Origin of the sequence: Pseudocitrobacter vendiensis, from assembly GCF_943590815.1 — a bacterium.
Classification (GTDB): Bacteria; Pseudomonadota; Gammaproteobacteria; order Enterobacterales; family Enterobacteriaceae; genus Pseudocitrobacter; species Pseudocitrobacter vendiensis.
Window position 1 is genome coordinate 173,014 of sequence record NZ_CALSBS010000004.1, and the last position, 90,507, is coordinate 263,520.

A 90,507-nucleotide genomic window follows, 5' to 3' on the forward strand; every position below is an offset into this window, starting at 1 on the left:
CTGTTGCCACCGGGAGCGACGTTCTTTAATTTCCTCGCCAGCCACGATGGCATTGGACTCAGGCCAACGGAAAACCTGCTGGATAATGCGGAAAGAGATTTTCTGGTCAGCGAAACGCTGCGTAAAAAAGGACGCGTCTCGTGGAAAAATAATAGTGATGGTTCCACATCGCCCTATGAATTAAACATTAACTATCTCAGCGCCCTGAGCGAGCCGGGCGATAGCAATGCCATCAAAGTGGCAAAAACGACGGCCGCTCACGCAATTCTCATGGCATTAAAAGGCGTTCCCGCTATTTACTACCACAGCCTGCTGGGCAGCGAAAACGATCTTGCTGGCGTTGAACAATCGGGCATCAATCGCCGCATTAATCGAGAGAAACTCACCTTAGAAGCATTAGAGCCAGACCTGTTGGCGCCGCATCATCTGCGATGCATGATCTTCAGTGCGCTCAAACAATTGCTTGTGATTCGCAAAGCTCATCCGGCCTTTTCACCCGCGGCAACGCAGACAACGCTCGCGCTTGCGGACGCGTTTTTTGGCGTGCGTCGTCATGATGTTGTCTCGGGAGAAATGATAACCTGCGTTGTGAATGTGACTGGAGAAGCGCAGCCACTCGCGCTGGATATCAACGGCGAGTGTCTATTCACTGGCGAGAAAATTCAGGGGGCCATCACGCTTCAACCCTGGCAGATATGCTGGATAAATCACACCGCATAGACGTAGCAATATGCCCGTAGCGATACGGGCATATGACATTACATCCTGCAACTAGGGTGCGGCTGCCAGCACCTCCGCCACCCACGCGCGGAATCCGTCCACATCCAGCCCCAGCGCAACCTGCACATTCGCCGGTTGGCCGAGTCGGCCCTCAATGTCTACAACTGTAGTACCGGCGGTGTACGTTCCCTGCGTCTCGACCGCGACAAAGCACGGTTTCAGGGTAAACAGCTCCGGGCGTACCAGCCACGCAATAGCGCAGAGGTCGTGCATGCGCAGGCCACTTTGCATGCTGCCGCTACGGTAGTGGCTGAACAGCGAGTGCAGCATTTTGCCAGTTTTGTTGAGCACCGGGAGCGTGGCCAGATACTCTGGCGTCAGGACGGCCTGGTTAGTCACATCCAGACCGCACATCACAATCTCCAGCCCGCTCTGGAAGACTTGTGCGGCAGCTTCCGGGTCGATGGCGATGTTGAATTCGGCGTTTGGCGTGAAGTTACCGCGCCCGGCTGAGCCGCCCATAATCACCAGGCGGCGGATATTAAACTGACACTCCGGATACTGAGAGAGCAGTAGCGCGATATTAGTGAGCGGTCCAATCGCAACCAGAGTGACAGGTTCAGGCGAATGCATCAGCGCATCGCGAATGGCGATAAACGCCGGTTTCTCCAGCGGTTGGCGCTGATGTTCGGTAAAGTCATAACCTTCCATACCCGACTGCCCGTGCACATAGGCCGCGTCGCGCAGCGGGCGCACCAATGGCTTTGCCGCCCCCTGCGCCAGCGGAACGTTTGCCTCCCAGAAATGCAGCAACTGGAGGGCGTTACGCGTGGTCTTTTCGACGGAAACGTTGCCCGCCACGGTGGTCATTAACTGGAGATCCAGCGCCGGGGAAAACAAAGCAGCCGCAATGGCAGCGGCATCGTCAATGCCAGGATCGGTATCAAGAATAATCGGCAGGCGCATATTTCCTCCATAAAAAAATGCCAGACATTAAGTCTGGCATATTGTCATATTTATGAAGGTAATAACTTACTCGACTTCACGAACATCCACTCGCAGCTCGCGCGGGACTTCAAAGACAATGTTCTCTTCACGACCTTCCAGCGGGATGGCTTCGCCTCCGCCGAGGGTTTGCAGGCGCGCAATCACATTCTGCACCAGAATGTCTGGCGCGGAAGCCCCGGCGGTCACACCGACACAGGCGGCGTCTTTCACCCACTCTTCCTGGATATCTGTGGCATCGTCAATCAGATAGGCCGCTTTGCCCATCCGCTGTGCCAGTTCAGCCAGACGGTTGGAGTTAGAGGAGTTTTTCGAGCCCACGACCAGCACCACATCAGCCTGTTCCGCCAGCGAACGCACGGCTTCCTGACGGTTAGTGGTGGCGTAGCAGATATCATCTTTACGCGGGCCAACGATTTTCGGGAAGCGCTTGCGCAGCGCATCAATCACATCAGACGTATCGTCAACGGAGAGCGTGGTCTGGGTCATAAACGACAGTTTGGCGTCGTTTTTAACATCCAGTGTCCAGACATCTTCCGGCGATTCCACCAGGTACATTCCCCCTTCAGGGTTGCTGTACTGACCCATCGTGCCTTCCACTTCCGGGTGACCGGCGTGGCCAATCAGAATGGATTCTTCACCACGACGGCTGGCGCGAGCCACTTCCATATGAACTTTGGTCACCAGCGGACAGGTGGCATCGAAGACTGTCAGGTCGCGGTTTTTCGCTTCGTTACGCACAGCCTGCGAAACACCGTGAGCGGAGAAAATCAGAATCGCGCCGTCCGGCACTTCACTGATCTGCTCGATGAAAATCGCCCCGCGCTCGCGCAGGCTGTCGACCACATAACGGTTGTGTACCACTTCATGACGCACGTAGATTGGCGCGCCGTAAATCGCCAGCGCGTTTTCAACAATGCTGATAGCGCGGTCTACACCTGCGCAAAAGCCGCGCGGGTTAGCCAACAGGATCTGCATTTCAGGCCTCCAGTACCGGATCGATCTCCAGTACTTCAATATCAAAATGAACGGTATGGTCTGCCAGCGGGTGGTTGAAATCAACGGTGATAGAGTCGCCGTTAATTTCGCGAATAACGCCAGGCATCTCGCTGCCATCCATAGCGGTAAAGAGCATGATTGCGCCGATTTCAGGTTCGCCCGCATCCATAAATTCGCGGCGGGAGAAGTACTGAATCAGGTCTGGCGAGGAGATGCCAAACGCGGCATCCGGCTCCAGAGAAAATTCTTTTTTGTCACCCGCTTTCAGGCCAAGAAGATGTTGTTCCAGCCCTTCGGAGAGCGAGCCATCGCCCAGGCGGAACAGCGCCGGCTTGCCATTGTTGCGAGTCGATTCGGCGGTAGAACCGTCATCGAGTTTCAGTGAGAAATGCACCAGAACGGCGCTGTTGCTCTGTACAGATTCAGACATGCAGGTTTGCTCTAAGTTTCAGCCTGTCTGCCCGGAAGCGCTACGCTCAGCGGGCACACAAGACTTTATTGCGGTCTTTTCGCCGGATGGCGCTTCGCTTATCCGGCCTACAATGGGTGATATTCATGTAGGCCGGATAAGCGAAGCGCCATCCGGCAATGATTTTATTATTGTTTTTTCTCTTTGGAAGGTAAGAAACCTTCCAGCACGATCAACGCCGCACCGACGCAGATTGCGCTATCGGCCAGGTTGAAGGTGGCAAAGTGCCAGTCGCCGACGTAGAAGTCGATCATATCGACCACGAAGCCATGCCACAGGCGGTCAAACAAGTTACCCAGCGCGCCACCAATAATCAGCGCATAGGCGATGTTATTGAGCTTCTGGGTGGCCTTCGAGCGGTACATCAGCACCGTCAGCGCCACGCAGATACCGATAGCGATACCGGCGAAGAACCAACGCTGCCAGCCGCCGCTGTCGGCAAGGAAGCTAAACGCCGCGCCATAGTTGCGCGCGTAATGCAGATTAAGCGACGGGAACAGCGATACCGTATCCCCCAGAGCAAAGTTCTGGAGGATCAGGAATTTGCTGCCCAGATCGATAATCAGCACGACGACGACCAGCCACAACCAGCGTAGCCCTGTTGAACACATCGATTTACTCATCAGGCAAACTTACGTTTTTCGCCGTCACCGGCGATGTTGCTGACACAGCGTCCACAGATATCTGCGTGTTCCGCCACCTTGCCGATGTCCTGAGTGTAATGCCAGCAGCGCGGGCACTTCTCACCTTCGGCTTTGCTCAGCGCTACTTTCAGCCCTTTGAGCAGTTCGCTCTGCTGAGCATCAGCAGGTGCGGCACTATATTCCGCAACGTTCGCCCCCGAGGTCAACAGGACAAATCGCAGTTCTTCACCCAGCGCGGTCAGTTTCGCCGCCAGTTCGGGTTCCGCGTACAGGGTCACTGCCGCTTCCAGAGAACCGCCGACTTTCTTATCCGCACGTGCCTGTTCGATAACTTTGTTCACTTCGCCACGCACCTGCAGCAGAACGTCCCAGAAGCCGTCGTTCATGGCTTCGGTTTCGCCCAGACCAAACAGGCCTTCATACCATTCACCGGTGAACACGTATTTCTCGCGGTCGCCCGGCAGGTAGCCCCAGATTTCATCTGCGGTGAAGGACATGATCGGCGCCATCCAGCGCACCAGCGCTTCGGCGATGTGGTACAGCGCAGTCTGGCAGCTACGGCGCGCTACGCTGTCTGCTTTCGCGGTGTACTGGCGATCTTTGATGATGTCGAGATAGAACGAGCCCATTTCAACGGAGCAGAAGCGCATCAGACGCTGTACCACTTCGTGGAAATCGTAGGATTCGTACGCATTCAGAATGTCTTCCTGCGCTTCTTTCGCACAGCCAACCGCCCAGCGATCCAGAACGACCATCTCTTCCGGTTTCACCATGTCTTTCAGCGGATCGAACCCGTTCAGGTTCGCCAGCAGGAAGCGCGCGGTGTTACGGATACGGCGATAGCTGTCGGCAGCACGTTTCAGAATTTCGTCAGAAACAGCCATTTCACCCGTGTAGTCGGTTGATGCCACCCACAGACGCAGGATATCCGCGCCCAGTTTGTTCATCACGTCCTGCGGAGAAACGGTGTTACCGATGGATTTAGACATCTTACGGCCCTGACCATCCACGGTGAAGCCGTGAGTCAGTACCTGACGGTAAGGCGCTTTGCCTTTCATCGCCGTGGAGATCATCAGAGAAGACATGAACCAGCCACGGTGTTGGTCAGAACCTTCCAGATACATATCCGGCGTATGGCCGCCAAATTCCGGGCGCGCATCAACCACGGAGTAGCTGGTAGACCCGGAGTCAAACCACACGTCCAGGGTATCCGGCACTTTCACGTAGTTGTCTGCGTCATCGCCGAGGATGTCACGCGGGTCAAGATCCCACCACGCCTGAATACCGTCTTTCTCAACGTATTTCGCCACTTCTTCAATAAGTTCAGTGGTACGCGGATGCAGCTCTTCAGTGTCTTTATGCACGAACAGCGACATTGGCACGCCCCAGGTACGCTGACGGGAGATACACCAGTCAGGGCGGTTCGCCACCATCGATTCGATACGCGCTTTACCCCATGCCGGGATCCAACCGCTCAGATTTTCTTTCGCCAGACCTTCCTGCTCGATACGGTCGATCTCTTTGAGCGACTGAATACGCAGGCCTTTTTGATCCATGCTGATGAACCACTGCGGGGTCGCACGGAAGATGATCGGCGTTTTGTGACGCCAGCAGCAAGGGTAGCTGTGCTGCATTTTTTCTACGTGCAGCAGTGCGCCTTTCTCTTGCAGCAGCTCAACGATTTTATCGTTGGCTTTGAAGACGTTAACGCCGTCCAGCCCTGGGTACGTACCCGCCAGGTAAGCGCCATCCGGACCAACCGGGTTAGCGATTTCCAGACCATACTTCTGGCTGATGGTGTAGTCGTCCGGGCCGTGGCCACCGGCGGTATGCACCGCACCGGTACCCGCGTCCAGCGTCACGTGGTCGCCCAGAATCGCCGGCACATCGAAGCCCATGAACGGGTGCTGGAAACGCATCAGTTCAAGCTCAGCGCCGTTTACGGTGCCCAGAACGGTGTAATCTGCCGCACCGATGCGTTTCATCACGCCATCAAGCAGATCTTTCGCCACGATAACGGCCTGGCCATCAACCTGCACCAGCGCGTAGTCGAACTCTTTAGACAGCGAAATTGCGCGGTTTGCTGGCAGCGTCCACGGGGTGGTGGTCCAGATAACCAGAGAAACCGGCCCGTTGACGTTGGCAACACCGAATTTCGCTTTTACCGCATCCGCGTCAACCGCGTGGAAGGCCACGTCGATGGACGGAGAGGTTTTGTCATAGTATTCCACTTCCGCTTCAGCCAGCGCTGAACGGCAGTCGACACACCAGTGAACCGGCTTCGCGCCTTTCAGCATGTGCCCGTTGTGGATGATTTTACCGAGCGCACGAATGATGTTGGCTTCGGTTTTGAAATCCATGGTCAGGTACGGATGCTGCCAGTCGCCCAGCACGCCCAAACGGATAAAGTCTTTACGCTGACCGTCAACCTGGCCCGCTGCGTATTCACGGCATTTGGCGCGAAACTCTGCGGCGGTGAACTTCTCGCCCGGCTTACCAAACTCTTGCTCGACTTTCAGTTCGATTGGCAGACCGTGGCAGTCCCAGCCTGGCACGTACGGAGAGTCGTAGCCCGTCAGACCTTTGGACTTAATAATAATGTCTTTGAGAATCTTGTTAACAGAGTGACCAATATGAATGCTGCCATTCGCATAAGGAGGGCCATCATGCAGAATGAAGGTTTTTTTGCCCTTTTTCGCGGCACGAATGATGCCGTACAGGTCATCTTCGGTCCAACGCGCCAGCATTCCCGGTTCGCGCTTGGCAAGATCGCCGCGCATCGGGAACCCTGTTTCCGGCAAATTCAGGGTAGATTTATAGTCACTCATTAGATTCTCGATTCCGTATTTAAACGTATTCAGGCATTAAGCCGGTTTTGAAAGCCCAAAAAATTCGCGGGCCGTTAATTCGTCACGCGCGATTTGCGCCTTAAGCTCATCCAGCGACGCGAATCGCTGCTCATTGCGTATTTTTTTACGCAGGATAACGTCTATATGGCGACCGTAGAGGTCCATTACAACGTCCAACAGATGCACTTCCAGTTGCTGACGCACGCCAGCCACCGTTGGGCGGGTACCGATATTGGCAACGCCGGTAAACACGTTGTCGCCAAGCCCCGTCACTTCTACCGCATAAACCCCTTTAACCGGGGAGACCTGACGACGCAGCGGTAAGTTTGCCGTCGGGAAACCGATAGTACGCCCCAACTCATCGCCGTGCACCACGCGCCCGGAGATAGTAAAAGGATGCCCCAGTAAATTTTCAGCCAGTTCGAGCTGGTCATCCGCCAGCGCCTGGCGCACAGCGGTGCTGCTGATGCGTACACCGCCTTCGCAGAAGGTTTGCGTGCTGGTGACATCAAAGCCAAACTCAGCGCCCGCCTTCTGTAATAACAAGAAATCACCCTGACGACCAGCGCCAAAGCGGAAATCATCACCCACAGCCAAAAACTGGACGCCTAAACGCTTCACCAGCAGGTCGCGGATAAAGTCCTGTGCGCTCAGCGCGGCAAAGCGACGATCAAAACGCAGACAGACGACATAGTCGACGCCGCTCTCGGCCAGATAGCGTAGCTTTTCACGCAGACGCGTCAGACGCGCGGGGGACTTATCACCCGCAAACAGCTCCAGCGGCTGCGGTTCGAAAATCATCACCACGACAGGCAAATTACGCGCACGCCCTTCGGCACGCAGACCCTGTAGCAACGCCTGGTGGCCACGATGCACACCGTCGAAATTTCCAATGGTCAGCACACACCCGTGCGGGGCCTGACTGAGATTTTGTATGCCGCGTATCAGCTTCATGTCTGGCTCAAAAGAGTGAAAATCGCCAAAGTATACCTTGTACAGCAGTCGACGTTAACCGGCGATTGCACCTTGTACAGGGAAAGAGACAATGATTTCATCAGCATCACGATAAAAGGCAAGAAAATCTGTGCTGGTCGTGCGAATTTTATGCCGGAAAGGCTGTATTCATCGCCGACAAGCTGGTAGAATCCTGCGCCATCAATACGTAATGAAGCGTTGATATATTAACGGCGCTTATTTGCACAAATCCATTGACAAAAGAAGGCTAAACGGGCATATTCCTCGGCCTTTGAATTGTCCATATAGAACACATTTGGGAGTTGGACCTTGGCTAATATCAAATCAGCTAAGAAGCGCGCCGTTCAGTCTGAAAAGGCTCGCAAGCACAACGCAAGCCGTCGCTCTATGATGCGTACTTTCATCAAGAAAGTATACGCAGCAATCGAAGCTGGCGACAAAGCTGCTGCAGTTAAAGCATTTAACGAAATGCAACCGATCGTGGACCGTCAGGCTGCTAAAGGTCTGATCCACAAAAACAAAGCTGCGCGTCATAAAGCAAACCTGACCGCTCAGATCAACAAACTGGCTTAATCGCCCGCTTGTTATCGCTTTGTTGAAAAAACCCGCTTCGTGCGGGTTTTTTTACGTCTGTGTTTTATTGAGGAAACGCAAACAGCGCGGCGTAATCCCGGTTACAGATACGCTGTACCGCCGGATGCTGAATCATTCGCTCAGCAAATATGGCGTGGTACTCCTCCATCACACTCTCCATCCTGCCAATCTCGATAATGCTCTCATCGGCAAAGAAATCATGTCCGTAAAGCGTCGGTGCCACGAAAATCGCATTGTGCGCAGAGCCAAAGGCTTTCATTAATGCCGCATCATCAAACTCACCGAGAATTTCAACTTTCAGCCCCTGGGTGTGAAACCAGTTCAAAAGCTTGCGTCCGAGCATCGAGCGGCGGCCCGGTATTAACAAACGACGCTCCTCCAGGCAGGCGGGAAACGGTTTTTCCGGCGGCGGGTTCATGCACCAGAAACTGACGCCACATTCACCAATTTTCACCGAAAAAAGCCCTTCCTGCTGGGTAGAATCGATTGGACAGTCAGAGATAATCATATCCAGCTTGTGCTGGCTGAGCTGTTCAAGCAGCATCTCGTGCGTCGATTCAAAGCAACGCAGATGAATTTGTTCATCTTCCACGACAGCCGCGTCCAGCACCCCGCTCACCAGCCTTTTAGAGAGCGCATCGGCTACGCCCACATCAAACAGCAAATTCGACTCTTTGCGGTAGTTGATGATATCGAGCATCTCCTGGCTCAGGGTAAACATCTTATCGGCATAGCGAAACACCAGTTCACCCAGTTCGCTGGGTTCAATACCGCGCCCTTTGCGTTTGAAGAGCTTGCCCTGCAAACGCTCTTCGAGAGCTTTAATCTGCCCGGTGATGGTTTGCGGCGTCAGATACAGCGCTTCTGCCGCGCCAACGACCGAGCCTTCTTTATAGACATGCCAGAAATAGTAGAGATGGTTGTAATTAATGTGCGACATCTGTGGTTTCCTCCCTGAATTCGTCATCACGTCGGATGGCGCTGATGCTTATCCGACCTACGCTTCGGTAGGCCGGATGAACGTAGCCATCCGGCAAATCATTCACGTTAATTATGCCTGCTCTGGCTTCAGATGCATACGCAGCAAACTGTATCCCACGACTGCCGACAGCAGCGAGCCCAGCAGAATGCCGAGCTTAGCCCAGGTAATCAGCGCCGGATCGACCGCGCCAAACGCGAGGCTGGCGATAAAGATAGACATGGTAAAGCCGATACCGCACAGCAGACCGACCGCCATGATCTGCGAGAAGTTTGCCCCTTCCGGCAGACGCGCCAGCTTGAGCTTCAGCGCCAGCCAGCAGAAGAGGGAAATCCCCAGCGGCTTACCGATAAACAGGCCGGCGATAATGCCCAGCGGCAGCAGCGAGGTTAACCCTTCCATCGTCACGCCCTGCAAGGATACGCCCGCATTGGCAAAGGCGAACAGCGGCAGAATCATAAACGCTACCCAGGGATGCAGCACATGTTCCAGCTGCTTCGCCGGTGACTTGTCGTTTTGCGTCTTCAGTGGAATGAAGAAGCCGACAATCACCCCGGCAAGCGTGGCATGAACCCCCGACTTCAGTACCGCTGTCCACAAGATCACGCCCACCAGAATATAGAGCCCGGTGCGACGCACACCGCTGACGTTCAGGATAGCCAATACCGCAATAGCCGCAGCAGCCACCGCCAGGGACAATAGCGATAAATCGTTAGTGTAAAACAACGCAATAATAACAATGGCGCCAAGGTCATCGATAATCGCCAATGCCATCAGGAAGATTTTTAAGGATGCCGGTACGCGACTGCCAAGCAACGCCAGAACGCCTAATGCAAATGCAATATCTGTGGCGGCAGGAATTGCCCAACCGCTGCTGGCAATCGGATCCTGATAATTAAATGCGAGATACACCAGCGCCGGTACCACCATTCCACCAATTGCGGCGACAACCGGGAAAATGGCCTGCCGACGGGTTGCCAGCGCGCCTTCAACCATCTCGCGCTTGACCTCCAGGCCAATCAGCAGGAAGAAGACCGCCATCAACGCATCGTTGATCCACAGCAGCATGTTTTTATTGATTTCAAGCGCGCCCACTTTCAACTGGACCGGCGTATCCAGAAAGGCATGGTAGAGACCGCTGGTCGCCCCCATATTTGCCAGAAGCATGGCAAGGCTCGCCGCAATAATCAGGATTATCCCGCCAGAAGCATCACCATGAAAGAAACGCTGTAGATGTTTCACTTTTACTCTCTCTTTTACTGCTTATTCATCGATTAAACTAGGGTATCGCGAATAAAAGATCGGCAAAATAAGTTTATTTCTGGATTATAATTCAGTTTTAACGATGTTTCTTGTGAATGAATCAGAATCGTGACTGCAAATAAAAAACCCCATGCGAGCACGGGGTTTCAGATTTTATTGCACAAGCTCAGCGTTAGCGCGTCAGATCGTCAAAGAACTTTTTCACGCCATCAAAGAAGCTTTTCGAGCGCGGGCTGTTTTTCTCACCTGTCGGGCCACCAAAGCTTTCCTGCAACTCTTTCAGCAACTGTTTCTGCTTGTCGTTCAGGCCAACCGGCGTTTCTACCACTACGCGGCACAGCAGGTCACCCTGCGCGCCACCGCGAACGGATTTCACACCTTTACCCCGCATGCGGAACAGTTTGCCAGTTTGGGTTTCGCCTGGCACTTTCAGATTAACGCGACCATCCAGCGTCGGCACTTCGATTTCACCGCCCAGCGCCGCCATGGCGAAGTTAATCGGCACTTCACAGTACAGGTTATTGCCTTCACGCTCGAAGATAGCATGCTGTTTTACCTGAACCTGAACGTACAGATCGCCTGCTGGTGCACCATGTTCCCCTGCTTCACCTTCGCCGGAAAGACGAATGCGATCGCCGGTATCCACACCCGCCGGAATTTTAACTGACAGGGTTTTGGTTTTCTCAACGCGACCATGACCATGACATTTGTTGCACGGATCTTTAATCAGCGTGCCGCGACCCTGACAGTGCGGACAGGTCTGCTGTACGGCGAAAAAGCCCTGACGCATCTGCACCTGGCCTGCGCCATGACAGGTCGGGCAGGTTTGTGGCTGGGTACCCGCTTTAGCGCCGCTTCCGTGGCAAACGTCACACTCTTCCAGCGTCGGGATGCGGATCTCTTTGGTGACACCACGGACCGCTTCTTCAAGGGTCAATTCCATGTTGTAGCGCAGGTCGGCACCGCGTGAAGCACGCTGACGGCCACGACCGCCGCCGAAGATGTCGCCAAATACGTCACCAAAGATATCGCTGAAGTCAGCGCCGCCGCCAAAGCCGCCGCCACCGCCCATACCACCCTGTTCAAAGGCAGCATGACCATACTGGTCGTAGGCCGCACGCTTCTGCGCGTCGGTCAGGATTTCGTAAGCCTCTTTAATTTCTTTAAATTTGGCTTCGGCCTCTTTATCACCCTGGTTGCGGTCCGGGTGATATTTCATGGCCAGGCGCTTGTACGCCTTTTTGATTTCACGCTCTTCCGCTGTCTTGGAAACGCCTAAAATCTCGTAATAGTCTTGCTTTGCCATTGTTTTTTATCTGCCCCTAACATGCATGAACGGGCGGAGAGGAAACCCTCTTCGCCCGTGTCAGTAATTACCCAATCAAAGGGCGATTATTTTTTGTCTTTTACTTCTTCGAACTCTGCGTCGACAACATCGTCATCTTTCGCATTGTTCGCGGAAGCATCAGCGCCTGCTGCACCAGCCTGCTGCTGAGCATGCTGCTGCTGAGCAATTTCCATCAGTTTCTGGGAAACCTGCGCCAGCGCCTGCATTTTCGCTTCAATGTCGGCTTTGTCTTCACCTTTCAGAGAACCTTCCAGTGCAGTCAGTGCAGACTCGATAGCGGTTTTGTCATCAGCCGGCAGCTGTTCGCCTGCTTCTTCAACCTGCTTACGGGTGCTGTGCAGCAGATGGTCACCCTGGTTACGCGTCTGAACCAGTTCTTCGAACTTACGGTCAGATTCGGCGTTCGCTTCCGCTTCGCGCACCATTTTCTGGATCTCTTCTTCGTTCAGGCCAGAAGAAGCCTTGATGGTGATTTTCTGCTCTTTACCGCTGTTTTTGTCTTTCGCGGAAACGTGCAGGATACCGTCAGCATCGATATCGAAGGTGACTTCGATCTGCGGCATGCCGCGCGGTGCCGGGCTGATACCATCCAGGTTGAACTGACCCAGAGATTTGTTATCAGACGCACGTTTACGTTCACCCTGAATCACGTGGATGGTTACCGCAGACTGGTTGTCTTCAGCGGTAGAGAACACCTGGCTGTGTTTCGTCGGGATCGTGGTGTTTTTGTTGATGAGCGCAGTCATTACGCCGCCCATGGTTTCGATACCCAGAGACAGCGGGGTAACGTCCAGCAGCAGTACGTCTTTCACTTCACCGGTCAATACACCACCCTGAACAGCCGCACCGATAGCCACAGCTTCATCCGGGTTAACGTCTTTACGCGGCTCTTTACCAAAGAATTCAGCCACTTTCTTCTGAACCATTGGCATACGCGTCTGACCACCGACCAGGATAACGTCCTGGATATCGGACACAGACAGGCCAGCATCTTGCAGAGCCACTTTCAGCGGGTCGATGGAACGGTTAACCAGATCTTCAACCAGGCTTTCCAGTTTCGCACGCGTCACTTTAATGTTCATGTGTTTCGGACCGGTCGCGTCTGCGGTGATGTACGGCAGGTTCACGTCGGTCTGCTGAGCAGAAGAAAGTTCGATTTTCGCTTTTTCTGCTGCTTCTTTCAGGCGCTGCATAGCCAGCGGATCGTTACGCAGGTCGATGCCCTGATCTTTCTTAAACTCGTCAACGAGGTAGTTGATCAGACGGGTATCGAAGTCTTCACCACCCAGGTGGGTATCACCGTTGGTTGCCAGAACTTCGAAGGTTTTTTCACCGTCAACTTCGTCGATTTCGATAATAGAGATATCGAAAGTACCACCACCCAGGTCATATACCGCGATAGTGCGGTTGCCGACTTCTTTATCCAGGCCGTAAGCCAGTGCGGCAGCGGTCGGTTCGTTGATGATACGTTTTACTTCCAGACCCGCGATACGGCCAGCATCTTTGGTTGCCTGACGCTGAGCATCGTTGAAGTATGCAGGTACGGTGATAACCGCTTCCGTTACCGGTTCACCCAGGTAATCTTCAGCCGTTTTCTTCATTTTTTTCAGCACTTCAGCAGAGATCTGCGGCGGTGCAGTTTTGGTGCCTTTCACATCCAGCCATGCGTCGCCATTGTCTGCGGCAACGATTTTGTACGGCATGATAGAAACGTCACGCTGAACTTCTTCGTCCTGGAAGCGGCGGCCAATCAGGCGTTTAATCGCAAACAGGGTGTTTTGCGGGTTTGTCACTGCCTGACGTTTAGCCGGCTGACCAACCAGAGTTTCACCATCCTGGGTATAAGCAATGATAGAAGGTGTGGTGCGATCGCCCTCGGCGTTCTCCAGCACACGTGCAGTAGTGCCATCCATAATCGCTACACAAGAGTTGGTAGTACCCAGGTCGATACCAATAATTTTACCCATCTAAACGTCTCCACTAAAAATTCGGTCAACATGTGGTTGTGAATCTGTAATAAGGGCGAAACGTGCCGTTTCAACTGCCCTGAATCGTTTTTTTTCAGACTCACCACTGCGGTTGACTACAAGATGGGGTCGTAACCGCATCCATCAAGGGGGAAAGGTAAAAAATTTTTTGTATTGCTAAACAGACGGCAGAAAAAAGGCGTTAAACAGAAAGAAAACTGACGCCAATACATTTATTGAATGAATCAATAACATCAAAACATTCACTAACTAATTGATAATAAAAACAACAGGCACTAAAAGCTCAACTCACCGCAAATGAAATCATTATCCTCCTGCGCACTCCTTTTTTTATGCCAGAGATAATCATGACGCCATTCACCCATGCCTCCGCCAGCCTGTTATTAAGCCTGCTGCTGGTCAACGCGGCCCACGCTAATGATCACAAATTGTTGGGCGTGATTGCGCTTCCCCGTAATGAAACCAACGATTTGACACTCAAGTTACCCGTGTGCCGGGTCGTGAAGCGTATCCAAATCACCGTCGACCACGGAGATGCGCAGCTCAGCGGGGCCTCCGTCTACTTTAAAGCGGCCAAAAGCGCCAGCCAGAGTTTATCGGTGCCATCCGAACTGAAAGAAGGCGTCACGACAGAGTGGATCAACATTAACAGCGACAATGACAACAAGCGCTGCGTGTCAAAAATCACCTTCTCCGGCCATACGGTGAACTCCTCCGATATGGCGACGCTAAAAATTATCGGCGATGACTAACATCGTCTGCCATTCACTTATTAAACAGTCAGTAAATTATGAACGTCCCCTATCTGAACGATGACGACCTGCAGTTTCTTCAACACTGTAGCGAGGAGCAACTGGAAAGCTTTGCCCGGTTGCTCACTCATAATGGAAAAGGTAAACGCCGTTTATCCAGCGGCCTGTTAAATAACGAACTTTTTATGGCGATGGACGGCCATCCGGCGCGACATCGGCAAAACTGGCAATTGATTGCCGGAGAACTTCAGCATTTTGGCGGAGACAGTATCGCCAATAAATTGCGCGGACACGGGAAGCTGTATCGCGCAATCCTGACCGACGTCGCGAAAAGGCTGAGTCTGAAAGCGGACAAAACCATGTCCACCTGGGAAATTGAGCATGAACTCCTGACCCATTTTATCCGCCGCTGCTGAAAAAAAATGACCGACGCACAGAAGGGCCGTTTCCTGGAAGCTGTGGAATGCAGAGTTCATGAGCTAGAAGCCGTGTTACCACAGCTTATCCAGTCACCGAAGCTGGCGCACGGGATCTCACACCTCTTGGGCGACCAACTTAGCCATATTTTGCGAACCCATGCAGCCGTAAGCGTCATTGGTCACGGCATGATACGCGGCGCGGGTCTTGGAGGCCCAGTTGGCGCGGCAGTTAACGGCGTGAAAGCCATGAGCGGCAGCGCCTATCGGGTAACAATTCCTGCCGTATTGCGTATCGCCTGCCTGCGGAGAATCATCGAAAACGCACGGTTAAGCGCGCATCAATGATAAAAGGGGGAAATATTTCATTTTCCCTGATCAGATCATAGACAGCCACACGCCGCCTGATTATTATGCCGCGCCCCGCTGCCTGTATCGTTGCGCGGGAAAATTATTTCACCATTTAATGATGATTTTTTTGAGGAATTATGGGCAACACTAAGTTGGCTAATCCGGCTCCGCTGGGTCTGATGGGTTTTGGCATGACCACGATTTTGCTGAACCTGCACAATATTGGGCTTTTCCCGATGGATGGCATCATCCTGGCGATGGGCATTTTTTACGGCGGTATCGCGCAAATTTTTGCCGGCCTGCTGGAATTTAAGAAAGGCAATACCTTCGGTTTAACCGCCTTTACCTCTTACGGTTCCTTCTGGCTGACGCTGGTTGCGATTCTGCTGCTGCCGAAAATGGGCCTTGCTGATGCGGCTGACGCCCATTTCCTGGGGGTGTACCTGGGCCTGTGGGGCGTCTTCACCCTGTTCATGTTCTTCGGTACGCTGAAAGGTGCGCGCGCGTTGCAGTTCGTGTTCCTGAGCCTGACCGTGCTGTTTGCCCTGCTGGCCATCGGCCACCTGGTGGATAATGAAAGCATCGTTCATGTTGCAGGCTGGATTGGCCTGGTGTGTGGCGCCAGCGCCATCTACCTGGCGATGGGTGAAGTGCTGAACGAACAGTTTGGCCGCACCGTACTGCCGATTGGTGAATCTCACTAATCGTTGTGGCTCCTGCCTGCGGGCAGGAGCGATATCCGACATCAGTGCGCCAGCGTTTCCAGCGCCTCTTCCGAAAGCCCGGTCAGCTGTAAAATCTGTAGCCTATCGATCCCGCTGGCGATCATCGCCTGAGCGATTTTAAACGTGGCTTCTTCACGGCCTTTTTCCAGGCCTTGCACCAGACCTTGTTCAATTCCTTGTTCAATTCCTTGTTCAAGCCCCTGCGCCAGACCTTCCTGTCTCAGTTCCTCAGCCAATGTCATGATAATTTCTCCCTGCTGCGATACGCCTTCCGCCAGTTCGCGAAAAAATGCGCTTTTATCTTCGGTGAAACCGACCTGTAGGATATACGTCAGCGCGGTTCGCAACTGACTATCCGAAGTGTATCCCGCCTGTAAAAGCTTGACCAGCGATGCCGTCAGGGCCATGAGATCGCGCTGACGGATATGCTTTTGCAGGAACTCAAGAATCGCGATCCGCCGATGGGTAAGAATCGCGTCGTCCGGGACTTCGGTAATATCAACTAACGGAAAGGGAGCCGTGTAGATCCGCTTTGCCAGCTCCGCATCGGAAAATGCATCAAACCAGCACATCGAGTAGGGATAAGGCCGCGTCGCGCCGTGGTAGAACAGAATCGGTACAACCACCGGCAACGTTTCATGACCCGCTTCAACATGGCGCTGCATCGCCGCCAGCGAGTAACGCATCAGCCGTTGGGTCATCTGTTTATCCGGTTTACTTTGATGCTCAATCAGCGCATAGAGGTAGCCTTTTTGCTGGTTCATCTGCACCGACCACAGCACATCGGAATAGCGGGCGCGTAGGTCGTCTTCAATAAAGTTACCGGACTCCAGCTGGAGCGTACTTAAATCACACATCGCGCGTACATCTTGCGGAAGATGAATATCCAGAAAATCGCGCGCCGCATCGGGCTGTGTCATCACCTGGCGAAAAAAGGCATCGTGCGGCCCTGCTGAGACTTTCCCTGTCATCGTTTCCTCCTGATAAGCTGATTCGCGGCGCAGTATTACCCCGCCGCGCGTGCCTGTCAGGAATGCGTATCTAATCTGGAAGCCTGCTCGTAATTCCCCTCCTCCTGCGCATCCTGTCGCAACGCTATCCCCAGGACCAGGCCCAGTAGCGACAACGCCAGTACGTACCATGCCGGAGCCAGCGGCGAGACGCTCATCAGTAACGTCACCACCACTGGCGTCAGGCCGCCAAAGATGGCGTACGAGACGTTATAAGAAAAGGAGATCCCGCTAAAACGTACTGCCGGAGGAAACGCGCGCACCATGACGTAAGGCACCGCACCGACCACGCCGACGCACAAACCGACCAGCCCATAAAGCCCAAACAAATGCGCCACACTGAGCCCGGCAAAATGATAGAAGATCCAACTGGAGGTCCCCAACAGCAGGCTGCCGAGGATAAAGGTGCGACTGGCTCCCCATCGGTCCACCACCAGCCCGGCAATCAGGCAACCAACACAGAGCATGACGGTCGCGAGACTGTTAGCCTGAAGCGTCAGAGCAGGTGCAAAGCCGTAGTGTTTTTGCAGCCAGACCGGCGACATCAGGATCACCACCACAATCCCTGCGGAGAGCAGCCAGGTTAGTAGCATCGATACCACCACGGCTTTCCGGTGGCGGAGCACCACGGCCTTCACCGGTAATTCCTGCGCCAGTGTCTTACGCTGCTGCATTTCGAGAAAAATGGGCGTCTCCTGCAACCAGCGCCGCAGGTACATCGCCACCAGGCCAAATGCACCGCCCAGCAGGAACGGAATTCGCCAGCCACCATCGTGAATGGTTTGCGTCGTCATATTGGTGTTAATCAACGTCGCCACCACGGAGCCCAGCAAAATGCCGACCGTCAGCCCCGCCGTCAGCGTTCCGCAGGCGATACCTGTACGCCTTGCGGGCACATGCTCAGCGACAAACACCCATGCCCCCGGCACTTCGCCGCCAATAGCCGCCCCCTGAAGAATGCGCATCAGCAACAGAAGCAGCGGCGCAGCAAGCCCGGCGCTGTCATAGGTTGGCAGCAGGCCCATCGCCAGCGTTGGCACGGCCATCAGCAGAATGCTCAGAGTAAACATCTTCTTACGCCCGACGATGTCACCGAAATGCGCCATCACAATGCCGCCTAGCGGGCGCGCCAGATAGCCGGCCGCAAAGATGCCGAAAGTCTGCACCTGTCGCAGCCATTCGGGGATATCCGCCGGGAAGAAAAGCTCGCCAATGACGGCAGCGAAGAAGACGAAAATGATGAAATCGTAAAACTCCAGCGCCCCGCCGAGCGCGGCGAGCGTCAGGGTTTTATAATCCTGTCGATTGAGAGGTCGTGCGTAGTGTGACATGAAACCTTCGCCCCTTACGGCATATGTAAACTAAAAGTTAATATACCGTAAGGAAATTGCCACTCCAGCGGGGCGGAAGGTTATCTCATGAATGCGTTACTTTCAGGCGTTCGTTTCGCGACGCGCGCTTTTCGGGCGAAAAGCTGCTACCACCTGGCTGTCGGTTTCAATGTACGGCCCTTCCAGCAGCTGTATACAGTAAGGCACGCTGGCAAAGATACCGTTGACCAACACTTTTCCTTCCGCGTCTTTAACGCCTTCCAGCGTTTCCTCAATCGCTTTCGGCTGACCCGGCAGATTAAGGATTAACGCCTGTTTGCGGATCACGCCAACCTGGCGGGAGAGGATTGCGGTAGGCACAAAGTGCAGGCTCACCTGACGCATTTGTTCGCCAAAGCCCGGCATCACCCGGTCGGCAATCGCCAGCGTGGCATCCGGCGTGACATCGCGACGCGCCGGGCCTGTACCGCCAGTCGTCAGCACCAGATGACAGCTCATTTCATCCACCAGCTCACACAGGGTTTGCTCGATGATCGGTTGTTCATCGGGGATCAGACGCGTCTGGAGTTCAAAAGGGGTGGTCAGAGTTTTGCCAAGCCACGCTTCGAGCGCCGGGATACCTTTATCCTGATAAACGCCGCTGGATGCGCGGTCAGAGATTGACACCAGGCCGATACGTAAAGTGTTCATAGTCATTCCGTTCAAACTTGTACTGTTAGGCGAAATGATACACGGGAATAACGGGCGATCGCATGACACAGATAAAAAAATAACCCGCCTTCATAACGAAGCGCGGGTTATTTATGCGGAACCTAAGGCTGAATTACAGCAGGTCGCCGATCATTTTTTCCAGTTTTTCCTGGTCGATAGCAAACTTACGGATACCTTCCGCCAGTTTATCAACGGCCATCGGGTCCTGATTATGCTGCCACAGGAACTCAGACTCAGTGATACGCGCCGGACGCGCTTTCACTTCGCCGGTGTAAGCCAGTTTACGCTCGATAGCGCCTTCGCTTTCAGCCAGCTCTTTCAGCAGGGCCGGCGCGATGGTCAGGCGGTCACAGCCAGCCAGTTCCAGAATTTCGCCGATATTACGGAAGCTTGCGCCCATCACGACAGTTTCATAGCCGTGCTGTTTGTAATATTCGTAGATTTCGCTAACAGAAACCACACCTGGGTCTTCTGCCGGTGCGTACTCTTTCTTGTCGGTATTGGCTTTATACCAGTCAAGAATACGACCCACGAACGGGGAGATCAGGAACACGCCGGCTTCTGCACAAGCGCGAGCCTGCGCGAAGGAGAACAGCAGCGTCAGGTTACAGTTGATACCGTCTTTTTCCAGCTGCTCAGCGGCACGAATGCCCTGCCAGGTGGACGCCAGTTTGATCAGGATACGGTCGTTGCTGATGCCAGCATCGTTGTAAAGCTTGATCAGACGTTTCGCTTTGGCGATAGATGCGTCGGTATCATAAGAAAGGCGCGCATCCACTTCAGTTGAGATACGGCCCGGGACCAGTTTCAGGATTTCCAGGCCAATGTTTACGGCCAGCTTATCGGTAGCATCGACAACCTGCTGCGCACGATCGCTGCTCTGGCTACGCGCCCAGGCAATCGCTTCGTCAATCAGTTTACGGTACTCAGGGATCTGAGCGGCGCCCAGAATCAGAGAAGGGTTAGTTGTCGCATCCTGAGGCTGATACAGCTTCATCGCCGCGATGTCTCCGGTGTCAGCCACTACGGTTGTGTACTGACGTAGAGATGTCAATTTGTCCGTCATGATAGTGTTTCTCTTTAAACAGCTGTTAGGGGGATGTAACCGGTCTTCTTCGATGATATCACGCCCCAACGTCAGCGCAACTGCCGCAGTCCCGAGAGCGCAGAGTATGATAAACTGATTCATTCAACATTCAGGGCTGGCAATGGTTTGCCCTTAAACTGGTAACGCTTACACGGGCTGAATCGAATCGTGCTTTTCGCGGTTATTTCGCACATCGGGCCCCTGTTTCGGCATAAACAAGAGGACGTTTAATGCCTGATTTTCTCTCTTTTATCGGCGAAATCCTTTGGGGTTCGGTGATGATCTACCTGCTCCTCGGATGCGGAGTCTGGTTTACCTGGCGCACCGGTTACGTTCAGTTTCGCTATATACGCCAGTTTGGTAAAAGTCTGAAAGGTAGCCTGACGCCGCAAAAAGGCGGTTTAACCTCATTTCAGGTGTTATGCGTTAGCCTGGCCGCACGCGTTGGCAGCGGCAATCTGGCGGGCGTCGCCATCGCCATCACCGTCGGCGGGCCCGGCGCAGTTTTCTGGATGTGGGTGTCAGCCTTTATTGGCATGGCCAGCAGTTTCGCCGAATCTTCCCTCGCGCAACTTTATAAAGAAAAAGACGAGAGTGGTCAGTATCGCGGCGGCCCCGCCTGGTATATGGCGCGTGGTCTGGGGATGCGCTGGATGGGGGTGGTGTTCTCCATTTTCCTGTTGCTGGCCTACGGCCTGATTTTTAATACAGTGCAGGCCAATTCGATGGCGCGCGCACTGGAATTCGCCTTCGATACGCCAAAGCTCGTCACTGGTCTGATTACCGGTCTGGTGATTATTTTGTTGATCACTCGCTCGCTGAAAAGCATCGCGCGCATGATGCAGTGGGTTGCGCCGCTGATGTCGCTTCTGTGGGTAGGCGCAAGCCTGCTGATCAGTCTGTGGCACGCGGTAGAAGTGCCGGCACTGCTTGAGATGATCGTGCGTAGCGCATTTGGCTGGCAGGAAGCCGCGTCTGGCGCTGTGGGTTATACCATCAGTCAGGCCTTAACTAACGGTTTCCAGCGCGGTATGTTCTCTAATGAAGCGGGAATGGGCTCAACGCCGAATATCGCGGCGGCGGCTTCCTCCTGGCCGCCGCACCCTGCCGCGCAGGGTATCGTGCAGATGATCGGCGTCTTCATTGATACGATTATTATTTGCAGTGCCAGCGCGATGGTCGTCCTGCTTTCCGGGCATGACACGGAAATAGTCACCCATAGCGGCATCCATCTCATTCAACAGTCGATGAGTTTGTTGGTGGGTAGTTGGGGCGCAGGTTTTGTCGCCTTTATCATGGTGCTTTTCGCCTTGAGTTCAATTGTCGGCAACTATCTTTACGCCAAAAATAACCTTTACTTTTTGCGGTTACACACGCGATCCAACGTGTGGATTTTACGCATTGTCACCGTGTTAATGGTGCTGGCAGGAAGCCTGCTCAGTCTGCCTGTGGTCTGGCAATTAGCCGATGTCATTATGGCGTTGATGGCGATCACTAACATGACGGCTTTGCTGTTGCTTTCTCCGGTTGTGCGCATTATCGCCCGCGACTATCTGCGTCAGAGAAAACTGGGCGTGCAACCGGTGTTCACTGCCCGCTATTACCCGGATATCGAACAGCAACTGGCCCCTGGCACGTGGGATGAGCCGCCGCGCGAATAGCGCGGCAATCACAGCAATCGATCCGCTCACCCGCTTTTTTTGTTAAAGTTGAGTGAAATTTTTAGTAAGGACTGGATATGCTGATTCTGATCTCCCCCGCGAAGACGCTCGATTATCAAAGCGAGCTGGCGACCACGCGCTACACCCAGCCCGAGCTGCTGGATCACTCTCAACAGCTGATTCGCGAAGCGCGAAAACTTTCCGCGCCGCAAATCAAAAAGCTGATGGGCATTAGCGACAAGCTGGCGGATCTCAACGCCACCCGCTTCCACGACTGGCAGCCTGACTTCACGCCGGACAACGCCCGCCAGGCGATTCTGGCCTTTAAAGGCGACGTCTACACGGGCCTGCAGGCAGAAACCTTCAGCGAGGCGGATTTCGATTTCGCCCAGAAACACCTGCGCATGCTTTCCGGCCTGTACGGTGTGCTGCGTCCGCTGGATTTAATGCAGCCTTACCGTCTGGAGATGGGCATTCGTCTGGAAAACGCGCGCGGGAAAGACCTGTACCAGTTCTGGGGCGACATCATCACGGAAAAACTGAATGCGGCGCTGGACTCACAGGGCGATGACATCGTGGTCAATCTGGCGTCCGATGAGTATTTCAAATCGGTAAAACCAAAGACGCTGAAGGGCCGCATTATTAAACCCGTCTTCCTTGATGAGAAAAACGGTAAGTTCAAAGTGATTAGCTTTTATGCCAAGAAAGCTCGCGGGCTGATGAGTCGCTTTATCATTGAGAATCGCCTGACGAAGCCGGAACAGCTAACGACATTTAACAGTGAAGGCTATTTCTTCGATGAAGCATCATCCGCCGCAGATGAGCTGGTATTTAAACGTCACGAGCAGGCATAAACAAAACGGCGCGGTAAATACCGCGCCGTAAATGCGTTAACGATGACCGTTCCCCTGGCCGGGGCGATAATCATTCTTACCACCATGATTACCGGGTCCGCCATGGTTATCGTAATGCTTGTGCTTATCACGATTATCATGATGCGGTTTCGGTGGCTTGTGGGCATGCCAGCGGTTATCGCGCCACTCATAGTGGTTATGCCAGTAATCACGGTCACGCCAGTGACCGCCGTCCCAGTAATTACCGTTGTTAACGCGATCGCCGATCTGGAGCTTAACAGAAGGCACCAGCGTAATTTCTGCTGCATGAACCATCGCCGGAGCCACCAGCATCATAGAAAGTGCAAGGATCACAGGTTTCAACTTCGACATAGGTTATTCCTCATTCATGATCTGCCTTTCGGCCTATGAAATAAGAATAACCTTATAGGACGACGGTTGTTATTCTCCGCAATCCTATTCTGTGATGGCCCGCATCTATTGGTAATTCCTGCGTTTTTCCTGCTTTTTCCGTCCACATTCTCTTCATAATTGCCCGCTTAACGGGCAATCAGGAGATAACGCCCGCGAATTACGCCTTGCTCATCATCAGCTGGCGAAGGGCAGCAAAATCTGCCGGCAGGTTATGAGAGAGCAATGGCAAGTCGGCACGATCCGCCAGTTCTTTCGGTAACGGCAATGTTTCCTGCAGAATTTCTTCCACGCTCTCTTTAAACTTCGCCGGATGCGCCGTGCCAAGGAACAGACCATATTCGCCTGGGTTGAGCTGATCGCGCAGCGCGCGGTAAGCCACCGCCGCGTGAGGCTCAGACAAATACCCCAGCCCACGCAGTTCACGCATGGTCGCTTTGGTGGTTTCATCATCCACCGCCGCATAGCCCAGCTCGTTCAGACGCCAGATTTTGCGGCGGAACAGCTCTTCCACGCGCGGCCAGTTGTTTGGCTGGCTGACATCCATGGCGTTAGACAGCGTCGCCTGTGTCGATTTCGGCGCCCACTCGCCCTGTTGCAGGAAGCGCGGTACGGTGTCATTAACGTTAGTCGCGGCGATAAAGCGTTTCACCGGCAGCCCAAGAGATTTCGCCAGCAAGCCTGCGGTCAGGTCACCGAAGTTACCGCTTGGCACGGAGACCACCAGTTGGTTGCGGGCTTCCTGCGGCAGTTGCGCGACCGCTTCAAAGTAGTAGCAAATCTGCGCCAGCAGGCGGCTAATGTTAATCGAGTTAGCCGAGTTAAGCCCCAGCGCCTCTTTCAGCTCTTCGTCGTCGAAGGCCTGTTTTACCAGCGCCTGGCAGGCATCGAAATCGCCGTCGATAGCCACAGTTTCAATGTTGCCGCCCAGAGTACAGAACAGTTTTTCCTGCAACGGGCTGATTTTGCCGCGCGGGTAAAGGATAACCACACGTACGTTTGGCAGGCCATAAAACGCATGCGCCACCGCCGCACCGGTATCGCCAGAGGTCGCGGTCAGGATAGTCACCGGTTTGTCGCCGCTGATATGGGTCAGCATTTGCGCCATAAAGCGGCCACCAAAGTCTTTAAATGCCAGGGTCGGGCCATGGAACAGCTCCAGACAGCCGACATCTTCCTGCACCTGGCTTACGGGTGCAGGGAAGGCAAAGGCCGCGCGGACGCGCTCTTCAAGCAGCTCCTGCGGGATTTCATCGCCGATGAACGCGGAGAGGATTTTCGCGCTGCGCGGCACGAAGTCCATTTCCAGCATCTCATCCACCTCGGTGAGGTTGAACTCCGGCAGGTCATGCGGGAAAAACAGCCCCTGATTCTTGCCCAGGCCCTGGGTGATGGCCTGCGCGAAGCTGACCTGCTCGTTGTGATCTTTTAAGTTATAGAGTTTCATCGGTTATCCCACTACTCGTGCGCCCGCCGTGTCCAGCCGGCAAATATGAACGAAGCCTTCCTGATTTTGCAGATAATGTTTGCCCAGCCAGTCGGCCACGCGCTGCGCGGTATCCGGTTTATCACACAGGGCGAATAGCGTTGGCCCGGAACCGGAAATACCACAGGCGAGTGCACCAATTTCCGCCACCGCCTGACGCGCCTGACTGAAGCCTGGCAGCAGTTTGGTGCGATACGGTTCGGCAATCACATCTTTCATCAATTTCGCCGCCAGCAGAGGCTGACGGGAATAACAGGCATGAATAAAGCCGGCCAGATGGCGGCCATGCGCAATGCAATCCTGACGGCGATACTGGGCAGGCAAAATCGCCCGCGCTTCCGCCGTCGAAACTTTGATGCCGGGGTATGCCAACACCCACAGCCATTCATCAAACCCCGGAACCTGCTGGCTGATGATGCCGTTTTCTTCAATCATCAACTGCATTCCGCCCAGATAGCACGGCGCGACGTTGTCGTAATGCACGCTGCCGGAGATTCGCCCTTCCATCTCGCCCATCAGGGCCAGCATGCGGGTTTCGTCGAGCGGCTTACCGCAGAATTCATTTAGCGCCACCAGCGCCGCCACCACGGAACAGGCGCTGGAACCCAGCCCGGAACCAATCGGCATGTTTTTTTCGAGCGTCATCGCCACCGGAACGGTTTTGCCGATCTCCTGGCAGTAACGTTCCCAGCACTGATAAACGATATTCTCTTTTGGCGCAGTCGGTAATTTATCGGCAAAACGCCCGACATTACGCAGGCTGAAGCTTTCCGCTGCGTCTACCGACACGTTATCGCCCAACAGACTTCCATCGACGGGCGTCACCGCCGCACCCAATATATCGAACCCGACGCTCATATTGGCACTGGAAGCCGGGGCATATACTTTAACCATCTTAAACTCCTAACTTCCATGACAGGGTACGCAACAGGTCAGCGAACACCCCGGCGGCCGTGACGTCGTTCCCCGCACCGTAGCCGCGCAGAACCAGCGGCAGCGGTTGATAATAGTGGCTGTAAAACGCCAGCGCGTTCTCGCCGTTTTTGACTTTGTAGAGCGGATCGTTACCGTCAACGGCGTCGATCTTCACGCGGCACACGCCGTCTTCGTCAATGTTACCGACGTAGCGCAGCACTTTACCTTCATCGCGCGCTTTCGCCACGCGGGCGGAAAATTCGTCATCCAGCTGCGGCAGACGCGCCATAAAGCTTTCGGTATCACCCGAAGCGTCGAAGCTTTCCGGCAGCACCGACTCCACCACCATATCACTCAATTCGAGGCTACGTCCGGTTTCGCGGGCTAAAATAAGTAGCTTACGCGCCACGTCCATCCCAGAGAGGTCATCACGCGGGTCGGGTTCGGTATAGCCCATTTCGCGCGCCACTTTTGTTGCTTCAGAGAAACTCATGCCTTCATCCAGTTTGCCGAAGATAAACGACAGGGAGCCGGAAAGAATGCCGGAAAAACGTTGCAGCTCATCACCCGCATTTAGCAGGTTTTGCAGGTTTTCGATCACCGGCAGGCCCGCGCCGACGTTGGTGTCGTAGAGGAATTTACGACGCGATTTCTCTGCCGCGTGGCGCAGCTGGTGATAGTAATCCATCGACGACGTGTTGGCCTTTTTGTTCGGCGTGACCACGTGGAAGCCTTCGCGAAGGAAGTCAGCATATTGATCGGCAACAGCCTGGCTGGAGGTACAGTCAACAATCACCGGATTGAGCAGGTGATACTCTTTCACCAGGCGAATCAGGCGGCCAAGGTTAAACGGCTCTTTTGCTTCAGCCAGTTCCGCCTGCCAGTTTTCCAGGTTCAGACCGTGCACACTGGTGAGCAGCGCTTTTGAATTCGCCACGCCGCACACGCGCAGGTCGATATGTTTGTTTTTCAGCCACGCCTGCTGGCGCTTGATTTGCTCAAGCAGCGCCCCGCCGACGCCGCCGACGCCTACCACAAACACTTCAATCACCTGGTCGGTGTTGAACAGCATCTGATGGGTGACGCGAACCCCGGTAGTGGCATCGTCATTGCTGACCACCACGGAAATCGAGCGCTCTGACGAGCCCTGGGCAATCGCCACGATGTTGATATTGGCACGCGCCAGTGCGGCAAAGAACTTCGCAGAAATCCCGCGCAGGGTACGCATGCCGTCGCCGACGACGGAGATAATCGCCAGACGTTCCATAATCGCCAGCGGTTCCAGAAGCCCTTCTTTCAGTTCCAGGTAGAACTCATCTTCCATCGCCTTCTTCGCCCGCGCGCAGTCGCTTTGCGGTACGCAGAAGCTGATGCTGTACTCGGACGACGATTGAGTGATCAACACGACGGAGATACCCGCACGCGACATGGTGGCGAACACGCGTGCCGCCATGCCCACCATGCCCTTCATGCCCGGGCCGGAGACGCTGAACATCGCCATGTTGTTAAGGTTAGAAATACCCTTCACCGGTAAATCATCTTCCGCGCTGCTACCGCCAATTAGCGTACCTGGCGCTTGTGGATTTCCGGTGTTTTTAATCAGGCAAGGGATCTGGAACTGAGCGATGGGGGCAATGGTACGAGGATGAAGGACTTTCGCGCCGAAGTAGGAGAGCTCCATGGCCTCCTGATACGACATACTCTTCAGCAGGCGGGCGTCAGGCACCTGTCTCGGGTCGCAGGTATACACGCCATCGACATCGGTCCAGATTTCACAACAGTCGGCACGCAAACAGGCCGCCAGCACGGCGGCGGAGTAATCTGAGCCATTACGACCCAGCACGACCAGTTCGCCCTTCTCGTTACCCGCAGTAAAGCCCGCCATCAGGATCATATGGTCAGCCGGGATCTGGCTCGCGGCAATGCGGCGGGTGGATTCAGCGATATCCACGGTAGATTCGAGGTAATGACCATTCGCCAGCAGTTTTTCGACCGGATCGATAACCGTCACGTTGTGGCCGCGAGCACGCAGCAGCCCCGCCATAATGGCGATAGAGAGTTTTTCGCCCCGGCAAATGAGCCCGGCGTTTACGCCGTCCGGGCACTGACCCAGCAGGCTGATACCATGCAGAATGTGTTTGATTTGGGCAAATTCGCTGTCAACCGTTTGTTTCAGTTCAACCAGCGGGAACCCCGGCTGGCCCGCAGCAAGCCCCTGAAGAAGTTCGGAAAAAATGCGTTCAGCGTCGTCGATATTGGAGAGAGCATCCACCCCGCCGATGGTTTTTTCGATCATTGCCACCAGGTGGTTAGTGATTTTCGCCGGGGCAGAGAGCACGGTCGCTACCTGCCCCTGCCTGGCGTTACTCTCCAGGATATCGGCAACACGCAGAAAACGTTCTGCATTTGCCACTGATGTACCGCCGAACTTCAAGACTCGCATGGTTGTTACCTCGTTACCTTTGGTCGAAAAAAAAGCCCGCACTGTTTAGGTGCGGGCTTTTTTCTGTGTTTCCTGTACGCGTCAGCCCGCACCGTTACCTGTGGTAATAGTGGTGGTTGTCATGGTGATAATCATGCTGATGCGAATCATGGATGTTGTGTGCTCTGTTATTTTTACGCTGTCTGTGCGCTGTACCTATATTGGTTAAAGTATCTGCCCGCTTAAGTCAACGAATTTTTAAGTTCGTCACGTTTCGCAACCACTTCACATCCCGCCACAAGCACGGGAATTTTTAACCTTATAAGCCAACAATCACGTAACAAAGCAGACCTTAACACCAAAAAACAAATAATCAACAGAGTTTTACTCTGTGAGTTTTTTTTCAATATCATGCAGCAAACGATGCAACATTGCCGTATCCCGCTGTTCAAGTAAGCCGATCCGTTGTTGCAGCCAGTCAGCCAGTTTTACATCATCGTCGACCGCCAGTTGAGACAGCAGCGCAGTAATTCGCGCACGTAATGCCTGTAGCTGGTTTTCGCCTCCGGTAGTGACCGGTTGCCGCGCATGCTGCAACAGGGAGGAGAGCTGATAACAGTACACCATCACCGCCTGGCCGAGGTTCAGCGACGGATAATCCGCCACCATTGGCACGCCAGTCAGTACGTCAGCCAACGCCAGTTCATCGTTGGTCAGCCCGGAATCTTCGCGGCCAAACACCAGCGCGGCGTGCCCCATCCACTGCGCTTTTTCCGCAAGCATCGGCAAAAGTTCCTGCGGCGTAGCGTAGTAATGGAACTTTGCCCGGCTGCGCGCGGTCGTAGCGACAGTAAAATCAACGTCATGTAGCGCATCGGCAAGGGTGGAATAACAGGTGATGTTATCAATGATATCGCCAGATCCATGTGCGACCCAGCGGGTAGCGGGCTCCAGATGGGCCTCGCTATCCACAATGCGCAGGTCGCTAAACCCCATGGTTTTCATGGCTCTTGCGGCGGCGCCGATATTTTCAGCTCTTGCTGGTGAAACCAGCACTATCGATAAGCGCATTTAAAGTTCTCTTTCTTACGGGTGGTGCGGCAAAAATGTGATGTAGTTCAACATATTGCGCAGCGCGAATTTACAAAATTGCAACAAAAATCACTGAAATGATGTTTCATAACATATAAAAGACACTAAACTATTCATGACAGAAACTATGTGCTTTAATGTTAACAGAGCTTATATATCCTCATGTTTATAAATACTATTTTCGTGCTGTTTAGCTCATCACCATTGGATTCAACGCATTTATCAGTTAATCTACGCAACTAATTGAGTTGTGGAAAAAATGTGACAAGCGTTAGCATTTAGCAGCGATGATTTCACCAAACTGTTAACGTGCTACAATTGAACTTGATATATGTCAACGAAGCGTAGGTTTATTGGCTGTCTGGTGCCTCTTAGCCTGTTATGTTGCTGTTAAAATGGTTAGGATGACAACCGTTTTTGACACTGTCGGGTCCAGAGGGAAAGTACCCACGACCAAGCTAATGATGTTGTTGACGTTGATGGAAAGTGCATCAAGAACGCAATTACGTACTTTAGTCATGTTACGCCTGTGATGTTAATTTACGACATGCATCAGGCAGGTCAGGGACTTTTGTACTTCCTGTTTCGATTTAGTTGGCAATTTAGGTAGCAAACATGCAGACCCCGCACATTCTTATCGTTGAAGACGAGTTGGTAACACGCAACACGTTAAAAAGTATTTTCGAAGCAGAAGGCTACGATGTTTTCGAAGCGACCGATGGCGCGGAAATGCATCAGATCCTCTCTGAAAATGATATCAACCTGGTGATCATGGATATCAACCTGCCAGGGAAAAACGGCCTTCTGCTGGCACGCGAACTGCGCGAGCAAGCAAACGTAGCGCTGATGTTCCTGACGGGACGCGACAATGAAGTCGACAAAATCCTCGGCCTGGAAATCGGTGCTGACGATTACATCACCAAACCGTTCAACCCGCGTGAACTGACCATTCGTGCGCGTAACCTGCTTTCTCGTACCATGAACCTGGGTACCGTCAGCGAAGAACGTCGCAGCGTGGAAAGCTACAAGTTCAACGGTTGGGAACTGGACATCAACAGTCGTTCTCTGGTGAGCCCTAACGGTGAGCAGTATAAGCTGCCGCGTAGCGAATTCCGCGCGATGCTGCACTTCTGCGAAAACCCAGGCAAGATTCAGTCTCGTGCTGAACTGCTGAAAAAAATGACCGGTCGCGAGCTGAAGCCGCATGACCGTACCGTTGACGTGACCATTCGTCGTATTCGTAAGCATTTCGAATCTACGCCGGACACGCCGGAAATCATTGCCACCATCCATGGTGAAGGTTACCGCTTCTGCGGCGAACTGCAGGAATAATTAAAAACGGCGCTTAACGCGCCGTTTTTAATTGCTGGTAAAGTGCGCTCTGTTCTTGCCGGATGCGGCGTGAACGCCTTATCCGGCCTACAAAATACCGCAAAATCAATATATTGCAGGGTTTCGCGTAGGCCTGATAAGCGTAGCGCATCAGGCAATTTTGCGTTTGTCATCAGCCTCTAACGGCGCATTGAGCGCCGTTTTCGTTTCTGTCGGTTAGCTTCGCTTGCCGGGTCTACAAAGCCTTATTTCCAGATTCGTAACTCATCACTTTCCGGCAAGGGCAGTTTCGGCGCTTTTGGCGCACCCAGCGCATACCAGTCGAAATTTCGCGTCAGGAACATCACGCCGCACAATGCCATCAGCAACACGCCCGTCCCTAACAGCAACGAACTCTCCTCTGAACGCAGTAACCCCCACATCACGCCATCAAGCACCAGCAACGCCAGCGTAAACAACACGCTGCTGCGCCAGCTTTTCAACACCGCCTGTAGATACACGCCGTTCATCAACGCGCCAACCAGGCTTGCGGTTACCCATGCGATGGTAAAGCCGATATGCTCTGACAGCGCCAGCAGCAAAAAGTAGAACATCACCAGCGACAGTCCTACCAGCAGATACTGCATTGGGTGCATGCGTCGTCCGGTGAGAGTCTCAAAGACGAAGAAGGCTGTGAAGGTCAGGGCAATCAGCAAAAAAGCATATTTGGTGGCGCGGTCAGTCAACTGATAGTGATCGGCGGGTGTCGCGACGGAAACGCTAAATGAAGGCAGTTCTGGTGAGGAAAATTTATCGGCCTCGGCGAAACGCTCACCCAGATTATTGGCAAACCAGCTGCTCTGCCAGCGTGCCTGAAAACCAGTGGGACTGACCTCGCGGGTCACGGGAAGAAAATCACCGATAAAGTTCGGATGCGGCCAGTTGCTGTTGAGCACCAGCTCGCTGTTCCGCCCAAGCGGTACCATCGAAAAATTGCCTGTACCGCTCAGAACCAGCGAGAAATCGAGGTTAAATTTCTTCTGCGTAAAGGGGAGATTCGGCAACTGAACGTGCAACCCCTGCGACGCTCTGGCAATACCGGTGCCAGGCTCAACCAGCAACGGCGTGCCGTCCAGGCTTGGGGGATTCACCGCACCAATGCCGCGCGTGTCGCCCACCGCCATCACCATAAAAGGTTTTCCTAACGTGATATTGTCGCGGTTGAGCGCCTCCAGCCGCGAAGTATCAAATTCGGCCTTAACGTTAATGTCTGTCTTCCAGACTTGCCCTTCATAAATCCCCACTTTGCGCGGTTCAACGTTCTGATTGCCCTCCACCATCAATGATTCCGGCAGCCAGAAATGAATAAACGTGCGCTTTTGCGAAACCTCGTGGTTATTTTCCAGTGTGCTATACACTTCCGTCACCGGAATGGCGATCAGCGGCCCCACCAGCTTTTGTGGCCCGCTGGTGCTTTGGCCGATCGCCTCTTCGACCACGCTGCGGTAATCCGCACGTTCAACAATCAGCCCTCTCACCATCATCAGTGGGATTAGCAGCAACAGCATCGTGCCAACGAGGGTAACAATTTTTACCGCCAGCGGTGATTTTGATTTCGACATAACCTTCTCCTTTGCAATGGCAGCAGAGTAATCGGGCTATGTGCGGTGAGTTTGAAGTTATGTGAAGGGACGGTGAAGTGTGAACGTGGCTTCCACGCCACCCTGCTCTCGATTACGTAGCCGGACATCTCCCTGATGCAAACGCGCGACTTCGCTGACAAACGCCAGCCCCAGGCCACTGCTTTTGTGACCATTGGCACGCGGCAGCGAATAGAAACGCTCAAAGATGCGCGGCAGAGCAAAATCTGGAATACCGCTGCCGGTATCAATAATGTTCAGCACTACGCTATCGTCCTGCGCATCGGCGCTAAGAGTGATACTCCCCTGCTCCGGCGTAAAATCGATCGCGTTATCCAGCAGATTGCCCATCGCCTGCATGAGCAGGGCTTCATCCGCCGCTACGCTCAGGGTTGTTGGTTCGACCTGCAGCGCAATGTGTTTCGCCGCCAGCGTGACGCTACGTGATTCCTGTAGCTGGTTGAATAACGTCGCCACAGACACCGGGGTGAGCGTAATCTCCTGACGATTCTCCAGTCGCGCCTGACGGAGCAACGTTTCGACCAGCGCCTGCATTCGCGCGTTCTGTTGAAGAATATTGTCCGTAAAGCGCAAAACAACGTCCGGTGGCGGCCCCTCACGTAAGATCTCCGCCGCACCGCGAATAGCCGCCAGCGGGCTTTTAAGCTCGTGCGTCAGGGCATAAACGTACTGCTCGATATAATTTTTGCCTTCCAGCTTCACGCGCATACTTTCCAGCGCCTGCGCCAGCTTGCGCAGTTCACTGCTGCCCAGTTCCGGTAACGGGACCGGCTGTTCAAGCGTGACCGAGTCAGCGTAGTGCACCAGTTTACCGATAGAGCGGTTGATCCACAGAATCACGCCGCCGCCAATCAGCAGCGCAATCCCCAGCAGCGCGCCCGCCGCCCATAGCATGCGATGCTCGCTGCGCTTGATCACCGGCGCGATGGCGGCGTTAGGTTTGCCGACGCTGAGTACACCGATGATTCTGCCGTGATCAACAATCGGCGCAGCGACGTACATCACCGTGCTCTCGGGATCGTTGGGATCCTGCGCGGTGCTTCGCGCGCCATATTCCCCGCGCAACGTCAGCCAAACGTCGTTCCAGCGGGAGTAGTCCTGCCCGACGGCAATATTGGCCGAGTCAAAGACCACTCGCCCCTGCGCATCGGTCATGTAGACGTGATACTCATTGCGAACTTTATGGATACCGCTGATATTGGCACGGAACGGCTGCGTGCTTAGCTGGCGAAAAGCCTGTGCCAGTTTGCCTTGCGCCGGGTTACCCGCCAGCATGTCGTCACGCGCCAGCGCCGCCAGCAGCGTTGCGGTGTCAATCAGCGTACCTTCCGTTGCGCGTCGCACGCCGGGCTTGATCTCCTGTACGAAGATCGACAATACGAACCAACCCGCCACCGCCACAATCAGGAAGTAGCCCAGCAGTACGCGCATGCCGATGCGCATCAGGCTTTCACCAGACTATAGCCGAGGCCACGATGGGTATTAATAGGCGAACGTGATGGGTCGATCACGCGCAGTTTGGCGCGCAGGGTTTTGATATGCGTATCCACAGTGCGGTCGAAACTTTCTGCCGCATCGCCCCAGACGATATCCATCAGTTGCTGGCGCGAATAAACGCGGCCCGGCGACAGAAGCAGCGTTTTCAGCAGCAAAAATTCGTAACGCGTTAGCAGTAGCGGCTGGCCGCACCAGCTCACCTGTGCAGCGGGTTCGTCGAGAAGAAAATCACCGACGCGCACCTGCACTGGCGGTGCAGAAAACTTTTGCAGACGCCGCAAGATCGTGCGCACGCGGGCGCAGACTTCACGCGGCGAAAACGGCTTAGCGACGTAGTCATCCGCGCCGATTTCCAGCCCCAGCAGTTTGTCCACTTCGTCGCTGCGCGCGGTGAGAAACAGCACCGGCAGCGCCGCATGCCGTGCCAGCAGTTGCCGGCACAATTCAAAACCGCTGATATCCGGCAGGCCGACATCGAGTATGGCCAGGTCTGGCAAGCGGTGCCGTGCCTCTTCCAGCGCAGGCAGGCCGCGCTCAAACGCCCTGACGGTAAATCCCTCTTGTTGAAGCATATAGATAAGCGTATCCGCGATGCTTATCTCATCTTCCACCAGCCAGATCAGCGGTTGTTCCATACACGTTCCTTGTTATTTGCCCCACGGCATAATGGGCACCGCGCTTATGGCGTTTTTCGGTGAGCCATCAACCACTTTATCGGAATAGGTGAGATACACCAGCGCATTACGTTTGCTGTCATAGAAGCGGACAACCTGCAGCTTTTTAAAGACTAACGACGTCCGTTTCTGGAAGACCACTTCACCCTGTGATTTCCCGTTTTTGATTTTGTCAGAGAGTTCGATCGGGCCAACCTGCTGACAGGAAATCGCAGCATCGGAGGTATCTTCCGCCAGCCCTAACCCGCCCTTGATCCCCCCCGTTTTCGCCCGGCTAATGTAGCAGGTGACGTTGGTGATATCCGGATCGTCAAAAGCTTCGACCACGATTTTGTGGTCCGGGCCAAACATTTTGAAAACGGTATCGACCGAGCCAATTTGTTCCGCGTGGGCGCTAAAACCACAAACACCCAGCACCAGACCCGCTACTAACTTCTTGTATTTCATATTGTTACCATTCCTGACGATTCGATTGAGTGATTATTCAACATTTCAGATATAAAGCATTGAAAGATCACACCTTTACAAATAATACGCCGCAACCCAATGTAAAAACGCATGAATGCACAAAAAAAACACTGAATGCTAAAACATCAAAAAATGCTATTATCCGCTACCTTAGTATCAGGCACCTATAATTTTAAGGACGAGGACATTATATGGATCAGGCTGGGATTATTCGCGATCTCCTTGTATGGCTGGAAGGTCATCTGGATCAACCCCTGTCGCTTGATAATGTTGCGGCAAAAGCGGGCTATTCCAAGTGGCATTTACAGCGGATGTTCAAAGATGTCACCGGTCATGCCATTGGCGCATATATCCGTGCCCGACGTCTGTCGAAATCCGCCGTGGCGCTACGCCTGACTGCTCGCCCCATTTTAGACATTGCGCTGCAATATCGCTTCGATTCACAGCAAACCTTTACCCGTGCGTTCAAAAAGCAGTTTGCTCAGACACCTGCGCTCTATCGCCGCTCGCCGGACTGGAGCTCCTTCGGCATGCGTCCGCCGCTGCGTCTGGGTGAGTTCACCATGCCGCCGTATGAGTTTGTCACGCTGCCTGCCACGCCGCTGGTTGGGGTAACTCAAAGCTATACCTGCAAACTGGAAGAGATTTCCGAATTCCGTCAGCAAATGCGCGTACAGTTCTGGCAGGAGTTCCTGGGGAATTCGCCGTCTATTCCGCCGATGCTTTACGGCCTGCATGAGCCGCGTCCGAGCCTGGAAAAAGACGATGAGCAGGAAGTGTTTTACACCACGGCGGTTACACCAGATATGGCTAACGGCCACCTGAATAATTCGCATCCGGTGACGCTGGAAGGCGGTGAATACGTGATGTTCACGTATGAAGGTTTGGGAACGGGGCTACAGGAATTTATCCTCACGCTTTACGGCACCTGCATGCCGATGCTCAACCTGACCCGTCGCAAGGGCCTGGATATCGAACGTTTCTTCCCGCAGGATGAAGCGCGGGATCAGGAGCCGCCAATTCAGTTGCGCTGCGAATACCTAATCCCAATTCGTCGTTAACGCTGTAATTCGTCTAACGCAGGGGCGTCCAGATGTGAGACGTCGCCTGCGGTTTCCACCACCCATCCCGACGCAAGCCAGGCACTCTGCTGGTGATCAACCCGCGAAATAGAGCAGTTACGCAGACGTAGACGGCGTTCAGCATACGCGGGCAGGCCGAGAATGGTGCTCACCAGGCAACCCAGCGCGATACCGTGGCTGACCAGCAGCGGACGACTTCCCGGCGGCAATTCCAGACAGCTTTGCAGTGCGCTGTGCATGCGCTCGCTCAGTTCCTGCATCGACTCCCCTTCCGGGATACGGCCATCCGGCGTACCGTTGACCAGTTGACGCCGCCACGCTTCTTCTTCCGCCGTTAACGTGTCGATATGGCGCTGTTCCAGCACGCCCATATTCAGCTCACGCAGACGCGGGTCGGCGATCACTTCACAACCGCAGGCATCAGCGATGATCTCTGCGGTGCGACGGGTACGACCCAGATCGCTGGTGATGATATGGGTGATCCCCAGTGAGCGGACGCGATCGCCCACTTGCTTTGCCTGATCCTCACCTTTCTGGGTGAGCGGACTATCAGACTGGCCCTGAATACGCCGTTCGGCGTTCCACTGCGTTTCGCCATGGCGAACAAGGTATACCTGTAACATGTCTTTCTTCCGTATACTGCGGTGATGTTAAATCTTATGAGTTGTTCTGATTATGCACAATGTTGTCACAGCTACCACCAATCCTGCCAAAATTCAGGCAATTCTTGCTGCATTTGAGCTGATCTACGGTGAAGGATCCTGCCATATTGACGCTATCTCCGTCGACACTGGTGTGCCTGAACAGCCGATTGGCAGTGAAGAAACGCGCGCTGGCGCACGAAATCGCGTGGAGAATGCGCGCGCCTTGCGCCCGAATGCCGATTTTTGGGTGGCAATTGAGGCGGGTATTGATGAAGGCAGTACCTTTAGTTGGGTGGTCATTGAGAGCGCAAATCAGCGCGGGGAAGCGCGTTCCGCCACCTTGCCGTTGCCGGAAGTGATTCTCGAAAAAGTACGTGAAGGGGAAGAGCTCGGCCCGGTCATGTCACATTATACCGGAATCGATAAGATTGGCCGCAAAGAGGGCGCTATCGGCGTGTTCACCAAAGGCGCCCTGACGCGCAGCAGCGTTTATCATCAGGCGGTGGTGTTAGCGTTAAGCCCGTTCCATAACGCGATTTACGGGCAGCGCGCGTAAGTTTGCCGGATGGCGGCTGATGCCTTATCCGGCCTACGGTGAGATCGTGCATTGTTGCCGGATGGCGGCTGGTGCCTTATCCGGCCTACGGATCGTAGTAGGCCGGATAAGCGTAGCGCCATCAGGCGTTGTTCACCGTTTTCGGCAGCGTCTGCTCCAGCCATTGGCGCAATTCGGCAGGGGCAGATTTCAGGCTGTTCGAACCACGCGTAATCGTGGCAATGCCTGCGCCCAACTCTGACTTCAACTCACGCTGGCTCATCTCACCACGCAGTAATTCTTCAATAATGCGCACGCGCGTGCCCAGCGCTTCGCGTTCGTCAGGTGTCATAATTAAGTCGAGTAAAGGCAGTGCGTGCTCGTCAGCATAGGCCAGACGTAGCAGCTCAACAAAGCGAAGCCATTCCTGATGCCGCTGTTCTGCGACGGAGGCTGAATAAGGGGATTGTTGGGTCATAGTATGCCGCCATGTTATGGCGGATGGCGCAGGGCCATCCGCTGTATGTACTCTTCAACGAGTACAGCATAACATAGTCACCGCGGATCAGTAACGGCGTTGCCACTCGCTATCGCTAAAGATCGCCTCTTTTTCGCCCATAAAGTGACGATAGTACGCGTCATACGCCAGCACGTTCTTCACATAGCCGCGCGTTTCCGAGAACGGGATGCTCTCAACAAACGCGACAGGATCAATTCGCCCGGCGCTGGTGCCAAGCCAGGTGCGCACGCGCCCCGGGCCTGCGTTATAGGCGGCGGAAGAGAAGATACGGTTGTTACCAAACTGCTGGTAAACGTATTGCAGATAGCTGGTACCGATATTGATGTTGGTTTCCGGGTCCAGCAACTGGTTCTGATTGCTGTAACCTGGAATATTAAACATCTGCACCGTGTGCGTCGCCGTACCCGGCATGATTTGCATCAGGCCACTTGCCCCTACCGGAGATTTTACTTTCGGGTTCCAGGCACTTTCCTGACGCGCAATCGCCATCGCATAGCTTTGCGGAATGTCTTTACCGGCGGTGTAACGCACGAAGAGGTCGTTATAAGCAGGCGGGAAACGCTCCTGCAGGTTATCCCACAGCTTACCCGCGATGGTCGCCTGTACGCTGAGATCCCACCAGCGTTGGTCAAACGCGTAGCGCGCCAACTGGGCCTGCTCGTTCTTCGTGCGGCTGCTCACCAGGTTCGCCCATTCGCTGCGCGCGGTGTTATCCATATCCCAGTACATCAGTTCACGCACGCGCGCCATTTCCGGGCCGTTCACCAGTAGCGGCGAAACGGTGCCCTGTGGGCCTTCGATGCGTAAGGTGTAATCTTCACCCAGGCGCTGCGCCGCCACCATCGGGTAGAAGCCGCGCTGGGTCATTAAGGATTTAAAGATCTCTTTCGCTTCGTCATCGCGTCCGCGTTCCATCAGCAGGTCAGCCTGCCAGTAGCGCCATTCATCTTTCTCTTTTGCATCCATCGGCAGGCGCGCCAGCCAGGTATTCAGCCCACGGCGATCGCCGGAGCCCAGCGCCATACGAACCCGACGCTCAATCAGCGACGTCGACTGAGAACGCATAATGGCGTCGTCGCGCCATTTCTCCTGCTCGGAGGTGACGTCATTGCCCATCAAACGCCAGGCAACGATATCGCGCAACTCCTGGGTTTGATCGTCATTAAGCTTCTGCGCCTGTACCAGAGACGGGATCATCAGACGCGCGTTTTCCACATCCTGACGCGCGACGCTGCTAAACGCCACCGCCGCCATCGAACGAGTAAAATCGGTCGCGCCTGTGGTGCGTGCAAAGGTCAGCACGTTATTGGGATTGTTCGCAAGGTCGGTCACCGCCAGCGAAATGGTTTGATAATCTGACGGCATTTGCGAGGCCAGCACTTTGACCAGCGACGTATTGCCCGCTTTCATCGCCAGGCGAATTCGTTCGAGATAGGCGAGCGGGTCCTGCGTGCCGGACGAACGCCAGGCGCTGAACAGTTTGTCGCAGGCATTTGGCTGGCTTTTACCCGTCAGCCACAGTTCTTTCGCCCCGTCCCAGGCCTGCTGGGTTTCGCCAACGTTATATTTGGCGTAGTAATAGTTACACTGCGCTTCGGTGGTGCCGGGTTTATCCGGGCTGAAGGCCAGCAGACCGCGCCAGTCTTCGCGTCTCGCCAGTTCATTTACAAAGCGGTTTTTGAGCGTTCGCGCCGGCGGCAGCGTCGGGTTATCACGCACAAAATTGGTGACGGTAACGGCAGGGGTGTTCATCAAGTCGCCGGAAATCTGACGATATTCCAGGTAAGGATAGAGCGGATATTCCCGCAATGTTGGCATCAACTGGCCCACGACATCCATCTGTCGGTTATCCCAGGCCTGCTTAATCTGCGAATAGCGACTACGCTGTTCGTCCAGTGAATCCGCGTGAGCCAGGTTGTTAAGTGACAACAGGCAAACACTGGCCGCTAACACGCGCCACGCCATGGATTTGGCTTTTTTCACACGATCTTCCTCTAATCAATCACATGTTGCAGCTTCATGCCGCGTATAAGATATCTATTTCATGCTAACCACACATGAAGCAACGCGCCACGTTCTGGACACATTTTTACGCTTTTATCGCGTTAACCGCCTCGCTGGGATTAACGAACGAAAAAGGCTACACTTCGGCTTTGTATACTTACCATCAAAATAAAAGAGGCGAAGTCCAACGTGGCTCAATTCGTTTATACCATGCATCGTGTCGGCAAAGTGGTTCCGCCGAAACGTCATATTCTGAAAAACATCTCGCTGAGCTTCTTCCCTGGCGCAAAAATCGGTGTACTGGGCCTGAACGGTGCCGGTAAATCTACGCTGCTGCGCATCATGGCCGGTATTGATACCGACATCGAAGGTGAAGCACGCCCGCAGCCAGGCCTGAAGATTGGTTACCTGCCGCAGGAACCTCAGTTAAATCCGGAACATACGGTTCGTGAATCCGTTGAAGAAGCGGTTGCCGAAGTGGTTAATGCGCTGAAAGGTCTGGACGAAGTCTACGCCAAATATGCCGAACCGGATGCCGACTTCGATAAACTTGCCGCTCAGCAGGGCAAGTTTGAAGAAATCATTCAGGCGCATGATGGCCATAACCTGAACGTTCAGCTGGAACGCGCCGCCGATGCGCTGCGTCTGCCGGACTGGGATGCCAAAATCGCCACCCTTTCCGGTGGTGAACGCCGCCGCGTCGCGCTGTGCCGCCTGTTGCTGGAAAAACCAGACATGCTGCTGCTCGACGAACCGACTAACCACCTGGATGCCGAATCTGTCGCGTGGCTGGAACGCTTCCTGCACGACTTCGAAGGGACCGTTGTGGCAATCACCCACGACCGTTACTTCCTCGATAACGTGGCGGGCTGGATTCTGGAACTTGACCGCGGCGAAGGGATTCCGTGGGAAGGTAATTACTCCTCCTGGCTGGAACAGAAAGATCAGCGTCTGGCGCAGGAAGCTTCTCAGGAAGCGGCGCGTCGTAAGTCTATCGAGAAAGAGCTGGAGTGGGTACGTCAGGGCGCGAAAGGCCGTCAGTCTAAAGGCAAAGCGCGTCTGGCCCGTTTCGAAGAACTTAACAACGTTGAGTACCAGAAACGTAACGAAACCAACGAACTGTTTATTCCGCCTGGCGCACGTCTGGGGGATAAAGTGGTTGAAGTCAGCAATCTGCGTAAATCCTATGGCGATCGCGTACTGATTGACGACCTGACCTTCTCGGTACCGAAAGGCGCGATTGTCGGTATCATCGGCCCGAACGGTGCGGGTAAATCCACCCTGTTCCGCATGATGTCCGGTCAGGAACAGCCTGATAGCGGTTCTATCACGCTGGGTGATACTGTGAAGCTGGCGTCTGTTGATCAGTTCCGTGACGCAATGGATAACAGCAAAACCGTGTGGGAAGAAGTTTCCGGCGGGCTGGATATCATGAAGATCGGTAACACCGAGATGCCAAGCCGCGCATACGTTGGCCGCTTTAACTTTAAAGGTGTTGACCAGGGTAAACGCGTGGGCGAGCTGTCCGGCGGTGAGCGCGGTCGTCTTCACCTGGCGAAACTGTTGCAGGTAGGCGGCAACGTCCTGCTGCTCGATGAACCGACCAACGACCTGGATATCGAAACCCTGCGCGCGCTGGAAAACGCCCTGCTGGAGTTCCCGGGCTGCGCAATGGTTATCTCGCACGACCGTTGGTTCCTTGACCGTATCGCCACCCACATTCTGGATTACCAGGATGAAGGTAAAGTGGAATTCTTCGAAGGTAACTTTACCGAATACGAAGAGTACAAGAAACGCACGCTGGGCGCAGACGCGCTGGAGCCGAAGCGTATTAAGTACAAGCGTATTGCGAAGTAATGACATTATCGTAGGCCGGGCAAGCGTTAGCGCCCCCCGGCTTTTTGCAGACGCAATATCGCCTGTAAAAAATGCCGGATGGCGCTGCGCTTATCCGGCCTACATTTTTTGCCAACACATACATTTCACGAATAAAAATTTAATTTAAATTCATTAAATCTTTAATATCCACAAATCAAATAAATAGCTCCCACAATCTAATCCACACCTCAAATATCATTACAAACATTCATTGCAATTTTGTAATAACAAGATTGAGATGGCAGATGGTCTATGCTACAAATAGCGCCACCAGAAGGAATTGTGCCATATATTCAGCTAATCTAGCTTAGCGAATTAATTATTCGCACCAGCTATATTCAGCATGCGTTAAAATCATTCACCATCGACATTAACAAAGGATTGATATGTCTATTATTAATAACTCCCACTGCTATTCCCAACGTTGCCACTATTAATTATTCATTAAAAGAATATATTTTTAATTAAACCGCGTTCGGAATTATGAAAATAAATCACGTGTTTATAACTCATCTCTTTCAGCGTCTGAAAATTTGTCGCCAGTGTGCCTGCGCGCTACCGTTCCAGCGCTATCTTGCGCATATTTTCATTACCGCACCAATGGCATTGCTTTTGATTTATCTGGTCATTTTTAGCCAGCCGCGCTACATGAGCGAATCCAAAGTCGCCGTAAAACGCCCCAATGAAATTGACAGTTCAAGCCTGAACGTTGGCCTGCTGCTGGGAGCGTCGAACCCGTCGTCGGCGGAAGACTCCCTCTATTTAAAAGAGTACATCAACTCGCCCGATATGCTGATGGCACTGGATAAGCGACTCAACTTCCATCAGGCATTCAGCCAAAGCGGGTGGGATTTCTTTTTCCACCTTCCTGATAACGCCACCGCGGAAGAGTTTCTCGACTACTATCGCAGCCGGATTTCCATTGCCTGGGACGAAAAATCGGGCCTGCTGAATATTCAAACGCAGGGCTTCACCCCCGAATTTGCGCAGGCGTTTAACCACGCGGTGCTGAAAGAGTCTGAGCGCTTTATCAACGAACTTTCCCATCGTATTTCGCGCGAGCAGATGCAGTTTGCAGAAGAAGAGCTGCGCCAAACCCGCGAGCGCCTGAACGAGAGTAAAAAGCGGCTCCTCGCCTATCAGAATAAAAATAACGTCCTCGACCCGGCGGCCTCCGCTGAAGCCGCCACTACGCTTGTGAATACGCTGATAGCCAAAAAAATCGAGATGGAAGCCGACCTGCGAAATCTGTTGACCTATTTACGCGCCGACGCGCCGCAGGTGGTGAGCACTAAAAATGCCATTAAAGCGTTGCAGGCGCAGATCGATGAAGAGCAAAGCAAAATCACCGCGCCGGAAGGGAAAAAACTCAACAGCATGGCGGTCGATTTCGAAGAGATAAAAGGCACCGTGGCCTTTGATACGGACCTCTACGCCCTGGCGCTGAAAGCCCTTGAGAAAACGCGCATGGAAAGCGCGCGCAAGCTGAAAACCCTGTCAGTTATCAGTTCGCCACAGCGCCCGGAAGAGTCCTCATTCCCGAATATTCCTTATTTATTAATCAGCTGGTTACTGGTGTGCGGCCTGCTGTTTGGCACAGCCAAACTGCTGCTGGGCATTATTGAAGACCATAAAGACTGACGGCCTGAGCCATTTTTAACAGAGTGCATTATGAAATTAGCTAAATCCGTATTTCTGCTCGTTTTACTACACGCCGGGCAGGCGCTCGCGACAGGCGTCACCGCCGACCCGGAACTGACCGGCGCCGCACCGTTATCGCCGATTATCAACGGGCAAAAATCGCCTGAGGTGAACAACGGTTTTGATAATACGCCGCCGATGATGGAAGCCCCGGCATTAAGCCGCATGTTCGGCGCCCAACTGTTTAACGGCACCAGCGCCGACAGTGGAACAGGTATCGGATTTAACCCGAGCTATGTAATTTCGCTTGGCGACACCATTCAGGTGCGTCTGTGGGGCGCGTTTAACTTCGACGGCGCGCTGCCGGTCGACCCGAAGGGCAATATCTTCGTGCCAAATATCGGGCCGCTGAAAGTTGCGGGCGTACCAAACGGCCAGTTAAATGGCCTGGTCACCGCGAAGGTCAAAGAGGTATATCAATCTAACGTCAACGTTTACGCCTCGCTGCTCCAGGCACAACCGGTGAAGGTATTCGTGACTGGCTACGTCAAAAACCCCGGCCTGTACGGTGGCGTGGCGTCCGATTCCCTGCTCTCCTACTTGAGCAAAGCGGGCGGCGTAGACAGCGAACGCGGCAGCTATGTTGACATTGCCATTAAGCGGGGAAAATCAACGCGATCGCGCGTCAACCTGTATGACTTCCTGCTCAACGGCACGCTAAATCTGTCACAGTTTTCGGACGGCGATACCATCGTCGTGGGCCCGCGCAAATATACCTTCAGCGTGGATGGCGACGTCTATAACAGCTACGACTTTGAATTCGCCAGCAGCGCTATTTCGGTTGAAGAAGCGCTAAGCTGGTCGCGGCCAAAACCGGGCGCAACCCACTTCACCATCGTCCGCCAACAGGGCACGGTAAAACGCACGGAATATTATCCGCTAAGTGGCGCCGCGGGCCGCACGTTGCAGGATGGCGACAAGTTGATCGTCAGTTCTGACCGCTACGCCGGCACCATTCAGGTGCGTATCGAAGGCGCACATTCTGGCGAACATGCGCTGGTGCTGCCTTATGGCGCAAACATGAAACAGGTGCTCGCACAGTTGCGCCCGAACAGCATGTCGCAGATGAACAGCATTCAACTTTACCGCCACTCAGTCGCCATTCGGCAAAAAGAGATGCTTACTCTTGAGCTGCAAAAGCTGGAACAGGCATCGCTCTCTTCCCAGTCATCCACGCAGGAAGAAGCACAGCTTCGTATGCAGGAAGCACAACTGGTGAGTCGTTTTGTGGCGAAAGCACGTCAGGTGGTGCCGAAAGGCCAGGTGGTACTGAACGAGAAAAATCTCGACTCCGTGCTCCTTGAAGATGGCGATGTCATTAGCATTCCGGAGAAAACCTCGCTGGTTATGGTGCACGGCGAAGTGTTGTTTCCGAATGCCATCAGCTGGGAAGAGAAGCTTGACGCTGACGATTACATCGAGAAATGCGGCGGCCTGACGCAAAAATCCGGTCAGTCGAAAATCATCGTGATTCATCAGGACGGTTCTGCGGTGGATGCCGACGATGTCGGTGCTCTGGTGGCAGGTGATGAAATTATGGTTCTGCCGAAATACGAGTCGAAAAACATCGAAGTGACGCGCGGTATCTCCACCATTCTTTATCAACTGGCTGTTGCGGCGAAAGTCATTCTGGATATCTAACGCACGAATGCAGGGAGCATTATGATCGGCGTCTATTCCTCGGGGATTTGGAAAATCCCCCATCTCAGTCAGCTACTCGGCAAGCCGTGTCGTAAGCTGTCCGTAAGCGGTGCCATTCCCGGCGACATTTCCGCCATCGCCGTTTGGGGAATGAAAGATAACACCACGCTGCCCGCCGCCAAAGCGCGGGCGGCAGATTTACCGCTGCTGCGCCTGGAAGATGGCTTTATTCGCTCGATCGGGCTGGGCGTAGAGGGACATCCGCCGCTCTCTATCGTGGTGGACGATCTTGGGATTTATTACGACGCCAGCCGTCCGAGCAGGCTGGAGCGGCTCATCCATAAGGAACGTGAAGAAAACACCCACGCCGTTGAGGCGCAATCGGCCATCGACCTGATTGTGAGCGGAGATTTATCGAAATATAACCACGCGCTCCCCTTCCCTGCTGCCGCGCATGACAAGCCGGTTGTGCTGGTTATCGACCAGACTCACGGCGATGTGTCGATAACCCTGGGTGGAGGGTCGGCGCAAAGCTTTAGCAATATGCTAACCGCCGCCTGTGAAGAAAACCCGGACGCCGAGATTTGGGTCAAAACGCATCCCGACGTGTTGAGCGGTAAAAAACAGGGGTATCTTACCGACCGTTTGAGCGCCCCGCATATTCGTTTACTGGCACAAGATGTTAGCCCGCAGTCGCTGCTGCGCGTTGCGAGCCGCGTCTATACCGTGACGTCGCAATACGGCATTGAGGCGCTGATGGCGGGGAAACCGGTCACCTGTTTTGGTCTGCCATGGTATGCCGGCTGGGGGCTAACGGACGATCGTCATCCGCTGGCGGAGTCATTAACCGACAGACGCGGACAGGCCACTCTGCTACAACTGATTGGCGCAGCGCTGCTGCGCTATCCGCGCTATCTCGATCCTTACACCAATAAACGTGGCACTTTGTTTGACGTGCTGCACGCGCTCCAGTTGCAACGCCAGCACATGATTTCTCGCAGTGGTCACCTGTGGGTTCCCGGCCTGACACTGTGGAAGAGCGCCATCATGAAAACCTTCCTCAAAACGCCGGAAAACAACCTGAACTTCGATAAAAAGTCGCCCGCTGCCACCGCCTGCGTGGTGTGGGGGGTAAATGGCGAGGCCAAATTTAGCCAGGCTGCCTACGCGCAGAACCTGCCGGTTTGGCGAATGGAAGATGGTTTTCTGCGCTCCAGCGGGCTGGGTTCCGACCTGCATATGCCGCTGTCGCTGGTGCTGGATAAAACGGGGATTTACTACGATGCCCGCCGGGCCAGCGACCTGGAAACGCTGCTAAATCAGTCAATACTGCGCGACGATGAACGCGACCGCGCGCTGGCGCTGCAGCAGACGCTGGTCAGCAACAAGCTCAGCAAATATAACCTCGGTAAAGGCTGGCAACGACCTGAAGCTGCCAATGGAAAACGGCTGCTGCTGGTGCCCGGCCAGGTGGAGAACGACGCCTCCATCGCCACGGGCACAATCGATATTCAAAGCAACCTGGCGCTATTACGCACCGTGCGCGAACGCAATCCGTCGGCATTCATTGTTTACAAGCCGCACCCTGACGTACTGGCAGGTAATCGCCCCGGCCACATCGATACCGACGAAATGACTCGCCTGGCAGACTGCGTAGCCATGGATGCCGACATTATCGACTGTATTACCGCCTGCGACGAGCTGCACACCATGACTTCGCTTTCCGGGTTTGAAGCACTGATGCATGGCAAAACGGTTTACTGCTACGGCCTGCCGTTTTACGCCGGCTGGGGGTTAACCCACGACGAACATACCTGCCCACGGCGCAACCGTACGCTCACTCTGGCAGACCTGATTTATCAGACGCTGATTGTTTACCCGACGTACATCCATCCGCAGGAGAAACGCCTACTCCCGGTGGAAGAAGCGGCGGCATGGCTGATGGAGCAGACAAGGCCAAATACGATCGCGAGAAAAAAAGCCGGGCGCATCACGCGATGGGTGCGTAAGGGCGTGAATCTTTATCGGGTGAAATTTAATTAGCGAGGGCTGCGGCATGGACAGCACAGCAATGAGCAAATTACTGGCGGGTAAGCGCTATCTGCTTTTACAGGGGCCGATGGGCCCGTTCTTTGCCGACCTGGCCGACTGGCTGGAGAGCAAAGGCCGCGAAGCGGTAAACGTGGTATTTAACGGCGGCGATCGCTTTTACTGTCGTCATCGCCCGGTGCTGCAATATGACCAGACGCCCGCGCATTTTGCCCACTGGTTGAAGGAGACGTGGAAAACTTATCCTTTCGATACATTGGTCTGTTTTGGTGATTGCCGACCGCTGCATCAGGCTGCGCGTCAATGGGCGCAAGCCAAAGGTCTGCGTTTTCTGGCATTTGAAGAGGGATACCTGCGCCCGCACTTTATTACGCTTGAAGAGGGCGGCGTAAACGCCTACTCCTCTCTGCCGCGCGACCCGGAGTTTTATCGCCAACTGCCTGAACTGCCGCCGCGCAATATTCAGCCGTTAAAACCCTCGACGCGCTTACGCTTCTGGCACGCAACCTGGTACTACCTGCAAGGCTGGTTTCATCGTCACGACTACCCGCTTTATCGTCACCATAAGTCTTTCTCGCCGTGGTATGAGATGTGCTGCTGGGTCCGCGCCTGGCGACGTAAGCACTGGTATGCGTTTAAAGAGCGCGACGTGCTCCCGCGGTTACAGACACAGTTAGATAAACGCTATTATCTCGCCATTCTGCAGGTGTATAACGACAGCCAGATCCGCAACCACAGCGGCTATGCCGACGTGCGTGATTACATCAACGACGTGATGTACTCCTTTGCCACCAAAGCCCCTGCGACCAAGTTTTTGGTGTTCAAGCACCATCCGATGGATCGAGGGCATCGTTTATATCGCCCGCTAATTAATAAGCTCAGTAAGAAATACGGCATTCGCAACCGGGTGCTCTACGTGCACGATCTTCCGATGCCGGAGATGCTGAAGCACGCTAAGGCGGTGGTGACAATTAACAGTACGGCGGGCCTGTCGGCGTTAATTCACAACAAGCCGCTGAAGGTGATGGGCGATGCCCTGTACGATATGAAAGGCTTAACGTATCAGGGGCATCTGCATCAGTTCTGGACGGCGGATTTTCAGCCGGATATGGGGTTGCTGGCGATCTTTCGTGGTTATCTGCTGGAGACTACGCAGATAAATGCGGTGTTTTATTCCAAAAAACATTGGAGTCAAAATACTCAAGATAAAGCTGAACATCCAATAATGTCTAAAAGTGGATACGATATTAGGTTAAAATAATTAAAGTATTCTATTTACTATGTGTTTCTCCAACAAATCATATCCTCTATCGTTTGGATGTATTGTTCCATTATCATGGATGCAATGCTCAATATCGCTTTCAATACCGGGCATTTCTAATATATTATTAAAATATCTATTTTTTATTTCAGAATAGTTCCAAACTGGGTGTTGATACTGATTATCGAAAACATACCTTCCAATTTTTTTGTTTTCACACTCCCTTCCCATGAGACACCAAAAAATGAACTTAATCTTACTCCCGTATTTTAAAACAAGTTCATCTAAAATATTTAACGCCATTTTATAAAGCTCATTATCACTATCCGAACCAATTTTATTTTTTGATATGAATAGTGGATCAAGAGAAATTTCGCCACCAGAATTAAAGATCACGTTACCAATTCTGAAATCAGGAACAAAAAGTACAACATCGCCCAAGCCATTACCTATGTAGAAATCAATTAAATTAACCAACCTCTTTGAATACAAAGACAAACCATTGACTCCATGCATTAAAAATTCCGGCTGCTTCCTTTTACCACTATTTACTAATGATTGCCATATATCTACATGTGATGGGCCTAATACTAACCTTTCAAACGATTTAATATTACATTCATTAGTGTATGAATTCACATAATATTTCTCTAATCTAACTTTATTTTCTTTTTTATCAGCTAACCTTGACAGAATACTATCCACATCTGAATAATCAGCGGATTGTTCAAAACAATTTAAATCAAATAAGAACCAATTCGACTTCTTAATTTTTTCGATTACGTCCTCTGAAAATCTATATTTTATTATTTGAGCTGGATTTCCAGCAACAATAGCATATGGAGGAACATCAGTATCAACAACCGAATTTGGATAAATTATAGCCCCATCACCTATAGAAACACCCGCAGAAATGATACTTCCCTGGTGAACCCTTACGTCATTCCCAATATAAGTTAGGTTTTGTTTGTCATAATAGAATCGAGTAGCTTTTAATGCTTTATAGGATTCAGTATCTATATAATCTTCCGCATAAGCAAAATAATGATTACTAAAAATACTGCATTCTGCGATCCTAAAGCCAACCGTCACATTCGAGTCAATACGAGAATAGCGACCAACGATAGCATTCCAAATGTTGGAACCGGAATTTAAGTGAGTATATGCACCAATAAAGAAAAACCCCCTTAACCTCCAGCATTCTATTTTTGAATAGCGCTCAATCAATCCGTAACCCAATATATTCTTCTTAAGATTCTTGTTTAGTTCATTCATTTTTATAAGCCATTTATTGATCTTAACCATAAAATACAAAAGTTAAAGGGTTAAATCGTCATCATTTAAATGATAACCTTCCAACTTTATTAAGCATAATTGATTTTGAATCATTAAAAAAAGCTTCAGGATTATTAATTAATTTCAACCTTTTCGCACCGCTTACAAATGGTTTACACAATGATATTGAAATAGCGCCAATCACGGTCAATTCTCTTTTATCAATTACATTACGATTTATTTTTTCCTTTTTAATTACAACCTCCTTCTCTTTCCCTCCATCCTCTTTGGTCTTTTTCAACTCAGCATTTTGTTTGCTCAACTCTACTTTTGGTAAACTCACTTCTTTATTATTGACATTCAAATTTAAATGCCAATTTAAATAACTTTCACTAGAGAACTCTGAGTCAGAAATACGATCCCCACTAGCAAACGTTTTATTATCTATATTTAAAATCGACACGTTTATATTTTTATATCCATGCGATTTTCTATCAGAAAACTCTCTAATTTCATCATCAGCAGTAAACCAGCTATATTTCCTAAAAAACAGCCAAGTAAAAAATTTATTTAAACGGTATAAATCTCTACCTGAAAACAATTCGGAGATATCATTTTCGCTTATTTCTTCCGCAACCTCTAGCAATGATTTTTTATGCGTAGAGAACTTACCCTCGCATCCGTAATATGCATTACCTATATTAAACAGCGGCTTATTGTGTGCCAATGCAAGCAACCCAACCCCTGAGTTGTAAAGAGCCACACAGTCCGAAATTTCAATTAAAGCATGAATGTTATCTTTTTGATTGGCTATAACAGCATTTGCATAATTATTAGCCCAACTCATATCATATTTACTTAATGGATGTTCTTTTATTATAAATATAACATCCGGAAATTTAGCTATTGCCTCTTGAATCCCGTCCTCATATACACTGTAGCTAGTAAATCCATCCGTAAAATAATTAACAGCCATATCATCCCTAAGCTGTAAAGGAATAAATACTTTTTTCTTATCAGTCATTCTGAGCAATGCATTTTTATTCCATGTAATATCATAACAATCCATCACTTCTAGTGAATATTTACCCGTGGTAAGATCATCTATTAATTTCTTAGAACTATTTAATTCTTCATCACTAAAATCGATGCTATCGAGATCATTGTATATTCTTTTATATTCAGGATCACCATATGCAACTTCATCAGAAAAATAAATTGAATTAGGAAGCCCTCCTCGTTCAATCACCGTTACTTGAACACCAAGCCTTTTCGCAACCTCGATGACCCCTCTGAATGAAACATGACTTTTCATATAAGGGTTAAAAATAAACACTCTCTCAACTTCTTTTTTCTCAATTTTCCGCATAGCCTCAGAAATAGAACCATCATCTTTTTCAGATAGTACATCAAGGCTATACCCGACTATTCTTAATGGTAAAAAATAACCCCACTGAGATTTATCGCTGAATATACACAATGCTTTTTTATTTCTTATGATGTAATCAACTTCTAATAACTCTGAGTCAGATGTTGAATGTTTACTCAATACAGAATTAAAGCGCTCACGTTTCCAATCATTAGATTGGGTCCAATATCCTTTATCAGATGGCTTTTCATGCCATAAATGAAAAGCTTTCAGTCCTAAAAGTTCACAAGGTAAAGTAAATGCCTCGAGATAGCGTCTAAAACCAAGATAATCTTTTTGTCCCCAGAAAGAAGATTTCAATGGGCCGTAGAAATCTTTTTCAAGCGATCCAGCGATAGGTATATTTGATGTTAACTTGGCTAAACGAATTAAGAATTCAAAATCCTCTGATCCATGCCCTCGAAATTCATCACAATAACCGCCAGACATATCAAACATCTTTCTATGTAAAAAAATACTATTACTGTATGGAGCTACAAATTCAAATACATCACCAAATTTAGATGCCAAACAATTTGTTTCCCATTTGCCAATTGATTTATCCTTTGCTTTTAAGTCATCAAGAGATTCAAATAAAACGGTAGCCGATTCATTTACATGATAAATCGGCATCGTTAGAACCTTTAATGGATTTTTAGTAAGATCCAATCTATTTGCCAATGATGAGAGTCTGATTATAAAATCTCGTTCATAAACATAATCAATGTCAGCAAGCAATAAAAAATCAGTTTTCAAATTTTGGAAGCAAATATTTCTCGCTTTTGCCAAAGAAAATGTATCATAATCATCAACAAAAATATACTCACCAGAATTATTATGGCATAGTTCTTTTATTCTTGATGAGTATTCAAATTTAGAGCCAAAATCAACAATCATTACATTTGGTTTAGGAGAGTAAAAAGTTAAGGCAAATTCAATTCTATCCAAGACCCATGGATTTATATCACTACACCTTACCGCATAGCAAATGGTTATATCATTAGGCTTAACCTCGTATTCTGATGAGGCAGATAAAATTGTGCTAGAAAAATGATTTTTAGATAACAACATTATTAATCACCAATTATATAATTACTAAAAACTAGGTTTATTAACACCCAGCCTCATGAGATAGATACAACGCAACAGCCTGTTCAACATCTTGAAAATAATAAACAATATTATTTCTATCTATAAACAGCGCCACATCGCAGAACTCTTTCAACGAATTCAAACTGTGCGACACCATCAAAAAGCTCGCTTCCTTGTGCCGCTCTTTAAACAACTCCGCACACTTCTGCTTAAACCGGGCATCGCCCACTGCCGTCACTTCATCCACCAGGTAATAATCAAACTTAAACGCCATGCTTAACCCAAATCCCAGGCGCGATTTCATCCCGGAGGAATAGGTTTTAATTGGCATATCAAAGTATTTCCCCAGTTCGGCAAACTCTTCGACAAAAGCGACTTTCTCTTTTAGTTCATCACGGGTGGCATACAGGCGCGCGACAAACTTCACATTCTCGCGCCCGGTCAGGCTGCCCTGAAAACCGCCTGCCAGCCCGACAGGCCAGGAGATGGTGCTGTCGGTGATAATGCGCCCGCTGTCGGGGCGGTCGATGCCGCCAATCATGCGCAGCAACGTCGATTTTCCCGCACCGTTGCGTCCAATGATCGCCACGCTCTTGCCGCTCGGCAGTTCAATGTTGAGATCTTTAAAAACGTAATGCCGCCCCTGCGGGGTGGGGTAGGATTTAGACAGGTTTTCGATACGGATCATGATGTCAGCATCGCCTCTTCGTTACGGCGATACACCGCCAGACCAAGAAACAGCACCACCAGCGTACATAACGCCAGATACGGCAGGTTCACGCCCTCGCTGACGTAGTTCGCCACCACGCATTCGCGGCTCAGTTCGACGATGTGCACAATCGGGTTCCACAGCAAATACGGCCAGTAATCGCGGGGAATGGCATGCAAGGGAAACATAATGCAGGAGACAAAATAGAGCGGCTTAATCAGAATCGGCAAAAACTTCTCCGTCTCCGGGAAGGCATTACCCACTACCATAAAAACAAGCCCTACCCCGCAGGAGAAAATCACCAGCAGCAGCCAGGTGAGGATGAGCGTCACCAGGCGGGTAACCGCGAAATCTTCCCCGGCAAAACCGACGATGGCCATCAACACAATATACACACAGCCGTAAATCAGGCTCTCAAGCAACGCGCGGGCGATAATCGTGTCCACCGGCCTGACAGGGCGATAGTTAAACAGCCCCTGATTGGCCTCGATGGCGCCAATCGAACGTGTCGTAATATTGCTGAAAAGGAAGTATGGGACGATGCCATTGATGAGAAATACGGGAAAAGAGATATCCGGCATCGTGCGATGCATAATAAACCCAAATACTGCCAGCATCACCAGCATATGCGCCGCCGGTTCCAGCACCGCCCAAAAATAGCCTAAACGGTATTTCCCAAATCGAGTTTTAATTTCACGCAGGAAGAGCGCGTTGACGGCGGCTCGTTGAACTTCAATACCACTTCTGGCCATGGTTTATCCGATAGTTGAAACAGGCACGCTACCGCCCCTGACTTCAGGCTGTCAGAGCGCCGGTAATGAGTAAAAGTGTGTGAAGGGAGGTACATCGGAAGGGGAATGAGGGAGAGTGCAGCAGAAATCCATTTTCTATTGCAATTGATAAATTAACATCATTCCCTTGATGTATATTTGAGGAATATCCCAACGTGCGTAATGTAGACCCAAATAGAAAAAGTTCCTATTCTATTTCTGCAATATAAACTAAATATTGATGTTAGTTTTTCTAAATAAATAAAATACTGATGAGTTTAAAATAGATTATTTAATTAATATATATATTCAGGTGAAATAAAGCGGATTCGCGGCAGATAACGCGAGTCTACCTGCCGCTATAATCGGTCACTTTATCCCGCTTCGCCCATTAGTTGCTTCACCAGCTCTACGCAGCGCAGGAAGCGCGCATCGTAATCCGCCTCTTCAACGTGCACGAACTCGATGTTGTTTTCCTTAAGCATCGATACCAGCAGCGACTGAAACTCTTTACGATCGACAGAGCTGCCCAGGCTGCGTAGTCCGTCGTTGATCCACGGCGTGTTGTTCTCCAGCAGAATCACCAGGTCGAAACGGTATTCATCAATCATCGCCTGCACGAAGGGGTGCTCGCGGCCTTCATATTTTTTGCAGAACGCCTGAGTGCTGACAAAATCGGTATCGATAAAGGTCACTTTGTTGGCGTATTTCACCGCGAAATCAATGTACTGCGCATGGCCGAGCGCAATTTTGTCGTAATCGGAATATTGTAGCGCCATCTCATCACCGCCCAAATGCGAGAAGACATAATCGCGGCCATACTCCCAGGCGCTGGAGGTGTTGAAGATATTGGCGAGCTTGTTCACCAGCGTCGATTTACCGCTGGATTCGCCACCAAGAATCGCTACCGTGCGCACAAAGAACGGCTTCACTTCGGTGGGGATGTATTCCCAGTAGCGGAACGGGTTTTCACGAATCTGCCCGCCGCTGATGTTCATGAAGGTTCGCTTCGGATCAACCAGCACGGTTTTGATGCCGAGATGTTCAATATACTGCGGCGCGTCCAGCTCTTCGGAGGTGTAGATAACGTCGGGTTGAATGCCCTTCTCTTCCATAAAGGCTTTCATGCCGCGGCTCCACACATCCCAGCCGTGCGGATAAGGCTCCATCCCTTCTTCATTGAAGGCGTGGATGCGGATGTTTTTTTGATATTTAAAGGTTTGCAGCAACCAGCGTAGGCGATCCGGGACGGTAGGCTGTTGCGACATGGCGCTCTGTTCAAACAGCGTGCGGTCGCGCACGTCGTCGTAACCCATGATGATATGCAGCTCGTCCACCTGGCTACAGGCGCGCTGAATCAGATAGATGTGGCCGGTATGCAGCGGGTAGAACTTACCGAAGACCACGCCAACGGTCTTTTGCAGACGCGGGAACTCCAGGCCCAAAAAGCGATGCAGCGCTTCCAGTTTCTGTGCGCTTGGGCTTTTGATTTTGGCGTTTAACAACTGACTGAGATAGCCCTTGGTCATACCGCTGGCGTCAGCTACCTGCTGTAGCGTGCAACCTTTCTGACGGATCGCGGTTTTAAGATAATCGAACGATGACACAAGAGCCTCCTGCTGATGGGTTAACAAGGATAAATAATTGCACGCCGTTATTCGGCATCGGCGCTGAACTGCGCCTGATGCGCTGCGCTTATCAGGCCTACGGGTCGCCAGGCTGGATAAGGCGGTAGCCGCATCCGGCAACGGCGCTGAACTGCGCCTGATGCGCTTCGCTTATCAGGCCTACGAGTCGCCAGGCTGGATAAGGCGGTAGCCGCATCCGGCATCGGCGCTGAACTGCGCCTGATGCGCTGCGCTTATCAGGCCTACGGATCGGTAGGCCGGATAAGGCGTTTACGCCGCCATCCGGCATCGGCGCTGAACTGCGCCTGATGCGCTTCGCTTATCAGGCCTACGGGTCGGTAGGCCGGATAAGGCGGTAGCCGCATCCGGCAACGGCGCTGAACTTCGCCTGATGCGCTGCGCTTATCAGGCCTACGGGTCGCTGCACGATGTTAATTATAAGTCGTCAAAGACGTTTAGCGCATCCGCGAGTTTTTTCACGCCGAATACCTGCATGCATTCGGGCGGTTTTTTCGGTACGTTCGCGGCTGGCACAATTGCGCGGCGGAAACCGTGTTTGGCGGCTTCGGAAATACGCTCCTGGCCGCTCGGCACCGGGCGAATTTCTCCGGCAAGGCCCACTTCACCAAATACCACGAGATCCTGCGGTAGCGGCCTGTCGCGCAGGCTGGAGACCATCGCCAGCAACAACGCCAGGTCGGCGCTGGTTTCGGTGACCTTCACGCCGCCGACCACGTTAACGAACACGTCCTGATCCGCCATCTGCAAACCGCCATGACGATGCAGCACCGCCAGCAGAATCGCCAGACGGTTCTGCTCCAGCCCAACAGCCACGCGACGCGGGTTCGACATCATCGAGTGATCCACCAGCGCCTGAATCTCAACCAGCAGCGGGCGCGTACCTTCCCACACCACCATCACCGAGCTACCGGATGTCACTTCATCCCCACGGCTCAGGAAGATAGCTGACGGATTGCTGACTTCGCGCAGCCCCTGCTCGGTCATCGCGAACACGCCCAGTTCATTTACCGCGCCAAAGCGGTTTTTATGGCTACGCAAAGTACGGAAGCGCGAATCAGCATCACCGTCCAGTAACACCGAGCAGTCGATACAGTGTTCCAGCACTTTCGGGCCCGCCAGCGAGCCATCTTTGGTCACGTGGCCAACCATCACAATCGCCACACCGCGCGTTTTCGCAAACCGTGTCAGATAAGCCGCGGTTTCACGCACCTGCGCGACGCTGCCCGGCGATGACTGAATATCCGCCATGTGCATCACCTGGATGGAGTCGATAACCATCAGCTTCGGCTGCTCTTCCTCAGCGATCATGCAAATCTGTTCGATGCTGGTTTCCGACAGCATATTGAGATTGGCGGTCGGCAGGCCGAGACGATGCGCACGCATCGCCACCTGCTGTAATGACTCTTCGCCGGTGACGTACAGAGTTTTCATCTGCTCAGCGAGTTTACACAGCGTTTGCAGCAGCAGCGTTGATTTCCCGGCCCCAGGGTTACCGCCGATAAGAATCGCGCTCCCCGGCACAACCCCGCCGCCCAGTACACGGTCAAACTCTTTAAAACCTGTCGAGAAGCGCGGCAGTTCTTCCAGGCTGATATCCGACAGCTTCTGCACCTTCGACACGCCAGCGCTGCCCGCATAGCCGCTCAGACGCTCATTACGCGCAACGGTTGGAGAAGCCGCCACACCACGCACTTCGGTGATGGTATTCCAGGCATGGCAAGCACTGCACTGCCCCTGCCAGCGCGGATAATCCGCACCACATTCATTACAGACAAATGCGCGTTTTGGAGCTTTCGCCACGTTTTACCTCTTATTCCTGATTCAGGCTGCCCGTCAGAATGCACAGCACCCCAATCAGGTCAGCGTGACGGATGGTGACTTCCGTCTGTTCATTGACTTTCGGCTTGGCATGATAAGCAATGCCCAGCCCAGCCGCTTTGATCATCGGCAGATCGTTCGCGCCATCACCGATGGCGACGGTCTGCTCTTTCGGAATGTCATACTGTTCAGCAAGGCGCTGTAGCGTATTGGCTTTGTATTTCGCATCAACGATATCGCCTACCACTTCGCCCGTCAGCACGCCATCCATAATGCCCAGTTCGTTAGCGACCGCAGCAGTCAGGCGCAGCTTATCGCGCAGATATTCCGCGAAGAAAGTAAAGCCGCCGGAGGCAATCGCCACTTTCCAGCCCAACGATTCCAGCTTCAGTACCAGTTGGGTTAAGCCCGGCATTAATGGCAGGTCGTCGCGCACCTGACGCAGAATATTGGCATCTGCGCCCTTAAGTGTGGCAACGCGCTGGCGCAGGCTGGCGGCAAAATCGAGTTCACCGCGCATCGCGCGCTCGGTCACTTCAGAAACCAGCTCGCCCGTCCCTGCCAGTTTGGCGATTTCATCAATGCATTCGATCTGGATAGCGGTGGAATCCATATCCATCACTAACAGGCCAGGCGTGCGCAGGTGTGGAATTTTCCCCAACGGCGCAACATCCAGCCCGGCATCGTGCGCCAGTTTAGTCGCGCGCGGCGTCAATGACCCGGCCAGGCGAATAACCTGATAATCTTCCACACACCAGGCGGCAACAATCACCATTGCCGCGCCCAGTTTGCGCTGATATGAGGTTAACTGACGTTTATCCAGCCCGCGCCCGTAGAGCAGCCAGCCGCTGCGTCCGGCGTGATAATCCAGTGGCATCACTTCATCGCCACTTAACGAAAGCGGCAACCCTGGCCACAAGGAAACATCTTCAGACAGGTCGCACCAGGTCAAACTGTTCGGCATTACAGCTCCACTCCACTTCATTAAGGCCAGGAAAATAACGCATGAGGCTACCTTGTAACCAGCGCTTCTGGCAACATTAAGCTGCAAATTTTCAAAGGTGGAATATGGTACGCGCAAAACTGAAATTCAGACTGCATCGCGCCGTGATTGTCCTGATATGCCTCGCACTTCTGGTGGCATTGATGCAAGGGGCGTCATGGTTCAGTCAACAACACCAGCAGCAGCGTAATCCGCAGCTTGAAGAACTGGCGCGCACGCTCGCCCGTCAGGTAGCGCTCAATCTTGCGCCGCTGGTGCGTAGTGAGACGCCAGATGAGAAAAAAGTCCGCCAGATGCTCACGCAACTCACCGCTGAAAGCCGCATCCTTGACGCCGGGGTGTATGATGAGAAAGGCGACATGATCGCCCGCGCCGGCGAGAGCGTTGAACTGCGCGACCGTCTGGCGCTGGATGGCAAAAAAGCGGGCGGCTATTTCAATCAGCAAATCGTCGAACCCATTCAGGGCAAAAATGGTCCGCTGGGGTATTTACGTCTGACGCTCGACACCCATACGCTGCCAACAGAAGCCAAACAGGTCGATAACACCACCAATATTCTGCGTCTGATGCTATTGCTGTCGCTTGCCATTGGCGTGGTGCTCACACGAACGCTGCTACAGGGCAAACGCACCCGCTGGCAACAATCACCCTTCCTTCTCACCGCCAATAAACCGGTACAGGAAGAGGAAGAAGAGAAAAAAGAGTAGAAAGGGAACTCACTATGGCCACTTTACGCCTGCTCCTCTCAGACTCATACGACCCCTGGTTTAACCTGGCGGTTGAAGAGTGTATTTTCCGTCAGATGCCCGCCACACAGCGCGTGCTGTTCCTCTGGCGTAACGCCGATACCGTGGTCATTGGCCGCGCGCAAAACCCGTGGAAAGAGTGCAACACGCGGCGCATGGAAGAAGACAACGTGCGTCTGGCGCGTCGCAGCAGCGGCGGCGGCGCGGTGTTCCATGACCTCGGCAATACCTGTTTTACGTTTATGGCGGGTAAGCCGGAGTATGACAAAACCGTATCCACGGCCATTGTACTGGAAGCATTGAATTCGCTGGGCGCGGTGGCAGAAGCGTCCGGGCGTAACGACCTCATTGTGAAAACGCCGGAGGGCGATCGCAAGGTGTCCGGTTCAGCCTATCGCGAAACCAAAGATCGCGGTTTCCACCACGGAACACTGCTGCTTAATGCCGACCTGAGCCGTCTGGCGAACTATCTCAATCCGGATAAGAAAAAACTTCAGGCGAAGGGGATTACCTCCGTACGCGGGCGCGTGGCAAACCTCGTCGAACTGCTCCCGGGCGTGACGCATGAGCAAATTTGCGCGGCAATTACAGAGGCGTTTTTCGCCCATTATGGCGAACGCGTAGACGCCGAGATTATTTCGCCAGATAAAACACCAGACCTGCCGAATTTTGCCGAGACGTTTGCACGCCAGAGCAGTTGGGAGTGGAATTTCGGTCAGGCGCCGGCCTTTAGCCATCTTCTGGACGAACGCTTCACCTGGGGCGGCGTAGAGCTGCATTTCGACGTCGAAAAGGGGCACATCACCCGCACGCAGGTCTTTACCGACAGTTTGAATCCTGCGCCGTTAGAAGCGCTGGCCGCACGATTGCAGGGGTGTTTATACCGGGCAGATGTATTACAGCAGGAGTGCGAAGCGCTGTTAGAGGATTTCCCGGAGCAGGAAAAAGAGTTGCGGGAATTATCCGCGTGGATTGCGGGGGCGGTGCGTTAATTATTGCCGGATGGCGGCTGACGCCTTATCCGGCCTACAAAACCACATAGACCCGTAGGCCCGGTAAGCGAAGCGCCACCGGGCATTGTTATCGCTCTCCGGCCCTGAATTCGTTGATATCCCCTGCCCACTCCATTGGATAAATGCCTTCTCGTACATCGCGATGAAAGGTGGAAAATGGCCAATCCTGAACACGCGTTACCCAACCGTGTTTTACCGGATTAATGTAGATGTAATCCACATGACGGCGATAATCTTCCTCATCGCGAATAGCATGTTCCCAAAAGCGAGGCTGCCAAACAGCGCCGCACATGATTGCTTTGGAAAATCGTTTTTTAATCTCTCGCCAGCGTGCCGAAAAATCACACTCGTCCTGAGGGAGCGTCCAGATACAGTGAAGGTGTTCCGGCAGAACAACCCAGGCATCGATGTAAAAAGGTTTTTTCTGTTTAACATCTTTCACCACTGCTCTTAGCGCGGCTATTTGACTAACCAACAAATCATTTTGCCGATTTTTTAAATTCACCGTGAAAAACCAGGTCCCGCCATTGATGTAATAACGCCGATAGTTCGACATTTTGTTTATCTCCATAAACAAAAAATCAAACGTAGTGTGCAGAAAATAAAAAGCAATTGGGTGGGGAAATAACAGGAAGGGAGTTCGCAATTTCGCGGTAAAAAAGCCGGATGGCGGCTGACGCCTTATCCGGCCTATGGGTTCGTGCACGGTATTGCCGGATGGCGGCTGCGCCTTATCCGGCCTACGGGTTCTTGCGCGGTATTGCCGGATGGCGGCTGCGCCTTATCCGGCCTACGGGTTCTTGCGCGGTATTGCCGGATGGCGGCTGCGCCTTATCCGGCCTACGGGTTCTTGCGCGGTATTGCCGGATGGCGGCTGACGCCTTATCCGGCCTACAAAACCACACAGCTCCGTAGGCCCGGTAAGCGAAGCGCCACCGGGCACCACAGGCACCTTACTCCTGGTCGCCCAGCAGTACAGATTCCAGCGCGATTTTGATCATGTCGTTGAACGTGGTCTGACGTTCAGCGGCAGTGGTCTGCTCGTGGGTACGGATATGGTCAGATACGGTGCAGATGGTCAGCGCTTTCGCACCAAACTCGGCTGCCACGCCATAGATACCTGCCGCTTCCATCTCGATCCCCAGGATGCCATATTTTTCCATCACGTCGAACATTTGCGGGTCCGGCGTGTAGAACAGGTCTGCGGAGAAGATGTTACCCACGCGCGCATCAACGCCCAGCGCTTTCGCTGCATCAACCGCGTTACGCACCATGCCGAAGTCAGCAATTGCTGCGAAATCGTGATCTTTAAAACGCAGACGGTTGACTTTAGAGTCGGTGCACGCGCCCATGCCAATCACCACGTCACGCAGTTTTACGTCCGGGCGCACCGCGCCGCAGGAACCCACGCGAATGATTTTCTTCACACCGAAATCGGTGATCAGCTCTTTGGTGTAGATGGAGCAGGACGGGATACCCATACCGTGACCCATTACGGAGATTTTGCGGCCTTTATAAGTACCGGTGAAACCCAGCATGCCGCGAACGTTGTTCACTTCACGCACGTCTTCGAGGAAAGTTTCAGCAATGTGCTTCGCACGCAGCGGGTCGCCTGGCATCAAAACTACGTCAGCGAAATCGCCCATTTCTGCATTAATGTGTGGGGTAGCCATCGTTGTATCCTTATCAAATTGTTTTCACCCTCTCCCTGTGGGAGAGGGCCGGGGTGAGGGCATCAGGCCGCACCTTTAACAGAATCGTAGGCCCGGTAAGCGCAGCGCCACCGGGCAAGCAATCACAGCATGTTTTTACCGTATTCCATCGGTGACGTACCGAAGTACGTCGCCAGCGTCTGACCGATATCCGCAAATGTTTCGCGGTGGCCGAGCGAACCCGGTTTCACTTTCGGGCCATAAACCAGTACCGGGATGTGTTCACGGGTATGGTCGGTGCCCTGCCAGCTTGGGTCGCAACCGTGGTCAGCGGTCAGGATCAGAATATCATCTTCCCCCACCAGCTCCATCAGCTCCGGCAGACGGCGGTCGAACAGCTCAAGACCCGCAGCATAACCGGCGATATCACGACGGTGACCCCAGGAAGAGTCGAAATCAACGAAGTTGGTAAAGACAATGGTCTTATCGCCCGCTTCTTTCATCTCTTTGATGGTCGCGTCAAACAGCGCGTCCAGCCCGGTGGCTTTCACTTTTTTAGTGATGCCGCAGTTGGCGTAGATATCCGCGATTTTACCCACGGACACCACATGACCGTCTTTCTCATCAACCAGTTTCTGCAACACGGTCGGCGCTGGCGGTTCTACAGCCAGGTCGTGACGGTTGCCGGTACGCTGGAAGTTACCGGCTTTGTCGCCGATAAACGGGCGCGCAATCACACGGCCAATGTTGTAACCGCCTTCGGTCAGCTCTTCACGGGCGATTTCACACAGCTCGTAAAGTTTATCCAGGCCAAAAGTCTCTTCGTGGCAGGCAATCTGGAACACGGAGTCGGCGGAGGTATAGAAAATCGGTTTACCGGTTTTCATGTGCTCTTCGCCCAGTTCGTCCAGAATCACGGTACCGGAAGAGTGGCAGTTACCCAGGTAACCCGGCAGGTTCGCGCGTTTTACCAGTTTATCGAGCAATTCCTGCGGGAAGCTGTTTTCGTGGTCGCTAAAGTAGCCCCAGTCGAACAGAACCGGCACACCGGCGATTTCCCAGTGACCCGACGGGGTATCTTTACCCGAAGAGAGTTCATGCGCCCACGCGTACGCGCCAACGACTTCTGCATTGCCGTCCATACCCGCAGCAATTTTACCGGTAGAACCCTCATGCGCTTTCACCAGGCCCAGGCGGGTCAGGTTAGGCAGGTTCAGCGGGCCTTTACGGCCATTGTCAGCCTCACCTTTGGCGCAGGCTTCTGCGATATGGCCCATTGTATCCGCACCGACATCGCCAAAGCGGTCGGCATCTTCAGTTGCGCCGATACCAAAGGAGTCCAGCACCATAATAAATGCACGTTTCATCTTGTTCTCCATACATCTTGCGCTGCAAAAAAGCGATCAGATCAGTATATCGCTATTCAGTGATTCGACGATAGACTGTCGGTGTAATTTCTGGCGCTTTGTCGTCAAGGCGAATGGCCGCTTTGACCGCTTTCGCCGCTTCCTGCCAGCTGTTTTCATCTTTCGCATGAATGATTGCCAGCGGACGCTGACCGTCAACGCTGTCACCCAGGCGAATCATGTCGGTCAGGCCGACGCTGTAATCGAGTGTATCTGAAGCCTGGCGGCGTCCGCCGCCCATCGCCACGACAGCCATACCCAGTGCGCGGGTATCCATCGCACCGACAAAACCTTCGTTGTCAGCATATACCGCTTTACTGAGCATCGCAGTCGGCAGGTATTTCGCGTAGTTTTCGACGAAATCCGTTGGGCCTTTTTGTGCAGCGACCATCCGGCCAAATACCTCTGCCGCTTTACCGTTATCCAGCACCGCCTGCAATTTGGCGCGCGCTTCTGCGTCGTCTTTGGCAAGCTTGCCGGAAATCAGCGTTTCCACGCACAGTGCCATGGTGACGTCAAACAGACGCGGGTTGCGGTATTCCCCCGTCAGGAACTGCACCGCTTCGCGGACTTCGACAGCGTTACCCGCACTGGACGCCAGCACCTGATTCATGTCGGTCAGCAACGCGGTCGTGCGCACACCTGCGCCGTTGGCCACGCCAACAATCGCTTCGGCCAGCGCCTGAGAAAGTTCGTAAGTCGGCATAAATGCGCCGCTGCCCACTTTCACATCCATCACCAGCGCATCGATACCTTCTGCCAGCTTTTTGGCGAGGATAGACGCGGTGATAAGCGGAATGGAATCCACCGTTGCGGTAATGTCGCGGGTGGCGTAAAAACGTTTATCCGCCGGTGCGAGCGAACTGGTCTGCCCAATAATCGCCACACCCACGTCTTTAATAATCTCGCGGAAACGATCATCGCTAGGGAAAATATCAAACCCGGGGATCGCTTCCAGTTTATCCAGCGTGCCGCCGGTGTGACCCAGGCCTCGCCCGGAGATCATCGGAATATAGCCGCCGCATGCGGCAACCATCGGTCCCAGCATCAGCGAGGTGACATCACCCACACCGCCGGTCGAGTGTTTGTCGACAATCGGGCCATTAAGGTTAAGGCTTTTCCAGTCCAGAACGGTTCCTGAATCACGCATGGCCATGGTCAGCGAAACACGCTCTTCAATCGCCATATCATGGAAGAAAATGGTCATCGCCAGAGCGGCAATTTGCCCTTCTGAAATGGTGTTGTCGCGAATGCCATTGATAAAGAAGCGAATCTCTTCGTCGCTTAATGCATGACCATCGCGTTTTTTACGAATGATTTCTTGTGCGAGAAACAAGGTAACCTCCCTGAGGAAAAGAGTATGAAGGCGGTTTTTGCCCGTCAGCATTGCCGGATGGCGGCTGTCGCCTTATCCGGCCTACGAGACGTAACTACCCGTAGGCCTGATAAGCGCAGCGCATCAGGCGCAAAGCATCTTACTTAGTAGCTGCTTGCGCTTTTACCGTCGCCGTGACCGAGTGCTTTCAGCAGGCTCGCCAGCAGGCTGGATGCGCCGAAACGGTAGTGACGGGAATCCGCCCAGTCTGCGCCGAACAGTTCGTCGGCAATCGCCAGGAACTGCTGCGCATCTTCTGCACTGCGTACGCCGCCTGCCGGTTTGAAGCCAACGGTTTTAGACACGCCCATATCACGGATCACTTCCATCATGATGCGCGCGCTTTCCGGGGTGGCGTTAACCGGCACTTTACCGGTAGAGGTTTTGATGAAATCCGCGCCCGCTTTAATGGATATTTCAGACGCTTTACGAATCAGCGCTTCTTCTTTCAGTTCACCGGTTTCGATGATCACTTTCAGCAGTACGTTTGCCGCAGCGCAGGCGTCTTTACACGCTTTCACCAGGTCGAAGCCGATCTGCTCGTTGCCAGCGATCAGTGCGCGGTACGGGAAAACCACGTCAACTTCGTCAGCACCGTAGGCGATTGCCGCGCGGGTTTCCGCCAGCGCAATGTCGATATCGTCGTTACCGTGCGGGAAGTTAGTGACGGTGGCGATGCGGATATCCGGCGTGCCCTGCTCGTTCAGGGTTTTACGCGCAATCGGGATAAAACGCGGGTAGATGCAGACCGCCGCCGTGTTGCCGACCGGGGTTTTCGCCTGATGACACAGCGCAATCACTTTCGCATCAGTGTCGTCTTCGTTCAGGGTGGTCAGGTCCATCAGTTTTAATGCACGCAGGCTGCTTGCCGTTAAATCAGTCATTTTGCTCTCCGACTTTAAAATTTCACCTTGCGGGTATGTGACTATTGTAACACTCCCCCGCACTTACACTTCGACACTCATCACAGTTAATGAAACAAACGTACAAATTTGCATAACCATAATGAGACATTAATCAAACTTCTCATTCTTCCAGCGTAAGAAAACACGTGGATCGCCTTATCGGATCAAAAGATCGCTACGCGCTTTTTCCTACACTTCGCCCATCTCTCGCCTGAGGAATACACCATGCCAACATCAACCTCTTCATCGCTGCTGCAGCAGTGCCAGAAAATTGTGACAAGCCCAGTTTTAAGCCCGGAACAGAAACGCCATTTTCTGGCGCTGGAGGCGGAAAATGCACTGCCTTATCCGGCGCTAACACCCGCTGCGCAAGCCGCGCTGGCGGAGGGCGTTATCTGCGATATGTTCGAAGGCCACGCACCTTACAAGCCGCGTTATGTCCTGCCGGACTACGCGCGTTTTCTGGCAAACGGTTCCGAATGGCTGGAGCTGGAAGGCGCTCAGGATCTGGATGATGCGCTCTCTTTGCTCACCATTCTTTATCACCACGTCCCTTCCGTGACTGCCATGCCGGTGTTCCTCGGGCATCTCGATGAACTGTTGATGCCATATGTTAGAATTCTAACACAAGAAGAAATCAATAGCCGAATAAAACGTTTCTGGCGCTATCTCGATCGCACGCTCCCCGATGCCTTCACGCATGTGAATATTGGCCCCGCAGATACACCAATAACGCGCGCTATTCTCCGCGCAGATGCAGAGCTGAAGCAGGTCGCGCCAAATCTTACCTTTATCTACGATCCAGAAATCACTCCTGACGATCTGCTGCTGGAAGTCAGCAAAAATATTTGTGAGTGCAGCAAACCACACATCGCCAACGGCCCAATAAATGATAATATTTTCACAAAAGGTCACTATGGTATTGTGAGCTGTTACAACAGCCTGCCGATGGCGGGCGGTGGTAGCACACTGGTACGCCTCAATTTGCAGGAGGTTGCGAAACGCAGCACTTCGACTGAAGCGTTCTTTAGCCAGATGCTGCCGCACTACTGCCAGCAGCAAATCGACATCATCGACGCCCGCTGCGCCTTCCTCTATGAGCAATCGCACTTCTTTGATCATAGCTTCCTGGTAACAGAAGGTCTGATCGATCCTGATCGTTTTGTGCCCATGTTCGGCATCTATTCTCTGGCGGAAGCGGTCAATATTCTCTGCGAGAAAGACGGTCTTCGCGCCCGCTATGGCAAAGATCCTCAGGCCAATGCGCTGGGCTACCGTATCAGTGAACAGCTCGCGGAATTTGTCGCGAAGACGCCCGTACGCTACGGCTGGCAACAGCGCGCAATGTTGCATGCGCAATCAGGAATCAGCTCCGATATCGGCACCACGCCGGGCGCTCGTCTGCCTTATGGCGATGAGCCTGACCCGGTGAGTCATCTGCTGGCGGTTGCGCCACATCACGCGCATTATCCGGCGGGGATCAGCGATATCCTGACGCTTGATGAAACGGTGAAACGTAACCCGCAGGCGGTGATGCAGCTTTGTCTGGGTGCGTTTAAAGTGGGTATGCGCGAGTTCAGCGCCAACATTAGCGGCAACGATCTGGTGCGCGTCACGGGTTACATGGTGCGTTTGTCGGATCTCGAAAAGTATCGCGCCGACGGTTCGCGGATCAATACCACCTGGCTGGGTGAAGAAGCCGCGCGCAATACGCGCATTCTGGAACGCCAACCGCGAGTAGTCAGTCATGAACAGCAGATGCGCTTTAGTCAGTAAAATCATCCCCTTCTCGTGTGTGGATGGGCCAGGCAGCCGCCTGGCCCTGTTCCTGCAAGGGTGTAATCTGCGCTGCAAAAACTGCCATAACCCGTGGACGATGGGGCGCTGTAACGATTGTGGCGAATGTGTTTTGCATTGCCCACACGATGCGCTTTCCATTCAGGGGGGACGCGTTTACTGGCAGGAGGATGCCTGCCAGCAATGCGACACCTGCCTGCAAATATGTCCACAACAGGCAACGCCAATGGCCCAGCTCTGGAGCATGGAGCAGATTCTCCAGCAGATCGCCCGCGCCGCGCCATTTATTGAGGGCATCACCGTCAGCGGTGGCGAGGCCACTACGCAGTTACCGTTCGTCTGCGCGCTGTTTGAACAGATTCGCCAGTCGTCGGCCCTGCGTCATCTCACCTGCCTGGTCGACAGCAACGGCGAGCTTTCCATGGCTGGCTGGGAGAAACTCAGTCCGTTATGCGACGGCGTGATGGTGGATTTAAAAGCCTGGAGTGAGAATACGCATCAGTCACTAACTGGGCGAAGCAATCAGCGTATCAAGGCGAGCATTCGCTGGCTGGCAGAGCGTGGCTTACTGGCAGAATTGCGTTTGTTGGTTATTCCGCAACAAACTGATTATCTGCAAGAGATAGAGGCGTTAAGCGCATTTATTCACGAACTGGGTAAGGTGCCGGTGCGGCTAAATGCCTTTCATGCGCACGGCGTTTATGGCGAGGCTAAAATGTGGCGCAGCGCCGGGCCAGACGACATTGACGCACTGGCGCAGGCGCTACGGGCCAGAGGGATAAAACAGATTATCCCTCCGGCGCTGTATTTATAGTGCGAGGAACACCCCGGCGATGGTGGCGCTCATCAGGTTTGAGAGCGTCCCCGCCGCCACGGCGCGCAGACCAAGCTGGGCGATATCCTGGCGACGACTCGGTGCCATGCCGCCCAATCCGCCAATCAGAATCGCAATTGACGACAGGTTCGCAAAGCCGCACAGGGCAAACGAAATAATCGCTTTAGTGTGGGCAGAAATAACCTGTAATCCCGCAGCTGTCACCTCGGCATCTGGCTTAAGATATTCGCCGAAGTTCATATAAGCCACAAACTCGTTGATGATGAGCTTCTGGCCGATAAATGAGCCCGCCACGGTTGCTTCGCTCCACGGTACGCCAATCACCCACGCCAGCGGTGAGAAGACCCAACCGAGGATCATCTGCAGCGACAGTTCCGGATGGTTAAACCAACCCCCAATCCCGGAGAGCATGCCGTTCAACAGAGCAATCAGCGCGATAAATGCCAGCAGCATCGCCCCCACGTTTAATGCCAGTTGCATACCAGAAGCGGCGCCAGAAGCCGCAGCATCCAGAACGTTAGCCGGAGCATCCGGATTGTTGGCTTCAGCTTCCAGATTCGGCGAATCATTAGGTTTTTCCGTTTCCGGCACGATGATTTTCGCAAACAGCAGGCCGCCCGGTGCCGCCATGAACGATGCGGCAATCAGATACTCCAGCGGCACGCCCATCTGCGCGTAGCCTGCCAGCACAGAACCTGCCACAGACGCCAGGCCACCACACATCACCGCGAACAGTTCAGAACGCGTCATGGTCGCGATGTACGGACGCACCACCAGCGGCGCTTCGGTTTGCCCGACGAAAATATTCGCCGTCGCGGAGAGCGATTCCGTACGCGAGGTTTTCAGCACGGCACGCAGCGCACCACCCAGAATTCGGATGACAAACTGCATAATGCCGAGATAGTAAAGCACCGCGATCAGCGAGGAGAAGAAGACGATAACCGGCAGCACGCGCAGCGCGAAAACAAAGCCGCCACCGCCGAAGACTTCAAACATTTTATCGGATACCAGCCCACCAAACAGGAAGCCGATACCTTCGTTACCATAAGCGATGACGTTCGCCACGCCTTCGGACATCGCCAGCAGCACCTTGCGCCCGGCGGGAACATAGAGAATAAGCGCACCAATTCCAACCTGAATCAGCCAGGCACCCAGCACAGTTCGGAGATTGATCGCTCGACGATTATTGGACAGAAGTAAGGCAATGGCCAGCAGCACCACCATGCCGATAAGTCCCATGAGGATTTGCATACAGAGTCCCTGTGTATTGAAACGTTGAAAAATGGAGCAACATAACGCGCCACGATTATAACGTTCCGTCACTATCCTTCTCGCGTGACATCACATATTTTACGCAATACCCAGAGAGCAAAAGTAAATATTGAGACTTAAATCACATTAGCCCTTCACAAATCAGAAAAAGAGCTGACTGCTGTTACGCCATAAGGCCTCAGCAATTTCAGCGGGAGCTTCATCCCGTAACGTGCAAAGTTCATTGAACACCTGCGCTACGCGTTCCGGGCGATTGGGCTGCCCCTGATAACCGTTTAACGGCATATCGGGCGCATCTGTTTCCAGCACCAGTGCACTGAGCGGAAGTTGTGCCATAACAGCGCGCGTTTTGCTGGCTCGCGGGTAAGTGATCGTGCCGCCGACGCCAATCTTGTACCCCAGTTCGACAAATCGCTCCGCCTGTTGCAGGCTGCCGGAAAAACCATGTACTACTCCCGTACGTGGCAGCGCATGACGCTTAAGATGCATCGCCAGTTTGTCATGGGTTCGACGTGAATGCAGGATCACGGGCAAATCGTACTTTTTCGCCAGTTGCAGTTGCGCATCCAGCAACTGTTGCTGGCGTTCAAACTGCGGGTCTTGACGATAGAGATCGAGACCAATCTCGCCGACGGCAATCAGTTTTTCCGGCTTTGACGCCAGCGCCGTCTCCAGTGCTTCCAGGCTTCTGTCATCATGATTTTCAATGACAATAGGATGCAGACCCAGTGCGGCATACAGCGGCGGATGTTGGGAAGCCAGCCAAAGCACCGTATCAAAACGCAATGCTTCTGTTGCCGGAACAATAATTTTTTCGACACCCGCCTGCGCGGCCTGCGCCAGGCTTGCCGTTTCATCACCGGTGAACGGCGGGAAATCAAAGTGACAATGGGTATCGATAAAACGAAAGGTCATGCGGTTTTCTCCGGCAACGTGCAGCGTTTCAGTGTACCCCATTTGATTAATGGTTTTGTAGGCCGGAAAAGGCGGTACGCCGCCATCCGGCAGCCGCGCCGAACTACGCCTGATGGCGCTACGCTTATCAGGCCTACGGTTCCTTGAATCCAGTGACCTCACCAACCAGCAATTGCGGAATTTGTAGGCCGGATAAGGCGGTACGCCGCCATCCGGCAGCCGCGCCGAACTGCGCCTGATGGCGCTACGCTTATCAGGCCTACGGTTCCTTGAATCCAGTGACCTCACCAACCAACATTTGCGGCATTTGTAGGCCGGATAAGGCGGTACGCCGCCATCCGGCAGCTGCGCATAAACGACAAAAGCCAGTTCGAAGACTGGCTTTATAAATTGTCTGTATCAAACGCTACGGGCGTCTGCGGCCCATAAACAGGCTGACCAGGAACAGGATGATACCGACGATGAATACAATTTTCGCCGCGCCTGCTGCGGTACCCGCTAAACCACCAAAGCCCAGTGCAGCGGCAATTAACGCGATAACCAGAAAGATAATGCCCCAACGAAACATACGATTCTCCTTTACCTAAGTTAATGTCACCGCTTAACAACGCACTCAGGCGACACCAGCAATCTTAAAAATTAAAAATACTTCAATATTTTCCTGAACAGCCTTACGGCGTTTTCAGGTCATTTTCTACGCTTTTCACACCGTCAATGGCTTTGGCAATACTTTCCGCGCGTTCCACCTGCGCTTTAGATTCAACCGTACCGGTCAGCGTCACGACGCCGTCGGTGGTCTCAACTTTCACTTTGCATGACGGGACAATGTCATCAGCCAGCAGTTTGGCCTTCACCTCACTGGTGGTTGCCGCATCACCTGCATAGCCTTTCATGCTGTCCGCTTTGCCTTCACGGATAGTCAGTTTGTTTTCAACGCTGCTTACACCCTCAACCCCTTTTGCCAGGGACGTCGCCTGGTCTGATTGAGACTGGTTGTCGACCGTACCGCTTAAGATCACGACCTTGTTTTCGGTTTTCACCGAAATATCGGTGCTTTTAATCGCATCATGATCAACCAGCGCCGCTTTTACTTTCGCGGTGATGGCGCTGTCATCCATAAAGTTGCCGACTTTGTTCATCGAACTGTCAACTTTCTGTCCCGCGTCAGTGGCCGCATTGCTTTCAGCCAATGCAGAACCGCTCATCACCGCAGAGCCCAGAATGACGGCCAGCAACGTTTTTCCCATTTTCATCTTAATCATCATCATATCTCCTTGTATTGCCCGGTTTTTGAGCACCCGACACAGTGGCCGTCATGCTGTTGAGGACGACACCCGTCCTGTTAGTAGTTATACATACTGCGATAAGTACTTTTGATGGGTTAATACGCTAAGATTTACAAATAACAAAGTGCATTAAACCAGCAACTCGCTCATCACTCTGTTAAATATAGAACACTCTCGGCAGCTTGCAGGCGTAATTGACTAAAAAACCAGCAAAGTGCATGAGAATGGGGTGCAATTAAGAACTTTCCGCAGAAGGGAAAAGGGAGGAGTAAAACGCGGAAGCACGGCGCTGGCCGTGCTTCCGGGGGAGATTAGTGCTCGCGAGTTTTGCGGAACTCGACATCAGGGTAACGTTCCTGCGTCAGGTTCAGGTTAACCATCGTTGGCGCGATATAGGTCAGATTATCGCCACCATCCAGCGCCAGTTGCACTTCGTTCTTACGTTTGAACTCTTCGAATTTCTTCACGTCTTTGCCTTCTACCCAACGGGCAGTGGCGACGTTCACCGATTCGTAAATCGCTTCAACGTTGTATTCGCTTTTCAGGCGCGCCACAACCACGTCAAACTGCAGCACACCCACCGCGCCGACGATCAAATCGTTGTTGGCGATAGGCCGGAAGACCTGTACTGCGCCCTCTTCTGAAAGCTGTACCAGCCCTTTAAGCAACTGTTTTTGCTTCAGCGGATCGCGCAGACGAATACGACGGAACAGTTCCGGCGCGAAGTTCGGAATGCCGGTGAACTTCATCATTTCGCCCTGGGTGAAGGTGTCACCAATCTGAATGGTGCCGTGGTTATGCAGGCCGATAATGTCGCCCGGATAGGCTTCTTCCACGTGAGAACGGTCGCCCGCCATAAAGGTCAGCGCGTCAGAAATGACCACGTCTTTACCAATACGCACCTGACGTAGCTTCATGCCTTTCTCATACTTACCCGAAACGACACGCATAAACGCTACGCGGTCACGGTGTTTCGGGTCCATGTTGGCCTGAATTTTAAAGACGAAGCCAGAGAACTTCTCTTCAGCTGCAACAACTTCACGGGTATCTGTTTTACGCGGCATCGGCGCAGGCGCCCACTCCACCAGGCCATCCAGCATGTGATCAACACCGAAGTTACCCAATGCGGTACCGAAGAATACCGGGGTGATTTCACCGGCCAGGAACAGCTCTTCATCGAATTCGTTCGATGCGCCCTGAACCAGCTCCAGTTCATCACGCAGTTGCTGCGCCAGATCTTCACCGACAGCGGCATCCAGTTCCGGGTTATTCAGCCCTTTTACGATGCGCACTTCCTGAATGGTGTGGCCTTTACCGGTCTGATAAAGATAGGTTTCATCTTTATAGAGATGGTAAACACCTTTAAACAGTTTGCCGCAGCCAATCGGCCAGGTGATCGGCGCACAGCCGATTTTCAGCTCGTTTTCCACTTCATCCAGCAACTCCATCGGGTCGCGGATATCACGGTCGAGTTTGTTCATAAAGGTGAGGATCGGCGTATCGCGCAGACGGGTGACTTCCATCAGCTTACGGGTACGATCTTCTACGCCTTTCGCAGCATCGATAACCATCAGGCAGCAGTCCACCGCCGTCAGGGTACGATAAGTATCTTCCGAGAAGTCTTCGTGCCCTGGGGTGTCCAGCAGGTTCACCAGGCAATCGTGATACGGGAACTGCATCACCGACGTGGTGATAGAAATACCACGCTGTTTTTCCATCTCCATCCAGTCAGATTTCGCATGCTGGCTGGAGCCACGGCCTTTTACCGTACCCGCAGTCTGAATCGCCTGTCCGAACAGAAGAACTTTTTCGGTAATCGTCGTTTTACCGGCATCCGGGTGGGAAATAATGGCAAAAGTGCGGCGCTTCGCCACCTCTTGCAAATAAGGGGACAACGTCATAATGGGATCTTCTTTCCAGGCGCAGCAAAGCGCTGCGCACGTTAAATACGAAAAATTGCGGCTATTTTACCCATCAAAGGGGGACAGGCAATCACTGTTTACACAGGAGTAACTCCAGTTCGCTTAATGACGAAACGGTATAGTCGGGTTTGATGCCTTCCGGCAGCGGCTGCTGGTGCGCATTCAGCCAGCAGGTAGACCATCCCGCGTTCATGCCACCGAGGATATCCGAGGCCGCAGTATCACCGACCATTAATATGCGCGAGGGGTCCGGGTTACCGGCTAATTCCCGCGCGTGGTCGAAAATTCGGCGGTCAGGTTTAGCGACGCCGACCTCTTCAGAAATAATCAGTAAATCAAAGTGATTGCGAAAACCGGTGCGCTCAAGGCGAATCTGCTGCAACGACGTAAAACCGTTGGTGATGATCCCCATTTTCACTTTGCCTTTCAGCGTGTTGATAAGCGAGGCCGCACCCGGCAGCGGCGCACAGATTTCCGCCATCGCATTCATAAACGCGTCGTTCAGCTCTTCCGGGGGTACGCTAAGCTGCTCACCCCAGCCAACAAAACGCTGGCGCTGAAGCTGCAACGAGGTGATTGCCCCGTTCTGGTAATCCACCCACAACGGTTTGTTTACGGCCTGATAGTCCTGAAAATCTTCGGCGGTAAAGGTCACGCTATAGTCGAGAAACATCCGCTGTAAGCCGCTGAAAGAATCAAACGTAAACAACGTTTCGTCGGCGTCAAAGAAAATCCAGTCCCACTTCATCATATCACCTTGTTTTACTTACATACTGAGCGGCAAAGCCATCACAATCGCATCTTCATGCCCGTCAACTGTCGGGTAGTAATTGCGGCGAATCGTCGCTTCGTTAAAACCTAAACTCTCGTAGAGCGCAATGGCGGGCGCGTTCGAGGCGCGTACTTCCAGCCATAGCGTGGCGACGCCACGCTTCTCGACGTCGTCAATCACGTGTTCCAGTAACTCACGACCCAGCCCGCGACGTTGATAAGCGGGATCGACCGCAATATTGAATAGCGTCGCTTCATCCAGCACTATCTGAGTGATGGCGAAAGCAGCCAGTTCGTCGCCAACGGTTAGCTTCAGGTTCAGATAACGTTCCCCCTGATTGCTGGCGAAGGTTTTTTCACTCCACGGAAAGGCGTGGGCGCGTTTTTCAATCTGCCAGGCTGCGGGAAGATCGGTCGTGCTGAGGGTAGAAATCGTGTTCATGTGCGCAAATTTGTTGCCAAAGCGCGGCGCGTGCTGGCGCGCTGGCTTTTAATTCGTTAAAGGCTGGCGTTGAAACCTGAGTCCCTTCCAGCGAGACGGGCTCATCATTACCAAGGCGCCAACAGTTGCAGCGTTTACCCTGCGGTAGCATTGCCACTTTTTCAGGCGTGAGTTGCAGGACGCGGTCTGGCGTAAGCTGCAAGGCGCGCAGTACATCGCTAATCAGCGGTTCCGTTAGCGACGGCAGTTCATCGGCGACCATCACCAGCTGGATGTGCTCCGGTAGCGAAATCGCAATCTCTCCCTGCAACGCCGTTGGGCGGCGCAGTGACCACTGGGTGATGCCCAACTGTTGTAATTGCCAGTCTCGCCGGGATGTCATGTGAAACGCTCCTGTCTATCAAGGGCGCAAATATAGCAAACTCAGCGAAACTGCGCCAATTACGCGCTCGCGAGTAAACAACAGTGTATAATCGCCGCCATGTTTAACGAAGGAGCTTTTCATGTCTGCTTTTACCCCGGCAAGTGAAGTCTTGCTGCGCCACAGTGATGATTTCGAACAAAGCCGTATTCTGTTTGCCGGAGATTTGCAGGATGACCTGCCTGCCCGCCTCGACACGGCATTCAGCCGCGCCCATACCCAGCAGTTCCACCACTGGCAGGTATTGAGCCAGCAAATGGGCGAAAAGGTGCGCTACAGCCTGGTGGCCGAAGCGGCAGATGTCGCCGACTGCGACACCTTTATTTATTACTGGCCGAAGAACAAGCCAGAAGCCCAGTTCCAGCTGATGAATATTCTGTCACTGCTGCCGCTCGGCACCGATATTTTTGTGGTCGGTGAAAACCGCAGCGGCGTGCGCAGCGCCGAACAGATGCTGGCGGATTACGCACCGCTGAACAAAGTCGACAGCGCCCGTCGCTGCGGCCTGTACCATGGTCGTCTGGAAAAACAGACCACATTTGATGTGGAAAAACAGTGGGGCGAGTATCAGCTCGACGGCCTGACTATCAAAACGCTGCCGGGCGTATTTAGCCGCGATGGGCTGGACGTGGGCAGCCAGCTGTTGCTCTCCACCCTGACGCCGCACACCAAAGGTAAAGTGCTGGATGTCGGTTGCGGCGCGGGCGTGTTAGCCGCGATGCTTGCCAGCCATTCGCCAAAAGTGCGTTTAACCCTGTGCGACGTGAGCGCGTCAGCGGTTGAAGCCAGCCGCGCAACCCTTGCGGCGAACGGCTTTGAAGGTGAAGTATTTGCCAGCAACGTCTTCTCCGAAGTAAAAGGCCGCTTCGATATGATTATCTCCAACCCGCCGTTCCACGATGGCCTGCAAACCAGCCTCGATGCCGCACAAACGCTGATTCGTACCGCCGTGCGTCATCTGAACAGCGGCGGTGAGCTGCGCATTGTGGCGAACGCCTTCCTGCCGTACCCGGCGATCCTCGACGAAACCTTTGGTTTCCACGAAGTTATCGCGCAGACCGGTCGCTTCAAGGTGTATCGCGCCATCATGACCCGTCAGGCGAAGAAAGCCTAATCGACACCCTTGCCGGATGCGGCGTACCGCCTTATCCGGCCTGCCGATCCCGTAGGCCTGATAAGCAAAGCGCATCAGGCGCAGTTCCGCGCAGTTGCCGGATGCGGCGTACCGCCTTATCCGGCCTACCAATCCCGTAGGCCTGATAAGCAAAGCGCATCAGGCGCAGTTCCGCGCAGTTGCCGGATGCGGCATACCGCCTTATCCGGCCTACCAATCCCGTAGGCCTGATAAGCAAAGCGCATCAGGCGCAGTTCCGCGCAGTTCCGCGCAGTTGCCGGATGCGGCATACCGCCTTATCAGGCCTGCCGATCCCGTAGGCCTGATAAGCAAAGCGCATCAGGCGATGTTCCGCGCCCTTGCCGGATGCGGCGTACCGCCTTATCCGACCTGCCGATCCCGTAGGCCTGATAAGCAAAGCGCATCAGGCGCTGTTCGGCACCCTTGCCGGATGCGGCGTACCGCCTTATCAGGCCTACCGATCCCGTAGGCCTGATAAGCAAAGCGCATCAGGCGCAGTTCGGCACCCTTGCCGGATGCGGCGTACCGCCTTATCCGGCCTACCGATCCCGTAGGCCTGATAAGCGAAGCGCATCAGGCGCTGTTCCGCACCCTTGCCGGATGCGGCGTACCGCCTTATCCGACCTGCCGATCCCGTAGGCCTGATAAGCGAAGCGCATCAGGCACAGAATAATCGCCGTTTTTTGCAGCAATCGCGCGACATCCAATAATTAACTATTGACGTCAAGCTGAAAATCTCTAGAATGCGCCTCCGTGGTAACGATACTTTTTACGGTATCGATGGTATGCGAAGGTGGCGGAATTGGTAGACGCGCTAGCTTCAGGTGTTAGTGTCCTTTCGGACGTGGGGGTTCAAGTCCCCCCCCTCGCACCATAAAAAACCACGTTATATCGCTCGCACTGTGCGAAGGTGGCGGAATTGGTAGACGCGCTAGCTTCAGGTGTTAGTGTTCTTACGGACGTGGGGGTTCAAGTCCCCCCCCTCGCACCAACGAGGGCGATATAAACAACGAGATATCTGTGCGAAGGTGGCGGAATTGGTAGACGCGCTAGCTTCAGGTGTTAGTGTCCTTACGGACGTGGGGGTTCAAGTCCCCCCCCTCGCACCAGTTCTCGTTCTCTCCCAGTTGTTCTTTCCTGTTTTACTCCATCATTTTACGTTCATCACAATTAGCATTAAACCGCTTATCAGCGCGACGCACGACGGCAGCAATACGTAATGACGCCATTGTCGATGCCAGATCATCACGCAGCTCAGCAGCATGCCAACGGTAATAATCCCACGCCAGGCGTCCATCGATAGCCCGATCAGGCCAAGAACAAAAATCGCCATTCCTGAGATCAGCACGCCCCAGCCACTGCCTAACGTTCTCATCAACATGGTTTCATCTCTTAAATCGATAATGATAACCAATATCATATGATAATTTTTATCATTTGAGAACTCCATGAATTGATAACTTTCTCTTACGTATAATGACATGGCGGTTGTAAGGTGATAAATTGTGCGACCGTAAACTTCCCCCTCTTAATTCCTGGGGTTTGCGTGCACTTCTCGCATGCTCTATTTTGTCTCGTTCACAGCTGGCGGCCTTTGCTTAATAACCAGAAGATTAATCACGATCTCTTATGACAGTACAATCCTGGCGGTCTTTGCACAGCAAAAAGTATCAGCTCACGCTGAGGCTCTTCCTTTTTCTCAATCTGGTATCGTCGCTATTTTCGTTATTGAACCCTATCTATAAAGTTCATGCGTTTACGCTTCCCCTCACGTTTATTTTGGGCATAAGTAGCGTACTGTTACTCTGGCACTGGTTAAATGCAGAGCGAAAATTCTATCTACCCGGAATTTCAGTTATTTTTGGCTGTTTATGGGCCTGGCACATCGTCATAAAAATGCCGGGCACGCATCCGGATGAAATTAATTTCTTAATCGTCGTCTTGCTCAACGTATTGTTCATTGGCACCATCGCCTTTTCGAATAATATCGTGGCGTTCCTGCTTCACTCACTGCCAGTATTTATCACCTGTCTGCTGTTCAGTGACAGTGAACAATGGGCAAGAATGGCATTCTGTCTTGCGCTGCCCATTGTCGGCATTAGCATTCAGCATCTGATTGAAAAGCGTAACGACGCCTTTGCTCAAAGCCTGATGCACAAGCTTCTGGCAGAGCGGGAAACGCTAAATGATTTAAGTATGCTCGATCCCTTAACCGGGCTGTATAACCGGCGTGGCTTCCAGCACCGTTTCGCCACGCTTATGTCACTGGCACCGGAAAGTCATTATGTTCTGTTGCTGGATATCGACCATTTCAAAGCCTATAACGATCACTATGGCCATATGATGGGCGATCAGGCGCTGATTCAGGTTTCCGCAGCGGTACGCGATGCCGTGCGCTCACGCGATATTGTGACTCGCTTCGGCGGCGAAGAGTTCGTTGTCCTGCTGGCAAACAGCAATGCAGATAGCGCCCAACGCGCCGCAGAGCGCATCCGCCAGAAAGTGTATGATCTGAAAATTCCGCACATTCTGAACGCCAGCGTGGCCACCAACGTGACCATCAGTATTGGCATCGCCCCACTGGAAGGCGAAGAGATTGATAAAGCGCTTGAAAACGCTGATAAAGCCCTCTATGAGGCCAAGCGCCTGGGCCGCAACCATATACTGACCAGCGACGCCCTCCCCCAGTACTAACATCACAACCCGAGTGTAAAGAACACAAATTCCTTGCGCTCGGTTTTATCTATAGCTAGGATTGGCAATCATTATCATTTAGATTTGTATCCAGCGAATTCTATGGCCTATCGTTCCGCACCGATTGCAGAGGATATTATCTGGCGAGCGCCGCTTCCAACACGTGAGCAAACGCTGGCTGGGTCCGTGCGCGACAAAATCGCCGAACAGCGCCCGCATATGCTGGAATGCTTCAAACTTGATGAGCCTCACCCGGCGCACGCTAAAACTCTGGCGGAGTGGATGCGCCCCACGGAGCTGAGCTCACTGCTGGCGCTCTATTCCGATCACATCTACCGTAACCAGCCCACCATGACGCGAGAGAACAAACCGCTGATCTCGTTGTGGGCGCAATGGTATATCGGCCTGATGGTGCCGCCGCTGATGCTGGCGTTGCTGACCGAAGAGGCTGCGCTTGACCTCTCACCGGCACATTTTCACGTCGAATTTCATGAAACGGGCCGTGCAGCCTGTTTCTGGGTCGATGTGCAGGAAGATGAACATGCCAGCCAGGCGTCGTCCTCACATCGCATGGAAATGCTGATTAAACAGGCGTTGATCCCGGTTGTTGAGGCCCTTGAAGCCACGGGAGACATTAACGGAAAACTTATCTGGAGCAATACCGGCTATCTGATTAACTGGTATCTGGGTGAGATGAAAACCGTGCTGGGCGAAGAACAAGTTAACAACTTGCGCCAACAACTCTTCTTCGCGAAAACCCTTTCCTGCGGCCAGGACAATCCGCTATGGCGCACCGTTGTGCCACGCGAAGGGTTATTGGTTCGCCGTACCTGCTGTCAGCGTTACCGCCTGCCGGATGTTCAGCAATGCGGTGACTGCACGCTGAAATAATCGAACGCGAAATGCCTGATGGCGCTACGCTTATCAGGCCTACAAAATATGGAAAATCACCGGTAGACCGGGTAAGCGCAGCGCCACCCGGCAACAATCCCGACTCAACCGTTACGCAACCTGCTGGCTCTCTTCAGCCGCACGCTGCGCTTCTTCCGCTTCCTGCGCCAGCAACTGCTTCTCATACACCTTGAAGAACGGGTAGTAGATGATGGCAGACACGCATGCTAACAGCACCACCAGAATTGCCGCGCGGAAATCCCAGCCTAAGGCCCATGCCCCGCCGATCGGTGCCGGAGCCGTCCACGGCACAACCGAGATCACGCGGCCAATGAGGTCCAGTTTCATTGCAGCCCAGGCCAGTACGGCGTTAACCATTGGCGCTAACAGGAATGGAATAAAGAACACCGGGTTCATCACGATTGGCGTACCGAAAATCACCGGTTCGTTAATGTTGAACAGGCTCGGTACGACGCTCAAACGGCCAATAGAGCGCAGATGCGCTGAACGGCTACGCAGGTAGCAGAACACCAGCCCCATGGTCGCCCCTGAGCCACCGATAACAATAAAGAAGGTCCAGAATGCTTCCATAAAAATGTGCGGCAACGGCGCGCCCTGTGCCAGCGCAGTTTGGTTCAGGCCAAGGTTGGTCAGCCAGAACATCTGCAACATCCCGGAGACAATCGCCGCCCCGTGAATACCCGCAAACCACAGCAGGTGACCAATCAGTACGGCGAGGAGAATCGCTGGCAGGGAATCCGCCGCCGATACCAGCGGTTTAAACAGCGACATAATTGCCTGCGGGATCAGCATGTCAAACTGGCTCTGAATCAGCAGGCTTAGCGGATAGAGCGTCAGCACCACCACCAGCACCGGAATCAGCAGGTCGAATGAGTTTTTGATCATCGGCGGCACCTGATCCGGCAAGCGGATACCGATGTTGTGCGCTTTCAAAAAGCGCATCAGCTCAACGCAATAAATGGCCACCAGAATGGCGGTGAAAATCCCTGTTCCGCCAAGGCTATCAACCGGCAACGTGCCATTGGTTTTCGGCGCAGCAACCAGCAGGAACGCCATAATCGACAACATGGCGCACATAAATGGATCGAGCTGGTGGGATTTTTCGTAATGTTTGCCAAGGTTATAAGAAATCGCCGCACAGATGTAGATAGACATAATCCCCATCGTCATATCGAACGGCGTCAGAATACGACCTTCAAACTCTTTCGCTAAATCTAACCACGCGCGGGCAAAGCCCCAGGTGGTATCTGGCGAAAACGGCGGATAGGCGAAGACCAGCAAGAACGAGCCGACAATCATAAACGGCATCGCAGAGATAAAGCCGTCACGAATTGCCATCACGTGACGTTGCGAGGAAATACGCCCGGCAACAGGGCTGACGTAGTTTTCAACGAACCGGAAAATTAAATTAAACGCAGTGTGACCAGCAGACATAGCAGCCCTCCTGACAGGCTTGAGACGTAAGCACAGCAACAACGATTTTGCCGCTATACAAACGCGTGTTACGCGACACGTCGTACAGGGCTTTTATTATTGGGTACAGCGTAAATGACACTCACAGTTTTAATCTCCTCTCAACGGAACTGCAACCGGTTACTGTAACCGGTTGCAGTGATTGTGAAGGAGATCCAGAAAACGCGGTTTTATCCGATTCCCTCACGGCAAATATTTACAGGATTCGAGGCTTATGACAGATTGAACGCCACAATTTTTCAGGAGATCCCAATGAGCCTGCAATCTGTGCAGCAATTCTTCGCCGAGCACGCCCCCGATATTGAGATTATCGAATCAGGACAAAGTACCGCTACCGTCGCCCTGGCCGCCGAGGCCCATCAGGTCGAACCCGGCCAGATCGCCAAAACGCTGTCATTGAAAGTCAAAGAGCAGGTCATTCTGATCGTGGCAAAAGGCGATGCTCGTCTGGATAACAAAAAGCTGAAAACCACCTTTGGCGCAAAAGCCCGGATGCTAAGTAGCGATGAAGTCGTAACGTTGACAGGCCACCCGGTTGGCGGTGTCTGCCCGTTTGGCCTGGAAAACCCGCTCGCCGTTTATTGTGATGTGTCTTTGCAGCAGTATGCAGAAGTCCTGCCTGCCGCCGGATCCACGCACAGCGCCGTGCGGATATCCCCCGAACGCATTGCGCAGCTTACCGACGCGACCTGGGTAGATGTGTGTTTGTAAGACACCTGTGCCGGAGCTTGGGTTTACGCTCCGGTTTCAGCTACAAGAGATATGACAGGTCGTCGGATAAGCCTTCCCGATCGGGCAATGACATCAGTAAATCCGCCGCACTTAGCAAGCCGATGTCAGAATTGACACCCAGTTTCGCCATGGCATTAAATTTATGCGCGCGAATAGTTTTAATATTTCGCTCAAGCCGCTCGGCGATATCCGTTAAAGAATAACCGCAGGTCATATAACGTAAAATGGCCCGTTCGGTAGGGCTTAAAAAGCGGTGATGCACGGTGATATCGCTTTCGTCCTGCGCGGGCTGTTGCGTACCGCCGCTACGCAAAAGTTCTAGGATAGTATTCTTCAGCCGGAAGAGCGGCTCTGATTTGCTCACCACACCGTTGAGCAACGTTGGGGAGAGTTGCTTAATCAGTTCCACCTCTGGCTGATCGCCAGCCAGAATGATGCGAATAATGTCTGACCTGCTGTTCGCAATTTCATCCTGAATCAACAGACTCTCGAGGCGTAATTCACGCGTACCTGACAGACAACAAATCACGGCAAAATAGTCGTCGTTCAGCATCGATTCTCTTAACGCATCAGCAGAACGGAAAAAATGAAATACATAGGGGCTTCTGGAAGAGGCGGCTAACAAATGACGCAGGCCGACTTCCGCCATCACGCAGGGTTCGACTATAGCGACATGCTGCTTTCCGTGATGCTTTTCCATTCTGCCGGTTCTCCATATGCTGAGTAGAGATTGAGTTCCTTCATTCCCTGAGTGCTGTTGATCCAGGCGTACATTTCAGCGTTGCTGCGCAATGACAACCGACGCATAGCGCTGTTCTTCTGTGCACTGATCGTTTTATTGCTCTTTTTCAACAGCGTGGCGATTTGATTAATCCCCCACCCCTTCGCCAGCAGACGTAAAACTTTACGTTCCGACAGGGTCAGCATCACCATTTTTTCATTTTCAGCATGAATATCATTGTAGTCCGGCACCAGTAACGTCTGGCTAATGCGTTCCGCAGAAACACCGCCCTGACGAATCGCCATCACGACGCGCTCAACGGGATCAGAATCAGACAACAGTGTGCTTTCCGGACGCATCAGGAATTCAACGGCAAGGGAATAATGTTGACGACCGACGAGAAAAACCCAATGAATATCACGGTATTGTGACAGTAAGGAGTAATATTGCTCGCAAACATTGTTCGGCTGATGAATATCACCCGAAAGATCAACCAGCACCAGATCAGCCCGTCGAAGCTGGAGCAGCGTGAGCTCTTCCAGAGAGTGACAAACATTCAATTCATAATCAGGGAAATGCGTGGTCATGATCGCACTTAACCCAGATTGCATCACTGGTATCTTACTGATAACGACACCGAACTTGCAGTATCCTTGTAACATAAAACCTCCGCATCCAATCGACGATCCTTTTTACGCTCACCGGTAAGGGAGATTTGTTAAAAAGGACCTGTTCTTCCTTGTTCCAGTAATACCTTTTCTTGCCTTAATAAATTAGATCAAATTGCTATAATTAAATAAGAGCCGTCACGGCAAAAGGTTAACCGATATAATATGTCACATTGTTTATAAAATGGTAATCCAAATGCAATTAGAAAAAATGAATAAGCGCGTAAGCTATAATTAAAACATTAATTGAACGTATGATTCACTTGATAGTTATTTTATTTTTGGATTAATTAAATGTACTACTATGCCCCTCACTTTTAATCGATATAAGTGAGGGGGCAAACATTTACAACGACTCTACCGCCTCATACGGTAGCCCAACATAGTTCTCTGCAATTGTCGTCAGGCCAGCGCGTGAGCCCAGATAATACTGGCGATCCGCTTCCTGCATTTTTTTATCAAATTCACTCTTATCCTGGAAATCGTGCAGCAGGTGGGTCATAAACCAGCTAAACCGTTCACCTTTCCAGACGCGGTTGAGCGCCAGCTGCGAGTAGCGATCCAGCAGGTCGGCCCGCCCGTGTTGATAATACTGGCACAGGATGCGCCACAGATAATTGACGTCCGACGCCGCCAGATTTAACCCTTTCGCGCCCGTTGGCGGAACGATGTGCGCAGCATCGCCCACCAGGAACAGGCGGCCATACTGCATCGGTTCCACCACATAACTGCGCAGCGGCGCGATACTCTTCTCAAGTGAGTGACCAGTCACTAACTTCTGGCTAAGTTCCTCTGGCAGGCGGCATTTCAGCTCTTGCCAGAAGCGTTCGTCAGACCACTGTTCGACTTTTTCCGTTAACGGTACCTGTAAGTAATAACGGCTACGAGTTAGTGAGCGCTGACTACAAAGGACAAACCCGCGTTCGTGATGGGCGTAGATCAGTTCCGGATTCACCGGTGGCGTATCGGCCAGCATCCCCAACCAACCGAAAGGCCAGACACTTTCATACTCCCGTAAAATTTCGCGCGGAATAGTTTGCCGCGAAACGCCGTGAAAGCCATCGCAACCGGCGACAAAATCGCAGGTAACGCGGCAGTTTTCGCCGCCTTTGGTAAAGGTGACTGTTGGGCTGTCACTTTTGATGTCATCGATACGCACATCGCTCACCCCATAAATAGCTGGCGCGCCGCTGGACTGCCGGGCCTCCATCAGGTCACGTGTCACTTCAGTTTGTCCGTAAACCATCACGCTCTTGCCACCGGTCAGTTCACTTAACGGCACCGGAATGCGGTTGCCGTTAAACAAAAACTCCACGCCGTGATGCACCAGCCCTTCTGCATCCATCCGTTTCGCCACGCCCGCTTCGCGCAGCAAGCCAACCGTGCCGCTTTCCAGAATGCCGGCGCGGATACGCCCCAATACGTAGTCCGGCGTCTGGCGTTCCAAAATCAACGTCTGAATACCCGCGTTATGCAGCAACTGCCCCAATAGCAGCCCAGAAGGCCCCGCGCCAATAATCACTACTTGTGTCTTCATAGGGTCGCCTCATATCGGATAAGTTAATAATTTGTTTGTTTTATGTATGCATAAAGTTTATTCATGCATTTTTGATAAGGGCGCGAGGGAAAAGAAGGGAAAAACCTGTTCAAAAGCTGCACTTTTCAACAATTTTCACAAACTGTGGCGAGTATCAAATTATATCCCGCCCCAAAACACAGCCCCCTTTTTGCACATTATTTGATCCGACACGGACTCCCACCAGGGGCGCTTCGGGTAAAAGTAAACCATCAGGAAGTTGTACCGAGGAAGCAGGATGACCACGGAAATCGATCACAATACCCAGCGAGGCATTACGCGGCTCTGTATTCAGTGCGGCCTTTTTCTGCTTCAGCATGGTGCGGAAAGCGCACTGGTTGATGAGCTGGCCTCACGCTTAGGGCGCGCGCTGGGGATGGACAGCGTCGAAATCGCCATTTCGCCGAATGCCATTGTTTTATCAACAATTAAGGACGGGAAATGCATCACATCGACACGTAAAAATGCCGATCGCGGCATCAACATGCACGTCGTCACGGAGATTCAGCACATCGTCATCATGGCAGAGCACAAACTGCTGGATGCGCGCGATGTCGCCAAACGTTTCTCACAAATCAAGCCGCTACGCTATCCGCGCTGGTTAGTAGTAATGATGGTCGGCCTCTCGTGCGCCTGTTTCTGCAAACTCAACAACGGCGGCTGGGATGGCGCATTCGTCACGCTCTGCGCCAGCACTATTGCGATGTATATTCGCCAGGTCCTCACTCACCGCGCGATGCACCCGCAAATCAATTTCTGTATTACCGCCTTCGCCGCGACGACCGTCTCCGGCCTGCTTTTACGCCTGCCTGCGTTCAGCCAAACGTCCACTGTCGCGATGGCGGCCAGCGTGTTGCTGCTGGTACCGGGCTTTCCACTCATTAATGCCGTGGCCGACATGTTTAAAGGCCACATCAACACCGGGCTGGCACGCTGGGCCATTGCCAGCCTGCTGACGCTCGCCACCTGCGTGGGTGTGGTGATGGCGATGACCGTATGGGGGCTGCGCGGATGGGTATAGTCGATTTTATAGTGGCGCTGGTTCAGGACATCATTCTCTCATCCGTTCCGGCAGTTGGTTTCGCGATGGTGTTCAACGTGCCGCATCGGGCACTTCCATGGTGCGCACTGCTGGGCGCGATTGGCCACAGCTCACGTTTTGTGATGATGACCGCCGGGTTTAACATTGAGTGGGCAACATTCCTTGCCGCTATTCTGGTGGGCAGCATCGGCATTCGCTGGTCGCGCTGGTACCTGGCGCACCCGAAGATCTTTACTGTCGCCGCCGTCATCCCCATGTTCCCCGGAATATCAGCCTACACCGCGATGATTTCGGCGGTAAAAATCAGCCACTTAGGTTATACCGAAGAGATGATGATTGCGCTTATCAGCAACTTTCTTAAAGCATCATCGATTGTCGGCGCGCTCTCTATCGGTTTATCAATTCCTGGGTTGTGGCTGTATCGCAAACGTCCGCGAGTCTGATTCTCTACCCAACGGCAGTCAGGATTAAGGCTGCCGTCCCTTTCATGCACTGTGCTACTATATGCACATTAACCTGCGGGGGTCCCGCAGCCTTCCTGTTATTTTCTGTATTGAGATAGTGTTATGTCTTCTCGTATTTTGACGCCGAACGTGATTGGTATTGACGCCTTTGTCGCCGATCCTGCTGCCATCCTTGCTAAAACAGAAGGTGGTGCACTGGCCGTATTTGCTAACAATGCGCCCGCGTTCTACGCCATCACACCGGAACGGCTGGCACACCTGTTAGCGCTGGAAGAAAAACTCGCTCGTCCGGGCAGCGATGTGGCGCTGGATACGCAGTTCTTCGAAGAGCCTGCGCCTATGCCTGTCGCCGTGCCGATGGGCAAATTTGCCATGTACGCAGGCTGGCAGCCGGATGCCGAATTTTTGCGGCTTTCCGCGTTGTGGGGAATTGCCCTCAGCGAGCCGGTCACGCCGGAAGAACTGGCCTCATTTGTCGCTTACTGGCAAGCAGAAGGGAAAGTGTTCCATCACGTACAGTGGCAGCAAAAACTGGCGCGTAGCGTGCAAATGGGCCGCGCGAGCAATAACGGCCAGCCAAAGCGCGATCTGAACAGCGTTTCCGAACCCGATAATCATATTCCCCCTGGTTTCAGAGGATGAGCATGAAAAATGTTGGCGATTTAATGCAACGCCTGCAAAAGATGATGCCGGCGAACGTCAAGCCCGCCTTCACTACCGGTGAAGAGCTGCTGGCCTGGCAAAAAGAGCAGGGAAAAATCCGCGCCGCTGCGCTGGAGCGGGAAAACCGCGCCATGAAAATGCAGCGCACATTTAACCGCTCGGGCATTCGCCCGCTGCACCAGAACTGCTCGTTCGACAATTATCGCGTGGAAAACGAAGGCCAGATGAACGCGCTGTCAAAAGCGCGTCAGTACGTGGAAGAGTTCGATGGCAACATTGCCAGTTTTATCTTCTCCGGCAAGCCTGGTACAGGGAAAAACCATCTGGCGGCGGCCATTTGCAATGAACTGCTCCTTCGCGGGAAATCGGTGCTGATCATCACCGTTGCCGACATTATGTCAGCCATGAAGGATACCTTCAGCAATCGGGAAACCAGCGAAGAGCAACTGCTGAACGATCTCAGCCAGGTCGACCTGCTGGTGATCGACGAAATCGGTGTGCAAACGGAGTCGCGCTACGAGAAAGTGATCATCAACCAGATTGTCGATCGTCGCTCTTCTTCCAAACGCCCTACCGGTATGCTCACCAACAGCAATATGGATGAGATGAATAAATTGCTGGGGGAACGCGTGATGGACCGTATGCGCCTCGGCAACAGCCTGTGGGTCATCTTTAACTGGGACAGCTATCGCAGCCGGGTTACCGGCAAAGAGTATTGAGATAAATCTTAGTCGCTACCGGGAGTATACTGGCGGCCTAATACATTCATTGCATGAATAGAGTGCTTCTCATGAAAACGACTAAATCCCTGTTATGTGGTGCCATCCTCGCGAGTGCCTTCTTCGCAACGGCGGCCAACGCTAATTCCCTGACCGACACCCTGAGCAGCGCAGCCAGCCAGTTGGGCGGCCAGAGCAGCAGCCAGCAGAGCGGTACATCTCTCTCCTCATTAACCAGCCTCCTGAATGGCGGTTCGCAGTCTCTGAGCGCCAGCACAATGAATAACGCCGCGGGCATTATGGGTTACTGTGCAAAAGAGAAAATCACCTCTGTTGCTAACGTCGATAACATCAAATCTCAGGTGCTGGACAAACTGGGTCTGGACACTGCCGCTGAGCAGAAAAAAGACACCAGCTATATGGACGGCATCCAGGGCCTGCTGAATGCAAAAGATGGCCAGCAACTGAATCTTGAAAGCCTGGGCAATACCGATCTGGGTAAAAAAGTGAAAGCCAAAGCCTGCGATCTGGTGCTGAAACAGGGTGTGAACTTCCTCTCCTGATCCCGCTGAACGTGCGGGTGAGCGCCCCTTCGCTTATCCGCACACTGCAACATCCGTCTTACTCCTCATGCACAAAAATTCCCTTCTTCGACGATAAAATCGGCTATTTATAAACCAATTCTGAACAACAGCACACTTTGATGACGCTAGAATTGCAGCAATACGACCGCATGATTACATTATGCTGTTCAAATTTTATCTGGCCAGAAAACTGGCGCTGTTGAGGATACGTAGTGTCAGAGTTGCTCTCCCTTGCTCTTTTTCTTGCTTCCGTGGCGATTTATGCCCTGAAGGCAGGCCGCAATACGTGGTGGTTCGCCGCTACGCTAATTGTTTTGGGATTTTTTGTCATACTCAACATTACGCTCTATGCCAGCGACTATTTCACCGGCGACGGCATCAATGACGCCGTGCTTTACACGCTCACCAACAGCCTGACCGGCGCGGGTGTAAGTAAATACATTCTGCCAGGTATCGGCCTGGTGCTGGGGTTAGTTGCCGTATTCGGCACGCTTGGCTGGCTGTTGCGTCGCCGTCGTCACCATCCGCATCATTTTGGTTACAGCCTGCTGGCGTTAGTGCTGGCAGTGGGCTCCGTTGATGCCAGCCCGGCCTTTCGCCAGATTAGCGAACTGGTCAAATCCCAGTCGCGCGATGGCGATCCTGATTTCTCTATCTATTACAAAGAGCCGGCCAAAAGTATTCCGCAGCCAAAGCTGAACCTCGTTTATATCTACGGTGAAAGCCTGGAGCGCACCTATTTTGATAACCACGCGTTTCCGGATCTCACACCAGAGCTTGGCGCGCTGAAAGATAACAGCATCGATTTCAGCCACACCATGCAGCTGCCGGGCACCGACTACACCATTGCCGGGATGGTCGCCTCACAATGCGGCATTCCGCTATTCGCCCCGTTTGAAGGCAACGCGTCGGCCTCCCTCTCCAGCTTCTTCCCGCAGAATATCTGCCTTGGCGATATTCTGAAAAACTCCGGTTATGAAAACTATTTCGTGCAGGGCGCGAACCTGCGTTTCGCCGGCAAAGATGTCTTCCTGAAGTCACACGGTTTCGACCATCTCTACGGCTCCGAAGAGCTGAAAGCGACCGTCGACGACCCGAACTACCGCAATGACTGGGGCTTCTACGACGACACGGTGCTGGACGAGGCGTGGAAAAAATTCGAAACCCTCTCTAAAGAGGGCAAACGTTTCTCGCTGTTTACCCTGACCGTCGACACGCATCACCCGGATGGTTTTATCTCACGCAGTTGCTCGCGTAAAAGCTATGAAATGGGCGGTAAAGCTAATCAATCCTTCAGCGCCGTCAGTTGTAGCCAGCAGAATATTGCGGAATTCATTAACAGAATCAAAGCGTCGCCTTACTTTAAAAACACGGTGATCGTGGTGTCCTCCGATCATCTGGCGATGAAAAATACCGCCTGGGATTACCTCAACAAACAGGATCGCAACAACCTGTTCTTCGTTCTGCGCGGCGATCAGCCTCAGCAGGAAGTGATGGCGCCAAAGCGTAACACCATGGATAACGGCGCAACGGTGCTCGATATTCTGGGTGGTGATAATTTCATCGGACTTGGGCGCAGCAGCCTCTCGGGTGAATCGCTGTCGACCATTTTCCTCAATATGAAAGAGAAAGTGCTGGCGTGGAAACCCGATATCATCCGCCTGTGGAATTTCCCAAAAGAGATGAAAGAGTTCACTATCGATTCGCAGAAAAACATGATTGCCTTCTCCGGTAGCCATTTCCGCCTGCCGCTGCTGCTACGCGTGTCGGATAAACGCGTTGAACCGCTGCCGGAGAGCGAATACTCGGCACCGTTACGGTATCAGTTAGCTGATTTTGCCCCGCGCGATAACTTTGTCTGGATCGACCGCTGCTACAAAATGGGTCAGCTTTGGGCACCAGAATTCGCGCTCTCCACCGACTGGTGCGTCTCGCAAGGGCAGCTCGGCGGCGAACAAAAAGTACAGCACGTCGATAAATCGCAGTGGAAAGGCAAAACCGCGTTCAAAGACACGGTTATCGACATGACACGCTACAACGGCAACGTCGACACCCTGAAAGTCGTGGATAACGATATTCGCTACAAAGCCGACAGTTTCGTTTTCAACGTCGCCGGTGCGCCGGAAGAGGTGAAGCAGTTTAGCGGCATTTCACGTCCGGAAAGCTGGGGACGCTGGTCTAACGCCCAACTGGGCAATGAAGTGAAAATTGAGTATCAGCATCCACTGCCGAAGAAATTTGATTTGGTGATCACTGCCAAAGCCTTCGGACAGAACGCGGATAAACCTATCCCGGTTCGCGTGGGTAATTCGGAGCAAACGCTGATGCTGGGCCACGAAGTGACGACCACAACCCTGCACTTCGATAACCCGACGCAGGCCAGCACGCTGGTGATTGTCCCACCCGCGCCTGAGTCTACAAACGAAGGGAATATCCTCGGCCACTCCCCACGTCAGTTAGGAATTGGAATGGTAGAAATTAAGGTGGTTGAGGCGCAGGGGTAGCGCCTCAACCCGCCCTCTCCCGCAGGGAGAGGGAGAAAACCGCACAGACCTCACCACTGGCACCATCGGTTCCCCCTCACCCCGCCCTCTCCCTCAGGGAGAGGGAGAAAACCGCACATATCTCACCACTGGCACTATCGGTCCCCTCTCCCTGT

At 52.9% G+C, this 90,507-nt stretch carries 80 protein-coding genes, 3 tRNA genes, 2 pseudogenes and 1 other annotated feature (1 of these 86 only partly in view); of the genes and pseudogenes, 32 read left to right on the plus strand and 53 right to left on the minus strand.

All coding sequences use genetic code 11. The features are described from left to right. Positions 1-720 carry the final stretch of an alpha-amylase family glycosyl hydrolase gene (locus NMC31_RS06885; protein ID WP_253897398.1) on the plus strand. 987 nt of this gene lie to the left of the window's left edge, so only the last 720 of its 1,707 coding nucleotides appear in the window; the start codon falls outside the window, past its left edge; it ends in the stop codon at positions 718-720. 51 nt (positions 721-771) lie between these two features. On the opposite strand, the gene rihC is transcribed toward NMC31_RS06885, so the two are convergent. The 7 genes and pseudogenes from rihC to NMC31_RS06920 all read right to left on the minus strand — a co-directional run bounded on the left by rihC (position 772) and on the right by NMC31_RS06920 (position 7,864). Continuing rightward, a complete protein-coding gene (rihC, locus tag NMC31_RS06890) occupies positions 772-1,686 on the minus strand; it encodes a ribonucleoside hydrolase RihC (RefSeq protein ID WP_149463032.1) in 915 nt (304 codons plus the stop codon). 66 nt (positions 1,687-1,752) lie between these two features. Next, positions 1,753-2,703: a 4-hydroxy-3-methylbut-2-enyl diphosphate reductase gene (gene ispH / locus NMC31_RS06895; RefSeq protein ID WP_149463031.1), complete on the minus strand. Its 951-nt coding sequence runs from the start codon at positions 2,701-2,703 to the stop codon at positions 1,753-1,755. A gap of 1 nt (position 2,704) precedes the next feature. Beyond that, on the minus strand, positions 2,705-3,154 hold the full coding sequence (gene fkpB / locus NMC31_RS06900) for an FKBP-type peptidyl-prolyl cis-trans isomerase (RefSeq protein ID WP_149463030.1): 450 nt from the start codon (positions 3,152-3,154) through the stop codon (positions 2,705-2,707). A 167-nt stretch (positions 3,155-3,321) separates the two neighbouring features. Then, complete coding sequence (lspA, locus tag NMC31_RS06905; RefSeq protein WP_149463029.1) at positions 3,322-3,816, minus strand: signal peptidase II; 495 nt, start codon at positions 3,814-3,816, stop codon at positions 3,322-3,324. Then, on the minus strand, positions 3,816-6,665 hold the full coding sequence (ileS, locus tag NMC31_RS06910; protein ID WP_253897399.1) for an isoleucine--tRNA ligase: 2,850 nt from the start codon (positions 6,663-6,665) through the stop codon (positions 3,816-3,818). The genes lspA and ileS overlap by 1 nt, the downstream gene beginning before the upstream one ends. A 36-nt stretch (positions 6,666-6,701) precedes the next feature. Further along, positions 6,702-7,640 carry a bifunctional riboflavin kinase/FAD synthetase gene (gene ribF, locus NMC31_RS06915; RefSeq protein WP_253897400.1) on the minus strand — a complete coding sequence of 313 codons (939 nt, stop codon included), beginning with the start codon at positions 7,638-7,640 and terminating at the stop codon, positions 6,702-6,704. A gap of 7 nt (positions 7,641-7,647) precedes the next feature. Next, positions 7,648-7,864: pseudogene (locus NMC31_RS06920) on the minus strand (DUF2575 domain-containing protein). A 106-nt stretch (positions 7,865-7,970) separates the two neighbouring features. Between NMC31_RS06920 and rpsT the strand changes: the two are divergent. Further along, positions 7,971-8,234, plus strand: coding sequence for a 30S ribosomal protein S20 (rpsT, locus tag NMC31_RS06925; RefSeq protein ID WP_041686324.1), 264 nt, complete (start codon positions 7,971-7,973; stop codon positions 8,232-8,234). 64 nt (positions 8,235-8,298) lie between these two features. On the opposite strand, the gene nhaR is transcribed toward rpsT, so the two are convergent. From nhaR to dnaK, 4 genes are all read right to left on the minus strand, one after another. Next, positions 8,299-9,195, minus strand: coding sequence for a transcriptional activator NhaR (gene nhaR, locus NMC31_RS06930; protein WP_253897401.1), 897 nt, complete (start codon positions 9,193-9,195; stop codon positions 8,299-8,301). A gap of 111 nt (positions 9,196-9,306) precedes the next feature. Beyond that, positions 9,307-10,476, minus strand: coding sequence for a Na+/H+ antiporter NhaA (nhaA, locus tag NMC31_RS06935; protein ID WP_253897402.1), 1,170 nt, complete (start codon positions 10,474-10,476; stop codon positions 9,307-9,309). A gap of 193 nt (positions 10,477-10,669) precedes the next feature. Then, a complete protein-coding gene (dnaJ, locus tag NMC31_RS06940) occupies positions 10,670-11,803 on the minus strand; it encodes a molecular chaperone DnaJ (protein ID WP_015965988.1) in 1,134 nt (377 codons plus the stop codon). 86 nt (positions 11,804-11,889) lie between these two features. Then, positions 11,890-13,812 (minus strand): molecular chaperone DnaK, encoded by a 1,923-nt coding sequence (dnaK, locus tag NMC31_RS06945; RefSeq protein ID WP_253897403.1) that lies wholly within the window; start codon positions 13,810-13,812, stop codon positions 11,890-11,892. A gap of 368 nt (positions 13,813-14,180) precedes the next feature. Between dnaK and NMC31_RS06950 the strand changes: the two genes are divergently transcribed. The 3 genes and pseudogenes from NMC31_RS06950 (at position 14,181) to satP (ending at position 16,056) form a co-directional block, all read left to right on the plus strand. After that, positions 14,181-14,585 carry a DUF2541 family protein gene (locus NMC31_RS06950; protein ID WP_370516875.1) on the plus strand — a complete coding sequence of 135 codons (405 nt, stop codon included), beginning with the start codon at positions 14,181-14,183 and terminating at the stop codon, positions 14,583-14,585. Positions 14,586-14,623: 38 nt separating this feature from the next. Then, positions 14,624-15,349: pseudogene (gene msyB / locus NMC31_RS06955) on the plus strand (acidic protein MsyB). A 140-nt stretch (positions 15,350-15,489) separates the two neighbouring features. Beyond that, entirely contained in the window at positions 15,490-16,056 is a 567-nt protein-coding gene (satP, locus tag NMC31_RS06960) for an acetate uptake transporter (RefSeq protein WP_231825430.1), read from the plus strand. A gap of 41 nt (positions 16,057-16,097) precedes the next feature. Here the strand turns inward: satP and NMC31_RS06965 are convergent, their stop codons facing one another. The 4 genes from NMC31_RS06965 to tal all read right to left on the minus strand — a co-directional run bounded on the left by NMC31_RS06965 (position 16,098) and on the right by tal (position 20,195). Next, on the minus strand, positions 16,098-17,048 hold the full coding sequence (locus tag NMC31_RS06965; protein ID WP_253897404.1) for an Rpn family recombination-promoting nuclease/putative transposase: 951 nt from the start codon (positions 17,046-17,048) through the stop codon (positions 16,098-16,100). 56 nt (positions 17,049-17,104) lie between these two features. Beyond that, positions 17,105-18,418 carry an MFS transporter gene (locus NMC31_RS06970; RefSeq protein ID WP_253897405.1) on the minus strand — a complete coding sequence of 438 codons (1,314 nt, stop codon included), beginning with the start codon at positions 18,416-18,418 and terminating at the stop codon, positions 17,105-17,107. A 102-nt stretch (positions 18,419-18,520) separates the two neighbouring features. Then, positions 18,521-19,108, minus strand: coding sequence for a molybdopterin adenylyltransferase (mog, locus tag NMC31_RS06975; RefSeq protein ID WP_149463018.1), 588 nt, complete (start codon positions 19,106-19,108; stop codon positions 18,521-18,523). A 133-nt stretch (positions 19,109-19,241) separates the two neighbouring features. Continuing rightward, entirely contained in the window at positions 19,242-20,195 is a 954-nt protein-coding gene (tal, locus tag NMC31_RS06980) for a transaldolase (protein WP_015965996.1), read from the minus strand. A gap of 251 nt (positions 20,196-20,446) precedes the next feature. Here tal and NMC31_RS06985 point away from each other — a divergent pair, with 251 nt between their 5' ends. Both NMC31_RS06985 and yaaA read left to right on the plus strand, forming a co-directional pair. Beyond that, entirely contained in the window at positions 20,447-21,877 is a 1,431-nt protein-coding gene (locus NMC31_RS06985; RefSeq protein WP_253897406.1) for an alanine/glycine:cation symporter family protein, read from the plus strand. Positions 21,878-21,954: 77 nt separating this feature from the next. Beyond that, on the plus strand, positions 21,955-22,731 hold the full coding sequence (gene yaaA, locus NMC31_RS06990; RefSeq protein WP_253897407.1) for a peroxide stress protein YaaA: 777 nt from the start codon (positions 21,955-21,957) through the stop codon (positions 22,729-22,731). 36 nt (positions 22,732-22,767) lie between these two features. Here yaaA and NMC31_RS06995 read toward each other — a convergent pair whose 3' ends face one another. From NMC31_RS06995 to yjjY, 6 genes are all read right to left on the minus strand, one after another. Further along, positions 22,768-23,103, minus strand: a complete 336-nt coding sequence (locus NMC31_RS06995; RefSeq protein WP_301544435.1) for a DUF2502 domain-containing protein — start codon at positions 23,101-23,103, stop codon at positions 22,768-22,770. 199 nt (positions 23,104-23,302) lie between these two features. Continuing rightward, positions 23,303-24,589, minus strand: coding sequence for a threonine synthase (gene thrC, locus NMC31_RS07000; protein ID WP_253897408.1), 1,287 nt, complete (start codon positions 24,587-24,589; stop codon positions 23,303-23,305). A gap of 3 nt (positions 24,590-24,592) precedes the next feature. Continuing rightward, positions 24,593-25,522 carry a homoserine kinase gene (thrB, locus tag NMC31_RS07005; protein ID WP_253897409.1) on the minus strand — a complete coding sequence of 310 codons (930 nt, stop codon included), beginning with the start codon at positions 25,520-25,522 and terminating at the stop codon, positions 24,593-24,595. 1 nt (position 25,523) lies between these two features. Then, positions 25,524-27,986: a bifunctional aspartate kinase/homoserine dehydrogenase I gene (gene thrA, locus NMC31_RS07010; RefSeq protein WP_253897410.1), complete on the minus strand. Its 2,463-nt coding sequence runs from the start codon at positions 27,984-27,986 to the stop codon at positions 25,524-25,526. Positions 27,987-28,011: 25 nt separating this feature from the next. Then, positions 28,012-28,129 (minus strand) — a sequence feature (Thr leader region). A gap of 220 nt (positions 28,130-28,349) precedes the next feature. Next, positions 28,350-29,036 carry a tRNA/rRNA methyltransferase gene (locus tag NMC31_RS07015; RefSeq protein WP_253897411.1) on the minus strand — a complete coding sequence of 229 codons (687 nt, stop codon included), beginning with the start codon at positions 29,034-29,036 and terminating at the stop codon, positions 28,350-28,352. A gap of 400 nt (positions 29,037-29,436) precedes the next feature. Further along, positions 29,437-29,577 (minus strand): YjjY family protein, encoded by a 141-nt coding sequence (gene yjjY, locus NMC31_RS07020; protein ID WP_001622273.1) that lies wholly within the window; start codon positions 29,575-29,577, stop codon positions 29,437-29,439. 95 nt (positions 29,578-29,672) lie between these two features. Here yjjY and arcA point away from each other — a divergent pair, with 95 nt between their 5' ends. After that, positions 29,673-30,389 (plus strand): two-component system response regulator ArcA, encoded by a 717-nt coding sequence (gene arcA, locus NMC31_RS07025; protein ID WP_015966004.1) that lies wholly within the window; start codon positions 29,673-29,675, stop codon positions 30,387-30,389. 245 nt (positions 30,390-30,634) lie between these two features. On the opposite strand, the gene creD is transcribed toward arcA, so the two are convergent. From creD to creA, 4 genes are read right to left on the minus strand one after another with little or no spacing between them, the layout of a single operon-like run. Further along, on the minus strand, positions 30,635-31,990 hold the full coding sequence (creD, locus tag NMC31_RS07030) for a cell envelope integrity protein CreD (RefSeq protein WP_253897412.1): 1,356 nt from the start codon (positions 31,988-31,990) through the stop codon (positions 30,635-30,637). A gap of 57 nt (positions 31,991-32,047) precedes the next feature. Continuing rightward, positions 32,048-33,472, minus strand: coding sequence for a two-component system sensor histidine kinase CreC (gene creC / locus NMC31_RS07035; RefSeq protein ID WP_253897413.1), 1,425 nt, complete (start codon positions 33,470-33,472; stop codon positions 32,048-32,050). After that, complete coding sequence (gene creB, locus NMC31_RS07040; protein WP_253897414.1) at positions 33,472-34,161, minus strand: two-component system response regulator CreB; 690 nt, start codon at positions 34,159-34,161, stop codon at positions 33,472-33,474. The genes creC and creB overlap by 1 nt, the downstream gene beginning before the upstream one ends. Before the next feature lie 12 nt (positions 34,162-34,173). Continuing rightward, positions 34,174-34,647 carry a protein CreA gene (creA, locus tag NMC31_RS07045; protein ID WP_149463009.1) on the minus strand — a complete coding sequence of 158 codons (474 nt, stop codon included), beginning with the start codon at positions 34,645-34,647 and terminating at the stop codon, positions 34,174-34,176. 212 nt (positions 34,648-34,859) lie between these two features. On the opposite strand from creA, the gene robA reads away from it, so the two are divergent. Next, complete coding sequence (gene robA / locus NMC31_RS07050; RefSeq protein ID WP_149463008.1) at positions 34,860-35,729, plus strand: MDR efflux pump AcrAB transcriptional activator RobA; 870 nt, start codon at positions 34,860-34,862, stop codon at positions 35,727-35,729. Here robA and gpmB read toward each other — a convergent pair. Further along, positions 35,726-36,373 (minus strand): 2,3-diphosphoglycerate-dependent phosphoglycerate mutase GpmB, encoded by a 648-nt coding sequence (gene gpmB / locus NMC31_RS07055; protein WP_015966010.1) that lies wholly within the window; start codon positions 36,371-36,373, stop codon positions 35,726-35,728. The genes robA and gpmB overlap by 4 nt on opposite strands. Before the next feature lie 52 nt (positions 36,374-36,425). Between gpmB and yjjX the strand changes: the two genes are divergently transcribed. Then, entirely contained in the window at positions 36,426-36,950 is a 525-nt protein-coding gene (gene yjjX / locus NMC31_RS07060; RefSeq protein ID WP_253897415.1) for an inosine/xanthosine triphosphatase, read from the plus strand. A 121-nt stretch (positions 36,951-37,071) separates the two neighbouring features. On the opposite strand, the gene trpR is transcribed toward yjjX, so the two are convergent. Together trpR and sltY are read right to left on the minus strand one after the other, a co-directional pair. Further along, positions 37,072-37,407: a trp operon repressor gene (trpR, locus tag NMC31_RS07065; protein ID WP_015966012.1), complete on the minus strand. Its 336-nt coding sequence runs from the start codon at positions 37,405-37,407 to the stop codon at positions 37,072-37,074. Between the two features lie 87 nt (positions 37,408-37,494). Further along, on the minus strand, positions 37,495-39,432 hold the full coding sequence (gene sltY / locus NMC31_RS07070; protein WP_253897416.1) for a murein transglycosylase: 1,938 nt from the start codon (positions 39,430-39,432) through the stop codon (positions 37,495-37,497). A gap of 210 nt (positions 39,433-39,642) precedes the next feature. Here sltY and ettA point away from each other — a divergent pair, with 210 nt between their 5' ends. The 5 genes from ettA to NMC31_RS07095 all read left to right on the plus strand — a co-directional run bounded on the left by ettA (position 39,643) and on the right by NMC31_RS07095 (position 47,983). Next, entirely contained in the window at positions 39,643-41,310 is a 1,668-nt protein-coding gene (gene ettA, locus NMC31_RS07075) for an energy-dependent translational throttle protein EttA (RefSeq protein ID WP_149463005.1), read from the plus strand. Between the two features lie 525 nt (positions 41,311-41,835). After that, the gene (locus tag NMC31_RS07080) at positions 41,836-42,972 is read left to right on the plus strand and encodes a capsule biosynthesis protein (protein ID WP_253897448.1); all 1,137 of its coding nucleotides are present in this window, start codon (positions 41,836-41,838) and stop codon (positions 42,970-42,972) included. Positions 42,973-43,002: 30 nt separating this feature from the next. Next, a complete protein-coding gene (locus NMC31_RS07085; RefSeq protein ID WP_253897417.1) occupies positions 43,003-44,673 on the plus strand; it encodes a polysaccharide biosynthesis/export family protein in 1,671 nt (556 codons plus the stop codon). 21 nt (positions 44,674-44,694) lie between these two features. Continuing rightward, positions 44,695-46,716 carry a capsule polysaccharide biogenesis protein gene (locus tag NMC31_RS07090; protein WP_253897418.1) on the plus strand — a complete coding sequence of 674 codons (2,022 nt, stop codon included), beginning with the start codon at positions 44,695-44,697 and terminating at the stop codon, positions 46,714-46,716. Between the two features lie 13 nt (positions 46,717-46,729). Then, positions 46,730-47,983: a capsule polysaccharide biogenesis protein gene (locus NMC31_RS07095; protein ID WP_253897419.1), complete on the plus strand. Its 1,254-nt coding sequence runs from the start codon at positions 46,730-46,732 to the stop codon at positions 47,981-47,983. On the opposite strand, the gene NMC31_RS07100 is transcribed toward NMC31_RS07095, so the two are convergent. From NMC31_RS07100 to serB, 7 genes are all read right to left on the minus strand, one after another. Continuing rightward, the gene (locus tag NMC31_RS07100; RefSeq protein ID WP_253897420.1) at positions 47,984-49,258 is read right to left on the minus strand and encodes a CatB-related O-acetyltransferase; all 1,275 of its coding nucleotides are present in this window, start codon (positions 49,256-49,258) and stop codon (positions 47,984-47,986) included. It abuts the gene before it with no gap. Positions 49,259-49,319: 61 nt separating this feature from the next. Next, entirely contained in the window at positions 49,320-51,737 is a 2,418-nt protein-coding gene (locus NMC31_RS07105; protein WP_253897421.1) for a capsular polysaccharide export protein, LipB/KpsS family, read from the minus strand. A 40-nt stretch (positions 51,738-51,777) separates the two neighbouring features. Further along, positions 51,778-52,446, minus strand: coding sequence for an ABC transporter ATP-binding protein (locus NMC31_RS07110; RefSeq protein WP_253897422.1), 669 nt, complete (start codon positions 52,444-52,446; stop codon positions 51,778-51,780). Beyond that, a complete protein-coding gene (locus tag NMC31_RS07115) occupies positions 52,443-53,219 on the minus strand; it encodes an ABC transporter permease (RefSeq protein ID WP_253897423.1) in 777 nt (258 codons plus the stop codon). Before NMC31_RS07115 ends, NMC31_RS07110 begins: the two co-directional genes overlap by 4 nt. Before the next feature lie 392 nt (positions 53,220-53,611). Then, positions 53,612-54,844: a multifunctional transcriptional regulator/nicotinamide-nucleotide adenylyltransferase/ribosylnicotinamide kinase NadR gene (gene nadR / locus NMC31_RS07120; RefSeq protein WP_108475582.1), complete on the minus strand. Its 1,233-nt coding sequence runs from the start codon at positions 54,842-54,844 to the stop codon at positions 53,612-53,614. A gap of 456 nt (positions 54,845-55,300) precedes the next feature. Beyond that, positions 55,301-56,686 carry a DNA repair protein RadA gene (gene radA / locus NMC31_RS07125; protein ID WP_253897424.1) on the minus strand — a complete coding sequence of 462 codons (1,386 nt, stop codon included), beginning with the start codon at positions 56,684-56,686 and terminating at the stop codon, positions 55,301-55,303. Between the two features lie 10 nt (positions 56,687-56,696). Continuing rightward, positions 56,697-57,668, minus strand: a complete 972-nt coding sequence (gene serB / locus NMC31_RS07130; RefSeq protein WP_149462993.1) for a phosphoserine phosphatase — start codon at positions 57,666-57,668, stop codon at positions 56,697-56,699. 104 nt (positions 57,669-57,772) lie between these two features. Between serB and NMC31_RS07135 the strand changes: the two genes are divergently transcribed. Both NMC31_RS07135 and lplA read left to right on the plus strand, forming a co-directional pair. Further along, a complete protein-coding gene (locus tag NMC31_RS07135) occupies positions 57,773-58,414 on the plus strand; it encodes a YtjB family periplasmic protein (RefSeq protein WP_253897425.1) in 642 nt (213 codons plus the stop codon). Positions 58,415-58,428: 14 nt separating this feature from the next. After that, positions 58,429-59,445 (plus strand): lipoate--protein ligase, encoded by a 1,017-nt coding sequence (lplA, locus tag NMC31_RS07140; RefSeq protein ID WP_253897426.1) that lies wholly within the window; start codon positions 58,429-58,431, stop codon positions 59,443-59,445. An 88-nt stretch (positions 59,446-59,533) separates the two neighbouring features. On the opposite strand, the gene NMC31_RS07145 is transcribed toward lplA, so the two are convergent. The 5 genes from NMC31_RS07145 to deoC all read right to left on the minus strand — a co-directional run bounded on the left by NMC31_RS07145 (position 59,534) and on the right by deoC (position 64,783). Continuing rightward, positions 59,534-60,022, minus strand: a complete 489-nt coding sequence (locus NMC31_RS07145) for an REP-associated tyrosine transposase (RefSeq protein ID WP_253897427.1) — start codon at positions 60,020-60,022, stop codon at positions 59,534-59,536. A gap of 397 nt (positions 60,023-60,419) precedes the next feature. Then, on the minus strand, positions 60,420-61,139 hold the full coding sequence (deoD, locus tag NMC31_RS07150) for a purine-nucleoside phosphorylase (protein ID WP_015966021.1): 720 nt from the start codon (positions 61,137-61,139) through the stop codon (positions 60,420-60,422). Positions 61,140-61,261: 122 nt separating this feature from the next. Next, entirely contained in the window at positions 61,262-62,485 is a 1,224-nt protein-coding gene (deoB, locus tag NMC31_RS07155; protein ID WP_149462991.1) for a phosphopentomutase, read from the minus strand. 52 nt (positions 62,486-62,537) lie between these two features. Next, on the minus strand, positions 62,538-63,860 hold the full coding sequence (gene deoA, locus NMC31_RS07160; RefSeq protein WP_253897428.1) for a thymidine phosphorylase: 1,323 nt from the start codon (positions 63,858-63,860) through the stop codon (positions 62,538-62,540). Between the two features lie 143 nt (positions 63,861-64,003). After that, positions 64,004-64,783: a deoxyribose-phosphate aldolase gene (deoC, locus tag NMC31_RS07165; RefSeq protein ID WP_149462989.1), complete on the minus strand. Its 780-nt coding sequence runs from the start codon at positions 64,781-64,783 to the stop codon at positions 64,004-64,006. A gap of 246 nt (positions 64,784-65,029) precedes the next feature. On the opposite strand from deoC, the gene NMC31_RS07170 reads away from it, so the two are divergent. After that, a complete protein-coding gene (locus tag NMC31_RS07170) occupies positions 65,030-66,580 on the plus strand; it encodes a YjjI family glycine radical enzyme (protein ID WP_253897429.1) in 1,551 nt (516 codons plus the stop codon). Next, the gene (locus tag NMC31_RS07175) at positions 66,552-67,415 is read left to right on the plus strand and encodes a YjjW family glycine radical enzyme activase (protein WP_253897430.1); all 864 of its coding nucleotides are present in this window, start codon (positions 66,552-66,554) and stop codon (positions 67,413-67,415) included. Before NMC31_RS07170 ends, NMC31_RS07175 begins: the two co-directional genes overlap by 29 nt. Here NMC31_RS07175 and NMC31_RS07180 read toward each other — a convergent pair. The 8 genes from NMC31_RS07180 to NMC31_RS07215 form a co-directional block, all read right to left on the minus strand. Further along, positions 67,410-68,687: a NupC/NupG family nucleoside CNT transporter gene (locus NMC31_RS07180; RefSeq protein WP_253897431.1), complete on the minus strand. Its 1,278-nt coding sequence runs from the start codon at positions 68,685-68,687 to the stop codon at positions 67,410-67,412. The two genes, NMC31_RS07175 and NMC31_RS07180, sit on opposite strands and share 6 nt — an antisense overlap. 162 nt (positions 68,688-68,849) lie before the next feature. Next, entirely contained in the window at positions 68,850-69,623 is a 774-nt protein-coding gene (locus NMC31_RS07185; RefSeq protein ID WP_253897432.1) for a TatD family hydrolase, read from the minus strand. Positions 69,624-70,029: 406 nt separating this feature from the next. Further along, the gene (locus tag NMC31_RS07190) at positions 70,030-70,191 is read right to left on the minus strand and encodes a DUF1328 domain-containing protein (protein ID WP_007373037.1); all 162 of its coding nucleotides are present in this window, start codon (positions 70,189-70,191) and stop codon (positions 70,030-70,032) included. Positions 70,192-70,294: 103 nt separating this feature from the next. Beyond that, positions 70,295-70,891 carry a molecular chaperone OsmY gene (gene osmY / locus NMC31_RS07195; RefSeq protein ID WP_253897433.1) on the minus strand — a complete coding sequence of 199 codons (597 nt, stop codon included), beginning with the start codon at positions 70,889-70,891 and terminating at the stop codon, positions 70,295-70,297. A 329-nt stretch (positions 70,892-71,220) separates the two neighbouring features. After that, complete coding sequence (gene prfC / locus NMC31_RS07200; RefSeq protein ID WP_149462983.1) at positions 71,221-72,810, minus strand: peptide chain release factor 3; 1,590 nt, start codon at positions 72,808-72,810, stop codon at positions 71,221-71,223. 91 nt (positions 72,811-72,901) lie between these two features. Beyond that, entirely contained in the window at positions 72,902-73,579 is a 678-nt protein-coding gene (gene yjjG, locus NMC31_RS07205) for a pyrimidine 5'-nucleotidase (protein WP_253897449.1), read from the minus strand. A gap of 18 nt (positions 73,580-73,597) precedes the next feature. Beyond that, positions 73,598-74,044: a ribosomal protein S18-alanine N-acetyltransferase gene (gene rimI, locus NMC31_RS07210; protein ID WP_149462982.1), complete on the minus strand. Its 447-nt coding sequence runs from the start codon at positions 74,042-74,044 to the stop codon at positions 73,598-73,600. Further along, positions 73,989-74,426 carry a DNA polymerase III subunit psi gene (locus NMC31_RS07215; RefSeq protein ID WP_253897434.1) on the minus strand — a complete coding sequence of 146 codons (438 nt, stop codon included), beginning with the start codon at positions 74,424-74,426 and terminating at the stop codon, positions 73,989-73,991. Before NMC31_RS07215 ends, rimI begins: the two co-directional genes overlap by 56 nt. Before the next feature lie 121 nt (positions 74,427-74,547). Between NMC31_RS07215 and rsmC the strand changes: the two genes are divergently transcribed. From rsmC to NMC31_RS07235, 4 genes are all read left to right on the plus strand, one after another. Beyond that, positions 74,548-75,579, plus strand: coding sequence for a 16S rRNA (guanine(1207)-N(2))-methyltransferase RsmC (rsmC, locus tag NMC31_RS07220; protein ID WP_253897435.1), 1,032 nt, complete (start codon positions 74,548-74,550; stop codon positions 75,577-75,579). An 808-nt stretch (positions 75,580-76,387) separates the two neighbouring features. Continuing rightward, positions 76,388-76,474, plus strand: a tRNA-Leu gene (locus tag NMC31_RS07225). A 30-nt stretch (positions 76,475-76,504) separates the two neighbouring features. Continuing rightward, positions 76,505-76,591, plus strand: a tRNA-Leu gene (locus tag NMC31_RS07230). 31 nt (positions 76,592-76,622) lie between these two features. Beyond that, positions 76,623-76,709, plus strand: a tRNA-Leu gene (locus NMC31_RS07235). 41 nt (positions 76,710-76,750) lie between these two features. Here NMC31_RS07235 and NMC31_RS07240 read toward each other — a convergent pair. Continuing rightward, positions 76,751-76,981, minus strand: a complete 231-nt coding sequence (locus NMC31_RS07240; RefSeq protein ID WP_149462979.1) for a DUF1435 domain-containing protein — start codon at positions 76,979-76,981, stop codon at positions 76,751-76,753. A 248-nt stretch (positions 76,982-77,229) separates the two neighbouring features. Here NMC31_RS07240 and NMC31_RS07245 point away from each other — a divergent pair, with 248 nt between their 5' ends. Then, on the plus strand, positions 77,230-78,294 hold the full coding sequence (locus tag NMC31_RS07245) for a GGDEF domain-containing protein (protein WP_253897436.1): 1,065 nt from the start codon (positions 77,230-77,232) through the stop codon (positions 78,292-78,294). A gap of 102 nt (positions 78,295-78,396) precedes the next feature. Next, on the plus strand, positions 78,397-79,185 hold the full coding sequence (fhuF, locus tag NMC31_RS07250) for a siderophore-iron reductase FhuF (protein WP_253897437.1): 789 nt from the start codon (positions 78,397-78,399) through the stop codon (positions 79,183-79,185). A 111-nt stretch (positions 79,186-79,296) separates the two neighbouring features. Here the strand turns inward: fhuF and NMC31_RS07255 are convergent, their stop codons facing one another. Next, on the minus strand, positions 79,297-80,640 hold the full coding sequence (locus tag NMC31_RS07255) for a PTS sugar transporter subunit IIC (RefSeq protein WP_149462976.1): 1,344 nt from the start codon (positions 80,638-80,640) through the stop codon (positions 79,297-79,299). 291 nt (positions 80,641-80,931) lie between these two features. On the opposite strand from NMC31_RS07255, the gene NMC31_RS07260 reads away from it, so the two are divergent. Next, positions 80,932-81,390 (plus strand): YbaK/EbsC family protein, encoded by a 459-nt coding sequence (locus NMC31_RS07260; protein WP_253897438.1) that lies wholly within the window; start codon positions 80,932-80,934, stop codon positions 81,388-81,390. 40 nt (positions 81,391-81,430) lie between these two features. Here the strand turns inward: NMC31_RS07260 and bglJ are convergent, their stop codons facing one another. The 3 genes from bglJ to pobA all read right to left on the minus strand — a co-directional run bounded on the left by bglJ (position 81,431) and on the right by pobA (position 84,337). After that, positions 81,431-82,111, minus strand: coding sequence for a DNA-binding transcriptional activator BglJ (gene bglJ, locus NMC31_RS07265; RefSeq protein ID WP_253897439.1), 681 nt, complete (start codon positions 82,109-82,111; stop codon positions 81,431-81,433). Further along, positions 82,075-82,794 (minus strand): helix-turn-helix transcriptional regulator, encoded by a 720-nt coding sequence (locus NMC31_RS07270; protein ID WP_149462974.1) that lies wholly within the window; start codon positions 82,792-82,794, stop codon positions 82,075-82,077. The genes bglJ and NMC31_RS07270 overlap by 37 nt, the downstream gene beginning before the upstream one ends. Positions 82,795-83,146: 352 nt before the next feature. Further along, a complete protein-coding gene (gene pobA, locus NMC31_RS07275; RefSeq protein WP_149462973.1) occupies positions 83,147-84,337 on the minus strand; it encodes a 4-hydroxybenzoate 3-monooxygenase in 1,191 nt (396 codons plus the stop codon). 277 nt (positions 84,338-84,614) lie between these two features. On the opposite strand from pobA, the gene NMC31_RS07280 reads away from it, so the two are divergent. From NMC31_RS07280 to opgB, 6 genes are all read left to right on the plus strand, one after another. After that, positions 84,615-85,397, plus strand: coding sequence for a threonine/serine exporter family protein (locus NMC31_RS07280; RefSeq protein WP_253897440.1), 783 nt, complete (start codon positions 84,615-84,617; stop codon positions 85,395-85,397). Continuing rightward, positions 85,388-85,861, plus strand: a complete 474-nt coding sequence (locus NMC31_RS07285) for a threonine/serine exporter (RefSeq protein WP_149462971.1) — start codon at positions 85,388-85,390, stop codon at positions 85,859-85,861. The genes NMC31_RS07280 and NMC31_RS07285 overlap by 10 nt, the downstream gene beginning before the upstream one ends. 123 nt (positions 85,862-85,984) lie before the next feature. After that, positions 85,985-86,524, plus strand: coding sequence for a primosomal protein DnaT (dnaT, locus tag NMC31_RS07290; RefSeq protein WP_149462970.1), 540 nt, complete (start codon positions 85,985-85,987; stop codon positions 86,522-86,524). 2 nt (positions 86,525-86,526) lie between these two features. Then, positions 86,527-87,264, plus strand: coding sequence for a replicative helicase loader DnaC (dnaC, locus tag NMC31_RS07295; protein ID WP_015966046.1), 738 nt, complete (start codon positions 86,527-86,529; stop codon positions 87,262-87,264). 71 nt (positions 87,265-87,335) lie between these two features. After that, the gene (locus NMC31_RS07300) at positions 87,336-87,827 is read left to right on the plus strand and encodes a YjjA family protein (protein WP_253897441.1); all 492 of its coding nucleotides are present in this window, start codon (positions 87,336-87,338) and stop codon (positions 87,825-87,827) included. A gap of 233 nt (positions 87,828-88,060) precedes the next feature. After that, positions 88,061-90,352, plus strand: a complete 2,292-nt coding sequence (gene opgB / locus NMC31_RS07305; RefSeq protein WP_253897442.1) for a phosphatidylglycerol--membrane-oligosaccharide glycerophosphotransferase — start codon at positions 88,061-88,063, stop codon at positions 90,350-90,352. The last annotated feature ends 155 nt before the right edge of the window (positions 90,353-90,507 follow it).

What these genes read in the sequence shown, in the direction of transcription:
- rihC (WP_149463032.1), bottom strand. Translation starts at nt 1,686, where the DNA reads ATGCGCCTGCCGATTATTCTTGATACCGATCCTGGCATTGACGATGCC.
- ispH (WP_149463031.1), bottom strand. Translation starts at nt 2,703, where the DNA reads ATGCAGATCCTGTTGGCTAACCCGCGCGGCTTTTGCGCAGGTGTAGAC.
- fkpB (WP_149463030.1), bottom strand. Translation starts at nt 3,154, where the DNA reads ATGTCTGAATCTGTACAGAGCAACAGCGCCGTTCTGGTGCATTTCTCA.
- lspA (WP_149463029.1), bottom strand. Translation starts at nt 3,816, where the DNA reads ATGAGTAAATCGATGTGTTCAACAGGGCTACGCTGGTTGTGGCTGGTC.
- ileS (WP_253897399.1), bottom strand. Translation starts at nt 6,665, where the DNA reads ATGAGTGACTATAAATCTACCCTGAATTTGCCGGAAACAGGGTTCCCG.
- ribF (WP_253897400.1), bottom strand. Translation starts at nt 7,640, where the DNA reads ATGAAGCTGATACGCGGCATACAAAATCTCAGTCAGGCCCCGCACGGG.
- nhaR (WP_253897401.1), bottom strand. Translation starts at nt 9,195, where the DNA reads ATGTCGCACATTAATTACAACCATCTCTACTATTTCTGGCATGTCTAT.
- dnaJ (WP_015965988.1), bottom strand. Translation starts at nt 11,803, where the DNA reads ATGGCAAAGCAAGACTATTACGAGATTTTAGGCGTTTCCAAGACAGCG.
- dnaK (WP_253897403.1), bottom strand. Translation starts at nt 13,812, where the DNA reads ATGGGTAAAATTATTGGTATCGACCTGGGTACTACCAACTCTTGTGTA.
- NMC31_RS06950 (WP_370516875.1), top strand. Translation starts at nt 14,181, where the DNA reads ATGACGCCATTCACCCATGCCTCCGCCAGCCTGTTATTAAGCCTGCTG.
- satP (WP_231825430.1), top strand. Translation starts at nt 15,490, where the DNA reads ATGGGCAACACTAAGTTGGCTAATCCGGCTCCGCTGGGTCTGATGGGT.
- NMC31_RS06965 (WP_253897404.1), bottom strand. Translation starts at nt 17,048, where the DNA reads ATGACAGGGAAAGTCTCAGCAGGGCCGCACGATGCCTTTTTTCGCCAG.
- NMC31_RS06970 (WP_253897405.1), bottom strand. Translation starts at nt 18,418, where the DNA reads ATGTCACACTACGCACGACCTCTCAATCGACAGGATTATAAAACCCTG.
- mog (WP_149463018.1), bottom strand. Translation starts at nt 19,108, where the DNA reads ATGAACACTTTACGTATCGGCCTGGTGTCAATCTCTGACCGCGCATCC.
- tal (WP_015965996.1), bottom strand. Translation starts at nt 20,195, where the DNA reads ATGACGGACAAATTGACATCTCTACGTCAGTACACAACCGTAGTGGCT.
- NMC31_RS06985 (WP_253897406.1), top strand. Translation starts at nt 20,447, where the DNA reads ATGCCTGATTTTCTCTCTTTTATCGGCGAAATCCTTTGGGGTTCGGTG.
- yaaA (WP_253897407.1), top strand. Translation starts at nt 21,955, where the DNA reads ATGCTGATTCTGATCTCCCCCGCGAAGACGCTCGATTATCAAAGCGAG.
- NMC31_RS06995 (WP_301544435.1), bottom strand. Translation starts at nt 23,103, where the DNA reads ATGTCGAAGTTGAAACCTGTGATCCTTGCACTTTCTATGATGCTGGTG.
- thrC (WP_253897408.1), bottom strand. Translation starts at nt 24,589, where the DNA reads ATGAAACTCTATAACTTAAAAGATCACAACGAGCAGGTCAGCTTCGCG.
- thrB (WP_253897409.1), bottom strand. Translation starts at nt 25,522, where the DNA reads ATGGTTAAAGTATATGCCCCGGCTTCCAGTGCCAATATGAGCGTCGGG.
- thrA (WP_253897410.1), bottom strand. Translation starts at nt 27,986, where the DNA reads ATGCGAGTCTTGAAGTTCGGCGGTACATCAGTGGCAAATGCAGAACGT.
- NMC31_RS07015 (WP_253897411.1), bottom strand. Translation starts at nt 29,036, where the DNA reads ATGCGCTTATCGATAGTGCTGGTTTCACCAGCAAGAGCTGAAAATATC.
- yjjY (WP_001622273.1), bottom strand. Translation starts at nt 29,577, where the DNA reads ATGACTAAAGTACGTAATTGCGTTCTTGATGCACTTTCCATCAACGTC.
- arcA (WP_015966004.1), top strand. Translation starts at nt 29,673, where the DNA reads ATGCAGACCCCGCACATTCTTATCGTTGAAGACGAGTTGGTAACACGC.
- creD (WP_253897412.1), bottom strand. Translation starts at nt 31,990, where the DNA reads ATGTCGAAATCAAAATCACCGCTGGCGGTAAAAATTGTTACCCTCGTT.
- creC (WP_253897413.1), bottom strand. Translation starts at nt 33,472, where the DNA reads ATGCGCATCGGCATGCGCGTACTGCTGGGCTACTTCCTGATTGTGGCG.
- creB (WP_253897414.1), bottom strand. Translation starts at nt 34,161, where the DNA reads ATGGAACAACCGCTGATCTGGCTGGTGGAAGATGAGATAAGCATCGCG.
- creA (WP_149463009.1), bottom strand. Translation starts at nt 34,647, where the DNA reads ATGAAATACAAGAAGTTAGTAGCGGGTCTGGTGCTGGGTGTTTGTGGT.
- robA (WP_149463008.1), top strand. Translation starts at nt 34,860, where the DNA reads ATGGATCAGGCTGGGATTATTCGCGATCTCCTTGTATGGCTGGAAGGT.
- gpmB (WP_015966010.1), bottom strand. Translation starts at nt 36,373, where the DNA reads ATGTTACAGGTATACCTTGTTCGCCATGGCGAAACGCAGTGGAACGCC.
- yjjX (WP_253897415.1), top strand. Translation starts at nt 36,426, where the DNA reads ATGCACAATGTTGTCACAGCTACCACCAATCCTGCCAAAATTCAGGCA.
- trpR (WP_015966012.1), bottom strand. Translation starts at nt 37,407, where the DNA reads ATGACCCAACAATCCCCTTATTCAGCCTCCGTCGCAGAACAGCGGCAT.
- NMC31_RS07085 (WP_253897417.1), top strand. Translation starts at nt 43,003, where the DNA reads ATGAAATTAGCTAAATCCGTATTTCTGCTCGTTTTACTACACGCCGGG.
- NMC31_RS07090 (WP_253897418.1), top strand. Translation starts at nt 44,695, where the DNA reads ATGATCGGCGTCTATTCCTCGGGGATTTGGAAAATCCCCCATCTCAGT.
- NMC31_RS07095 (WP_253897419.1), top strand. Translation starts at nt 46,730, where the DNA reads ATGGACAGCACAGCAATGAGCAAATTACTGGCGGGTAAGCGCTATCTG.
- NMC31_RS07100 (WP_253897420.1), bottom strand. Translation starts at nt 49,258, where the DNA reads ATGAATGAACTAAACAAGAATCTTAAGAAGAATATATTGGGTTACGGA.
- NMC31_RS07105 (WP_253897421.1), bottom strand. Translation starts at nt 51,737, where the DNA reads ATGTTGTTATCTAAAAATCATTTTTCTAGCACAATTTTATCTGCCTCA.
- NMC31_RS07110 (WP_253897422.1), bottom strand. Translation starts at nt 52,446, where the DNA reads ATGATCCGTATCGAAAACCTGTCTAAATCCTACCCCACCCCGCAGGGG.
- NMC31_RS07115 (WP_253897423.1), bottom strand. Translation starts at nt 53,219, where the DNA reads ATGGCCAGAAGTGGTATTGAAGTTCAACGAGCCGCCGTCAACGCGCTC.
- serB (WP_149462993.1), bottom strand. Translation starts at nt 57,668, where the DNA reads ATGCCGAACAGTTTGACCTGGTGCGACCTGTCTGAAGATGTTTCCTTG.
- NMC31_RS07135 (WP_253897425.1), top strand. Translation starts at nt 57,773, where the DNA reads ATGGTACGCGCAAAACTGAAATTCAGACTGCATCGCGCCGTGATTGTC.
- lplA (WP_253897426.1), top strand. Translation starts at nt 58,429, where the DNA reads ATGGCCACTTTACGCCTGCTCCTCTCAGACTCATACGACCCCTGGTTT.
- NMC31_RS07145 (WP_253897427.1), bottom strand. Translation starts at nt 60,022, where the DNA reads ATGTCGAACTATCGGCGTTATTACATCAATGGCGGGACCTGGTTTTTC.
- deoD (WP_015966021.1), bottom strand. Translation starts at nt 61,139, where the DNA reads ATGGCTACCCCACACATTAATGCAGAAATGGGCGATTTCGCTGACGTA.
- deoB (WP_149462991.1), bottom strand. Translation starts at nt 62,485, where the DNA reads ATGAAACGTGCATTTATTATGGTGCTGGACTCCTTTGGTATCGGCGCA.
- deoC (WP_149462989.1), bottom strand. Translation starts at nt 64,783, where the DNA reads ATGACTGATTTAACGGCAAGCAGCCTGCGTGCATTAAAACTGATGGAC.
- NMC31_RS07170 (WP_253897429.1), top strand. Translation starts at nt 65,030, where the DNA reads ATGCCAACATCAACCTCTTCATCGCTGCTGCAGCAGTGCCAGAAAATT.
- NMC31_RS07175 (WP_253897430.1), top strand. Translation starts at nt 66,552, where the DNA reads ATGAACAGCAGATGCGCTTTAGTCAGTAAAATCATCCCCTTCTCGTGT.
- NMC31_RS07180 (WP_253897431.1), bottom strand. Translation starts at nt 68,687, where the DNA reads ATGCAAATCCTCATGGGACTTATCGGCATGGTGGTGCTGCTGGCCATT.
- NMC31_RS07185 (WP_253897432.1), bottom strand. Translation starts at nt 69,623, where the DNA reads ATGACCTTTCGTTTTATCGATACCCATTGTCACTTTGATTTCCCGCCG.
- NMC31_RS07190 (WP_007373037.1), bottom strand. Translation starts at nt 70,191, where the DNA reads ATGTTTCGTTGGGGCATTATCTTTCTGGTTATCGCGTTAATTGCCGCT.
- osmY (WP_253897433.1), bottom strand. Translation starts at nt 70,891, where the DNA reads ATGATGATGATTAAGATGAAAATGGGAAAAACGTTGCTGGCCGTCATT.
- prfC (WP_149462983.1), bottom strand. Translation starts at nt 72,810, where the DNA reads ATGACGTTGTCCCCTTATTTGCAAGAGGTGGCGAAGCGCCGCACTTTT.
- yjjG (WP_253897449.1), bottom strand. Translation starts at nt 73,579, where the DNA reads ATGAAGTGGGACTGGATTTTCTTTGACGCCGACGAAACGTTGTTTACG.
- rimI (WP_149462982.1), bottom strand. Translation starts at nt 74,044, where the DNA reads ATGAACACGATTTCTACCCTCAGCACGACCGATCTTCCCGCAGCCTGG.
- NMC31_RS07215 (WP_253897434.1), bottom strand. Translation starts at nt 74,426, where the DNA reads ATGACATCCCGGCGAGACTGGCAATTACAACAGTTGGGCATCACCCAG.
- rsmC (WP_253897435.1), top strand. Translation starts at nt 74,548, where the DNA reads ATGTCTGCTTTTACCCCGGCAAGTGAAGTCTTGCTGCGCCACAGTGAT.
- NMC31_RS07240 (WP_149462979.1), bottom strand. Translation starts at nt 76,981, where the DNA reads ATGTTGATGAGAACGTTAGGCAGTGGCTGGGGCGTGCTGATCTCAGGA.
- NMC31_RS07245 (WP_253897436.1), top strand. Translation starts at nt 77,230, where the DNA reads ATGACAGTACAATCCTGGCGGTCTTTGCACAGCAAAAAGTATCAGCTC.
- fhuF (WP_253897437.1), top strand. Translation starts at nt 78,397, where the DNA reads ATGGCCTATCGTTCCGCACCGATTGCAGAGGATATTATCTGGCGAGCG.
- NMC31_RS07255 (WP_149462976.1), bottom strand. Translation starts at nt 80,640, where the DNA reads ATGTCTGCTGGTCACACTGCGTTTAATTTAATTTTCCGGTTCGTTGAA.
- NMC31_RS07260 (WP_253897438.1), top strand. Translation starts at nt 80,932, where the DNA reads ATGAGCCTGCAATCTGTGCAGCAATTCTTCGCCGAGCACGCCCCCGAT.
- bglJ (WP_253897439.1), bottom strand. Translation starts at nt 82,111, where the DNA reads ATGGAAAAGCATCACGGAAAGCAGCATGTCGCTATAGTCGAACCCTGC.
- NMC31_RS07270 (WP_149462974.1), bottom strand. Translation starts at nt 82,794, where the DNA reads ATGTTACAAGGATACTGCAAGTTCGGTGTCGTTATCAGTAAGATACCA.
- pobA (WP_149462973.1), bottom strand. Translation starts at nt 84,337, where the DNA reads ATGAAGACACAAGTAGTGATTATTGGCGCGGGGCCTTCTGGGCTGCTA.
- NMC31_RS07280 (WP_253897440.1), top strand. Translation starts at nt 84,615, where the DNA reads ATGACCACGGAAATCGATCACAATACCCAGCGAGGCATTACGCGGCTC.
- NMC31_RS07285 (WP_149462971.1), top strand. Translation starts at nt 85,388, where the DNA reads ATGGGTATAGTCGATTTTATAGTGGCGCTGGTTCAGGACATCATTCTC.
- dnaT (WP_149462970.1), top strand. Translation starts at nt 85,985, where the DNA reads ATGTCTTCTCGTATTTTGACGCCGAACGTGATTGGTATTGACGCCTTT.
- dnaC (WP_015966046.1), top strand. Translation starts at nt 86,527, where the DNA reads ATGAAAAATGTTGGCGATTTAATGCAACGCCTGCAAAAGATGATGCCG.
- NMC31_RS07300 (WP_253897441.1), top strand. Translation starts at nt 87,336, where the DNA reads ATGAAAACGACTAAATCCCTGTTATGTGGTGCCATCCTCGCGAGTGCC.